This is a genomic window from Pseudomonas sp. AAC (assembly GCF_000725445.1).
Classification (GTDB): Bacteria; Pseudomonadota; Gammaproteobacteria; order Pseudomonadales; family Pseudomonadaceae; genus Pseudomonas; species Pseudomonas citronellolis.
Genome location: NZ_KL647101.1, coordinates 1 through 81,537 on the forward strand (window position 1 = coordinate 1; position 81,537 = coordinate 81,537).

Annotated in this window: 65 protein-coding genes, 1 tRNA gene and 1 pseudogene; 34 read left to right on the forward strand and 33 right to left on the reverse strand. The window is 65.7% G+C overall.

Annotated elements, in window-relative coordinates; all coding sequences use genetic code 11:
* Nucleotides 1–128: 128 nt before the first annotated feature.
* The 10 genes from iscX to trmJ form a co-directional block, all read right to left on the reverse strand.
* Nucleotides 129–329 (reverse strand): Fe-S cluster assembly protein IscX, encoded by a 201-nt coding sequence (gene iscX, locus FG99_RS25575; RefSeq protein ID WP_009616169.1) that lies wholly within the window; start codon nucleotides 327–329, stop codon nucleotides 129–131.
* Nucleotides 330–339: 10 nt separating this feature from the next.
* Nucleotides 340–678: an ISC system 2Fe-2S type ferredoxin gene (gene fdx / locus FG99_RS25580; protein WP_009616168.1), complete on the reverse strand. Its 339-nt coding sequence runs from the start codon at nucleotides 676–678 to the stop codon at nucleotides 340–342.
* Nucleotides 679–684: 6 nt separating this feature from the next.
* Nucleotides 685–2,544 carry a Fe-S protein assembly chaperone HscA gene (gene hscA, locus FG99_RS25585; protein ID WP_043273027.1) on the reverse strand — a complete coding sequence of 620 codons (1,860 nt, stop codon included), beginning with the start codon at nucleotides 2,542–2,544 and terminating at the stop codon, nucleotides 685–687.
* Between the two features lie 45 nt (nucleotides 2,545–2,589).
* Nucleotides 2,590–3,111, reverse strand: a complete 522-nt coding sequence (gene hscB, locus FG99_RS25590; RefSeq protein WP_043273029.1) for a co-chaperone HscB — start codon at nucleotides 3,109–3,111, stop codon at nucleotides 2,590–2,592.
* A gap of 7 nt (nucleotides 3,112–3,118) precedes the next feature.
* Entirely contained in the window at nucleotides 3,119–3,442 is a 324-nt protein-coding gene (iscA, locus tag FG99_RS25595; RefSeq protein ID WP_009616165.1) for an iron-sulfur cluster assembly protein IscA, read from the reverse strand.
* Between the two features lie 25 nt (nucleotides 3,443–3,467).
* On the reverse strand, nucleotides 3,468–3,854 hold the full coding sequence (iscU, locus tag FG99_RS25600; RefSeq protein WP_009616164.1) for a Fe-S cluster assembly scaffold IscU: 387 nt from the start codon (nucleotides 3,852–3,854) through the stop codon (nucleotides 3,468–3,470).
* Between the two features lie 28 nt (nucleotides 3,855–3,882).
* Nucleotides 3,883–5,097, reverse strand: coding sequence for an IscS subfamily cysteine desulfurase (locus tag FG99_RS25605; protein ID WP_009616163.1), 1,215 nt, complete (start codon nucleotides 5,095–5,097; stop codon nucleotides 3,883–3,885).
* Between the two features lie 28 nt (nucleotides 5,098–5,125).
* A complete protein-coding gene (gene iscR / locus FG99_RS25610; RefSeq protein WP_009616162.1) occupies nucleotides 5,126–5,623 on the reverse strand; it encodes a Fe-S cluster assembly transcriptional regulator IscR in 498 nt (165 codons plus the stop codon).
* Nucleotides 5,624–5,762: 139 nt separating this feature from the next.
* A complete protein-coding gene (cysE, locus tag FG99_RS25615; protein ID WP_009616161.1) occupies nucleotides 5,763–6,539 on the reverse strand; it encodes a serine O-acetyltransferase in 777 nt (258 codons plus the stop codon).
* On the reverse strand, nucleotides 6,532–7,311 hold the full coding sequence (gene trmJ / locus FG99_RS25620; protein WP_043273030.1) for a tRNA (cytosine(32)/uridine(32)-2'-O)-methyltransferase TrmJ: 780 nt from the start codon (nucleotides 7,309–7,311) through the stop codon (nucleotides 6,532–6,534). The genes cysE and trmJ overlap by 8 nt, the downstream gene beginning before the upstream one ends.
* Before the next feature lie 152 nt (nucleotides 7,312–7,463).
* Here trmJ and suhB point away from each other — a divergent pair, with 152 nt between their 5' ends.
* Nucleotides 7,464–8,279 (forward strand): type III secretion system regulator SuhB, encoded by an 816-nt coding sequence (gene suhB / locus FG99_RS25625; protein WP_009616159.1) that lies wholly within the window; start codon nucleotides 7,464–7,466, stop codon nucleotides 8,277–8,279.
* Nucleotides 8,280–8,841: 562 nt separating this feature from the next.
* On the opposite strand, the gene FG99_RS25630 is transcribed toward suhB, so the two are convergent.
* From FG99_RS25630 to queA, 6 genes are all read right to left on the reverse strand, one after another.
* Nucleotides 8,842–9,378 carry a glycine zipper 2TM domain-containing protein gene (locus FG99_RS25630; RefSeq protein ID WP_009616158.1) on the reverse strand — a complete coding sequence of 179 codons (537 nt, stop codon included), beginning with the start codon at nucleotides 9,376–9,378 and terminating at the stop codon, nucleotides 8,842–8,844.
* 182 nt (nucleotides 9,379–9,560) lie between these two features.
* Complete coding sequence (gene secF, locus FG99_RS25635) at nucleotides 9,561–10,478, reverse strand: protein translocase subunit SecF (RefSeq protein ID WP_009616157.1); 918 nt, start codon at nucleotides 10,476–10,478, stop codon at nucleotides 9,561–9,563.
* Nucleotides 10,479–10,491: 13 nt separating this feature from the next.
* Nucleotides 10,492–12,354, reverse strand: a complete 1,863-nt coding sequence (gene secD / locus FG99_RS25640) for a protein translocase subunit SecD (RefSeq protein ID WP_043273031.1) — start codon at nucleotides 12,352–12,354, stop codon at nucleotides 10,492–10,494.
* 66 nt (nucleotides 12,355–12,420) lie between these two features.
* A complete protein-coding gene (yajC, locus tag FG99_RS25645) occupies nucleotides 12,421–12,762 on the reverse strand; it encodes a preprotein translocase subunit YajC (protein WP_009616155.1) in 342 nt (113 codons plus the stop codon).
* A 39-nt stretch (nucleotides 12,763–12,801) separates the two neighbouring features.
* Nucleotides 12,802–13,920, reverse strand: coding sequence for a tRNA guanosine(34) transglycosylase Tgt (tgt, locus tag FG99_RS25650; RefSeq protein ID WP_141766257.1), 1,119 nt, complete (start codon nucleotides 13,918–13,920; stop codon nucleotides 12,802–12,804).
* Between the two features lie 12 nt (nucleotides 13,921–13,932).
* Complete coding sequence (gene queA, locus FG99_RS25655) at nucleotides 13,933–14,976, reverse strand: tRNA preQ1(34) S-adenosylmethionine ribosyltransferase-isomerase QueA (RefSeq protein ID WP_043273034.1); 1,044 nt, start codon at nucleotides 14,974–14,976, stop codon at nucleotides 13,933–13,935.
* A gap of 103 nt (nucleotides 14,977–15,079) precedes the next feature.
* On the opposite strand from queA, the gene FG99_RS25660 reads away from it, so the two are divergent.
* The 10 genes from FG99_RS25660 to FG99_RS32265 all read left to right on the forward strand — a co-directional run bounded on the left by FG99_RS25660 (nucleotide 15,080) and on the right by FG99_RS32265 (nucleotide 21,675).
* Nucleotides 15,080–15,165: transfer RNA gene (locus FG99_RS25660), tRNA-Leu, on the forward strand.
* Between the two features lie 175 nt (nucleotides 15,166–15,340).
* The gene (locus tag FG99_RS25665) at nucleotides 15,341–16,576 is read left to right on the forward strand and encodes a tyrosine-type recombinase/integrase (protein WP_051879262.1); all 1,236 of its coding nucleotides are present in this window, start codon (nucleotides 15,341–15,343) and stop codon (nucleotides 16,574–16,576) included.
* A 9-nt stretch (nucleotides 16,577–16,585) separates the two neighbouring features.
* Nucleotides 16,586–17,437: a hypothetical protein gene (locus FG99_RS25670; protein WP_043273036.1), complete on the forward strand. Its 852-nt coding sequence runs from the start codon at nucleotides 16,586–16,588 to the stop codon at nucleotides 17,435–17,437.
* A 100-nt stretch (nucleotides 17,438–17,537) separates the two neighbouring features.
* Nucleotides 17,538–17,768 (forward strand): helix-turn-helix transcriptional regulator, encoded by a 231-nt coding sequence (locus tag FG99_RS25675; RefSeq protein ID WP_043273037.1) that lies wholly within the window; start codon nucleotides 17,538–17,540, stop codon nucleotides 17,766–17,768.
* The gene (locus FG99_RS32965; protein ID WP_043273038.1) at nucleotides 17,769–18,035 is read left to right on the forward strand and encodes a DUF3631 domain-containing protein; all 267 of its coding nucleotides are present in this window, start codon (nucleotides 17,769–17,771) and stop codon (nucleotides 18,033–18,035) included.
* Between the two features lie 47 nt (nucleotides 18,036–18,082).
* Nucleotides 18,083–18,358, forward strand: coding sequence for a DUF3631 domain-containing protein (locus tag FG99_RS32970; protein ID WP_256204907.1), 276 nt, complete (start codon nucleotides 18,083–18,085; stop codon nucleotides 18,356–18,358).
* 473 nt (nucleotides 18,359–18,831) lie between these two features.
* Nucleotides 18,832–19,545 carry a hypothetical protein gene (locus FG99_RS32255; RefSeq protein ID WP_156060100.1) on the forward strand — a complete coding sequence of 238 codons (714 nt, stop codon included), beginning with the start codon at nucleotides 18,832–18,834 and terminating at the stop codon, nucleotides 19,543–19,545.
* 60 nt (nucleotides 19,546–19,605) lie between these two features.
* Nucleotides 19,606–20,085, forward strand: a complete 480-nt coding sequence (locus FG99_RS32260; protein WP_141766254.1) for a hypothetical protein — start codon at nucleotides 19,606–19,608, stop codon at nucleotides 20,083–20,085.
* A gap of 15 nt (nucleotides 20,086–20,100) precedes the next feature.
* Complete coding sequence (locus FG99_RS31590) at nucleotides 20,101–21,156, forward strand: YaaC family protein (RefSeq protein WP_081884734.1); 1,056 nt, start codon at nucleotides 20,101–20,103, stop codon at nucleotides 21,154–21,156.
* On the forward strand, nucleotides 21,157–21,675 hold the full coding sequence (locus FG99_RS32265; RefSeq protein ID WP_141766253.1) for a TIR domain-containing protein: 519 nt from the start codon (nucleotides 21,157–21,159) through the stop codon (nucleotides 21,673–21,675).
* 1,345 nt (nucleotides 21,676–23,020) lie between these two features.
* Here the strand turns inward: FG99_RS32265 and FG99_RS25685 are convergent.
* Nucleotides 23,021–27,628 (reverse strand): NACHT domain-containing protein, encoded by a 4,608-nt coding sequence (locus FG99_RS25685; RefSeq protein WP_156060101.1) that lies wholly within the window; start codon nucleotides 27,626–27,628, stop codon nucleotides 23,021–23,023.
* 831 nt (nucleotides 27,629–28,459) lie between these two features.
* Here FG99_RS25685 and FG99_RS32550 point away from each other — a divergent pair.
* The 7 genes from FG99_RS32550 (at nucleotide 28,460) to FG99_RS25720 (ending at nucleotide 38,882) form a co-directional block, all read left to right on the forward strand.
* On the forward strand, nucleotides 28,460–29,176 hold the full coding sequence (locus FG99_RS32550; RefSeq protein WP_051879265.1) for a hypothetical protein: 717 nt from the start codon (nucleotides 28,460–28,462) through the stop codon (nucleotides 29,174–29,176).
* A gap of 331 nt (nucleotides 29,177–29,507) precedes the next feature.
* The gene (locus FG99_RS30895; RefSeq protein ID WP_051879267.1) at nucleotides 29,508–31,202 is read left to right on the forward strand and encodes a LuxR C-terminal-related transcriptional regulator; all 1,695 of its coding nucleotides are present in this window, start codon (nucleotides 29,508–29,510) and stop codon (nucleotides 31,200–31,202) included.
* A gap of 92 nt (nucleotides 31,203–31,294) precedes the next feature.
* Nucleotides 31,295–32,140, forward strand: a complete 846-nt coding sequence (locus FG99_RS25700; RefSeq protein WP_009616151.1) for a hypothetical protein — start codon at nucleotides 31,295–31,297, stop codon at nucleotides 32,138–32,140.
* Nucleotides 32,141–32,195: 55 nt separating this feature from the next.
* Complete coding sequence (locus tag FG99_RS32270; RefSeq protein ID WP_043273042.1) at nucleotides 32,196–36,524, forward strand: YadA-like family protein; 4,329 nt, start codon at nucleotides 32,196–32,198, stop codon at nucleotides 36,522–36,524.
* Between the two features lie 46 nt (nucleotides 36,525–36,570).
* A complete protein-coding gene (locus tag FG99_RS25710) occupies nucleotides 36,571–36,801 on the forward strand; it encodes a hypothetical protein (protein ID WP_009616149.1) in 231 nt (76 codons plus the stop codon).
* A gap of 218 nt (nucleotides 36,802–37,019) precedes the next feature.
* Nucleotides 37,020–38,465, forward strand: a complete 1,446-nt coding sequence (locus tag FG99_RS25715) for a SulP family inorganic anion transporter (RefSeq protein ID WP_043273043.1) — start codon at nucleotides 37,020–37,022, stop codon at nucleotides 38,463–38,465.
* Nucleotides 38,466–38,555: 90 nt separating this feature from the next.
* A complete protein-coding gene (locus FG99_RS25720) occupies nucleotides 38,556–38,882 on the forward strand; it encodes a hypothetical protein (RefSeq protein WP_043273044.1) in 327 nt (108 codons plus the stop codon).
* Nucleotides 38,883–38,960: 78 nt separating this feature from the next.
* Here the strand turns inward: FG99_RS25720 and FG99_RS25725 are convergent, their stop codons facing one another.
* Nucleotides 38,961–40,502, reverse strand: coding sequence for an EAL domain-containing protein (locus FG99_RS25725; RefSeq protein WP_043273046.1), 1,542 nt, complete (start codon nucleotides 40,500–40,502; stop codon nucleotides 38,961–38,963).
* A 168-nt stretch (nucleotides 40,503–40,670) separates the two neighbouring features.
* Between FG99_RS25725 and FG99_RS25730 the strand changes: the two genes are divergently transcribed.
* The gene (locus FG99_RS25730) at nucleotides 40,671–41,183 is read left to right on the forward strand and encodes an RDD family protein (protein WP_043273048.1); all 513 of its coding nucleotides are present in this window, start codon (nucleotides 40,671–40,673) and stop codon (nucleotides 41,181–41,183) included.
* Nucleotides 41,184–41,454: 271 nt separating this feature from the next.
* Here the strand turns inward: FG99_RS25730 and lptG are convergent, their stop codons facing one another.
* Nucleotides 41,455–42,522, reverse strand: a complete 1,068-nt coding sequence (gene lptG / locus FG99_RS25735) for an LPS export ABC transporter permease LptG (protein WP_009616143.1) — start codon at nucleotides 42,520–42,522, stop codon at nucleotides 41,455–41,457.
* Nucleotides 42,515–43,639, reverse strand: coding sequence for an LPS export ABC transporter permease LptF (lptF, locus tag FG99_RS25740; RefSeq protein ID WP_009616142.1), 1,125 nt, complete (start codon nucleotides 43,637–43,639; stop codon nucleotides 42,515–42,517). The genes lptG and lptF overlap by 8 nt, the downstream gene beginning before the upstream one ends.
* A gap of 200 nt (nucleotides 43,640–43,839) precedes the next feature.
* On the opposite strand from lptF, the gene FG99_RS25745 reads away from it, so the two are divergent.
* The 5 genes from FG99_RS25745 (at nucleotide 43,840) to FG99_RS25765 (ending at nucleotide 49,719) form a co-directional block, all read left to right on the forward strand.
* On the forward strand, nucleotides 43,840–45,327 hold the full coding sequence (locus tag FG99_RS25745) for a leucyl aminopeptidase (protein WP_043273050.1): 1,488 nt from the start codon (nucleotides 43,840–43,842) through the stop codon (nucleotides 45,325–45,327).
* A gap of 34 nt (nucleotides 45,328–45,361) precedes the next feature.
* Complete coding sequence (locus FG99_RS25750; RefSeq protein ID WP_009616140.1) at nucleotides 45,362–45,790, forward strand: DNA polymerase III subunit chi; 429 nt, start codon at nucleotides 45,362–45,364, stop codon at nucleotides 45,788–45,790.
* A 15-nt stretch (nucleotides 45,791–45,805) separates the two neighbouring features.
* Nucleotides 45,806–46,180, forward strand: a complete 375-nt coding sequence (locus FG99_RS25755; protein ID WP_043273052.1) for a hypothetical protein — start codon at nucleotides 45,806–45,808, stop codon at nucleotides 46,178–46,180.
* Between the two features lie 309 nt (nucleotides 46,181–46,489).
* Nucleotides 46,490–49,339, forward strand: coding sequence for a valine--tRNA ligase (locus tag FG99_RS25760; protein WP_043273054.1), 2,850 nt, complete (start codon nucleotides 46,490–46,492; stop codon nucleotides 49,337–49,339).
* Between the two features lie 89 nt (nucleotides 49,340–49,428).
* A complete protein-coding gene (locus tag FG99_RS25765) occupies nucleotides 49,429–49,719 on the forward strand; it encodes a nucleotidyltransferase family protein (RefSeq protein ID WP_043273056.1) in 291 nt (96 codons plus the stop codon).
* A 656-nt stretch (nucleotides 49,720–50,375) separates the two neighbouring features.
* On the opposite strand, the gene FG99_RS25770 is transcribed toward FG99_RS25765, so the two are convergent.
* Complete coding sequence (locus FG99_RS25770) at nucleotides 50,376–52,280, reverse strand: M14 family metallopeptidase (protein WP_043273057.1); 1,905 nt, start codon at nucleotides 52,278–52,280, stop codon at nucleotides 50,376–50,378.
* Between the two features lie 210 nt (nucleotides 52,281–52,490).
* On the opposite strand from FG99_RS25770, the gene FG99_RS25775 reads away from it, so the two are divergent.
* The 4 genes from FG99_RS25775 (at nucleotide 52,491) to rlmF (ending at nucleotide 57,963) form a co-directional block, all read left to right on the forward strand.
* Nucleotides 52,491–54,146 (forward strand): thiamine pyrophosphate-binding protein, encoded by a 1,656-nt coding sequence (locus FG99_RS25775; protein ID WP_043273058.1) that lies wholly within the window; start codon nucleotides 52,491–52,493, stop codon nucleotides 54,144–54,146.
* Nucleotides 54,147–54,240: 94 nt separating this feature from the next.
* Nucleotides 54,241–56,073, forward strand: coding sequence for an SLC13 family permease (locus FG99_RS25780; RefSeq protein ID WP_043273059.1), 1,833 nt, complete (start codon nucleotides 54,241–54,243; stop codon nucleotides 56,071–56,073).
* A gap of 17 nt (nucleotides 56,074–56,090) precedes the next feature.
* On the forward strand, nucleotides 56,091–56,387 hold the full coding sequence (locus FG99_RS25785; protein WP_009616132.1) for a winged helix-turn-helix domain-containing protein: 297 nt from the start codon (nucleotides 56,091–56,093) through the stop codon (nucleotides 56,385–56,387).
* A gap of 586 nt (nucleotides 56,388–56,973) precedes the next feature.
* Nucleotides 56,974–57,963 carry a 23S rRNA (adenine(1618)-N(6))-methyltransferase RlmF gene (gene rlmF / locus FG99_RS25790; RefSeq protein WP_043273060.1) on the forward strand — a complete coding sequence of 330 codons (990 nt, stop codon included), beginning with the start codon at nucleotides 56,974–56,976 and terminating at the stop codon, nucleotides 57,961–57,963.
* Here the strand turns inward: rlmF and FG99_RS25795 are convergent, their stop codons facing one another.
* The 4 genes from FG99_RS25795 to sbcD form a co-directional block, all read right to left on the reverse strand.
* A complete protein-coding gene (locus FG99_RS25795; protein WP_043273062.1) occupies nucleotides 57,964–58,506 on the reverse strand; it encodes a hydrolase in 543 nt (180 codons plus the stop codon).
* Nucleotides 58,507–58,902: 396 nt separating this feature from the next.
* Nucleotides 58,903–59,394: a Dps family protein gene (locus FG99_RS25800; RefSeq protein ID WP_043273370.1), complete on the reverse strand. Its 492-nt coding sequence runs from the start codon at nucleotides 59,392–59,394 to the stop codon at nucleotides 58,903–58,905.
* Between the two features lie 385 nt (nucleotides 59,395–59,779).
* The gene (locus FG99_RS25805; RefSeq protein ID WP_043273063.1) at nucleotides 59,780–63,220 is read right to left on the reverse strand and encodes an AAA family ATPase; all 3,441 of its coding nucleotides are present in this window, start codon (nucleotides 63,218–63,220) and stop codon (nucleotides 59,780–59,782) included.
* Nucleotides 63,220–64,440 carry an exonuclease subunit SbcD gene (gene sbcD, locus FG99_RS25810; RefSeq protein WP_043273065.1) on the reverse strand — a complete coding sequence of 407 codons (1,221 nt, stop codon included), beginning with the start codon at nucleotides 64,438–64,440 and terminating at the stop codon, nucleotides 63,220–63,222. The genes FG99_RS25805 and sbcD overlap by 1 nt, the downstream gene beginning before the upstream one ends.
* A 106-nt stretch (nucleotides 64,441–64,546) precedes the next feature.
* On the opposite strand from sbcD, the gene FG99_RS25815 reads away from it, so the two are divergent.
* Both FG99_RS25815 and yejK read left to right on the forward strand, forming a co-directional pair.
* The gene (locus FG99_RS25815) at nucleotides 64,547–65,914 is read left to right on the forward strand and encodes a TAXI family TRAP transporter solute-binding subunit (protein WP_043273066.1); all 1,368 of its coding nucleotides are present in this window, start codon (nucleotides 64,547–64,549) and stop codon (nucleotides 65,912–65,914) included.
* Nucleotides 65,915–65,978: 64 nt separating this feature from the next.
* Nucleotides 65,979–66,983: a nucleoid-associated protein YejK gene (gene yejK / locus FG99_RS25820; RefSeq protein WP_043273068.1), complete on the forward strand. Its 1,005-nt coding sequence runs from the start codon at nucleotides 65,979–65,981 to the stop codon at nucleotides 66,981–66,983.
* 427 nt (nucleotides 66,984–67,410) lie between these two features.
* Here yejK and FG99_RS25825 read toward each other — a convergent pair whose 3' ends face one another.
* The 8 genes from FG99_RS25825 to FG99_RS25860 form a co-directional block, all read right to left on the reverse strand.
* Nucleotides 67,411–68,346: a glutathione S-transferase family protein gene (locus FG99_RS25825; RefSeq protein WP_043273070.1), complete on the reverse strand. Its 936-nt coding sequence runs from the start codon at nucleotides 68,344–68,346 to the stop codon at nucleotides 67,411–67,413.
* 74 nt (nucleotides 68,347–68,420) lie between these two features.
* Nucleotides 68,421–68,720 carry a GIY-YIG nuclease family protein gene (locus FG99_RS25830; RefSeq protein WP_043273072.1) on the reverse strand — a complete coding sequence of 100 codons (300 nt, stop codon included), beginning with the start codon at nucleotides 68,718–68,720 and terminating at the stop codon, nucleotides 68,421–68,423.
* On the reverse strand, nucleotides 68,717–69,415 hold the full coding sequence (locus FG99_RS25835) for a glutathione S-transferase C-terminal domain-containing protein (RefSeq protein WP_043273074.1): 699 nt from the start codon (nucleotides 69,413–69,415) through the stop codon (nucleotides 68,717–68,719). Before FG99_RS25835 ends, FG99_RS25830 begins: the two co-directional genes overlap by 4 nt.
* 454 nt (nucleotides 69,416–69,869) lie before the next feature.
* Nucleotides 69,870–70,586 carry a phosphatidylcholine synthase gene (gene pcsA, locus FG99_RS25840; protein WP_099049080.1) on the reverse strand — a complete coding sequence of 239 codons (717 nt, stop codon included), beginning with the start codon at nucleotides 70,584–70,586 and terminating at the stop codon, nucleotides 69,870–69,872.
* Nucleotides 70,587–70,847: 261 nt separating this feature from the next.
* Complete coding sequence (locus tag FG99_RS25845) at nucleotides 70,848–71,621, reverse strand: amino acid ABC transporter ATP-binding protein (RefSeq protein ID WP_043273076.1); 774 nt, start codon at nucleotides 71,619–71,621, stop codon at nucleotides 70,848–70,850.
* A 12-nt stretch (nucleotides 71,622–71,633) separates the two neighbouring features.
* Nucleotides 71,634–72,731: an amino acid ABC transporter permease gene (locus FG99_RS25850; protein WP_043273078.1), complete on the reverse strand. Its 1,098-nt coding sequence runs from the start codon at nucleotides 72,729–72,731 to the stop codon at nucleotides 71,634–71,636.
* A 9-nt stretch (nucleotides 72,732–72,740) separates the two neighbouring features.
* Nucleotides 72,741–73,925, reverse strand: a complete 1,185-nt coding sequence (locus tag FG99_RS25855; protein WP_043273080.1) for an amino acid ABC transporter permease — start codon at nucleotides 73,923–73,925, stop codon at nucleotides 72,741–72,743.
* Between the two features lie 118 nt (nucleotides 73,926–74,043).
* A complete protein-coding gene (locus FG99_RS25860; protein WP_043273082.1) occupies nucleotides 74,044–75,072 on the reverse strand; it encodes an amino acid ABC transporter substrate-binding protein in 1,029 nt (342 codons plus the stop codon).
* Nucleotides 75,073–75,540: 468 nt separating this feature from the next.
* On the opposite strand from FG99_RS25860, the gene FG99_RS25865 reads away from it, so the two are divergent.
* The 4 genes and pseudogenes from FG99_RS25865 to FG99_RS33360 form a co-directional block, all read left to right on the forward strand.
* Nucleotides 75,541–76,194, forward strand: coding sequence for an alpha/beta hydrolase (locus FG99_RS25865; RefSeq protein WP_043273084.1), 654 nt, complete (start codon nucleotides 75,541–75,543; stop codon nucleotides 76,192–76,194).
* Nucleotides 76,195–76,373: 179 nt separating this feature from the next.
* A complete protein-coding gene (locus FG99_RS25870) occupies nucleotides 76,374–77,312 on the forward strand; it encodes a GGDEF domain-containing protein (RefSeq protein ID WP_009616115.1) in 939 nt (312 codons plus the stop codon).
* A 104-nt stretch (nucleotides 77,313–77,416) separates the two neighbouring features.
* A complete protein-coding gene (rhlB, locus tag FG99_RS25875; protein ID WP_009616114.1) occupies nucleotides 77,417–78,955 on the forward strand; it encodes an ATP-dependent RNA helicase RhlB in 1,539 nt (512 codons plus the stop codon).
* Nucleotides 78,956–80,735: 1,780 nt separating this feature from the next.
* A pseudogene (locus FG99_RS33360) lies at nucleotides 80,736–81,242 on the forward strand (methyl-accepting chemotaxis protein); the annotation flags it as partial.
* Nucleotides 81,243–81,537: the final 295 nt, after the last annotated feature.

The window sequence follows — 81,537 nt, forward strand, 5'->3', positions numbered from 1 at the left end:
GCTAGAAGCTAGAAGCTAGAAGCTAGAAGCTAGAAGCTAGAAGCTAGAAGCTAGAAGCTAGAAAGCGTGGCGCCTTTCACTTCCGGCTTCAAGCTTCCGGCTTCCGGCTTCCAGCTTCCAGCCCCCACCTATTCCGCCTCTTCGATCCAGGCGCCCTGGATGGCTTCCAGGACCTTCTCGCCGCCGCGCGACGGGTCGTCGCTGAATTCCGGCAGGCCGACCACCCAGTTGTGCAGGTCGACGAAGTTGACGTAGCGCGGGTCCACGTCGGGATGGCTATCGGCCAGCTGGATGGCGATTTCCAGCACATCGGTCCATTTCAGGCTCATGTCCGCTCCCTCAATGACCTTCGGAAACCTGGTTGATGGTGTATTTCGGAATCTCCACCACCAGGTCCTCGTCCGCCACCACCGCCTGGCACGACAGGCGCGAATCCGGCTCCAGGCCCCAGGCCTTGTCCAGCATGTCGTCTTCCAACTCGTCGGACGGCTCCATGGAGTTGAAGCCCTCGCGCACGATCACGTGACAGGTGGTGCAGGCGCAGGACATCTCGCAGGCGTGCTCGATATCGATGCCGTTGCGCAGCGCAGCCTTGAGGATGGTCTCGCCCGGCTGGGCCTCGACCACCGCGCCCTCCGGGCAATGCTCGGGGTGGGGCAGAAATACGATCTGCGGCATCTTCGCTTATTCCTCGATTTCGTTGAGCCGGCGACCGGCCAGGGCGGCCTTGACGGAAGCGTCCATCCGTCGCGCGGCGAAGGCGTCGGTCACCTGGGACAGACGCTTGATCTGTTGCTCGATGGCGGCGGTATCGCTACCGGCGGCCAGTTCGCGCAGGGTATCCATGCTGGCCTCGATGGCCAGCCGCTCGTCGGCGTCCAGCAGGCGCTCGCCATCGGCGTCCAGCGCCGAGCGCACGGCTTCGAGCAGGCGCTCGGCCTCCACCTGCTGCTCACGCAGCGCGCGGGCGTTCATGTCGTCGCCGGCGTACTGGAAGGAGTCCTGCAGCATGCGGGCGATCTCGCCGTCGGTCAGGCCGTAGGACGGCTTGACCTGGATGCTCGCCTCGACGCCGGAACTCATCTCGCGGGCGGACACCGCCAGCAGGCCGTCGGCGTCCACCTGGAAGCTGACGCGGATCTTCGCCGCGCCGGCCACCATCGGCGGGATGCCGCGCAACTCGAAGCGCGCCAGGGAGCGGCAGTCCTTGACCAGCTCGCGCTCGCCCTGCAGCACGTGGATCATCATGGCCGTCTGGCCATCCTTGTAGGTGGTGAACTCCTGGGCGCGGGCCACCGGGATGGTGGTGTTGCGCGGGATCACCTTCTCCATCAGCCCGCCCATGGTCTCGAGGCCCAGGGACAGCGGGATGACGTCCAGCAGCAGCAGCTCTTCGCCGCGCTTGTTGCCGGCCAGGGCGTCGGCCTGGATGGCGGCGCCGATGGCCACCACCTGGTCGGGGTCGATGTCCACCAGCGGTTCGCGGCCGAACAGCTCGCCCACCGCCTGGCGCACGCGCGGCACGCGGGTGGAGCCGCCGACCATGACCACCGCGCCGATGTCTTCCAGCTCGATGCCGGAATCGCGCACGGCGCGACGGCAGGCCTTGAGGCTGCGGGCGACGAAGGGTTCGATCAGGGCGTCCAGCTGGCTGCGGTCCAGCCTGCCGCGCCAGTCGCCATAGGCGACCTCGACGCTTTCGTTGAGGGTCAGGGCTTCCTTCGCCGCGCAGGCGGCCTGCAGCAGTTGGCGCTGGCTGCCCGGGTCGAGGTCGTCGGAAACGCCGGCCTGCTGGATGATCCAGCCGGCGATGGCATGGTCGAAGTCGTCGCCGCCCAGGGCGCTGTCGCCACCGGTGGCCAGGACCTCGAAGACGCCGCGGGTCAGGCGCAGGATGGAAATGTCGAAGGTGCCGCCGCCCAGGTCATAGATGGCCACCACGCCCTCGGCGTTCTTGTCCAGGCCGTAGGCGACCGCCGCGGCGGTGGGCTCGTTGAGCAGGCGCAGCACGTGCAGGCCGGCCAGGCGCGCGGCGTCCTTGGTGGCCTGGCGCTGGGCGTCGTCGAAATACGCCGGCACCGTGATCACCGCGCCGACCAGTTCACCACCCAGGGTGGCTTCGGCGCGCTGGCGCAGGCTGCGGAGGATTTCCGCGGAGACCTCGACCGGGCTCTTCGGGCCCTGCACGGTCTCGATGAAGGGCATGTGCGACTCGCCCTGGGTGAAGCGGTAGGGCAACTGGCCACCGAGCTGCTTCACATCCTCCAGGCCGCGGCCCATCAGGCGCTTGACCGAGATGATGGAGTTCAGCGGGTCGGCGGAGGCGCCGCGCCTGACCGACTCGCCGACCTCGACGCGGTCGGCCAGGTAGCGCACCGCCGAGGGCAGGATCAGGCGCCCCTCGGCATCGGCCAGGGGTGCGGCGACGCCGCTGCGCACGGCGGCGACCAGGGAATTGGTGGTGCCCAGGTCGATGCCCACGGCCAGCCGGCGCTGGTGCGGCTGAGGGGTTTGTCCGGGCTCGGCGATCTGCAATAGGACCATGCGGCTTCTAATCAGGCGTAACGGGCGCGGCACGGGCCGCGCGGATTAATCGTCGAGTCGCTCTTCGAGCTGGCGCACTTCCTGCGCCAGCTTGTCGAGAAACTGCATGCGGCGCACCAGGCGCTCGGCTTGCTCGCGGCGCGCGGCGTCGTCCCAGCAATCGGCGAAGCTGTCCTCCAGCTGCTGCTGGGCGGCCTTCAGGCGGCGCTTGAAGGCGGCTACTCCATCCAGGTCGGCGCTGTCCTGCAGGTCTTCCAGCTCCTCGCGCAACTGCATCTGCTGCAGGAGGAACTCCGGGTCCTGCACCGTCGCTTCCAGCGGCAGCGCCTGGCCACGCAGGGACAGCAGGTACAGCGCCCGGCGCGGCGCGCTCTTCAGCGTCTGGTAGGCGTCGTTCAGCTCGGCGGCGCGTTCCAGCGCCACGCGCTGCTCGCGCTCGGAAGCATCGGCGAAACGGTCCGGGTGGACACTGCGGACCAGCTCACGGTAACGCTGGCCAAGGGCATCCAGATCGAGGCGGAAAGCCGGCTGCAGGTCGAAGAGCGCGAAGTGGCAAGGACTACCCACGCCGGCCTCAGACGTTGAAGCTTTCGCCGCAGCCACACTCGCCACGAACGTTCGGGTTGTTGAACTTGAAGCCCTCGTTGAGGCCTTCCTTGGTGAAGTCCAACTCGGTGCCGTCGAGGTAGACCAGGCTCTTCGGGTCGATGATGACCTTCACGCCGTGGCTCTCGTAGACCAGGTCCTCGGGCGCCAGCTCATCGACGAACTCGAGCACGTAGGCCAGCCCGGAACACCCGGTGGTGCGCACGCCAAGACGAATGCCCTCGCCCTTGCCGCGCCCCTCGAGGGAGCGCTGGACATGCTTGGCGGCGGCTTCGGTCATGCTGATGGCCATGGGAACTCCTTACTCAACTGAGCGGTTAGAGCAGACCCTTCTTCTGCTTGTAGTCGCGCACGGCCGCCTTGATGGCGTCCTCGGCGAGCACCGAGCAGTGGATCTTCACCGGCGGCAGGGCCAGTTCTTCGGCGATGGTGGTGTTCTTGATGGATTCGGCCTCGTCCAGGGTCTTGCCCTTCATCCACTCGGTGGCGAGGGAGCTGGAGGCGATGGCCGAACCGCAGCCGTAGGTCTTGAACTTGGCGTCTTCGATCACGCCCTGCTCGTTGACCTTGATCTGCAGGCGCATCACGTCGCCGCAGGCCGGCGCGCCGACCATGCCGGTGCCGACATCGGGATCCTCGGCGTCGAGCTTGCCGACGTTGCGCGGGTTTTCGTAGTGGTCGATGACCTTGTCACTGTATGCCATGGCTAATCCTCACTCTCTATGGGGCGGGTCAGTGGGCCTGCCATTCGACCTTGGACAGGTCGACGCCCTCTTTGAACATGTCCCACAGCGGCGAGAGCTCGCGCAGCTTGGAAACGGCTTGCCCCACGATACCGGCGGCGTAATCGACCTCTTCCTCGGTGGTGAAGCGGCCGAAGGTGAAACGGATGGAACTGTGCGCCAGCTCGTCGTTGCGGCCCAGGGCGCGCAGCACGTAGGACGGCTCCAGGGAGGCGGAGGTGCAGGCCGAACCGGAAGAGACCGCGAGGTCCTTCAGGGCCATGATCAGCGACTCGCCTTCCACGTAGTTGAAGCTCAGGTTCAGGTTGTGCGGCACGCGCTGGGTCAGACTGCCGTTGACGTAGAGCTCTTCCAGGCCTTCGAGCTTGGCGAAGAAGCGGTCACGCAGGGCGCGGATGCGCTCGTTCTCGGCGTGCATCTCTTCCTTGGCGATGCGGAAGGCCTCGCCCATGCCGACGATCTGGTGGGTGGCCAGGGTGCCCGAGCGCATGCCGCGCTCGTGGCCGCCGCCGTGCATCTGGGCTTCCAGGCGCACGCGCGGCTTGCGGCGCACGTACAGGGCGCCGATGCCCTTGGGACCGTAGGTCTTGTGGGCGGAGAAGGACATCAGGTCGACCTTGAGCTTGTCCAGGTCGATGTCGACCTTGCCGGTGGACTGCGCGGCGTCGACGTGGAACAGGATGCCGCGCGAGCGGGTCAGCTCGCCGATGGCGGCGATGTCGTTGATGGTGCCGATCTCGTTGTTCACGTGCATGATCGAGACCAGGATGGTGTCGTCACGCAGCGCCGCTTCGACCATGGCCGGGGTGATCAGGCCTTCCTCGGTGGGGTCGAGGTAGGTCACTTCGAAGCCTTCGCGCTCCAGCTGGCGGGTGGTGTCCAGCACCGCCTTGTGCTCGATCTTCGAGGTGACAATGTGCTTGCCCTTGCTGCCGTAGAAGTGCGCCACGCCCTTGATGGCGAGGTTGTCGGACTCGGTCGCGCCGGAGGTCCAGACGATCTCGCGGGGGTCGGCATTGACCAGCTCGGCGACCTGGCGGCGGGCGTTCTCCACGGCTTCCTCGGCCTTCCAGCCGAACACGTGGGAGCGCGAGGCGGGGTTGCCGAAGTTGCCGTCCACCAGCAGGCAGTCAGCCATCTTCTGAGCGACGCGCGGATCCACCGGGGTGGTGGCGGAGTAGTCGAGGTAGATCGGCAATTTCATCAGGTAACTCCTACAGGCTGGCGCGCGCTCAATCGATGGCGGACGCTTCAATCTTATCGAGGCTCGGCCGTTTGCCGGTGCCTCCGCAACGACGCTCATCCTGCCGCTGCGCGACTTCCTGGACTTCACGGCGCTCGACCAGGTCGGCGAGGCTGATACCGCTGAGGAATTCGTGGATCTGCTGGCTGAGGTCGCACCAAAGGTGGTGGGTCAGGCAGGTGTCGCCGGAGTGGCAATCCCCCTGCCCTTGGCAGCGCGTGGCGTCGACCGATTCGTTGACCGCATCGATCACCTGGGCGACGTGGATGCCGGCCATGTCGCGGGACAGCTGGTAGCCGCCGCCGGGACCGCGCACGCTGGTCACCAGGTTGCCACGGCGCAACTTGGCGAACAGCTGTTCGAGATAGGACAGGGATATGCCCTGGCGCTCGGAAATGTCCGCCAGGGAAACCGGACCACGCTGGGCATGCAACGCCAGGTCGAGCATGGCGGTTACGGCATAGCGGCCTTTGGTGGTCAGACGCATGGGACATTCCCGAATGGATCACTGGACTGGCGAAAGGATGCCATTTCCGAGTATTTGAGTCAACTATAAGACCTATCAAATTACTCGGGATTAGCCAGCGAAGGGCGGCATAATGTAGCAGGAAATCGTTAGCGACGCATCAATGCGCCGCCTTGCCCTCTTCATCCTTGACGCCGGCGAAGTCCTCTTCACGCAGCTCTGGCAGTTTTTTCGCACAGTAGTCGCTACCCAGGGCCGTCAGCGCCTGGCACATGCCCTCCAGCCGGCCGTCGACCGCCTGCAGGTGGTCGAGCAGCTGACCGATGGCGCGGGCCACCGGGTCGGGCATGTCCTGGCTGACGCCGTAGGCGTCGAAGCCGAGCTTCTCGGCCATGGCCTGGCGCTTGGCCTGCTGCTCGGCATCGTCCTTCATGATGATGCGCCCGGGAATGCCGACTACGGTGGCGCCCGGCGGCACTTCCTTGGTGACCACGGCGTTGGAGCCCACTTTCGCCCCGGCGCCGACGGTGAACGGGCCGAGCACCTTGGCGCCGGCGCCGACCACCACGCCGTCGGCCAGGGTCGGGTGGCGCTTGCCCTTGTTCCAGCTGGTGCCGCCGAGGGTCACGCCCTGGTAGAGGGTGACGTCGTCACCGATCTCGGCGGTCTCGCCGATGACGATGCCCATGCCGTGGTCGATGAAGAAGCGCCGGCCGATCCTGGCGCCCGGGTGTATCTCGATGCCGGTCATCCAGCGGCCGAAGTTGGACACCAGGCGCGCCAGCCACTTCCAGCCGGAGGTCCACAGCAGGTGCGCCAGGCGGTGCAGCCACACGGCGTGCAGGCCGGGGTAGCAGGTGAGTACCTCGAAGGCATTGCGCGCTGCCGGGTCGCGATGGAATACGCTCTGGATATCTTCGCGCACACGCTCAAACATCATCTTCACTCCGCTTGCAGGCCGCGCCCTGCGCGGCCTTCTGTGTTTCGGTGAGGATACCCCGGAGGATATTCATCTCCAGCTTGCTGACCCCGGCGCGGCCGTACAGGCGGCGCAGGCGCGACATCAGGTGCCGCGGCTTCTGCGGGTCGAGAAAGCCGATGTCGACCAGGGTGGACTCCAGGTGCGAATAGAAGCGCTCCAGCTCGTCGGCGGTCACCGGCAGGCTGTTGAGCATGGCGGTGGTCTCCAGCTTCTCCTGCTTGGTCGGCTGGCCTTCGGCGGCCAGCCAGGCCATGCGCACCTCGTAGGCGAGCACCTGGACCGCCGTCGCCAGGTTCAGCGAGCTGAACTCGGGGTTGGCGGGAATGTGCACGTGGAACTGACATCGCTGCAATTCTTCGTTGGTCAAACCCGCGTACTCGCGGCCGAACACTAGGGCCACCTCGCCGCCCTGCTGGGCGTGCTGCAGGCTGGTGGTCGCGCACTCGCGGGGGTCGAGCAGCGGCCAGGGGATGCGCCGGTCACGGGCGCTGGTGCCGAGCACCAGGCTGCAGCCCACCAGGGCGTCCTCCAGGGTCGGCACCACCTGGGCGGCGTCGAGGATGTCGGTCGCCCCGGAGGCGCGGGCCACCGCCTCGCCGCTGGGGAAGTCCATGGGGTCGACCAGCACCAGGCGCGACAGGCCCATGTTCTTCATGGCCCGGGCGGTACCGCCGATATTGCCGGGATGACTGGTGTTCACCAGCACCACGCGAATTCTGTCGAGCAACCGAAGCTCTCCACACAAGCAGATACGAAAAGGAACGGAATCCTACCGCAGCGCTCGGTCTTGCGCCACGCAAGCGACAGGCCGCCCTATGAGCGCCACGGTTTTCTGGTACAATGTTCGGCTTTCTTTAACATCATCCAGGTGACCTCTCCATGCAGCCCATGCTGAACATCGCCCTGCGCGCGGCCCGCAGCGCCGGTGAACTGATCTTCCGCTCCATCGAACGCCTGGACACCCTCTCGGTCAACGAAAAAGACGCCAAGGACTACGTCACCGAAGTCGATCGCGCCGCCGAACTCAGCATCGTCACCGCCCTGCGCAAGGCCTACCCGAACCACGGCATCATGGGCGAGGAAGGCGGCTACCTCGAGGGCAGCGGCGAAGGCGCCGACTACCTGTGGATCATCGACCCGCTGGACGGCACCACCAACTTCATCCACGGCGTCCCGCACTTCGCCGTCAGCATCGCCTGCAAGTACAAGGGCCGCCTGGAGCACGCCGTGGTCCTCGACCCGGTGCGCCAGGAAGAGTTCACCGCCAGCCGCGGCCGCGGCGCCGCGCTGAACGGCCGCCGCCTGCGGGTGAGCAACCGCAAGAGCCTGGAAGGCGCCCTGCTGGGCACCGGCTTCCCGTTCCGCGACAGCCAGCTGGACCACCTGGACGCCTACCTGGGCATGTTCCGCAGCCTGGTCGGCCAGACCGCCGGCATCCGCCGCGCCGGCGCCGCCAGCCTGGACCTGGCCTACGTCGCGGCCGGCCGCTTCGACGCCTTCTGGGAATTCGGCCTGTCCGAGTGGGACATGGCGGCGGGCGCCCTGCTGGTACAGGAAGCCGGCGGCCTGGTGAGCGACTTCACCGGCAGCCACGAATTCCTCGAGAAGGGCCATATCGTGGCCGGCAACACCAAGTGCTTCAAGGCGCTGCTGACCAGCATCCAGCCGCACCTGCCGCCGTCGTTCAAGCGCTGAGCATCAGCCAAATGAAAGAGCCCGGCCATGTGCCGGGCTTTTTTGTTCGGCAAGCTCAACCCATCCTACGAAAGCACCCCGGCACAGCCCCCCTGTAGGAGCGGACCTTGTCCGCGATAGCCGGAGGTATCGGCGCGATTCGCGGATAAGATCCGCTACGCCGCCCCACCCACGCCATTCCCATGTAGGAGCGCGCCCTGCGCGCGAAATCGCGGGCAGGGCCCGCTCCTACAGGTTACCGGGAAGCATGGTATTCCTCCTCTCCCGTAGGAGCGGACGTTGTCCGCGATAGCTGGAGGCATCGGCGCGATTCGCGGATAAGATCCGCTACGCCGCCCTACCCACGCCATTCCCATGTAGGAGCGCGCCCTGCGCGCGAAATCGCGGGCAGGGCCCGCTCCTACAGGTTACCGGGGAGCATGGTATTCCTCCTCTCCCGTAGGAGCGGACCTTGTCCGCGATAGCCGGAGGTATCGGCGCGGATCGCGGATGAGATCCTACGAAGAGCCTCTGCCGGAAACGAAGAAGGCGCCCAGCGGGGCGCCTTCTCGTGCTTCGATGCTTACTGCTGGCTGAGGATCAGCCGGCCGCTCTTGTCCACCGGGATCTGGCTGCCCGGGTCGCGGTCCATGCGCACCTGGCCGGCCTTGCCGTCGAGCATGTACTTGACGTCGTAGCCCACCACTTTCTCGCTGGTGTCGTTCACGGTGCTGCAGCGGGTTTCGGTGGTGGTGTAGGTGTCACGCTCCTGCATGCCTTCCTGCACCTTGTTGCCGGCGTAGCCACCGCCGACCGCACCGGCCACGGTGGCGATCTTCTTGCCATTGCCGCCGCCGATCTGGTTGCCCAGCAGGCCGCCGGCGATGGCGCCGATGGCGGTACCGACGATCTGGTGCTGGTCCTTGACCGGGCGCTGGTGGGTGACCGCCACGTCCTTGCAGACCTGGCGCGGCGTCTTGATGGTCTCCTTGACCGGCTGGACGGCGACCACCTCGGCATACTCGGGGCCGCGGTCCACCAGGCTGTACGTGGCCACCGCTCCACCTGCCGTAACGCCGACTGCGCCCAACACGGTACCGATGAGCAACGACTTGTTCACATAGACCTCCTGGCTTTCCTTTCATATGGGCACTTGCCCTTGTCCTTGCCTTGGAGCAGGGAATCCTTAGGAAAGTTCCGACATTCCTTCGCGATGCGCCATTGCATGCCGACACACGGCCGGATCGCGCACAAAGAAAAACTCCCGCCGGAGCGGGAGTTTCGAGGAGCGGCGGGACAGCCTCAGGGGCGGTCGTCGACTTCCTTGGCCTGCGGCGGGATCAGGTCCTCGGCCGAGAGCTTCAGCCAGATCAGCACCACGTCGGCGATGTAGATCGACGAGTAGGTGCCGGCCAGCACGCCGACGAACAGCGCGATGGAGAAGCCGAACAGGTTGTCGCCGGCGAAGAACAGCAGCGCGGCGATGGCCAGCAGGGTGGAGATCGAGGTGGCCAGTGTCCGCAGCAGGGTCTGGCTGGTCGAGATGTTGATGTTCTCGATCAGGCTGGCCTTGCGCAGCACGCGGAAGTTCTCGCGCACCCGGTCGAAGATCACGATGGTGTCGTTCAGCGAGTAGCCCACCACCGCCAGCACCGCGGCGAGCACGGTGAGGTCGAAGGTGATCTGGAAGAACGACAGCACGCCCATCACGATGATGGCGTCGTGGATCAGCGAGAGAATGGCGCCCACGGCGAACTTCCACTGGAAGCGGAAGCCGACGTAGATGAGGATGCCGCCCAGGGCCAGGAGCATGCCCAGGCCGCCCTGGTCGCGCAGTTCCTCGCCGACCTGCGGGCCGACGTATTCCACGCGCTTGAGGCTGGCCGGGTTCTGGGTATCGGCCTGCTGCAGCGCCGCGGCGACCTTCTTGCCCAGCTCCGGGTCTTCGCTGGGCATGCGCACCAGCACGTCCCTGGTGTCGCCGAAGCTCTGCACCACGGCCTCGGCGTAGCCGGCCTTGACCAGCTCGTCGCGGACCTTGCCCAGGTCGGCCGGCTGCTGGTAGTTCAGCTCGATGAGGGTGCCACCGGTGAAGTCCAGGCCGAAGTTGATGCCCTTGGTGATCCAGCTGCCGAGGGCGATCAGGGTGAGGACCAGGGTGGCGGCGAACGCGATGTTGCGCACGCCCATGAAGTTGATGGTACCGATCTTGATATTCATCTCATGATCCCCCTTAGATCCACAGCTTCTTGAAGTCACGCCCGCCGAAGATCAGGTTGACCATTGCGCGGGTGACCATGATGGCCGTGAACATCGAGGTGAGAATGCCCAGCGACATGGTCACGGCGAAGCCCTTCACCGGGCCGGTGCCCATGGCGTAGAGGATGCCGCCGACCAGCAGCGAGGTCAGGTTGGCGTCGACGATGGCGGTGAAGGCGCGGTTGAAGCCTTCGTGGATGGCGCGCTGCACCGACATGCCGCCGGCCAGTTCCTCGCGTATCCGCGAGAAGATCAGCACGTTGGCGTCCACCGCCATGCCCATGGTCAGCACGATACCGGCGATGCCCGGCAGCGTCAGGGTCGCGCCGAGGATCGACATCAGCGCCACCAGCAGGACCATGTTGAAGGCCAGGGCGACGGTGGCGATCACGCCGAAGAAGCGGTAGATGACGATGATGAACAGCGATACGAACACCATGCCCCACAGCGAGGCGTCGATGCCCTTGGCGATGTTGTCCGCACCCAGGCTCGGGCCGATGGTGCGTTCCTCGGCGAAGTACATCGGCGCGGCCAGGCCGCCGGCGCGCAGCAGCAGGGCCAGTTCCGAGGACTCGCCCGGGCCGTCGAGGCCGGTGATGCGGAACTGGTTGCCCAGGGCCGACTGGATGGTCGCCAGGCTGATGATCTTCTTCTCTTCCTTGAAGGCCGGGACGGCGACTTCCTGCTCGACGCCGTCGACCACCTGCTTGGCATAGCGGGTGATCGGCTTCTGCTCGATGAACACCACGGCCATGCTGCGGCCGACGTTGTTGCGGGTGGCGCGGTTCATCAGCTCGCCGCCGTGGCCGTCGAGGCGGATGTTCACCTGCGGGCGGCCGTTCTCGTCGAAGCTGGCGCTGGCGTCGGTGACCTGGTCGCCGGTGATGATCACGCTGCGTTCCAGGGCCACCGGCGGGCGGCGCGGCTCGCGGAATTCGAAGGTCTCGGTGGCCGACTTGATGGCGTCGGGCTCGGCGGCCAGGCGGAACTCCAGGTTGGCGGTCTTGCCGAGGATGCGCTTGGCTTCGGCGGTGTCCTGCACGCCCGGCAGCTCGACCACGATGCGGTTGGCGCCCTGGCGCTGCACCAGCGGCTCGGACACGCCCAGCTCGTTGACGCGGTTGCGCACGGTGGTGAGGTTCTGCTTGATCGAGTATTCGCGGATTTCGGCGAGCTTGGCCGCGGTCATGGCCAGGCGCAGCACCTGCATGCCGTTGCGCGCATCCTGGGTCACCTCGAAGTCGCGATAGTCCTTGGCGATCAGCGCCTTGGCCTTGTCCAGCGATTCGTCGTCGGTGAAGCCCAGTTGGATGGCGCGGTCCAGCACCGGCAGGCTGCGGTAGCGCAGGCGCTCCTTGCGCAGGGCGCTCTTGATCTCGCTCTCGTAGACGTTCAGGCGGGCGTCGACGGCCTTGTCCATGTCCACTTCGAGGAGGAAGTGCACGCCGCCGGAAAGGTCGAGGCCCAGCTTCATCGGGTGGGCGGCGATGTTGCGCAGCCAGTTCGGGGTGGTCTGCGCCAGGTTCAGGGCGACCACGTAGTCGTCGCCCAGGGCGCGACGCACGATGTCCTTGGCGGGAAGCTGGTCTTCCTGCTTGACCAGGCGGATCAGGCCGCTGTTCTTGCCGAGGCTGCCCGCCTTGACGGCGATGCCCGCGTCGGTCAGCGCCTTGCTGGCCTTGTCGACGTCGGCCTGGGTGATCTGCAGCGCGCTGCTGGCGCCGCTGACCTGCACGGCCGGATCGTCCGGGTAGAGGTTGGGTGCGGAATAGATGAAGCCGACGGCAAGCACCGCCAGGATCAGCAGGTATTTCCACAGGGGATATTTGTTGAGCATTGATACCGCCCGTTATGACGCGGGGCGCTTCATGCGCCCCGTCTATTGGTTTTCTTTGCCTGGAACTCAGATGGCCTTGAGCGTGCCTTTCGGCAGGGTCGCGGCGATGGCGCCCTTCTGGAACTTCAGCTCGACGTTGTCGGCGACCTCGACGACCACGAAGTCCTCGGCGACTTTCAGCACCTTGCCGGCGATACCCGCGGAAGTGACGACTTCGTCACCCTTCTGCAGGCTGGACAGGAGGTTCTTGTGCTCCTTGTTACGCTTGGCCTGCGGACGCCAGATCATCAGGTAGAAGATGACCAGGAAGCCGACCAGGAAGACCCACTCAAAACCAGTGCCCATCGGGCCTGCGGCGGCCGCGGGAGCAGCGGCGTCGGCGTAGGCGGCGGGAATCAGAAAGCTCATCGGATACTCCTGTCTCTATATTCTTTTGGAAAATCGGGATCAATCGCCCAACGGCGGCGTCGGAAGGCCGCGTTTGGCATAGAAGGCGTCGACAAAGGCGGCCAATGTACCCTGTTGGATTGCCTCGCGCAAACCAGCCATAAGCCGCTGATAATGCCGCAAGTTATGGATGGTATTGAGCATGCTGCCGAGCATTTCCCCGCACTTGTCCAGGTGGTAGAGGTAGGCGCGGGAGAAGTGCTTGCAGGTGTAGCAATCGCAGGTCGAGTCCAGCGGCGACTCGTCGTGCTTGTGCACGGCGTTGCGGATCTTGATCACCCCGGTATCGACGAACAGATGGCCGTTGCGCGCGTTGCGCGTGGGCATCACGCAGTCGAACATGTCGACGCCGCGGCGCACACCTTCCACGAGGTCCTCGGGTTTGCCCACCCCCATCAGGTAACGGGGTTTGTCGGCCGGCATGCGCGGCGGCAGGAAGTCCAACACGCGGATCATCTCTTCCTTGGGCTCGCCCACCGACAGGCCGCCGATGGCCAGGCCGTCGAAGCCGATCTCCTGCAGGCCTTCCAGCGAGCGCATGCGCAGTTCCTCGTGCATGCCGCCCTGGACGATGCCGAACAGCGCCGAGGGGCTGTCGCCATGGGCGATCTTCGAGCGCTTGGCCCAGCGCAGCGACAGCTCCATGGAGCGCTTGGCCACGTCGAACTCGGCCGGGTACGGGGTGCACTCGTCGAAGATCATCACGATGTCCGAGCCCAGCGCGCGCTGCACCGCCATGGACTCCTCGGGGCCCATGAAGACCTTGGCGCCGTCCACCGGCGAGGCGAAGTACACGCCCTCTTCCTTGATCTTGCGCAGCGCGCCCAGGCTGAACACCTGGAAGCCGCCGGAATCGGTGAGGATCGGCCCCTGCCACTGCATGAAGTCGTGCAGGTCGCCATGCTTGCGGATCACCTCGGTGCCCGGGCGCAGCCACAGGTGGAAGGTGTTGCCGAGGATGATCTGCGCACCGATGCCCTCGATGTCGCGCGGCAACATGCCCTTGACCGTGCCGTAGGTGCCCACCGGCATGAACGCCGGGGTCTCGACCACTCCGCGGGGGAAGCTCAGGCGGCCGCGCCGGGCCTTGCCGTCGGTGGCTAGCAGTTCGAACTTCATGAAACTCATGGATCAGTCCTCGGGCCCGCGCGGCGCGGGGTTGCGGGTGATGAACATGGCATCGCCGTAGCTGAAGAAACGGTATTCGTGTTCCACCGCCGCGGCATAGGCGGCCATGGTCTCCGGGTAGCCGGCGAAGGCCGAGACCAGCATCAGCAAGGTCGATTCGGGCAGGTGGAAGTTGGTCACCAGGGCATCGACCACATGGAAGGGCCGGCCCGGGTAGAGAAAGATGTCGGTGTCGCCGCTGAAGGGCTTGAGCTGGCCGTCGCGGGCCGCGCTCTCCAGCGAACGCACGCTGGTGGTGCCGACGGCGATCACCCGGCCGCCACGGGCGCGGCAGGCGGCCACGGCGTCGACCACGTCCTGGCCGACCTCCAGCCACTCGCTGTGCATGTGGTGGTCTTCGATCTTCTCCACGCGCACCGGCTGGAAGGTGCCGGCGCCGACGTGCAGGGTGACGAAGGCGGTGTCCACGCCCTTCTCGCGAATGGCCGCCAGCAGCCCTTCATCGAAGTGCAGCCCGGCGGTGGGCGCGGCCACGGCGCCGGCGCGCTCGGCGTAGACGGTCTGGTAGCGCTCGCGGTCGGCGGCCTCGTCGGGCCTGTCTATATAGGGCGGCAGCGGCATGTGCCCGACGCGCTCCAGCAGCGGCAGCACGTCTTCGGCGAAGCCCAGCTCGAACAGCGCGTCGTGGCGCTGCAGCATCTGCGCCTCGGCGCCGCCGTCGATGAGGATCTTCGAACCCGGCTTGGGCGACTTGCTCGAACGCACGTGGGCCAGCACGCGGCGGCTGTCCAGCACGCGCTCGACGAGGATCTCCAGCTTGCCGCCGGACTCTTTCTGGCCGAACAGCCGCGCCGGGATCACCCGGGTGTTGTTGAATACCATCAGGTCGCCCGGCCGCAGGTATTCCAGCAGGTCGGCGAAGTGACGGTGGCTGAGGGCGCCGCTCGGCCCGTCCAGCACCAGCAGGCGACTGGCGCGACGTTCGGCGAGCGGATGGCGGGCGATCAGGGCCTCGGGCAGATCGAAATGGAAGTCGGCGACGCGCATGGGGTATATCTCGAAGGGCCGGATATATTACTGGAATTGCGATGGCATCGCCACGCGGGTGGATTGACCGGTACCGAGGGCCTCCCTATACTGCCGCGCCATTGCCTCGGTGGCGGAATGGTAGACGCGGCGGATTCAAAATCCGTTTCTGGCGACAGAGTGAGAGTTCGAGTCTCTCCCGGGGCACCACACGATATTCTCGGGACTTCCCAGCAAGCCCCGAAACCCACGAAGAACCGGCCCTCTGGCCGGTTTTTTGTTGCCCAAAATTCCCGTACCCTGTCAGGGAAGCCTCACTTTTTAGGGGCATGCTTAGGGGCAAAGCGAGTTCGATCTTGCTTCATGCCCCTACGAGGGTAGGGATATGCCGCGCAAGACCGCACCGCTTACAGACTCCGCACTGAAGGTGGCGAAGCCCAAGGACCGGCCGTACAAGCTCAGCGACGGCGAGGGGCTTTACCTTGAAGTCATGCCCAGTGGCTCCAAGCTGTGGCGCATGAAATTCCGCTTCAACGGCAAGGAAAACCGCCTCTCGTTAGGGGCATATCCGACCGTGCCCCTACAGCAGGCGCGCAAACGGCGAGAAGAAGCACGCCAGCTACTGGCCCAGGGCAAAGACCCCGCTGCCGAACGCGATGCAGCCCGTCAGGTTCAGCAAATCGATGGTTTGACGTTCGAAGCCGTCGCTCGGGAGTGGCACGCATACCGCAAACCACGCTGGGCTATCTCAACTGCGGAAAAGACTCTTGCGTACCTAGAGTCCGATCTGATTCCAGCTCTGGGCAAACTTCCCATCAAGGCAATCACCCGACCAGACCTCGTGGCGCTGGTGCGGAACATCGAGGCGCGGGGCGCATTCAACGTCGCGAAGAAGTCACGTCAGTGGCTGAGCCAGATCTTCCGCTACGGGCTGGCCAAGGGGGTGATCGAGCTGAACCCTGCCACGGACCTGGACGTGGTTGCTGCTCATGCCCCTACGCTCAGGCATCACCCCCACGTTTCGTTCCAGGAGCTGCCCCAGCTACTGCAGCGAATCGATGAGGCACGTATAAACGTTCTGACCAAGCACGCAATCCACTTGCTGGTGCTCACTGCAGTTCGACCAGGTGAACTCCGCATGGCGCCCTGGAGTGAGTTCGACCTGAAGAAGGCGACCTGGACGATTCCGAAGGAACGCATGAAGGCTCGCCGCCCCCACATCGTTCCCCTCCCCCGCCAGGCCGTCGCCATCCTCAGGGAGTTGCACGAGGTCACGGGTGAATATGAGTTGGTCTTCGCCGGGCGGAACAATACTAAGCGCCCGATGAGCGAGAACACCATTAATAAGGCGCTGAGCGAGGCCGGGTACAAGGATCGGCAAACCGGCCACGGTTTCCGCCATCTGCTCAGCACCGAGCTGAATGGCCGCGGCTACAACCGGGACTGGATCGAGAAGCAGCTGGCGCACGGTGACAAGGACGAGATGCGGGACACCTACAACCACGCAACCTACCTCGAGCAACGACGCGAGATGATGCAGGCCTGGGCAGACGCGATAGACCTTTCCTTCGAGAAGCAGCACCCTGCTATGGAAAGCGCTCTCCACAACACCAACAGATGATGGTGCCAAATGACAAAAGATAGAGACGTCGCCCAAGAATACGAACTGTATCAGGAACACTCCTACGAAAGCCGTCGCTTGGCGGAGCTCCCTGATTTCGGCGTGGGGTTGATCACATTAAAAGCAGCGGGCGAGTTGATTGCCTGTGATCTGTGGGTGGGCGGAAATATTGAAGTCCCCTCTCTTGAGGACTTCGAGGGAAGCTACCTAGACCCAGCGGTTATGACGGCAGTGCAACCGCAAGCGGCGGAGTTCGAGGAGAAGCTGATCAACGCTGTCGAAGCCGGACGTCTTCCTGTTGCGCACATTCGCCGCGATTTGGATGAGCGGATCATTCCAGAGGCGACGCTTGTAGTTTTTCAGGAGCTTGATAACTGGCTTCTCGAACGTAGCTATGAATCTGGCGAAGCATTCGATGCTTGGATCGATCGCGAGGCAGAAATATCAAACAGTCTTGTGGACGAACTGATTTGGCTGCGGAGCATTAACGCCGATAGAAAACATTCCGGGCAATACGTCAACTCGATCAAACGCCATCCTGATTTAGGTACAGCCTCATCTGACGAAGTGCTTGCAGCGTACAAAGCGCAGACCATCGAGAATGACCGACTCCGCGCCAGGCTCGCCCAAGCGACCAAGCCTACCCCGTTAGAGAAAGTCGCTTCGCCCCGGCACAGAAGAACGTTGCTAACCATCATTGCAGCCCTAGCCAGCGAGTCAGGCATCGATATCACTCGACGCGGCGCTGCTCAGCGAATTGCTCTGCTCACGGAGCAAATCGGAGCCACCATTGATGATGAGACGATTCGCAAAATTCTGAGCGACGTGCCCGATGCATTGGAAAGCCGAAGCAAGCTGTAATCCCTAAATAGGTTTCTCCAAATCCGAATTCGGATTTCTGGCGCCTCACACTGAACATCATTCAGGCCATGTTCCCCACGCCACCCAAGGAGGCGAATACATGGCCAGCACCGCCCACGCAATTTCGACCCAGCCCACTCGCCGGTTTATCAAGCTCGCATCGGTGAAAGCGCTTACGACGCTCTCGACTTCCGAGATCTACCGACGCATCAGCTCCGGCCAATTCCCCCAGCAAATCATGCTCGGTCCCAAGTCCGCGGTATGGATCGAGGGCGAGATCATCCAGTGGTGCGAGGCACGCATCGCGGAGAGCCGTGGGGAGGCCGTCTAAATGCCGACCTTGGAAACCACCACCGCGGCGCAACGCGCCCGTCTTCTGGCACGAGTCCAGGAAGGCCCCATCGACACCTTGAGCGCCCGAACCGAGCTCAACATCCTCCACTCCGACCCCGCCCTCTGGGAGCAACTGCGTTCCCGGCTGGCGCGCTTCGCCTTGGACAACTCTGAGGCGATCGGCAAAGCACGCCCGAAGCCCATCGAAGGGCTGAACGATCGCGCCAACGATGCCTGGGAGCCGCTGCTGGCGATCGCCGATTAAGCTGGCGACCACACTGGCCGAAGTCCGCACGTACCGCAGCAATCGCATTGCATGGCCTGGAGGGCGAAGCGCCTAGCGTGGGTGTGGAGCTGCTGGGTGACGTGAAGGCTGCATTCGACGCCAAGAAAGCCACGAAGCTGTTCAGCGCAGAGTTGCTGGAATACCTCATCGCGGATGAGGAAGCCCCCTGGTCGACGTGGAACAGAGGCAAGCCAATGTCGCCCCGTCATCCCTATGAGCTCCTGTGTCAGAAGGGAGCTCTAGTCAATCAACACAGAAACACCTTGAGCGCTCAATCTGCCCCCTCAAGAGGGTCAGATTGATTTGCGAGCCTGCCGGGGACCCTGGCCTCCCCCCCAGCCCCACGGGGAAGGCGTCGAGCTGCGCGGTAAGGCAGAAATTTTCGAGTTTTCGGATGCTCCACCACAGCTCTCTGCGTGAGTTGCTGAAAGCCACGCCGTATGTGGGCTACAGCGTTCTTCAGACGGTGCGAAGGATGAGCATTTTCAAAAAGTCAATGTGCAGGTCTGAACGCCATTTAAAGTCTCTGCAGGCCATGCGCGACTAGGCGTTCCGAGAATTTCAGGCCCAGGTTCGGTTGTACATTGGCCCAAGCGCAAGAACCACGTGCATGCAGCTTGCTCCAGTCTTACTGGAGTCGGCCGGCGCGACACGGCAGAATGCCATCATCTTGGTTTGTGATCTCGAGCGTCCGCCGAAGGACACCGCACGAAACTCAAATACTCATCCCTGCATTGCAGCCGGGACAGTCTATGGATTGATAAAGGGAATTTCGATGATTGAATTTGACATCAGCAGCGAGTTGCTAGGGAAGCTACAGGAGCAAATCATAGGTCAAGTAATCCCGGTCACCTTCTTACTTGCTGGATGGTTCTTAGCAAGGGCCGCAGATAGCTTCAGAGAAAGTAGAAGAATAAAAAAACTTTGCAAACTAATAGAAAGCGAACTATCTCAATTAAAAGATGAACTCGAATTGCTACTGATCAAACTAGAGCGAGGAATACAGATAGCTTCCCGCCAAGGAATTGAGCCTGCGATTCACTTGCCTATCGAGGCTCACATTTATAACAACTACTACAAAGATGCAGTCCTAGGACTAAATAAGCGAAAAAGAATTTCCATACAACTAATACATACCACCATTAAGCATATAAACGATTCTGCTAGAAAAATGGAGGAAACCATAAGAGAAGTGCATACTGCCAACGACGAGGAGGAATTCCTATCTATTCAGCAACAATGGAAAGAGTCTCAGCTTGCATGTTATTACAATGCCGCCAATGCCATTTGGCATATCAAGCTTCATCTAGGGGAGCCGAATGGTCCGGATTTATCCCCTGGAACTAACATGCATAGAGACTTCCTTAAGTACAATGCAAGTGTTCGGTCCCACATTGAGGATCTAATAGAAAAATCAAAAAACATCTCCCTTGAAAAATTTGAAGAAATATACGATGAAGCTAGCTTTTCCAACGCCTTCGCAAAATAGCAAGAGCATACCCCCCATTGAAATCAACACTAACAGCATCATCACTAGGCAAGCATAATAATGCACCATAATATTACGCCGAAACGGGACCCAAAAACTCTAGCATTTGCCGATGCAGTGTTAATCCTCGCACCTCTTTTTATATTTCTCTTTATTCTTGCCCTAAATGGCAATCGCGAATCCATCTTTCAAAAGGCAGAGTGGAGCTTTATCACAATATTCTTCCTTATTGAGATTCTTCGCGACCGAATCAAAAGGCAGCACCTAGAGAATTATCATGCAGACCAAACGGAATCAGGAGTAATTATTTACTCGCTTGTCTTGGCTGTTGGGGTGCTATTCCTATATGCTGATTTTGAAAACTCCATGGGACTTGGATCTATTAGCATCCAAGCATTCTACACAGTTAAATTTTCTCTATTCTCATTTTCATTTATATTCTTTCTAGCTCACCGTTACAGAAAATATAAATATCAATTCTCAAGTGAAGCGTCTTGTTTCGGCGAGGAACTTTCACCCAAACAAGACAGCAGCAGATAGTTAAAAGGAAATATCATGACCACGCTTGTAAAGGTAAAAGTTGGCGGCCGGGAGATATCTCCTCACAAATGCGTGCAATCGCCGAACTTTGACTCGCGCACGGTGCTAACTAGAAGCCCCTGGCAGTTCGTGGAATTATGGTTAAGACGAGAAAACAAGAAAGAAGCTCTTTTTTACTGGAGGCAAGCAAGCGAATTCGGGAGAGCCGCAGTTGGCCTGCCGACTCAGTCAGCGCCATTACTTCATTACTACTCCTTTATGAATGCAACCAAAGCCTTGCTTTCCGCCAAAGGCATCGCGTTCGACCCGCATCACGGAGTCAGAGCGCATAATATGCGAGGCGCCAGCTCAAAGATAAGTATCGCAAACGAAGGCATTCGAATACTGAGCAAAGGAATTGTTCCTGCACTATCTAGCTACTATGGCGAACTGGAGACATCAAATACTCATAGCCTTCAAGATCTACTCTTCAACTTACCACACATCCATCGAACCTATTGCCTAACCTACCCCAACCAAACTGAGATGTTCGTTCCGATAACTACTCCCCGTTTCGTTTACGACCCTGTTTCCAGGGAAGTAAAGGTGCACGCGCAGATCTCAAAGAACTTCCAGACAACACAAGTAGTAAAACGAATAGCAACAGTTTTCACTCTCGACCCATCTGCACCTCGAGGTTCCTATGAAATAACCTCTGTCGCAAATCGGCCTTTTTTGCGCCCCCAGAAACCAACCGCAGCAGATATATTAAACCTGCAATCATTACAAGAAGAGATCAGAAAGAGTGTCTTATATATAAATGGCAGCGAAGCCTTATGGTACATCAAGTCAACTGTGGCTGGCGCAAATATCTTGAGAAGAATGCCCACAACTATAACCTTAGCAGCAATGCACCGACTAAGTGAGCTTTGTCGATACAAGCCAGTTGAGTTTAACTCTTTTTTGGGCGGGCAAAAAAACTGGCTGATCTCTGAGTTCATTCAGCAGTCTCCTGAGCAGTTCATTGATGAGATCGCCTCGGAAATGACTGGCCACCAGATATTGGCACCAAATATCCGAGCAGCAAACTAAATGAACATTTACCTTGCAAGCGCGCTTACACACGTCCCGGAGAAAGAGTTCCCTAGTTATACATCGAGACTACACAGATTAGCCGCAGCTTTAGAATGTGACGGGAGTAATAATATAAAGTACGCATTAATGAACAGCGACCCTCAGCTTTCTGAGAAGCCTCACCGCGAGCAGCCAATTCTCTGTTACTTATGGGACAGAGCGATGGTTGAGGCGGCTGACTTGATAGTTGCGGAGGCTTCATATCCTTCAACAGGCCTGGGGATTGAGCTTCAAATTGCAGAAGCTAAAGGTATACCACTGATTTTATGCTTCGAAAGCTCTGAATCAAAAAGGAGCCAGGCAAAATTCTACGAGAACCCAGGCAATAGTCGCCATGAATTACAAGTTGGCGACGGCTTCATTTCTTTGATGGCGCTTGGCCTTCCAAACACCCTCGCAGTTATTCCATATATGGATGAATTAGAGTGCATCGAGGAGCTTCAAAGAAAAATAAGCCTTATTGACCGAAAGTTTTAACATCGCTAGTTTTTATGCTTTATTCTTCAGTTGGCTATCCAAAATTATTAGGTCAGCGCTGAGAATGCAGGCTGCTAGTCTCGATACACCCTACAGTTTTGTTCTAACCGCTATGACTCCGGCGGTGCCGCATGAAGCAATAGCGATACCTAGAGGGGCATCGAGAAGTCTGAACGCTCTGGGGGTAATTCGAGCCCCACTAGCCGATCACAGGGCCGAGTTTGGATTTAGGAAGCTAGGCTTAGATGACGCAGATCTGCGTCATGTCGAGCCACACCGTTGCAATCGCCGCAGAGCGCTGCGCAGATGTGAGCAGATTTGCTCGCATCTCTATCAACGTCGCTTCAGTCACGCTCCTACCGTGACGCGGATGGAGTAGGCGCAGCATGCCAAGCCCCTGGACGTCAGACACTCCAGCCAGCGTCTGTAGAACGTCAGATATATGCGAGACAGACGATTATCTAGATTCGGCCAAAGCCCTTGCCGGCTGAGCCGTCCAGGATGGCGCCGGAATTTCTCATGTAAAGGCTGAATAGGCGGTGCTCGCCCGCAGACAGGTAGCAGATCGCCTGCCTACCCCGGTGCCGCCACGGCCTGTACGGGCACGGCCTTCAGCGATTCTTCGCGTCCAACAGAGTGGAGGACGCAAGGACGGGATAATAAGATGCCCCTGCCGTCATCGGTTGCGCGCTCCAAGCAAATCAAAGCCGCACGCCTCACCACCACCGCCGGCGCCTGGCCGGCAGGTACGAATCGCGCTGGCCGCGCCTGGTGAGTGGCAGGGCAGCACGCCAGGCGCAACGTGATGCAACGCTCTGCCGGCTCCGGGCACTGGGCCGTGACCGGCGGCGTGCCATACCTGGCCGGCCGGAATACCGCCCGAGGGGCGCCGGCGAGCTACGCCGCAACACCCGGGGGCCCCTATGACAAATGGTGGCCTGAGGGTAATTCGAACCCCGGTTTCCCACTATGTATGAGGGTTTTCCTAGGTTGGTTGTTGTTTTGTCGTTCGGCTGAAACTCCGTAACGACGAGGCCTTCAGCCAATCGATGCGCCAACCTAGACCTTGATTCCCACAACCAAGCCCTAATCTACTGCCTAGCCGCTGCTAGCAGCGAGAAGCAGAAGTCGAGCAGCCTTCCCCTAATCATCGCAACACCTAAAGATTGGAGTTCCAACTCTGCCAAGCATGCCTTCACTGCAACAAAGTCCTTTGGGAGAGAATGTGATTGGTTGCTGCCCGCGCCGATCTACGTGATTGCGTATCGATAACTGCCGCTCACTAGCGACAGCCATCAGCCAACTACAGTGATTGGCCGATAAACATGAAGCGGCGAAGCTCGCATTAAACTCTCCGGGAACGCCTGCGAGCTTTCCGGGGTGGACGACGACGCAATGGCCTTGCTCCGGGCCTGATACGGTGGTCAAGCTCATCCAAGACCGCACGAGTTTGATAGGCGTCGATCTCGATTAGCTGCTCGAACATCTGGAGGCCTTCAAGCCTCGTACCCTCGGTTCGGTGGAGCGTTATCGCAAGATCCATAATTTCTTGAGCAGCAAGGGTAATTGCCGAGCCCACATTCGAGAGTTGGTCCCGCCACAACTGGATCAGTTGAGACGCAATTCGCGCCACGACAGAGGCGTGGCGAGGGAGCAGGGCTCCAAGGCGCTCAACAACGAAAGAGTCCTTGGGAGGCGGGGCATGGGCGATGTTTTCCGCGATGTGACTTAGAAGTCGGATCGTATGGGACTCAGACTCCAGTTTGTCGACAAGACCAAAAAGCTTAAATACCTCCTGCCAGATAGCTTGCTCGTTCCTTACCAATAGGCGCAAAAGCAAATCCGTGGCATCAGCGCGGAACCTTGGCTCTGGCCAAAAGAGCTGTACGGCCGTAGCGGCAGCTCCAACCCGCGCCTCAGCGAGGGCAGCATCTTCGACCAACTCATTCAGCCACTCCATGGCCAAGCGCCCACCCTTATTGCTTAGGGCGATGAGTGTAACTAGCTCGCCATACCCTATTCGGGCAGCAAGATGGTTCGAATTGCGCCAGCGTCCCAAGTTGGACATCACTTCATTGAGCGCATCTCGATGCGTACTCGCCATCAAAAAGGCAGCTCCATAGCTTCCATCGAGTTGAGAGAGCGAAAGGACGTCGCCGATTAGAGCGGAGCCCCCATGGGAATCCATTGATGGAATGGAGCTCATTGAGGTCATAAGCATCCCCCAAACGCGCTTGTCCTGAGAAAGGCTGAGGTATCGACGCAACAGCTGGATGACAAGAGAAACTTCGTTCCGAGCAAGTCGCGCATTAATGATGGCGGTGATAATTGGGTAGTCGCCGCTTAGCACAGGCTCAATACGTGGTTGCCCCGACAGCAGAAAATCGAACCCCTTTGCCTCGACTTCAGAGTCCTCCTTACTCTGTTCGCTTACTGCATCCTCTTGAGTCGAAACCGTCTCATGGACTGGGACCCAACCTTCGAGCATCACAAGCACGGGCTCACTTATAATTACCTTACGCCTGAATAGACAATCCACCGCTCGCGCTACAGAAGCCTTGAACTGGTCATCACCGAACCCACGGTCTTGGAGTTGGACTATGAGCTCCATTATGTCGACTGCAGAATAGCTCTCTGCCAAGGCCTCCAAAGCATAACCGGCAGCACGTTGGCCGAAGTGGGGCTCTAAATGCCGTATGACTTCCAACGATCGTTCCGGATGCTCCTTGGAAAACTCGGCAAAGGCTCGCGCTAACTGGATGTTTCCTCCGCGACGAAAGTCCTTCGGGTGGTCCCAGTCCGACTCGTCTGGAATTTCCCTGAATGCATTCACGATGTCGTCGTTCGAAGCACGGGACATTTGCTGCTCTGCCATAGGTGACCCTATGAACCCACCCTCGAAACTCTCGAACTCACGATGATGCGGATAGCGCCGGTCTTCCTCCTCGATCTCCCGTTGGATGGCAGATGGGCGCACCGGCATGGGCAATGCTCGTAGTAGATTGATGCGCGTTGCTCGAATATAGAGGTACCACTGACGGCTGTCCGCCGGGTCAGTCTTGTTCCCTTGAGGCCTTTGAGGCGAGAACGCTTTTACTTGAGTTGCGAATCTTTCGACTTCCTGACTACTCCAATGTGGGGCACACGCAGTAATTAGTGCCAACGACGTGCTGTAGAGGTGAGACGCATTGCCGAGGAAGTAGCGGCGCTCATCCTCCAGCAAGAAGTTCAGAGCTATCGAAGCCGTTTGTGATGGGTTACGCGCAAGTCCATGAGCAATCAGCCGTTGTACTGGAGCGAGAGCCACTGCAGCCTGCTCAGCGCCCCATTTCTGCAGCTCCTGCGTTGAAGTGTCAGCAAGCCGCTCAATTGCTACCGTAATTGCTTCAAGAATCGCAGATGGTTCTAGGCTGCTAGTGTTCTCACCAGCGAAACGAAAGTCGGCGCTATATGGCAGGAGATACGTCAAAAAAGGGGCGTCAGCGCGTGATAATTCTAAGAGAGCGCGCAAGCTCTCGAGATACCAAGGCCAAAGTACAGACACAAAATGCGAAGGCGCAGCTGCCGCAAGCTCCGGTAAAAAGCTCCAGAGTTGGCTTTCGCTCAGAAAGTTATCCACTGGACGCGTCGGGTTATGCTCCATTTCCCACAGAATTCCGGCCTCAGCTTCATCAGGCCCCTCCTTCCCGGAAATAGCCTTAAGCTTCAATCCTTGTGCCTTTCGCCTCGCCAACTCACCGTCAAAAATTAGCCGAGTCAGTTCAATCGCAACTTTGGGGGCTGCGCTGCCGATTACAGAAATAAAATGGTCAAAATAGAGATCGGAGCACTGCGCACGCCGCGCAACTGTCTTTGCAGTCTCGATCAACTCAAAGCTCCAGACCGGAGCCTCCTGTAGAACGAACAATAAGCGACGATCATTATCGAGGTTTGGAAGCCAAACATTGCGCAGAAGGTTTGTGACCTCTTTCGGGCTGTGTGGCCAAGCTGCGACCAGCAACTGAATGCATAGGTCGGCGGTGATAGCGTTTTCCATGGCCTGCGCGATGACGTTGTCGCCGAATCGCTCAAACCAGCCTTGGCTGCCAGTGATCGCATTTAGAACAAGTGCGTGGAGCTCCGAATTTTCGCTCGCCGCAGCCAGCAATAGCTCCTCCTTATCAGAAGGAGAAGGCTGGCTCCCCATAAACTCAATGAGCAAAAAACGCAGGTGCTTGCGCAGATCCTGTGCGCTCCAAATGGTTGACAACTCTGCCTCGTAAGTCGCGGGTTCCACATTCCGAAGATATGCGAGAGCAGCCCACAGCTTAGGGCGCACGAACAGCGAGTCGTTGCGAGCAAGCACATAGGCAGAGAGCTGGCCATAGCTCTTTGCAAAGCTGCGAGCGAGCACGTGTTCGAAGATTGTCTGGTGAGAAAATCCGATAGCACCTTGCTCGCTCTCGGTCAAAATACCTGATGACATGAGAAGCTTGATGTCTTCAGCCCTATCGTCGAAGCGAGCCTTAGCAAGCCAGAGCGTCTCCATGTTCGCCATCGCATCTGCGATTTCGAACGCCAGATGCGCAGCTTTTCCGCCGCCCGACACCTCCAGCACCCGGCTGCTCCACAGGCAGTCCAGCATGGCTGTGTAGTTAGAGAAGGGTTCGTCAACCCCAGATGCCTTCAATTGAAGGTACGTATTAAGCTGTTGAGGCACCCGCACGACCTCTCGCGAGTCAGAGTTCCATCCTCCAGCTTGTACGCCATGCGCCTCCAGGATTGGTAGCACCGTCTCCCAGGACGGAAGCTCCAGCGAGACACTCTCAGCGTCGATACGTGAGATGCGGATGTCATGTGTAAACTCAAAGGTCCGACAAGAAACGAAGACGTGCATACCTTCGGTATCGCAGACGGCCTTGATCAGATTAAGCAGCACGCTGAGTCGGCCCGTATTTGTGTCCAGGTGCCCGGCTAGCGCGTCGAGTTGATCGATAAGGAGTACGGTTGGCCCTGCTAATGCGAGGCGACGGAGCATGATGCTAGGGAGTTCAGGAAGCTGCAGCTCTCGCTGAAGATCCTCTTCAGTGACTATTGATGCATCAAGGAGATCCCCCTTGATGGCAAGCACGGTTGCGTTTTGCTCATCGGCAAGCTCCAGGCCGAGACGAGCTAGGAGAGCAGACTTTCCTGAGCCTGGCAGACCAAGCAAAGCAACTGTTCCGCTCTTATCGGAGTTGACCGCTGAAAGCAGTTGTTCAAGCTCCGGTCGTGCGATGTGATTTCCATCATCCAAGGTGCTTGGCCAACGGAGCAGACCACGCGACGCGGCGCGGAATGCGTCACGCCAGATGTTTTTAGTTTCGTCATCCAGCTCTGTCAGCACAACGTTAGTTGACGGTTCACCCACACCACTATGAGTGAGGGCGCTGAGTTGTGCTTGTATCAGTTCGAGGCTGCGAGCGCTCTCTTTATGGCTGGCGGTCACCAGCGCTGCAGTGCCCTGATCCATAACACGCGCGTTTATAGCAGCGGCAAGCATGGCACTAATCGATGCAACGACAGGGGCCGACTCCTGCAAGCTTGCAAGAGCGATTTCGCCGTATTTTGTTTCCAATCTCTCTTCTGCATCACGCGGAGCAGCGTTGCCTAAGGCAATGGCCGACGCTATAAGCCGCAGATCACTTCTGACACTTGGCTTTCTAAGCCAATCTTGTACGTTCCTGCTCCTCAAAAACTCCGGCGTACAGAATCTGCTGATCACAGCATCGTAAGTGTGCGTGAAGATGGAGTCTGCTGGATCAGCGGCAGAAAGGCGCCGAAGCACATCATCGAAAATTACCTGGTCCTGGGCTTTGAGCTTTCCCGGAGCTTCTGCCGCGGACTTTTCTGCCTGCCGAGACTTTAGCCATCTATATAGCGGCCCTACGGCAGACCTAATCACGGCAAGTGCTTTCACAGCGAATAGTCCCATTCGGCATTCCCGGCCTTAACAAGAAACGCCCCCGAAGATAATGGGTAACACAGATTGGCGGAATAGGTTCCTCTCAACCATTTGCTCAGCGTGGGCCGATCTTCGATGCCTTCCTTCAGTAACTGCATAACCGTTAGCAAACTGCTGGTGGCTATGGGTGACGACGTGATCTCCTCAGGTGCCCATATAGGCCAGCCCTTACTTCTATGCTCTCGTTGCTTAGGAGGCTGTCACCGAAAGCAGTCTGAGCCCCTGGGGGGAGGGGCCGTAAGCGGAGAGCAGACGAAGGAACTCACGCCAAACGGACCGCCTATTGAACACGTCACGGCGGCAGTCTGGCAAAACGGAAACACCAACCAACAGCGCGCCCTGGCCCAGGACGCCGAGAATTCCTCAAAGTGAGGAGATCCCACACCGATCAGCTTTCCTCCGACGGAGGAAACCCAGGCCCATCCTCAAACGGAGGCCGAAACCTTGCTCAGCAATGGCAGACTGGATCAGCCATCGACAAGTGCGCCCGCAGGGGCCTCCACAGTTTGCGGAGACCCTTGGCCAACCTGGCCCTCACCCCCTAGTGGGTCCTTCCCAGGGGTGGGCCCATCGAGGGTGATTCGAGCCCCGATTTCGGACTACATACCAGCTTTTCCTGGGCAAGCCGTTTCCGGTTCCGGTTTGAAGCGAAACCCACGCCATGACTGGGTACGCGGCACTAAACCAACCGGAAACGGCCGTCCTAACAGGCCGTGTTCGTCCGGAGTTTATGAGCTCTGATGCGGTACGATGCGGCCCAAGAGAAGCAGCACCCCTCAGGGAAGAAAAGGGAGTCCGTGTATGGAAGCGTTACTTCAGCAGGCGCAGAGTGTTTTAGGCAGTGGCTACAGCGTGCTGGTAATAGCCGCGCTGGTATTCGCCAAAACCATCTCGACGCTTGGCTCTGCCTTCGACTTTCACGACAAGAACTTCGTACAGAAGCGCTTCAAGCGGCTCAATGAGTTGCGTGCCGGTGTTAAGAAGGATGATCGCCCACTCGCCCAGTACCTAGATGACGCCATCGAGCTTGAGGCTTTCCGTGTCGCCTCAGGTGTAACAGCAAGCAAGCAGAAGATGGATTTCCTAGTAGAGGTTGCCTCACTAGGACTGTGGAACCGCACGCAGCTACGCTGGGTGGCAAAGCACCTTGAACAAGGGCCACAAGATGACACCCCCGTCATCCGGATCACTCGACTCGATTGGGTTGGCGCCGTGATCGGCCTCGTATCGCTCTTCTACTGCATCACCGCCGGCATCTTCTTTTTCGCGTACCTCGCCCTGTCTATGACAATGCCATACGGCCTGGCGCTTGGGCTGCTTGCATTCGGCGGTCTAGTTATTCTCGCGCGCCTACTCGGTGAGGACTTCTTCAGCGCCAAGTGCGCGAATAATGTTCGCAAGTATCTGGAACGCAAAGAAGCACCCACGGACAAAGGACCGAGCGCCCCAGAACATCTTCCCAGCGGCATCCGAGAGGACAGCAACTCGACGCTGGCCACCGCTCCCGAACCTCAGTAGCCAGGGCACAATTCTCTTTGGGGGCACAATTGGGGGCACCGAACTGGCTCACTCTCAACACGAGCTAGACACCACGAGCCTTTCAGCGATAAGTTCGAGTCCCTCCCGGGCACCATCCAGATTCCCAGCGAATCTCGGAACACCAGAAGAACCGGCCATCGAGCCGGTTTTTTGTTGCCTGCCCTTCCCCGCCCTTCCCTCTGCAAGCCCCTTCGGGCTCCGCCATGCCGCGTCGCGCCCCGCGAACGGGGCGGCGGCTCCAGCCCATGCCCCGCCTTTTCGCCAATCGCCGGTTTTTTTACTACTCTGCTCGGCAACCCGAGGTGTCCGCATGGCGAACATACTGCTTGCATGCATTGAACCCCTGTTCAGCGCCGGTGCCAGCTCCGCCCTGAAAGACCAGGCGCATGAGGTTCCCACCCGTGTGTTCAACGGGGCCGCCGCGATAGCCGCGCTGCGGAGCACTGCGCCGGACCTGCTGGTGCTCGACTTCATGCTTCCGGATACCAACGGCACCGAAGTCCTGCAGTGGCTACGGCAAAGCGGACGCAACCTCCCCGTGCTGGTCCTGGGAAACGACTACCAGCCCCATTTCATCGATCTCGCCCGCCAATACGGGGCAGCCGGGTACCTGTCCAGGTCCGAGCCGCCCGAGCAGTTGCTTCTCGCGGTTCGGACGCTGCTCAGTGGCCGGACCTTCTTTCCGCGCCATGCCTTCGAGGATGTGTCGCGGCGCCCGGGCGACCGCCAGGAGAGCCGGCTGCTGGCCACCCTGTCACCCCGCGAGCTGACCGTGATGAAGCAACTGGCGCAGGGCAACCCGATCAAGTCCATCGCCGCCACGATGAAGCTGAGCCCCAGCGCCGTCAGCACCTACAAGACGCGCCTGTTCCAGAAGCTGGACCTGCACTCGAACGCGGACCTGCTGGCGTTCGCCTGGCGGCATGGCGTCGCCCCCGCCGCGGGCCTGGGGAAAATGCATTTCGCCAGCGGGCAAGGCCCGCGCCTGCAGGAATTCATCGAAATGCTGCCTTTCCCGACGGCACTGCGCGCGCGGGACGGGGCCCTGCTGCTGTGCAACCAGAGCTTCGCCGACCTGCATGGTCTTTCCCGGCAGGCGTGCCTGGGCATGGAGATCGCCCCCAACGGCATCGCAGGGGAACAACTCACCGAGCAGGTGCGTCGTGGCTATCTCAAGGCCGTGGCCGACGCCAGGTCCTTCGTGTCGGATTTCGTGGCCCACTTCCCCCAGGGCCCCCGCACCGTCCGGGTCTGGGGCGTGCCCCACCGGGACGAAAGCGGCCAGGTGCTCGGCATGCTGTGCGCGATCGTGGATGTCAGCGACTTCGACAGCGAAGTGGCACAACTGACGCAAGCGCAGCAGCGAATGCTCTCCCTGCGGCAGCTGCGCACCCATTTTTTCATCGCCGAATGCAAGCGCTTCGAAGAGCAGCTATCGATCCTGGAAGAGCAACTGGCCGACCTGGCGAAAAGCACCCCGGAGGCGGCTTCGCTGCGAAACCCCGTCGGCATGCTCAAGCGACATACCGAGCTGCTGCTGGAACTGGCCGAACTGGACCAGGGCAACAGGGTTCCGCTACCGGAGACCTGCGACCTGAACGCGCTCACCAACCAGGCGGTCGAGACCTTCGCCAGGCGCTACGCCGCCAGCGTGACGCTCTCGCTGCCGCAAACGGCGACATGCGCCTGGATGGACGCCGGACTGTACGGCGAACTGTTGGCGACGGCCCTGGCCTTCGTCAGCGCGGAGTCCTCGGCGAACCTGCATGTGGAAGCACGGCAGGAATACCGCGGCCACGGCGAGTCCGTCTGGCGGATCGACGTGAACACCCCGGATGCCGGCCTCCCCTTCGACAGGTTCGACGCCCATCTCGGCCTGGCCAGGCGCCTGGCCCCCCTGATACGGGCGTCGCTGACGTTTTCCGGCTTGCCCTTGCGGCTGCCCTGCGTCATCGAACTGCAGTTGCTCTCCGGCCCTGAACCGCCGCCCTCTCCCCCCGCGTAGCGCAATCGCTACAACGATCCCGGCGCATCACGACAGCCACACGAAGCCTTCGGCCATAGCCTGCCCCCATCGTTTTCTTGGGAGCAGACATCATGTTCGGATTCAGCGCTCATAGCCTTCGAACGAACGCCAGAGGCCGCGGCCGGCGTGGCCGCCCCTCGCAAGCCACCTGGCTGCTCATCGCCCTGGCCTGCTGGCTGTTTGCCGCAATGGTCAACGCCAGCGAAAGCCAGCAGCTTCTGGGCACCGCCCATGCGGCCTATCTCGCCGGCGATTTCCAGGGCGCCGACCGCCTCCTCGACAAACTCCTGGCCAAGGGCACCAGCAGCGGACGGCTCGAAATGGAACTGGCCCTGGTCGACGACGCCCTGGGCAGGCCGCAGCAGGCACGGCGCCACTACGACCGGCTGGGCCGCTCCGTCTGGAGCGACCTGGTCGCCCTGCCTTCCGCCGCCAACCTGGCCGCCCTGGGGCGCTACCGCGACGCCGACCGTGCCTTCGCGCAAATCGCCTCGAAGGGCGCGAACGCCGATGAGAAGGCCTATGCGCAGCTCTGGCGGCTATGGCTGGTCACGCGCGACAACGCCTCCTCCAGGCGCGCCCGCGACACGGCGTTCAAGCGCCTGCTCGCCGCAGTGCGGCCCGACGACGCGGCGCAGCACGCGCTGGTCGAGCTGTATCGCGGCAAGGCCGACTCCGCCAGTGTTTTCGCGGCGATCGACCGGATGCCGCTGACGCTGCCGCAACGCCGGGCCCTGATCGCCGAAGCCACCCTCTTCGCCGGCGGCTACCTGCAAGGCATGCGTAACGACGCTGCCGCTGCCCGATGGCTCTACCAGGTGGAGCTGGGGCTACCGCCGGTGGCCTGTCCGGAGCGCCCGCTGATTGCCCAGGCGGCACGCGCCCTTCCCCCTCTCCCCACCTCGAACGCCCGCTGATCCCGGATCAGGGGCCTCTCACCATTTGCGGGGAGCTCCCCGCAAGGAGTTTCTCATGAACAAGTCATTCCGACTGGTCTGGAGTGCGGCGCGCCGCGCCTGGGTAGTCGCCAGCGAATTCGCCAGAAGCCACGGCAAGCACCGCAACCGCGGCCTGGCCGGCGCAGTGGGCCTGCTTTCCTCCGCCTGCCTGGCGCTGTTCGGCATTCCTGCCGGGGCGGTCACCGAAGCCGAGATCGAGGGCGACGACAAGGCCAGCGCCAGCCAGGTGGTCCAGCCGCGCGCCGAGGTGCGCCTGGGCGCCATGCTCACCAGCGTGCAGGAAGGCACCGGCGCCAATGCGTCAGGTGTAAACAGCACGGCCCTGGGCGACTACGCCACGGCATCGGCAAGCCACGCCACCGCCGTCGGCCCGTGGGCGGCCGCCTATGGCGACAACAGCGTGGCGCTTGGACGAAATACCGAGGCCAAGGGCGACAGCAGCCTGGCCATCGGCCGCAACGCCGCCACCAGCCAGGCCAGCAGCACCGCCCTGGGCGCGTACTCCTCGGCATCGGGCCTGGCCAGCACGGCGATCGGCAAGGGAGCCACCGCCCAGGGCCAGCACAGCACCGCGCTGGGCCTGGATTCGCAGGCGGCCGGCGCCAATGGCCTGGCCCTGGGGGCCTGGGCTGGCGCCAACCATGCCAACTCGGTAGCCCTGGGTGCCGGCTCGGCGACCGACAGGAACGATAGCGTCTCCATCGGCAACGCCAACCTCGATCGCCAGTTGACCCATGTAGCCGACGGCACCCAGGCCAACGACGCCATCAACCTTTCCCAGCTGGAGACGCTGCGCCAGCAAGGCGAAGCAGCGCTGCAGTCGGTTTCCGACTGGCTCAGCGATGTCTATGAAAGCGGGACGAAGTATTTCCAGGCGAACTCCGACAAGGCGATGGCCCAAGCCAACGGCCAGGACAGCGTAGCCATCGGCCCCGAGGCTGTGGCTTCGGGCAGCGACAGCATCGCCATGGGCAGCGCCGCCCAAGCCAGCGGCGCGAACGCCACTGCGGTGGGCGTCTCCGCCGACGCGGCGGGCGAACGCGCCCTTGCCCTCGGGGCCTGGAGCCAGGCCACGCAACTGCGCAGCACCGCCGTGGGCGGTAGCGCCGAAGCCACCGCACAGGACAGCACCGCGCTCGGCGCCGAAGCCGAAGCCGCCGCCTTGGCCAGCACTGCCGTGGGCACCTGGTCCAAGGCCAGCGGCGTCGGCAGCGTGGCCATCGGCAAGGAAGCCCTGGCCTCCCAGGGCGATGCCAGCGCCCTGGGCATCGCGGCCCAGGCCAACGGCGACGGGGCGACCGCAGTTGGCGCGAGAGCCGCAGCCAGCGGCGAAAACGCCACTGCGCTGGGCAAGCTGGCCAGCGCCACCGCCAGCGGCTCGACCGCGCTCGGCACGCAAAGCTCCGCCAGCGGCGCGAACGCCACTGCGGTGGGTGTCTCCGCCGACGCGGCGGGCGAACGCGCCCTCGCCCTCGGGGCCTGGAGCCAGGCCACGCAACTGCGCAGCACCGCCGTGGGCGGTAGCGCCGAAGCCACCGCACAGGACAGCACCGCGCTCGGCGCCGAAGCCGAAGCCGCCGCCTTGGCCAGCACTGCCGTGGGCACCTGGTCCAAGGCCAGCGGTATCGGCAGCGTGGCTCTCGGCAAGGAAGCCCTGGCGTCGCATCAGGGCAGCGTCGCACTGGGCCTGAACTCCGCCACAGGAGCGGACAACGAGGTCTCGGTCGGCAACGCCGACCTGCAGCGCCGCATCGCCAACGTGGCCGAGGGCACCCAGGCCACCGACGCGGTCAACCTCTCGCAACTCCAGCGCCTGGGCGAAGAAGCGGCCGACGCCATTGGCGACGTAGCGGACTGGCTGGGCGACGTTTACCAGCGCGGCACACGCTACTTCCGCGCCAACTCCGAACTCCCGGACGCCAACGCCAGCGGCGAGAACGCCATTGCCATAGGCCCGCAGTCCGAATCCAGCGGCAGCAACGCCATCGCCATGGGCACGGCGGCGCTGGCCAGCGGCGAGAACGCGCTGGCAGCCGGCAACCAGGCCCACGCATCCGGCCAGCACGCGACGGCCGTTGGCGTCAGGGCGGATGCCCTCGACGATCGCGCCACCGCGCTGGGCGGCTGGAGCCAGGCCACCGGTGAGCGCAGCACCGCGCTGGGCAGCAGTGCCGAAGCCACCGCCAGCGACGCGCTGGCAGTGGGTGTCGATGCCGAAGCGAGCGCGAACTCCGCCACCGCCGTCGGCAACTGGGCGATGGCCCATGGCATTGGCGCCACCGCGGTCGGCAAGGAGGCCCGGGCCAGCACCCATGGCAGCACGGCGATAGGCCTGCAGGCCCAGGCGACGGGCAGCAGCGCCACCTCCGTCGGCGGCTGGTCCAGCGCCAGCGGCGCCGGCGCCAGCGCCCTGGGTGTGCAGGCGCAGGCCAGCGGTGAAAAGAGCTCCGCACTGGGTACCAGCGCGCAGGCCAGCGGTCAGCAAAGCACTGCCGTCGGCGCCTGGAGCCAGGCCACCGGCGGGCACAGCGTGGCCTTGGGCAACAGCGCCGAAGCCACGGCGCAAAGCGCCACCGCCCTGGGCGCCGAAGCCGAGGCGGCGGCCCTCGCCAGCACGGCGGCCGGCGCCTGGTCCCGCGCTCTGGGCGTAGGCAGCACGGCGCTCGGCAAGGAAGCCCTGGCCTCCACCGACGGCAGCACCGCCCTGGGCATCGCCTCGGCGGCGACAGGCCAGGCCGCCAACGCCATCGGCGGCTGGTCCGTGGCCAGCGGCGAGCACTCCATGGCGCTGGGCACCGCCAGCCGCGCCGAACACGCCCGCAGCGTGGCCCTGGGCCATGGTTCGGTAACCGATGCCGACGACAGCGTTTCGGTGGGCAACCAGGATCTCAAGCGGCGGATCACCAACGTCGCCGCGGGTAGCGACGACACCGACGCCGTGAACGTCTCCCAACTCAACGCCACCCGCGACGAAGTGAGCGAACTGCGCGGTGACGCCCTGCTCTGGGACGACTCCCTGGGCGCCTTCAGCGCCATGCATGGCAGCGCCGGCGCAACCAGCCGCTCGCGCATCACCAATGTCGAGGAAGGCCGGATCGCCGCGGACTCCAGCGACGTGGTGGTCGGCTCGCAGCTGTACCGCACCGACACCCGCGTCAGCGCCCTGGAGGACGGGATCAACCAGACCGGCGTGTCACGCTACTTCCGCGCCAATTCGGAAAAGGCCGATGCCTCTGCGGCCGGCGCGGACTCCATCGCAGTCGGACCGGCCGCCTCGGCCACCGGCACCTCGTCCATGGCCCTGGGCGACGCCGCCCAGGCGAGCGGCGAGCGCAGCATGGCCGCCGGCGCCGGCGCCTCCGCCAGCGCGGCGGACGCCACGGCAGTGGGCAGCGCCGCACAAGCCAGCGGCGAACGCAGTACCGCCATCGGCAGCGGCGCCAATGCCACCGCCAGCAACGCCGTGGCCCTGGGCGCGGACTCCCTGGCCGATCGCGACAACAGCGTTTCCGTGGGCAGCCAGGGCAACGAGCGGCAGATCACCAATGTCGCCCGCGGCACCGCCGGCACCGACGCGGTCAACGTCGACCAGCTCACGGACGCCGTCAACACCTCGGCCGGCGCCCTGAACGACAGCGTGGCGCAGGTGGACCAGCGGGTCAGCGATGTCCATAACCATGTGACCAACCTGCAGAACGGCACCGACGGCATGTTCCAGAGCAACAACAGCTCTGCGCTGAGCAAGCCGCAGGCTGTCGGCCAGGATGCGATCGCCGGCGGCGCCGGCGCCCAGGCCAGCGGCAGGAACAGCGCGGCGATCGGCACCAGGGCCCAGGCAAGCGCCGAGCACAGCACCGCGCTGGGCGAAAGCGCCCACGCCAAGGCCTCCAACTCGGTGGCCCTGGGCGCCAACTCGGTGGCCGACAGGGCGAACACGGTATCCGTCGGCAGCGCGACCAACGCCCGGCAGATCACCAATGTGGCCGCCGGCACCCAGGCCACCGACGCCGTCAACCTCGGTCAGTTGAACAGCGGCATCAGCGGCGCCAAGGCCTACACCGACGCCAGCTACCACGCCCTGCGCAAGGACATGAACGAACTGGACGACGAACTCAGTGCCGGCATCGCCGGGGCCATGGCCATGGCCAGCCTGCCCCAGCCCCATGCGCCGGGGGCGAGCATGACCTCCGCCGGCCTGGGCAACTTCCGTGGCGAGCAGGCGCTGGCGGTCGGCGTGTCGCACATCACCAAGGACGGCAAGTGGGTCACCAAGCTCCAGGGAAGCGCGGACAGCGATGGCGACGTCGGCGTCTCGGTAGGCGTTGGCTACCAGTGGGATTGACTCAGTGTGACGGGGGCGCGTCCGCGCGCCCCCGCAGGTGGAAGCCATGTTTCTCGATCCGAAGAATATCCACAGCTCTCTGATGACGACCGCCTACAACAACGACATGGCGGCCGAGCTTCTCGCCGACTACCTGAAGGGGCTGCCTGTCGCCAACCCACTCTCGCAACACCTGATCGAAGGTGTGGTGGAGGCGTTGAAGGAGACATCCCTGCACATGGAGGAAATCGCCGCACTCATAGCCACCGGCAAGCTGGCCATTTCCAGCAGTCGCTGAACAGGCCATACATTCGCCGCTCGCAACAGCGGCGCCTTTCAAGGGTTCGCTGCCACCTGTGGGCAGCGAACCCTTCGCCATGAGGGAAGCACCGGGATGGGGCTCGGACAAAACGGCATGCGCCGCGACTGGTTCGAGCATGCGGCATTGCGTACCATGCGCGTCCTCTATCCGCACCACCCGCGGCCGGCACCACCGGCCCTGACCTCAGGAACGCCATGAAACCCGCCCGTCTGCGCGCCGACATCCTGGCCGGCCTCACCACGTCCTTCGCCCTGGTGCCCGAGTGCATCGCCTTCGCCCTGGTGGCCCACCTCAACCCGCTGATGGGCCTGTACGGCGCCTTTTTCATCTGCACCCTCACCGCCCTGTTCGGCGGGCGCCCGGGCATGGTTTCCGGGGCCGCCGGCTCCATGGCCGTGGTGATAGTGGCGCTGGTGGTGCAGCACGGTGTGCAGTACCTGCTGGCCACCGTGCTGCTGGGCGGCCTGGTGATGATCGCCTTCGGCCTGCTGCGCCTGGGCAAGCTGGTGCGCATGGTGCCGCACCCGGTGATGCTGGGCTTCGTCAACGGCCTGGCGATCGTCATCGCCCTGGCCCAGCTGGAGCACTTCAAGACCGGCGGGGCCTGGCTCGGCGGCGCGCCGCTGTACCTGATGCTGGGCCTGGTGGCGCTGACCATGGCCATCGTCTACCTGCTGCCGAAGCTGACCCGCGCGGTGCCGCCGGCGCTGGTGGCGATCCTCGGCGTCGGCCTGCTGGTGTACCTGCTCGGCCTGCCCACGCGCACCCTCGGCGACATGGCGCACATCGCCGGCGGCCTGCCCGCCTTCGCCCTGCCGCAGGTGCCGTGGAACCTGGAGACGCTGCGGATCATCGCGCCCTACGCCATCCTCATGGCGCTGGTCGGCCTGCTGGAAACCCTGCTGACCTTCAACCTCACCGACGAAATCACCCGGAGCCGCGGCTACCCGGACCGCGAGTGCGTGGCCCTGGGCGCGGCCAACATGGTCTCCGGGGCGTTCGGCGGCATGGGCGGCTGCGCCATGATCGGCCAGACCATGATCAACCTCGGCTCCGGCGGCCGCGGGCGGGTTTCCGGGGTGGTCGCCGGGGTGATGATCCTGCTCTTCGTGCTGTTCCTCTCCCCGCTGATCGAGCGCATCCCGCTGGCGGCGCTGGTCGGGGTGATGTTCGTGGTGGCCCAGCAGACCTTCGCCTGGGCCTCGCTGCGGGTGCTGAACAAGGTGCCGGCGAGCGACGTGCTGGTGATCGTCGTGGTGACCGTCATCACCGTGTTCACCGACCTGGCCACCGCCGTGCTCTGCGGCATCGTCGTGGCCGCCCTGGACTTCGCCTGGAAGCACGCCCGCGAACTCTACGCCGACAGCCACCTGGAGGCCGACGGCAGCAAGCTCTATCGCCTCCACGGCACGCTGTTCTTCGCCTCCACCACGACCTTCCTGGAGCAGTTCGACCCGGCCGGCGACCCGCCGCAGGTCACCCTGGACTGCCGCCACCTGAGCTTCGTCGACTACTCGGCCATCGCCGCGCTGAAGACCCTGCGCGAGCGCTACGCCAGGGCCGGGAAGCACCTGCGCGTGGTGCACCTGTCCGAGCGCTGCAAGCAGTTGCTCAAGCGCGCCGGGGTGCAGCACGGCTGATTCGGACGTTCATCCGAAAATGACCGGCAGCGCTGGCGCGCCGGGAACCCTGTGGAATAATGCCGCCCCTTTTTTGACTAGGAGGTCCACATGGTCACTCACTTCCTGATTGGCACCAGCCAGGCCGCCTGCGGCCGCAGCGACCCGAACGTGGCGGGTTCGCAGGACGTCGCGCAGGTCAGCTGCAAGACCTGCCGCCGCACCAACGCCTTCACCCAGGCGCAGGAAGCCGCGGGCAGCGCGCCCGCCGTCCCGAAGCCTGCGCCGGCTGCGGCGCCGAAGAGCAAGCAGCCCGCCCGCGCCCCGGCACAATCCGGCCGCGACGCCGCCCGGCAAGCCTGGCAGGCGCGCCTGAGCGCCCTGTCCGGCAAGACCCGCCTGCCCCGCGGCAACCGCCGCGCCCAAGCTTACGTCTGATCGCCGCTGCGCTGCCGACGGTGCCCGCTGGGCGCCGTCGGTATGGGCTCGGCATACGCAGTTCAGTCCACCACCGTCCTAGACGCCCGCGCGGACGCGGCGCTCCAGTTCGGCGACGAACTCCGCCAGCGGCATCGGCTTGCCGAACAGGTAGCCCTGCAGGCAGGGCACGCCGCGGGCCGCCAGGTAGTCGCGCTGCGCCGGCGTCTCGATGCCTTCGGCGATGACCTGCAGGTCCAGGCGGTCGCAGAGGTCGAGGATGCTGTCGAGGATGTGCCGGGAGCGGCTGTCGTCGTCGACGGTGGCGACGAAGCTCTTGTCGATCTTCAGGGCATCCACGCGGAAGCGGCGCAGGTAGGCCAGGCTGGAATGGCCGGTGCCGAAGTCGTCTATCGCCAGGGTCACGCCCAGGTCGCGCAGGCAGCCGAGCAGGTCGTCGGTGGGGGTGTCGATCAGTTCGCGCTCGGTCAGCTCCAGCATCAGTTGCACCGAACCCACCGGGAAGGCGCCGAGGAAGTCCAGGCAATCGGTCAACAGGCTGCTGCTGCGGCAATTCACGGCGCTGACGTTGACGCCCAGGTGGAAACCCTCGCCCAGCAGGTGCGCGTGCTTCGGCAACTGGGCCGCCAACTGCTGCAAGAGCGCGCGGGTCATGGGCACGATCAGGCCGCTCTGCTCGGCCAGGGGGATGAAGATGTCCGGGCTGACCAGCCCCGCGCGCGGGTGGCGCCAGCGCATCAGCACCTCGGCGCCGATCCAGCGGCCGCTGGCGGCGTCCACCAGCGGCTGGAGGAAGGGCACGAATTCGCCGGCGTACATGGCCCGCTCGATCTCGCGGGCGGGCGTCGCCGCGCGCCCCAGCATCCAGTGGCAACCGAGGCCGAACAGCCCGCCAAGCACCGCCAGCATGGCGAACAGCGGCCAGTAGTCGTCGCGCATCACACCCCACTGGGCGCCGGCCGGGAAGCCACCGACCACCTGGTAGGGAAAGCGCGTCGAGGCCTGGCGCGTCTCGGCCAGGGGGAAGGCGTCGGGCGCGCCCTCGTGCACCTCGCCCGCCTCGTCCATCCAGCGCGGGCCGACCTGGACCAGCAGTTCGCTGCGCTGGTCCACCAGTTGCAGGACGTTGCTCAGGTAGCGCCCGTCCACCGCCGCCAGCACGGCGGCGGGGCCTTCGGCCAGGCGGTACACGATCAGCGCGAAGTCCGGCGTCACCGCATTGCCGGGCAACAGGTTGAGGCGCCCGTCGACGAAATCGGCCGTGTTCACCGCTTCGTCGACGTTGCCGAACAGCGAGCTGCAGAACACCCGGTCGTCACGCACCAGGTTGACGGTGCGCACGAAGGGCACGGTGGCGACCTGCTCGCGCAGCACCAGCTCGGCCACGGCGCATGGCCCTTCGGCGTAGGCGATGGTGGCCCGCGCCGAGCCGGCGGCGTTGCCGAGCATGATGTCGATCAGGTGCAGCGCCTCGCTCGAGGCGAGCCCCGCTTCGCGCTGCAGGCTGACCAGGGTCTGCCAATAGATGATGCCCCCGCCCAGCAGCAGCGGCAGCAGGGCGACCAGCAGGGAAACGCACAGGCGCCAGAGCAGGCGCCGGACTTTGCTCGATCCAGGCATCCGTGTCATCCCGGGCGCCGCCGCTGTCATCGGGCTCGGCGAGCAGCCTGAGCGGGCGCCTGAAACCAGCGTAGATCATTCCGCCTGCGGCACCCTGGCCTCGGTGGCGATCGGCCAAAGGTCGTATAATCCCCGCCCTCGTCCCTGCTCCGAGCGCCGAACGACGCCATGCCCAAAGCCCGACTCCAGCCGGAGGGGAACTTCCCCCCCGCGCCCCTGCTGCGCCGCTTCGCGGCCATGTTCTACGACTTCCTGCTCTGCGTGGCCCTGCTGATGGTGGTCACCCTGCTCTACCAGCAGGTGCTGCTGCGCCTGATCCTGGGCGGCGAAAAGCTCCGGCAGCTCGCCGACCAGGGCGCTCTGGTCGGCGACCCGCTGCTGTCCAGCCTGCTGTTCATCAGCCTGTTCGCCTTTTTCGCCAAGTTCTGGACGCACAAGGGCCAGACCCTCGGCATGCAGGTCTGGGGCGTGCGCGTGCAGAACGCCGACGGCACGCCGATCAGCCTGATGCAGGCGCTGCTGCGCTTCATGATCGCCATCGGCTCCTGGGCCTGCGGCGGGCTGGGCTTCCTGTGGATGCTCTGGGACAAGGACAAGCGCACCTGGCACGACCGCTATTCGGAGAGCGTGGTGATTCAGATTCCCAAGGCGGTGCGCAAGGCGACGCAGGGGCGGGGGTGAGGCTGGGGCCGTTCGTGCCGCCGGGGCGTCCGGCGTGGCCGGTGAGTCCAATCGCGGACGGAGTCCGCTCCTACGCCCGTACCTCCCTGAACCTTAGGCTTACGCCGAGGTGCTCTTCGTAGGATGGGTTGAGCTTGCGAAACCCATGCGGTGGCGCTGATGGGTATCGCTTCGCTCAACGCCATCCTACGAAAAGCCGTGCTTCCTGGAGCCGTAGGAGCGGACTCCGTCCGCGATCAGGCCCGCCGGCCGCACCGAACCGCCAGGGATATCACCCCGCCCGCTTGAGCAACCACGCCCCCAGCAGCGCACAGATCGCCGCCGGCAGCAACACCGCCAGCAACGGCGGGAAGTTGAATACCTGGCTCGACGGCCCCAGCAGGTCCTGGGCAATGCGGAAGGTGAAGCCCACCAGCACCCCGGTGAACACCCGCTGGCCGAGGGTCACGCTGCGCAGCGGGCCGAAGATGAAGGAGATGGCCATCAGCACCAGGGCCGCGGTCACCGCCGGCTGCAGCACCTTGGTCCAGAACGCCAGCCAGTAGCGGTTGGTGCTCAGGCCCTGGTCCTTGAGGTAGTGGATGTATTCCCACAGGCCGCTGATGGACAGCGCCTCGGGCTCCATCACCACGGTGCTGAGCAGTTGCGGGCTGAGCTGGATGTTCCAGGCCTCCGACGGCGCGCTGACCACTTCGCTGCGCTTCTCCTGCGGGTGCAGCAGCGTGGTGCTCACCTCTTCCAGCGTCCACTGGCCGTCGCGGAACACCGCGCGCTTGGCGAAACTGGCGCTCTTGAGCACGTGGCCCTCGGCGAAGTCGTAGCGCGTCACGCCCAGCAGGGTGCCGTCGGCCTGCACCACGTTGATGTGGATGAATTCCTGGCCCTGGCGGTGCCACAGGCCGTTGCGCGAGCTGACCGCGCCGCCGCTGCTCTGCGCCAGGGCGCGGTCGCTCTGGGCCTGGGTCTCGGTGTAGGGCACCACGTACTCGCCGATCAGGATGCCGGCGAACATCAGCACCAGCATCGGCTTCATCACCGCCCAGACGATGCGCTGCAGCGACACCCCGGCGGCGCGCATGATGGTCAGCTCGCTGTTGCTGGCCAGGGTGCCCAGGCCCACCAGGCAGCCGATCAGCGCGGCCATCGGGAGCATGTCGTAGGCGCGGCTGGGCGCGGTGAGCAGCACGTATTTCAGGGCCACGCCCAGGGTGTAGTTCTCGTCCAGGGCACCGAGCTGATCGATGAAGGCGAACAGTAGGGCCAGGCCGAGGATCACCCCCAGCACGGCGAGGATGGCGACGAAAATGGTGATGCCGATGTAGCGGTCGAGCTTACGCATGCTTGCGCTCCTTCACGGAGCGTGCGCGCGAGGCCGCCCATTTCAGACTCAGCGGTTCCCAGAAGGCCAGCAGCAGGCCGATGGCCAGGAAGATCGCATGCACCCACCACAGCCCCAGGGCCATGGGGATCTTGCCCTTGTCGAGCATGCCGCGGGCGGCGATCAGCAGCGCCAGGTAGGCCATGTACAGCAGCACCGCCGGCAGCAGCTTGAGGAAGCGGCCCTGGCGCGGGTTGACCTTGGACAGCGGCACCGCCAGCAGGGTGACGATGAACACCAGCAGCGGGATGGAGAAGCGCCACTGCAGCTCCGAGCGCATGCGCGGCTCCTTGCTGGCGAACAGGTCGCTGGTGGGGATGGCGTCGCGGTCGTCGATCTCGCTGCTCACCTCCGGCTTGGGCAGCAGCACGCCGTAGGTGTCGTACCTGATGGCGCGGTAGTCGGCCTGGCCGGGCACGCCGTCGTAGCGGAAGCCGTCCTTGAGGATCAGGTAGCGGCTGCCGTCGGGGTGGATCTGCTGCTCGCCGCTGGTCGCCACCAGCACCGCGAGGCCGCGGTCCTGGCCGTTGCGCGGCGGGTTCTTGTCGGAGATGAACACCCCGCCGAGCTGGGTGCGGTCGTTGCTCAGCTGCTCGGTGTAGGTCACCCGCGAGCCGTCGCGCATCGACTGGAAGCGGCCCGGCGCCAGGGTGTCGAACTCGGTCATGGCGTCCTGCTTGTTCAGGATCAGTTGCATCTGGGCGATGCCCTGGGGCGCCAGGGACAGGCTCAGCCAGGCCACCAGCAGGGCGATCAGCGCCGCCGGCGCCATGCTGTAGGCCAGCAGGCGCTGCTGGCTCATGCCGGTGGCGGTGAGCACCGTCATCTCGCTTTCCAGGTACAGCCGGCCATAGGCCAGCAGGATGCCGAGGAACAGCCCCAGGGGCAGGATCAACTGGAGGAAGCCGGGCAGGCGCACGCCCATGATCATGAACAGCGAGCCGGGGTCCAGCATGCCCTGGGCGGCCTGCGCCAGGTACTTGATGAAGCGGCCGCTCATGATGATCACCAGCAGCACGGCGCTCACCGCGCTCATGGTGACCAACACTTCACGGGACAGGTAACGGAAGACAATCAAACCGGGCACTCCAGGGTTGTCACGCTCGGGCGGCTACGCTCAAACTAGCCGCCGTGAGGCACTGCCGGCCCGCATTGCAGCGGGCCGGTGAAAAATACGCGGCATTATCCTGCGATTCGCCGGGCCTGTCACTGCGCAGACACCGGGACGGGTCGCCGACCGCCCGCCACTTCGACCCTTCGCTCCGGGGACACCTTGTCATGGAATTCCTTGTAAAAAGCGTCAGTCCGCAAACCCTGAAGACCGCCACCCTGGTGCTCGCCGTCGGCGAAGGCCGCAAGCTCGGCACCGTGGCCCAGGCCGTGGACACCGCCAGCGGCGGCGCCATCGCAGCCCTGCTCAAGCGCGGCGACCTGGCCGGCAAGGTCGGCCAGACCCTACTCCTGCAAGCTTTGCCCAACCTTAAGGCCGAACGCGTGCTGCTGGTGGGCGCGGGCAAGGAGCGCGAACTCTCCGACCGCCAATACCGCAAACTGGTTTCCTCGGTGCTGGCCAGCCTGAAGAGCCTGGGCGGCGGCGACGCCGTGCTGGCCCTGGGCGACCTGGCGGTCAAGGGCCGCGACGCCCACGGCAAGGCGCGCCTGCTGGTGGAGACGCTGGCCGATGGCCTGTACGTGTTCGACCGCTTCAAGAGCCAGAAGGCCGACGCGCCCAAGCTGAAGAAGATCACCCTGCTGGCCGACAAGGCCGACGCCCCCGCCATCGAGCAGGGCGCCAGGCAGGCCCAGGCCATCGCCAACGGCATGGCCCTGACCCGCGACCTCGGCAACCTGCCGCCGAACCTCTGCCACCCCAGCTTCCTGGCCGACGAGGCCAAGGCCCTGGCCAAGGCGCACAAGAACCTCAAGGTCGAGGTGCTGGACGAGAAGAAACTCCGCGAGCTGGGCATGGGCGCCTTCCTCGCCGTGGCCCAGGGCAGCGAGCAGCCGCCGCGGCTGATCGTGCTGCAGTACAACGGCGGCAAGAAGGACGAGGCGCCCTACGCGCTGGTGGGCAAGGGCATCACCTTCGACACCGGCGGCATCAGCCTCAAGCCCGGCCTGGGCATGGACGAGATGAAGTTCGACATGTGCGGCGCCGCCAGCGTCTTCGGCACCTTCCGCGCGGTGCTGGAGCTGCAGCTGCCGATCAACCTGGTGGGCCTGCTGGCCTGCGCCGAGAACATGCCCAGCGGCCGCGCCACCCGCCCCGGCGACATCGTCACCACCATGAGCGGGCAGACCGTCGAGATCCTCAACACCGACGCCGAAGGCCGCCTGGTGCTGTGCGACACCCTGACCTACGCCGAGCGCTTCAAGCCCCAGGCGGTGGTGGACATCGCCACCCTCACCGGCGCCTGCATCGTCGCCCTGGGCGCCAACACCTCGGGCCTGATGGGCAACAACGACGCCCTGGTGCGCCAACTGCTCAAGGCCGGCGAGCACGCCGACGACCGCGCCTGGCAACTGCCGCTGTTCGACGAGTACCAGGAACAGCTGGACAGCCCCTTCGCTGACATCGCCAACATCGGCGGGCCGAAGGCCGGCACCATCACCGCCGGCTGCTTCCTCTCGCGCTTCGCCAAGAAGTACCACTGGGCGCACCTGGACATCGCCGGCACCGCCTGGATCAGCGGTGGCAAGGACAAGGGCGCCACCGGCCGCCCGGTGCCGCTGCTCACCCAGTACCTGCTGGACCGCGTGAAGTAATGGCAAAGCGCAATCGTTCGACGGGATCGCCGGCATGACGCGGGTCGACTTCTACGTCATCCCCAGCGCCGATCCCGACGCGCGCCTGACCATCGCCTGCCGCCTGGCCGACAAGGCCTGGCGGCAGGGCATGCGGGTGTACCTGCTGTGCGCCGACGAAACTCAGCGCGAAGCCCTGGACGCGCGTCTGTGGAGCTTCCGCAAGGAAGCCTTCGTGCCGCACAACGCCGCCGAGGAAGACGCCCAGGCCCCGGTCACCCTGGGCCTGGGCGAGCCGCCGGCGGGCCGCCGCGACCTGCTGATCAACCTGACGCTGGCGGTGCCGGCCTTCGCCGGCGAGTTCTCGCGCATCGCCGAACTGGTGGTGGAGGAGCCTGCCATCCGCCAGGCGGCGCGGGAGAATTTCCGCTTCTACCGCGAGCAGGGCTATCCTTTGCAGGACCATCGCCTGCCGCGCCTCTGACGCTCTACCGGAAAAATGGACAGCCGCAAGCCACCGCAAGACCCCGACCACCTGCTCGACGACCTGGAGTCGATCCACGACCTGCTCGGCGAGCCGGATGGCGAACCGCCCCTGCTCACCGAATCCTTCGAGCCGGACAACATCCCGCTGCTCTCCGACGTGGTGCAGGCCTCGCCGCGGCCGGCCCCGGCCGAGGAAGAAGCCGAGGACGACCTGCCGCCGGCGGACACCCACAACCGCGAACAGGCCCGCCTGGACAGCGAACTGCGCGCCGCCGCGCAGCTGATCCTGCAGGACGTGATCGACGACTTCGTGCCGCAGATCGAAGCCGAACTGCAGCGCCGCCTGGAAGCGCGCCTGCAAAGGCTGCTGGCCCAGCGCAAGCCCTGACCGCCGGGCGTAGGGCCCTCCGGCAAACACAATGCCCCGTAGGATGGGTTGAGCGAAGCGATACCCATCACCACGACCGCATGGGTTTCGCCAAGGCTCAACCCATCCTACGAAAAGCGCCTCGGCGCACAGTAGGAGCGCGCCCTGCGCGCGAATAGCGGGCAGGGCCCGCTCCCAGGCTGACGCCGGACCTCCCGCCCACGCCGAACGGCCCCCTCCAGCCCCCTGATCGCCGGTGGCCGCCGCCCCTCGGCAGCCGTTATACTCTCCGGTTTTCCGTCTAGCCGCTAACAGGGTCCCGCCGCGCTCATGGACAAGACCTACCAGCCCCACGCCATCGAATCCCACTGGTACCCCACCTGGGAGCAGAACAACTACTTCGCCCCGCAGGGTTCCGGCGAGCCGTACACCATCATGATCCCGCCGCCGAACGTCACCGGCAGCCTGCACATGGGCCACGGCTTCAACAACGCCATCATGGACGCGCTGATCCGCTACCGCCGCATGCAGGGCCGCAATACCCTGTGGCAGCCGGGCACCGACCACGCCGGCATCGCCACCCAGATGGTGGTGGAGCGCCAGCTGGCCGCCCAGGGCATCGCGCGCCACGACCTCGGCCGCGAGAAGTTCCTGGAGAAGGTCTGGGAGTGGAAGGAACAGTCCGGCGGCACCATCACCCGGCAGATCCGCCGCCTGGGCTCCTCGGTGGACTGGTCGCGCGAGCGCTTCACCATGGACGACGGCCTGTCCAACGCGGTGAAGGAAGCCTTCGTCCGCCTGTTCGACGACGGCCTGATCTACCGCGGCAAGCGCCTGGTCAACTGGGACACCAAGTTCCACACCGCCATTTCCGACCTGGAAGTGGAGAACCACGACGAGAAGGGCCACCTCTGGCACCTGCGCTACCCCCTGGCCGACGGCCACAAGACCGCCGACGGCAAGGACCACCTGGTGGTCGCCACCACTCGCCCGGAAACCCTGCTCGGCGACAGCGCGGTCGCCGTGCACCCGGAGGACGAGCGCTACCAGGCCCTGATCGGCACCTTCGTCGAACTGCCGCTGGTGGGCCGGCGCATCCCGATCATCGCCGACGACTACGTCGACCGCGAGTTCGGCACCGGCTGCGTGAAGATCACTCCGGCCCACGACTTCAACGACTACGAAGTCGGCAAGCGCCACGACCTGCCGCTGATCAACATCTTCGACAAGGACGCCGCCGTCCTCGCCACCGCCCAGGTGTTCAAGCTCGACGGCAGCGTCAACCCGGATGTGGACGCCAGCCTGCCGGCCGCCTACGCCGGCCTGGACCGCTTCGTCGCGCGCCAGCGGATCGTCGCCGACTTCGAAGCCAGGGGCCTGCTGGAGAAAATCGACGACCACGCGCTGAAAGTGCCCAAGGGCGACCGCTCCGGCACCGTCATCGAGCCCTGGCTGACCGACCAGTGGTACGTCTCCACCAAGCCGCTGGCCGAACCCGCCATCGCCGCCGTGGAAGACGGCCGCATCCAGTTCGTGCCCAAGCAGTACGAGAACATGTACTTCAGCTGGATGCGCGACATCCAGGACTGGTGCATCAGCCGCCAGCTGTGGTGGGGCCACCGCATCCCGGCCTGGTACGACGAGGCCGGCAACGTCTACGTCGGCCGCGACGAGGCCGAAGTGCGCGCCAAGCACAACCTGGGCGACCAGCCCCTGCGCCAGGACGAAGACGTGCTGGACACCTGGTTCAGCTCGGGCCTGTGGACCTTCTCCACCCTCGGCTGGCCGGAACAGACGCAATACCTGAAGACCTTCCACCCCACCGACGTGCTGGTGACCGGCTTCGACATCATCTTCTTCTGGGTGGCGCGCATGATCATGCTGACCATGCACCTCATCAAGAACGAGGACGGCACCCCGCAGATCCCGTTCAAGACCGTGTACGTCCACGGCCTGGTGCGCGACGGCCAGGGCCAGAAGATGTCCAAGTCCAAGGGCAACGTGCTCGACCCGCTGGACATCGTCGACGGCATCAGCCTCGACGCGCTGCTGGAAAAACGCACCAGCGGCATGATGCAGCCCAAGCTCGCCGAGAAGATCGCCAAGCAGACCCGCGCCGAGTTCCCCGAAGGCATCGCCAGCTACGGCACCGACGCCCTGCGCTTCACCTTCTGCTCGCTGGCCTCCACCGGCCGCGACATCAAGTTCGACATGGGCCGCGTCGAGGGCTACCGCAACTTCTGCAACAAGCTGTGGAACGCCGCCAACTTCGTCATCGAGAACACCGATGGCCAGGATACCGGCGTGAACGGCGAGCCGGTCGAGCTGTCCGCGGTGGACCGCTGGATCATCTCCGCCCTGCAGCGCACCGAGCAGGAAGTCGCCCGCCAGCTCGACGCCTTCCGCTTCGACCTGGCCACCCAGGCCCTCTACGAGTTCGTCTGGGACGAGTACTGCGCCTGGTACCTGGAACTGGTCAAGCCGGTGCTGTGGGACGAGAACGCGCCCATCGAGCGCCAGCGCGGCACCCGCCGCACCCTGGTGCGCGTACTGGAGACCGCGCTGCGCCTGGCGCACCCGTTCATGCCCTTCATCACCGAGGAAATCTGGCAGCGCATCAAGGCCTCCGCCGGCAAGAGCGGCGACACGCTGATGCTGCAACCCTGGCCGGTGGCCGACGAGGCGAAGATCGACGCCGCCGCCGAAGGCGACATCGAGTGGGTCAAGCAGCTGATGCTGGGCATCCGCCAGATCCGCGGCGAGATGAATATCTCCATGGCCAAGCGCATCGACCTGGTGCTGAACAACGCCTCCCCCGAAGACCACCGCCGCCTGGCCGACAACGAACCGCTGCTGATGAAGCTGGCCAAGCTGGAGTCGGTGCGCGTGCTCGACGAAGGCGAGGAACCGCCGATGTCGGCCACCGCGCTGGTGGGCGAACTGCAGGTGCTGGTGCCCATGGCCGGGCTGATCGACAAGGCCGCCGAACTGGCGCGCCTGGACAAGGAAATCCAGCGCCTGGAAGGCGAGGTCAAGCGCGTGGGCGGCAAGCTGGCCAACGAAGGCTTCGTCGCCAAGGCCCCGGCCGAAGTCATCGAGAAGGAACGCGCCAAGCTCGCCGAAGCCGAGCAGGCGGTGACCAACCTGATCCAGCAGCGCGAGAAGATCGCCAGCCTGTAACAGGCGTCATCCACAAGGCCCGCGAATGCGGGCCTTGTGCTTTTCGCTTGTGCTACCTTCTGGCGTATCCCCGGAGCCCGGCCACCGCCATGAACCGCACCAACGCCCTGAACCTGCTGCAAAGCTGCAAGCCCGAGCTGGCCGAGCGCTTCGGCGTGGTCCGGCTCGCCCTGTTCGGCTCCACCGTGCGCGATGCCGCAAGGCCCGACAGCGACGTGGATATCCTGGTGGCCTTCGACGGCCCCGCCACCTCCGAGCGCTACTTCGGCGTGCAGTTCTACCTCGAGGACCTGCTGGGCAGCAGCGTCGACCTGGTCACCGAAAAGGCCCTGCGCCCCGAACTGCGGCCCTTCATCGAGGCGGAGGCGGTGAATGTCTGAGGCGTCCGGGCGAGTCTGGCACTTCTACGTCGACGACATGATCACCTGCGCGGAGAAAGTCCTGAGCTATGTCCGCGATAGCCGGAGGCTCCGACGCGATTCGCGGATGAATCCGCTCCTACGCTGCCCCACCTGCGCCATTCCCCTGTAGGAGCGCGCCCTGCGCGCGAATCGCGGGCAGGGCTGTTCTCCTACAGTTGTCGTGAGGCATGGAGTTTCCTCGTAGGAGCGGACCTTGTCCGCGATAGCCCAAGCTACTGGCGCAATTCGCGGATGAGATCTCCTACGCCGCCCCACCTGCGCCATTCCCCTGTAGGAGCGCGCCCTGCGCGCGATTCGCGGGCAGGGCCCGCTCCTACAGTTGTCGTGAGGCATGGAGTTTCCTCGTAGGAGCGGACCTTGTCCGCGATAGCCGGACGTCCCGGCGCGATTCGCGGATGAGATCCGCTCCTACGCTGCCCCACCTGCGCTATTCCCCTGTAGGAGCGCGCCCTGCGCGCGATTCGCGGGCAGGGCCCGCTCCTACAGGTACAGGAGAAATGCCGTCGTAGGATCTCATCCGCGATTGCGCCGGCAGGGCCGGCGTTCGGTCCATCGCGTGCGGAGTCCTACCATACCGGCGGGCACGGCTCGCTCCTACGAAGAGCCCCTGTCCCTCAGAACACCGTGCCAACCGGGTAGACGTAGGCATTCACGTCATAGAAGGGCGTGCGCTGGTAGAACCATTCCAGCCGCGCATGCGGGTCCTTGGCGAAGGCCTTGTCCTCCTTCAGCTTTTTCTCGAACTCGGCCTTCAGCTGCGGGTCCTCGGCGAGCATCTTGCGCGCCATCGGCTCCATCACGTATTCCTCCGGCTCTTCCGCGGACACCAGCGTCGAGTTGAAGAAGCCCCAGGACCAGAAGGAATCCGGGCTCTCGGCGGTCAGCAGGTTGATCGCCAGCACGCCCAGCGGCTGGTCGGTGTCGATCACCACCGAGCCTGCCGGGAAGGTCTGCAGGCGCTGGAACGGCTTGCCGGTGCCGCTGACCAGCAGGTGCCCCTCGTAGCCGGGGATTTCGTTGGCCGCCGCGCGGTCCGGTTCGAAGCCGCCGGCCAGCTTGATGTCGTCCATGCGGTACAGGGTGACCTCGATGGCGGTCGGCTGCTCCAGGGTCTTCATGCGGATGCCGTGGGCCTTGAGCCGGGCGATGACCTCGCTCCACTGCACCGGCACCACGTACTGTTTCGGCCGCTTGACCACCAGGTCGGGCACCGAGTTATCGCTGACCGGCACCTGCAAGGTCTTCGGCTTGTTGCTCCAGACGATGGTCTTCGCGCCAGTGATGGGCGATTGCTCGTAGCGGTAGTCGCCGACGACGAAGGGCGTGTGCTGCTCCTTGCCCGGCTTCCAGGTGAGGATCACCTCCTTCTGCGCCTCCAGGCGCTCGCGGTCCTTGGCGATGGCGGCCTTGAGCGAGTCGGCGTTGTCGCCGATCACCCGGAACATCGCCTTGAGCATCACGTAGTTGCCCAGCACCTGGGTTTCATACGGATGCAGCGCGTGCTGCTCGATGAGGATCGAGGGCACGTTGCGGATGTCGCCGTACTGGTTGGAGAAGCGCGCCAGGTCCGTGCGGTAGGGGTAGTAGCCCTTGGCCGGGTCCTGGTTGTCGTTGAGGCTGATGCACTCGTGCACCACGTGGCCGTCGCCCTCCAGCTCCTTGTACACCGGGCCGCGCATGACCTTGTCCATCCACTGGCTGGACGCCGGCGACCAGCCGTTGCCGTTGTGGCAGTAGGAGCTGTCGTAGGGGTACATGGCGCCGTCGGTGGAGTGGGTGTCGGCGAAGAAGCTCAGGTCGTACTGGTTGAACACCCAGGCGACGTTGCGGATTTCCGCGCTGTCGAGCTTGGTGAAGTCGCGGTTGAGGTTGAGATTCTGGCCGTTGACGCGCCAGCCGGTGACCTCCGGGCCGTTCTGGTTGATGCGCCCGTAGGGGCTGCGGCGCAGGTCGCCGTCGACGTTCACGGTGGGGATGAAGAGGATGTTGACCTTCTCCAGCAGCCCGGCCAGTGGCTTGGCCCCGGCGGTCATGTCGCGCAGCAGCATGAACATGGCGTCCTTGCCGTTGGCCTCGCCGGGGTGGATCTCGGCCTCGACGAAGAGCGTCGGCTTGCCCGAGCCGTTCAGCCCGGCCGGCGATTTGTCGGCCTCGGTGGACGCGGTCACCAGCAGCATCGGCTCGCCGCTGGCGCTCTTTTCCGGCAGCTCGCTCAGCTGCAGCTTGCCGCCGGACGCATCGGCCAGCTTCTTCAGGTACTCGCGGGTCTGCTGGTAGTCGCTGGTCTGCCGGAAGCCGCTGGACTCGGCCAGGGTGATCAGCGGATCGTCGGGCTTGGCGAGGTAGCGGGTGCTGCTCAGCTTCTGCTCGAACATCGGCGGCAGGATGCGCTGCCTGGCGGCCGCCGGGTAGCCGCTGTCGTCGACGTAGCCGGGCGCCTGGGGCAGCGCGGCCAGGGCCGGCAGGCTGCCGCTCAGCAGCAGTGCGGCGTACAGCGGGTGGAATCCTCGATGGCGCATGGTGGGCCTCCTTTCGCGGTGAGCCATGGCCCCGAGAACCTTAGACCATGATCCGCGCGGCCGAAGGGGCCGGTTGTCGCAGACGTCATTCCGGGGTGGAATGACTACCCGAAGAAAGCTCGCTTGGCGCGGCGCAGGCTTTGGGCCGAAGATCGACGCGCCAGCGCGGCCCGGAAAGCCGCCGTCCCGACTTCCACAGGAGCCCGCACCATGTCCGACCTCCCCGCCCGCAATGGCGGCCAGATCCTCGTCGAAGCCCTGCTGCGCAACGCGGTGGACACCGTCTACTGCATCCCCGGCGAAAGCTACTTGCCGGTGCTCGACGCCCTGCACGACGCGCGTTCGATCCGCACCATCGTCACCCGCCACGAAGGCGCCGCCTCGAACATGGCCGACGCCTACGGCAAGCTCACCGGGCGCCCGGGCATCTGCTTCGTCACCCGCGGGCCGGGCGCCACCCACGCGGCCAACGGCGTGCACACGGCGAAACAGGACTCCACGCCGATGATCCTCTTCGTCGGCCAGGTGGAAAGCGCCTTCAAGGGCCGCGAGGCGTTCCAGGAGGTGGACTACCGGCAGATGTTCGGCGGCCTGGCCAAGTGGGCCACGGAGATCGACGACATCCAGCGCATTCCCGAGGTGGTCGCCCAGGCCTTCGCCGTGGCCCAGTCCGGCCGCCCTGGCCCGGTGGTGGTCGGCCTGCCGGAGGAAGTGCTGTTCGGCGCCGCGCAGGTGGCGGACGCGCCCGCCCCGCGCATTGCGCAGGTCGCCCCGCCGCTGGCCGCGCTGGAGGAGCTGCGCAGCCTGCTCGCCCGCGCGCGCAAGCCGCTGCTGGTGATCGGCGGCACCGGCTGGGACGAGGCCGGGCGCCGCGTCCTGCAACGCTTCGCCCGGGCCAACGAACTGCCGGTGGCGGCCTCGTTCCGCCGCCAGGACCTGTACGACAACCGCGACGAGCAGTACGTCGGCCAGCTCGGCTTCGGCGCCTCGCCCAAGCTCGCCGCGCGGGTGCAGGAGGCCGACCTGCTGCTGGTGCTCGGCTCGCGCCTGAGCGAGACGCCCAGCGCCGGCTACACCCTGGTGCGCAGCCCGAAACCCGAGCAGACGCTGATCCACGTCCACCCCGACGCCAGCGAGCTGGGCCGCGTCTACCAGGCCGACCTGCCGATCCAGGCCAGCCTGCCGGCCATGGCCGCCGCCCTCGACGCCCTGGCGCCACTGGAAAACCGCCCCTGGGCCGAATGGACCGCCGAGGCCCGCGCCGACTACCTGGCCTACTCCACCCCGCCGGCCAGCCCCGCCGAACTGCAGGGCGTGGACCTGGCCGCGGTGGTCGGCCACCTCGCCGAAACCCTTCCCGAAGACGCGGTGATCAGCAACGGCGCCGGCAACTACGCCGTCTGGGTGCACCGCTTCTACCGCTATCGCGCCGCCCGCAGCCAGCTGGCGCCCACCAACGGCGCCATGGGCTACGGCTTCCCCGCCGCCATCGCCGCCAAGCTGCGCGAGCCGCAGCGCGAGGTGGTGTGCTTCGCCGGCGACGGCTGCTTCATGATGTACCCGCAGGAACTGGCCACCGCCGTGCAGTTCGGCGCCGCGCTGATCGTCATCGTGGTCAACAACGGCATGCTCGGCACCATCCGCATGCACCAGGAGCGCGAGTATCCGGGGCGCGTCTCGGCTACCGAGCTGCACAACCCGGACTTCGTCGCCCTGGCCCGGGCCTTCGGCGCCCATGGTGAGCTGGTGGAGCGCACCGAGGACTTCGCCGCCGCCTTCCAGCGCGCCCAGGCCTGCGGCAAGCCGGCGCTGATCGAGCTGCGCACCGACCCACGGCAGATCACCCCGGTGGCGCGGCTTTCCTGAAAACCGCCGAAGGCTTCGCTAAGCTGCATCGGATCAAGGCATTGCGCCCCTCGCCCGGGCACAATGCCCGCCGATTCGCCGGCTAAGGAAGCGCATGAATCCGCAACTGCTCTGGGTCCTGTTCCTGCTCGCCACCGCGGTGGCGCTGTTCGTCGTCAACCGGCCGCGCATGGACGTGGTCGCCCTGCTGGCCATGGTCGCCCTGCCGCTGAGCGGCGTGCTCAGCGTGCAGGAAGCCCTGGCCGGCTTCGCCGACCCCAGCGTGGTGCTGATCGCCGCGCTCTTCATCATCGGCGAGGGCCTGGTGCGCACCGGCGTGGCCTACCGCATCGGCGAATGGCTGACGCACAAGGCCGGCAGCGACGAGACGCGCCTGCTGGTGCTGCTGATGCTGGCGGTGGCCGGGCTGGGCTCGGTGATGAGTTCCACCGGCGTGGTGGCGATCTTCATTCCGGTGGTGCTCAGCGTCGCCGGGCGCCTGAACGTCTCGCCGGCGCGGCTTATGATGCCGCTGAGCTTCGCCGGGCTGATCAGCGGCATGCTCACCCTGGTGGCCACGCCGCCGAACATGGTGGTGCACAGCGAACTGGTGCGCGAGGGCGAGCCGGGCTTCGGCTTCTTCAGCTTCACCCCCATCGGCCTGGTGATCCTGGTCCTGGGCGTGGCCTACATGCTGGTGGCCCGGCGCTGGCTCGGCGACAATCGCGACGGCCCCGGCAACGCCGCGCAGCGCCGCTCGCTGCGCGACCTGATCCGCGACTACCAGTTGGCCGGGCGCGAGCGCCGGCTGCGCATCCGCGCCGACTCCACGCTGGCCGGCATGAGCCTCGGCGACGTCCAGCTACGCACCGAGCGCGGCACCAACGTGATCGCCATCGAGCGCCTGGCGCGCTTCCGCCTGAAGATCCTCAGCCCCGGCGCCGACGTGGTGCTGCAGGTCGGCGATGTGCTGCTGGTAGACATCTACCAGCCGGGCATCGACCTGCTCGCCCTCTACCACGAATACGGCCTGGAACCGCTGAGCCTGCACGGCGACTACTTCACCGAGCGCGCCCACGAGGTGGGCATGGCCGAGGTGACGCTGCCGCCGGAGTCCGCGCTGCTGGGCAAGAGCATCCTGCAGCTGGGCTTCCGCAGCCAGTACGGGCTCAACGTGGTGGGCCTGCGGCGCAACCGCGAAGCCGTGGTCGACGGCCTGCTGGACGCCAAGCTGAAGGTCGGCGACACCCTGCTGGTGGTGGGCGCCTGGAAGGACATCCGCCAGCTCCAGGGCCAGGGCCGCGACTTCCTGGTGCTGAGCCTGCCGGCCGAGGTGGACGAGGCCGCGCCGGCGGCCAGCCAGGCGCCCCACGCGCTGCTGAGCCTGGGGGTGATGGTGCTGCTGATGGTCAGCGGCCTGGTGCCCAACGTGCTGGCCGCGCTGATCGCCTGCCTGCTGATGGGCGCCTTCCGCTGCATCGACATGGACAGCGCCTACCGCGCCATCCACTGGCAGAGCCTGGTGCTGATCGTCGGCATGCTGCCCTTCGCCCTGGCCCTGCAGAAGACCGGCGGCATCGACCTGGCGGTGCAGGCCCTGGTGGCGGCCCTGGGCGGCGCCGGGCCCTACCTGATCCTCGCCAGCCTGTTCCTGCTCACCGCGCTGATCGGCCTGTTCATCTCCAACACCGCCACCGCCGTGCTCATGGCACCGGTGGCCATCGCCACCGCCAGGGCCCTGGGCGCCCAGCCGGAACCCTTCGCCATGATAGTGGCGCTGGCCGCCTCGGCGGCCTTCATGACGCCCATCTCCTCGCCGGTGAACACCCTGGTGCTGGGCCCCGGGCACTACCGCTTCGGCGACTTCGTCAGGGTCGGGGTGCCCTTCACCCTGCTGGTGATGATCGTCAGCGTGTTGCTGGTACCCTGGCTGCTGCCGCTGTATTGACCGAACAAGGAAAGCCCATGGAAGTGAGCAAGACCAAGAGCAGTTTCTACCGCCGCCTGTACGTCGCCTGGCTGGTGCACAGCGGCCAGGCCAGCAGCGTGCCGGCGCTGATGGAAGCCACCGGCATGCCCCGGCGCACCGCCCAGGACACCCTGGCGGCGCTGGCCGACCTGGACATCGACTGCGTGTTCGAACAGCACGCCGGCGAGCGCAACAACGCCGGGCACTACCGCATCCGCGACTGGGGCGCCATCGACCCGCGCTGGATCGAGGCGAACCTGGGCAAGATCAAGGCGACTCTGGAATACCCCTGAATCCGCCTTGTAGGAGCGGACCTTGTCCGCGATAGCCGAACATATCGGCGCGATTCGCGGATGAGATCCGCTCCTATGCCGCCCCACCCACGCCATCCCCGTGTAGGAGCGCGCCCTGCGCGCGAATCGCGGGCAGGGCCCGCTCCTACAGGTTGCCGGGGAGCACGGCATTCCTCCCCCGTAGGAGCGGACCTTGTCCGCGATAGCCGGAACTATCGGCGCGATTCGCGGATGAGATCCGCCTACGCCGCCCCACCCACCATTCCCCTGTAGGAGCGCGCCCTGCGCGCGAATCGCGGGCAGGGCCCGCTACGTTTCCAGGAAAGCACGGTCGTAGGAGCAACTGTCTTGCGCCGAGGTGCTTTTCGTAGGATGGGTTGAGCTTGCGGTACCCAAGCTTCCGGGGGTGATGGGGATCGCTCCGCGCAACGCCATCCTACGGAAAGCCGTGCTTCCTGGAACCGTAGGACCTTGTCCGCGATAGCCGGACGTCCCGGCGCGGTTCGCGGATGAGATCCGCTACGAGAAGCAGAAGGCGCGCTTCTGTGGGAAAATCGCCCTCCGCTCCCCTGCCCTGCCGCCCGCCATGCCCAAGCCGCCGAAACGCCCCGCCAAGCCGCAACCGCTGCGCGATCCCGCCGCGAAGAAACCCGACCTGCTGCACCCGCGCAACCGCCACCAGGGGCGCTACGACTTTCCCAGCCTGATCGCCGCCAGCCCCGAACTGGGCGACTACGTGATCACCAACCCCTACGGCAAGCCCAGCATCGACTTCGCCGACCCGCAGGCGGTGCGGGTGTTCAACCGCGCGCTGCTCAAGGCGCAGTACGGCATCGGCCACTGGGAAATCCCCGCCGACTTCCTCTGCCCGCCGATCCCCGGCCGCGCCGACTATGTGCACTACCTGGCCGACCTGCTGGCCGAGGACAACGAAGGCCGCGTGCCGCGCGGGCCCGGCGTGCGGGTGCTGGACATCGGCGTCGGGGCCAACTGCATCTACCCGCTGATCGGCCACCGCGACTACGGCTGGCGCTTCCTCGGCGCCGACATCGAACCCGCCGCCCTGGCCTCGGCGCGCAACATAGTGCTGGGCAACCCGGGCCTGGCCGAGGCCATCGAGCTGCGCCAGCAGAGCGAACCGCAGCACATCTTCCACGGCCTGCTGCACGCCGACGAACGCTTCCACGCCAGCCTGTGCAACCCGCCGTTCCACGCCTCCCCCGAGGAAGCCCGCGCCGGCAGCCGGCGCAAGTGGAAGAACCTCGGCAAGCTCGACCCCTCGCGCAAGCTGCCGCTGCTGAACTTCGGCGGGCAGAGCAACGAGCTGTGGTGCGAGGGCGGCGAGATCGCCTTCCTCAAGCGCATGGCCAGCGAAAGCCGCGAAGTGGCGCAGCAGGTGCAGTGGTTCAGCTCGCTGGTGTCCAAGGCCGGCAACCTCGACGACTTCCGCCGCGCCCTGAAGAAGGCCGGCGCGCTGCAGGTGCGCACCCTGGACATGGCCCAGGGGCAGAAGCAGAGCCGCTTCGTCGCCTGGACCTTCCTCGACGCCGAGGCGCGCGCCGCCTGGTACCCCTGACTAACGGATGAACTCGCGGCTGACGGCGCGGAAGGTCTCGCTGCCGGCGCGCTCCAGCCATTCGAAGGCGACCATCTCGCGGTTGACGATCACCGCGCCGGCCTGGCGCATGCGCTCCAGGGCCAGGGCCTTGTCCTCCGGGCGTCGCGAGCCGACCGCCTCGGCCACCACGTAGACCTCGCGGCCCTCGGCCAGCAGGCCGAGCACGCTCTGCAGCACGCAGACGTGGGCCTCGGTGCCGCACACCACGAACTGCCGGCGCTGGCCGCCGGGCAGTTGCAGCAGACCAGGGTCGGCCACCGCGGAGAAGGCGATCTTCTCCAGGATGGCCGCGGCCGGCAGGTGCTCGCGCAGCTGCGCCAGGGTCGGACCCAGGCCCTTGCTGTACTGCTCGGTGGCCAGCACCGGCACGCCCAGGCGCTGCGCCACGGCCAGCAGCCAGGCGCTGTGCTGCAGCAGCGCCTCGGCGTCGTGGATGGCGGGGAACAGGCGTTCCTGGATGTCGATGAGGAGGAGGGTCGAGGTGGGGGCGTGGAGCAGCATGGGGGAGTCTCCTGGGGTGGTTCTTCTTTTTCGGCTTGCTGTGTGGGGGTGTCAACCGGGAAAGCAGGTCGACACAAACGCAGGGAAGAGAATGAGCGAAGGTGAAGCGCTGGAGCGGCGTCGAAGTCCGCTCCCTCTCCCCAGCCCTCGGCTGCGCGCCCCGCCCTGAAGGGAGAGGGGGCTTGTCCGTGCCGAGAGAAGGCTTGGTTTCAGCCGGCAGTCTCTGTGCTAGCCGGCTGACTCCAAAACATCAGCGTCTGCCCAACGGTCCCCTCTCCCTTCAGGGAGAGGGTTAGGGAGAGGGTAAGCGGGGTCGCAGCACACACTGTCGCCCACCTCCACATCAAAGAAAAAGGCCCCTGCAAAAGGGGCCCTCCTCTCTTCAGCCATGCACCCTCAATGCCCCGTCACATCCCCGCGGCGGCTGGTCTCGAAGAGGAACCAGGTGCGCTGCTCGGTCTCGTCGATCCAGTTCTCGATGAGGCTGGCGGTGGCGATGTCGTGGTACTCGTCGCACAGGTCGTGGACTTCGCGCATGTAGGCGGTCAGCGACTTGTTGTCTTCCTGCAGCTCGGCCAGCATGTCCAGCGGCTGGACGAACTCGGCGTCGTTGTCGGCGATGCGCTTCAGGCGGCCGATGTGGCCGATGGAGCGGATGGTATTGCCGCCGATCTTGCGCACGCGCTCAGCGATCGGGTCGGTCATGGCGAAGATTTCGGTGGCCTGGTCGTCCAGCAGCAGGTGGTAGTCGCGGAAGTGCGGGCCGCTCACGTGCCAGTGGAAGTTCTTGGTCTTCAGGTACAGGGCGAAGACGTCGGCCAGCAGGCGGCTCAGGGCCGCGCTGAGGTCGCGGGTGGCGTCCCTGGACAGGTCCGACGGGGTGGCCAGGGCCGGGGCGCGGCGCGGTGCCGGCTTGGCCGCGGCGGCGGGCTTGGCGGCAGTCGCCGGTTTGGCGGCGGGTTTCTTCGCTGCCGGCTTCTTCGCCGCGGCAGGTTTCGCAGCAGCGGGTTTGGCAGCAGCCGGCTTGCTGGCGGCGGTCTTGGGTGCAGCGGGTTTCTTCGCAGTGGCTGCGGTTTTCTTCATCTCGATCACCTCAAGGGGTCTTGTGGATGCCGCCCCTGTGCGTGCCGAAACTGGCGGTCCGGGACGAGCCTGACGCACTCCCTGCGTTATTCCTCTCACGGCCAAGAGTGCGCTCTTGAGCCTACCTCGCCGCGCTTCGATTGCAAGTCGTCGCGCCGCCAACGTGCGGCGCAATGACGCCGGGCAAGGCTCAGGATTGCACGGCGAAGCACGCGTCGAGGCGGCTGTACCCCATACCGACACCTTTGTGCACCTTGAGTTGCACGGGAATGCGTTCCTTGAGCGCCTCGACGTGGCTGATCACGCCGATGCTCTTGCCGCTGGCGTTGAGGCTGTCGAGGGCGTCCAGCGCCACTTCCAGGGTCTCGCCGTCGAGGGTGCCGAAGCCTTCGTCGAGGAACAGCGAGTCGATGCTGGTCTTGTGGCTGACCAGGTCGGACAGCGCCAGGGCCAGCGCCAGGCTGACCAGGAAGCTCTCGCCGCCGGAAAGGGTGCGGCAGTCGCGGGCGACGTCGCCCTGCCAGGTGTCCACCACCTCCAGTTCCAGCTCGCCGTCGCTGCGCCGCGCCAGTTGGTAGCGGCCGTGCAGGCGCTGCAGTTGCCGGTTGGCCAGGTGCACCAGGTGGTCGAGGGTCAGGCCCTGGGCAAAGCGCCGGTACTTGGCGCCATCGGAGGAACCGATCAGGCCGTTCAGGCGCTGCCAGAGGTCGTGGTGCGCCTCCTGTGCGGCGATCTCGGCGAACAGCGCCTGCTGGCTGGCGCGGCGCGCGTCGTCGCCCTGCAGTTGCGCGCGCACTTCGCCCTGGCGCTGGCCCAGTTCGCGCAGCTGGGTGGCGAGGGCCTGCAACTGCTCGTCGAGGGCCGCCAGCTCCAGTTCGCCCAGCGGTTGCGCGCGCAGTTGGCGCTCGGCTTCCTCGGCGGCGGCGCGCAACGCCACGGCTTCGGTCAGCGCGGTATCCAGGCGCGTCTTGAGTTCGCCCAGGCGCTGGCGCTCGCCATCCTCCAGCAGCGCGGCGAGGAAGGCCGCCAGGTCGGCGAACGGGCTTTCTTCCAAAGCCTGCTGCCAGGTGCGCTCGCATTCGGTCAGGGTAGTGCGCGCCTGCTCCAGGTGCGCGGCGAGGCTCTGCTCGCGACCGAGCAGCGCATCGGCCTGGCGCTGCGCCGCCTGCAGGGCCGCCTCCGCCGCTTGCAGGGCCTGTTGTGGCTGCGCCTCGGGCGCCAGCTCCGGCAATGCCGGCTCGCCACTGGCGCTCCAGCGTTCGCGCCATTGCCCGGCCTGCGCTTCGGCTTCCTGCAACATGCGCCGGGCTTCGCGCTCGGCCTCCTGCAGTTGCTGGTCCCGTTGCTGGGCCTGCTGCCAGGCGCGCCATTCGCCTTCGCGCTCGGCCAGCCAGGCTGCGCCTTGCTCGGGCAAGGCGGCGGCGAAACCGTCGAGGCTGGCCAGCAGTTCGGCGGCCTGGCGTTCGGCCTGGGTTTGCAGCTGTTCCAGGCGTTGCTGTTGTTCCGCCTGGCGCTGCTGTGCATTGTCCAGGTCGCGACGCAGCAGGGCCTCCTGCTGCAGCGCGGCCGCATGGCTGCGCTCGGCGCTCTCGCGGGCGCTCGCGGCCTGCTGCAATTCGCCCTTGAGCGCATCGAGCGCCGCCAGGCGTTCCTGCAGGTCGGCCAGGGCCTGCTCCTGGGCCTGGCGGATCGCGGCCAGGCCGGCGGCATCCTCGATGGCGAGGTTCTGTTCGGCCGACTGGCGCTGCCATTCGGCATCGAGCTGGTGCAGTTGTTCGCGCAGTTGCTCCAGCTGTTGCCGAGCCTGTGCCGCCTGGGCCGTCACGTCGGAGAGTTCGTCGCGCAGCGCCACGCCATCGCTTTCCAGAGCGGCCAGGGCCGTGCGGCATTCGTCGAGGGCGCGGCGCGTCTGCGACACGTCCAGCGCCTGGTAGCTGGCGATGGCCGGGTGTTCGTGGGAGCCGCACAGCGGGCAGGCCTCGCCGGGCTGCAACTGTGCGCGATAGGCCTCCAGGGCCTGGATGCGCTGCTCCTGCTCCAGCAGCTTCTCCTTGTCGGCGACCTGCTGCTTCAGCGCCTTGTAGCGCTCGCGCAGTTCGGCGATCGCGGTTTCCTTCTGCGCCTGGCGTTGCTGCAGCGAATCGAGCTGGGGTTGCAGGCGGGCGACCTGCGCGCTGGCCTGCTCGCGGCTCTGCGCCAGCTGCTGCAGGCGGTCCAACGCCCTGCCCTGCTGCTGCAGTTGCTGCCAGCGCTCACGCAGGGCGCTTTCGCCGGCGCCTTGCAGCAGGGCCTGCAAGCGCGCCTGCTGCTGCGCCTCGGCCTGGCGCGCCGCGTCCAGCGCCTGCCCGGCGTCGGCCAGGGCCTGGCCCTGGGCGGTGAGTTGGCCGTGCAAGGATTGGATGGCGGAGGCTTCCTGCTCTAGGCGCGCGCGGGCGCCCTGCAGTTCGCCGCCGAGCTGTTCGCGCTGGGCGAATTGCGCACGCCAGCCCCCCAGCAGTTCGCCCAGGCGGGCGCGTTGCGGGTGCGCGGCAAGCTGCGCCTGTACTTCGCGGCGCTGCGTTGCGAGTTCATCGATGGCGCGCTGGCGCTGCCCCGCCCATTGCGCGCTGTACTGGCTGGCCTGCCACAGGCTGCGCACGGCCTGCTCCGCGCAGTCCCGCTGCTGGCGTCGCAGGTCCGCCAGGCCGCTATGGTCCCGCTCCAGCGCCTGGCGGGCCTGTTGCCAGGCTGCATGCATGCGCTGCAGGCGCGCCGCCGGCTCGCTGGCGGCCAGGCGCTGCAGGTCGGGGGCCGCCTGGAGCAGGGCATCGCGCGCCTGCTGCTCGCGCGTGGCGGCCTGCTGGTGGTGCTGTTCGGCGCGGGAAAGGTCCTCGCGCCAGCGGCGCTGGGCCTGCAGTTCGGCCTGGCGCTGGAGCAACGGCGCTTCCTCGGCCAGCAGGCGTTCGGCTTCGGCCTGCAGCTCGCCGCGCTGTTCCTCGCTGAGCAGCTCCATGCCTTCGGCACGGCTCTTCAGCAGTTCCAGATCGTTCTGCGCCGCCTTGCTGCGCTCGTACACGCGCTGGGAAATCAGCCCGTAGATTTCGGTGCCGGTGAGTTCTTCCAGCAGGGCCGCGCGGTCGTTGGCGCTGGCCTCGAGGAAGGCGGCGAAACCGCCCTGGGCCAGCAGCATGGACTTGGTGAAGCGGCCGAAGTCGAGGCCGGTGAGCTGCTCGGTCTGGCGCAGCTTGTCGTTGATCTTGTCGGTGAGGATTTCCCCCTCGCCGCCGGCCGCCTCGATGCGCGCCAGCTCCACCTTGGGCGCCTGCAGCGCGCCGTCGACCTTGTCGCGGGCCCGGCGCTGGCTCCAGAAGGCGCGGTAGCGGCGGCCCCTGACCTCGAACTCGACCTCGGCGAGGCAGTCGGCGGTGTGCCGCGTCATCAGCTCGTTGCCGCTCTGCGACAGCGTGTTCATGCGCGGCGTGCGGTGGTACAGGGCCAGGCAGATGGCGTCCAGCAGGGTGGTCTTGCCGGCGCCGGTGGGCCCGGTGATGGCGAACAGGCCGTTGCCGACGAAGGGCTCGGCGGCGAAGTCGATCTTCCACTCGCCCTTGAGCGAGTTGAGGTTCTTCAGGCGCAGGCTGAGGATGCGCATCAGGCTTGCTCCTCCTGCAGTTCGGCGACCACCTGGCGGTACAGCCCGGCCAGCTCCTGGCGCAGCGGCGGTTCCAGCTGCTCGGCGTCCAGGCGTTGTTCGAAGACGTCCTCGGCGGAGAGCTCGTCGAGGGTCTCGCGCGCCTCGCCGAACAGCCCCACCTGCTGGCTACCACGTTCGCGGCGGGTGCGCAGCACTTCCACCGGCAGCGCCTCGCAGAGCTTCTCCAGGCGCGCCTGCAGGTCGTTCAGGTAGTCGTCGCTGCGCACCAGCACTTCCACCCACACCGGGCGTTCCGACGTAGCCAGGCTGGCGGCTTCGGCCAGCGCCGCGGGCAGGCTGTCGAGGTCGCCGGCCAGCGACTGCAAGGGCTGGAAGCAGGGCACGGCCAACGGCGTCACCGCGCGCAGGCCGCTTTCGTCGAGGTCCACCAGCAGCACTTCCTTGGCCTGCCGCGCCTCGTCGAAGCTCAGGGCGATGGGCGAGCCGCAGTAGCGCACGTGCTCCAGGCCGCCGACCTTCTGCGGCCGGTGGATGTGCCCCAGGGCGATGTAGTCCGCCGCCGGGAAGGCGCTGGTGGGGAAGGCCTCCAGGCTGCCGACGTAGATTTCCCGCACCGACTCGCTGGCGCTGGCGCCGACCGTGGTCAGGTGCCCGGTGGCGACTATCGGCAGCTTGCCACCGAGTTCGGCGCGCTTGGCCTCGGCCAGGGCGAACAGCGCCTGGTAGTGCGCCTGGATGCCCTGCTGCAGTGCCAGTTGCTTGTCCTGGGCGCTCTGCCCGGCCTGGCTGGCCAGCAGGTCGCGCGGGCGCAGGAAGGGAATGGCGCAGAGCACCGCGCCCGGCGTGCCGTCGCGTTGCGGCAGCACCAGCAACTGCCGGTCGAGGTCGGCCCCGGCGGCGGCGATCACCCGCGTGCCGAGCACCGCCAGCAGCTCGCGGGATTCCTCCAGCATGGCCACCGAGTCGTGGTTGCCGCCCAGCACCACCAGGCTGGCGCCGGTCTCGCGCAGTTCGACGATGAAGCGGTTGTACTGCTCGCGGGCGTAGCTGGGCGGCGCGCCGGTGTCGAACACGTCACCGGCGATGATCACCGCGTCCACGTCGTGCTCGCGCACCCGTTCCACCAGCCAGCGGCAGAAGGCGCGGTGTTCGGCCTCGCGGCTCTTGCCCATGAAGTGCTGGCCGAGGTGCCAGTCGGAAGTGTGGAGGATGCGCATGCGCCTGCTGTCCCGCTGCCTGATTCAGCCGGCGATGATACCCGCTTCCGGGGTGCGCCCGCGCCAGGCTGGCTATCCTGAAGGGACGCCGGCCGGGAATCAGACCATGCAACGCCTGCTCAACATGCTCCGCGACCTCACCATCCTGGTGCGCGCCAACCTGTGGATAGTGCCGGTGCTGGCCGCCCTGGTGGCCGCGGTCTTCTACTTCGTCGCGCCGCCGCCGCCGATGAGCGCCACCCTCGCCACCGGCGCCCCCGACGGCGGCTACGCGGCTTTCGGCGAAAAGTTGCGGGCCGAGCTGGCCGAACAGGGCTTCGAGCTGAAGCTGGTGCCCAGCGCCGGCTCGCGGCAGAACATGGACCTGCTGCTGGACGAGCACAGCGGCGTGGACATCGCCCTGGTGCAGAGCGGCCAGGAACGCCAGCTCGCCGCCGGGCAGCGGCAGCGCCTGCAGACCCTCGGCGCCATGTTCCAGGAGCCGCTGTGGCTGTTCCAGCGCCGCGACGTGCACATCGACCGCATCGCCGACCTGCTGCCCCTGCGCGTGGCCCTGGGCAGCCGCGGCAGCGGCACCGAGGCGATCACCGCGGCCATCCTCCAGGCCAACGGCATCGGCGACGAACAGCACCCCGCCGGCTGGCAGGCCAGCGGCGGCGACAGCGCCGCCGACGCGCTGCTGGCCGGCAGCCTGGACGCCGCCTTCTTCGTCGGCCCGGCGGACAACCCGCTGATCCAGCGCCTGGCCGCCAGCGAGCAACTGCTGCTGGCCGGCTTCCGCCGCGCCGACGCCTACGAGGCGCGCCTGCGCTTCCTCAAGCGCCTGGAGGTGGGCGAAGGCCTGCTGAACCTGGAACACAACGTGCCGCACCGCAACCTGACCACCCTGTCGCCGGTGGCCACCCTGGTGATCAACGAGCGTTTCCACCCGGCGCTGACGCCGCTGATCCTCCAGGCCGCGCGCCAGGCGATGCGCCAGGGCAGCCTGCTCGACGCCCCCGGCGCCTTCCCCGCCGCCGAGCCGCGCACCCTGCGCCTGAACGAGGACGCCGAGCGCTACTACAAGAGCGGCCTGCCGCTGCTGCAGCGCTTCCTGCCGTTCCGCATCGCCTCCCTGGCCGACCGCTACATCATCCTGCTGATCCCCTTCATCGCCATCCTCATCCCGCTGTTCAAGTCCATCGGCCCGCTGTACCGCTGGCGCATCCGCGCGCGCATCTACCGCTGGTACCGCTACCTGCGGGAAATCGACCGGCGCCTGGACGAAAACACCGGCGGCGCGGAGCTCAGCCGCGAGATCGAGCGCCTGGAGAGCCTGGAAGCCGAGCTGTCGCGGGTGGAGGTGCCGCTGTCGTACTACAACGAGCTGTACGAGCTGCACCTGCACCTGAACTACGTGATACGTCGCCTGCGCCAGCTGCGCCGCAACCGCCGCGAGCGCGACGGCGAGGCGCCGCTGGACAAGGCCGAGTGAGCGTGGCGCGTCGCGCTCGGGTAAACTGGCGGCTTTGCCACCATCGTCCAGAGCCGAGCCCGAGATGCCGATTCGTCACGCCATCGTCCACCTGATCGACAAGAAGCCCGACGGCAACCCCGCCACGCTGCACGCGCGCGACGCCGAACTGGGCGACTCCCAGGCCATCGAGAACCTGATGGCCGACCTCAACGAAAGCTACAACGCCAAGCCGAACAAGGCCTGGGGCCTGTTCCAGGAGGAGTCCGGCGCCTACCCGTTCAGCGGCTGGCTGGCCGAGTACCTGGACGGCGGCAAGGACTTCGTCGCCTTCAGCCGCCAGGCCGTAGAGCACCTGAAGAGCCTGATGGAGGAGTCCAACCTCTCCACCGGCGGCCACGTGCTGTTCTGCCACTACCAGCAGGGCATGACCGACTACCTGAGCATCGCCCTGCTGCACCACAGCGAGGGCGTGGCGGTAACCGAGGCGCTGGAAGTGGCGCCCTCGCGCCACCTGGACCTGGGCCAGCTGCACATGGCGGCGCGGATCAACTGCTCGGAATGGCGCAACAACAAGACCTCCAAGCAGTACATCTCGTTCATCAAGGGCAAGGGCGGCAAGAAGGTTTCGGACTACTTCCGCGACTTCATCGGCTGCCAGGAAGGCGTCGACGCCCCCAGCGAGACGCGCACCCTGCTCAAGGCCTTCAGCGACTACGTGGAAAGCGAGGACCTGCCCGAAGAGCAGGCCCGCGAGAAGACCGACACCCTGGTCGACTACGCCACCAGCCAGGCGCGCCTGGGCGAGCCGATGGCCCTGGACGCGCTCTCCGAGCTGATGGACGACCAGGCGCCGCGGGCCTTCTACGACTACATCCGCAACAAGGACTACGGCCTGGCCCCGGAAATCCCCGCGGACAAGCGCACCCTCAACCAGTTCCGCCGCTTCACCGGTCGCGCCGAGGGCCTGTCGATCAGCTTCGAGGCGCACCTGCTGGGCAGCAAGGTGGAGTACGACGAAGAGCGCGACATGCTGATCATCCGCGGGTTGCCGACGCAGCTGCACGACCAGCTCAAGCGGCGCAAATAACCGCGAATCGCGGACGGAGTCCGCTCCTACGTGTCCAGGAAGCACGGTCGTAGGAGCAACTGTCTTGCGCCGAGGTGCTTTTCGTAGGATGGGTTGAGCTTGCGATACCCATGCTGCCGGGGTGATGGGTATCGCTCCGCTCAACGCCATCCTACGAAAAGCCGTGCTTCCTGGAACCGTAGGACCTTGTCCGCGATAGCCGGACATTCCGGCGCGATTCGCGGATGAGATCCGCTCCTACGCCCCCCACCCACGCCATTCCCCGTAGGGCGCATAACGCCTACGGCGTTATCCGCCGTTGTCCCGGCTGTAGCGCGCCCTGCCCGCGATTCGCGCGCAGGGCGCGCTCCTACAAGGGAATGGCGTGAAGGGAATGGCGTGGCTGGCGCTTTTCGGGCCAAAGGCCAAGGGCCGTGGCTCCTGCGTTTCAGCGCGCCTCGACGGCGAACCCCAGCCGCGGGAAATGCACATGCAGCACCCCGGCGCGCGGGTCCTCGCGGCGCAGGATCAGTTCCTCGCTGCCCACGTGCAGCAGTTCCCCCTCCACCGGATCGACGCCGTAGTCGGTCGCCGCGATGGCCACCCGCTGGCCGGCCCGCAGGCCGTTGGCGTCGCTGAACGGCTCGTCCGGCAGCGCCGCCGGCTGGCTGTCGCGGGCCACGGCGATGGCTTCCTCGCTGCTCATCTCGCTGTGCGCGCCATGGCCGAAGCCGAGCACCCGGCCCAGCCAGGCCACTACCGACGGGTAGGCGTCCACCAGCGGCGAGGTCACCGGGGTGGCCTTGACGAACCAGAGCACGTGGGCGACGGCGAAGTCCGCCAGGGACGGCTCGCCGAACAGGAAGTCGCCCACCTCCCGCGCCAGTTGCTGCTCCAGCCGCGCCATGAACACCGGCCACTGCTGGCGCGCCTGCTCGGCCGGCAGGCGTGCGGCGCTGCCGCCGCTGAACAGCTGGCCGCGGTCGGCGATGAAGGCCTTGAGGAACTCCGGCGGCAGCTTGGCGAAGCGCGTGGCGATGGACTCGGGCTGGAACACCAGGCTCACGCCGTGCTGGAACAGCACCGAATCGGCCCAGGTGGCGAAGGCGGCGACGCTGAATTCCTGGCCCTCGGGGAACAGCGCCGGGGTGGCCTTCTCCTGCTCCAGGCGGCGGGCGATCAGCGCGGTGTCGCAATAGACGTCGGCGCCCACCTGCAGCACCGGCGTCTTGCGGTAGCCGCCGGTGAGCGCCAGCAGGTCGGGCTTGGGCATGATCGGCGGGATCAGCACCGAGCGCCACGACAGCTGCTTGAAGCCCAGCAGCAGGCGGGCCTTCTCGGCGAAGGGGGAAGTCGGGTAATGGTGCAGGATCAGCTCGGACATGCGGGGCTCCGTTGGCCGGCGTTGAGGGCCTTCCAGCTTACCCCGCCGCGGCGCGCGGTCCTACCCGGTCGACGCTATGGACGGCCATCCGCCACGCTGATGGCCAGGGCCGCGCCGGCCAGCGCCAGGCGCTCCTTGGCCGGCTTGCCCAGGGCCTTGATCGCCCGCTCGCGGCGCAGCGCCTCGCCCTTGCCGGCGCAGGCCTCGACGTATACCAGCGCCTGCGCCGGGCTGGAATGGAAGAAGCGCGCGCCACGCCCGCTGCAATGCGCCTCGAAGCGCCGCTGCGGGTCGTCGCTGATGCCGCAGTAGAGCGCGCCGTTGGCAGCGCGCACCAGGTAGACGAACCAGGGCTTGGGCTCGGCCTGGGTCATGCCCAGACCCGCTGCTGCATGCGTTCGCAGTAGCCGACCAGGCGCTCATATTCGCGCGCCATGTGGTTGAGGGGGGTTTCCAGGGTGCACAGGACCAGGTTGGCGAGTATCCCGTAGGCCGCGGCATCGGCGCTGCAGGGCTGGGCGCCGCCGAAGTACGGCAGGTCGCCGAGCATGCCGTCGAGGGCGTCGAGGTCCTGGCGGGCGAAGCTCAGCAGTTCCTCGCGGCTGTGGGCGGTCAACCCGCGGCCGCGCATCTCGCCGCGGATCTTGCGGCGCACCAGCGCGCCGACCACCGGCCGCAGCGGCGCCGGGATGCCGCGCAGCAGCACCGGGGCGACCTGGCGCCAGCCGTCCTCCTCCAGCCAGCGGAAGTACACCAGCAGCGGCGCCAGGTGGTCGTCGCACAGCCGCGTGATCGACACCGCCCAGCCACGCCCGCGGGCATCGAGGCCGGCGTCCAGGTCCAGGGCGAAGCGCTGCTGGAGGTCGTGGATGATGATCTCGGTATCGGCAACGGTCTGCCCCTCGACCTTGATGAAGGGCAGCTTGCCCTTGGGCCCCTTGCGCGGGTCCGTCACGTGCTGCACCTGGTATTCCAGCCCGGACAAGCGCAGGAAAGTCTCCAGCTTCAGGCAGAAGGGGCTGACGTTGGGCACATTGAAGGCCGGGGGGAACTGGAACAGGGTGATCATGGCGAGGCTTCCTGCGCGGGCTCGCCTGGTATTTAAGCGCATGCCAGGCGCCGCGGCGAGCCCTGTCGGAGTGCTATCAGACATGACCGGGTTCGCCGGGTGGCTCGGGTGCCGCCTGCGTAACGGTTCTGAAACCCGTCATTCCCGCGAACGTAGGGCGTATGAGCGTTCACGGTTATCCGCCCTTGGTCGTGCCACCGGGGCGTCCGGCGTGGCCGGGGAATCCAATCGCGGACAGAGTCCGCTCCTACGCCGCCCAACCCACGCCATTCCAATGTAGGAGCGCGCCCTGCGCGCGAAATCGCGGGCAGGGCCCGCTCCTACACCTTCCAGCAAATATGACACCCCGTAGGATGGGTTGAGCTTGCGAAACCCATCCTACGAAGAGCCATGCTCGCTCATGCCATAGGAGCGGACTCCGCCCTGCGATGAAACCGGAACGCCCCGCCCTATCTCAGTTGAACCACTCCATGGCCGTCCGCCAGACACACACGCCGACGAAATACGCCGAAGCCACGAACCACAGCCACAACAGCCAGGTCTGGTCCACCGGCTGCTGCAGGATCAGCAACGCGCTACTGAACATCCAGACGAAGGTCACCGCAATGTTCAGCGGCATGAACTGGCGCACCCGGAAGGGGTGCAGGAACTTCATCCGCGTCAGCGTCAGGGCCGCCAGCACCAGCACCGTGACCAGGCTCACCCACGGGCCGGGCCCGAGGACGAAGAAATACACCGCCACCACGTTCCAGGCCGCCGGGAAGCCGACGAAGTAGTTGTCCTTGCTCTTCATGTTCACGTTGCAGAAGCAGAACAGCGAGGACACCAGGATGACGCCGACGATCGCCAGCTCGCTGTGCACCGGCAGCGGCACGTAGCGGTAGATGAAGATCGCCGGGATGAACACGTAGGTGAGGTAGTCGATCACCAGGTCCAGGGTGGAGCCGTCGAAGTGCGGCAATACCGCCTTGACGTCGAACTTGCGCGCCAGGGTGCCGTCCAGGCCGTCCACCAGCAGGGCCGCGCCCAGCCACAGCAGGCAGGCCTGCGGGCGGTTGTCGACCAGCGCGAGCAGCGCCAGCAGGGCCAGGATGACGCCGCTGGCCGTCACCGCGTGGGCGCTCCAGGCCTTGGCTTTGCTCAGGTTCAACGGAGTGAGGGTCAGGTTCACGGCGCTTCTCTTCAGTCAGGCGGCAGTGCGAGCTATTTCAACGTATAGCCCATCCGTGGGTTTCCACAGGATGCTCCTGGGTATCGGAACACCGATCCGACGGCCGAGTTCAGCCGGCCGGCCTTGGTGGGCGTGGAAAAGGCCAGGATACGCCGAAGCGCACCCGCAGCGCCAAGGGCGCTGACGAGCGTAGGACGGCTTTGCGACGGCTTTCGGACGCCAGGGATGCGGCGCGGCCCGCGGGGGCCGCGCCGCGCAGGCTCAGTGGATGATCTGGCTGAGGAACAGCTTGGTGCGGTCGGATTGCGGGTTGTCGAAGAACTGGTCCGGCGGCGCCTGTTCGACGATCTCGCCCTTGTCCATGAAGATCACCCGGTTCGCCACGGTGCGGGCGAAGCCCATCTCGTGGGTCACGCAGAGCATGGTCATGCCGCTCTGGGCCAGGCCGATCATGGTGTCCAGCACCTCCTTGACCATTTCCGGGTCGAGCGCCGAGGTGGGTTCGTCGAACAGCATGATCTTCGGCTTCATGCACAGCGCCCGGGCGATGGCCACGCGCTGCTGCTGGCCGCCGGAGAGCTGCCCGGGGAACTTGCCCGCCTGCTCGGGGATGCGCACCCGCTCCAGATAGTGCATGGCCACTTCCTCGGCCTCGCGCTTGGGCATCTTGCGCACCCACATCGGCGCCAGGATGCAGTTCTGCAGCACGGTCAGGTGCGGGAACAGGTTGAAGTGCTGGAACACCATGCCGACCTCGCTGCGGATCGCCTCGATCTGCTTGAGGTCGTTGGTCAGCTCGGTGCCGTCGACGATGATGCTGCCCTGCTGGTGCTCCTCCAGGCGGTTGATGCAGCGGATGGTGGTGGACTTGCCCGAACCGGACGGGCCGCAGAGGACGATGCGTTCGCCCTGGCGCACGGTGAGGTTGATGTCCTTGAGCACGTGGAACTGGCCGTACCACTTGTTCACGCCCTTCATCTCGATCATCACGTGATCGCCGATGGCCGGGACGGTCTTGTTGCTGGCTTCAGACATGATGACGAACTCCTAACGCTTGTGGCCGGTGTCCAGCTTGCGCTCCAGGTGCATGGAGTAGCGGGACATGCCGAAACAGAAGACCCAGTAGACCAGCGCGGCGAACACGTAGCCCTCGGTGGACATGCCCAGCCAGGCCGGGTCCGCGGTGGCGCGCTTGATGCTATTCAGGAAGTCGAACAGGCCGATGATGATCACCAGGCTGGTGTCCTTGAACAGCGCGATGAAGGTGTTGACGATGCCGGGGATCACCAGCTTCAGGGCCTGGGGCAGGATCACCAGGCCCATCATCCGCCAGTAGCCCAGGCCCATGGCCGCGGCCGCCTCGTACTGGCCCTTGGGGATGGCCTGCATGCCGCCGCGGACCACCTCGGCGATGTAGGCGGCCTCGAACAGCACCACCATCACCATGGCGCGCAGCAGCTTGTCGAGGTTCATGCCCTCGGGCAGGAACAGCGGCAGCATCACCGAGGACATGAACAGCACGGTGATCAGCGGCACGCCGCGCCAGAACTCGATGGTGGTGACGCACAGGACCTTGATCGCCGGCATCTTCGAGCGCCGCCCCAGGGCCAGCAGGATGCCCAGCGGCAGCGCCCCGGCGATGCCCACGGCGGCGATCACCACGGTCAGCATCAGGCCGCCCCACTGGCTGGTGGGCACGTTGTCCAGGCCGAGGAAGCCGCCGTGCAGCAGCCAGTAGGACACCAGCGGCAGCGCCAGCAGGTAGGCCAGGCCGTACTTGAGCTTGTGCTGGAACTGGCGCAGGAACAGCGGCGCGGCGCCGACCACCACCAGCAGCACGTTTAGGTCCACCCGCCAGCGCAGCGCCTCGGGGTAGAAGCCGTACATGTACTGGCCGAGGCGGGTGCTGATGAACACCCAGCAGGCGCCCTCGCGGCTGCAGTCGGCGCGGCTCTCGCCGACCCAGTCGGCCTTGAACACGGCCCACTCCAGCAGCGGCGGGACAATCAGCCAGATGACGTAGAGCCCGACCAGGGTCAGCAGGGTGTTGATCCAGCTGGAGAACAGGTTGGCGCGCAGCCAGCCGATGACCCCGACGCTGAGCGCCGGCGGCGGCAGATCGGGCTTGAAGGTATGGTTTGCCATGGCGTCCCCCTAGCGTTCGATCAGCGCGATGCGCTTGTTGTACCAGTTCATCAGCAGCGAGATGCTCAGGCTGATGGCCAGGTACACGCTCATGGTGATGGCCATGGTCTCGATGGCCTGGCCGGTCTGGTTGAGCACGGTGCCGGCGAACAGCGAGACCATGTCCGGGTAGCCGATGCCGGCGGCCAGCGAGGAGTTCTTCGCCAGGTTCAGGTACTGGCTGGTCAAAGGCGGCACTATCACCCGCAGCGCCTGCGGGATGATGATCAGCCGCAGCGTCTGCCCCGGGCGCAGGCCCAGGGAGCCGGCGGCCTCGGTCTGGCCGTGGCTGACCGCCTGGATGCCGGCGCGCACCGTCTCGCCGATGAAGGCGGCGGTGTAGATCGACAGCGCCAGGACGATGGACACCAGCTCCGGGATCACCACCCAGCCGCCGCGGAAGTTGAAGCCCTGCAGCACCGGCACGTCCCAGTGCACCGGCACGCCGGCCACCAGGATGGTCAGCGCCGGCAGCACGATCAGCGTGGCCAGGCCCGTGAGGAACACCGGGAAGGTCTTGCCGGTGGCGTGGCGGCGCACCTTGGCCCAGCGCCAGAGCACGGCCCAGGCGACGATGGCCAGGAGGACGGCGATGAGGAAGGCCGGCAGCGCCTCGGTGGCCACCGGCGCCGGCATCTGCATGCCGCGGTTGTTGAAGAACAGCAGGCCGCCGACGCTCAGGCTCTGCCGCGGCCCGGGCAGTTGCGCGAGCACGGCGAAGTACCAGAAGAAGATCTGCAGCAGCGGCGGGATGTTGCGGAAGGTCTCGATGTACACCGTGGCGATCTTGCGCACCAGCCAGTTCGGCGACAGCCGGGCCACGCCGAGGACGAAGCCGATGATGGTCGCCAGGACGATGCCGATCACGGTCACCAGCAGGGTGTTGAGCAGGCCGACGAAGAACACCCGCCCGTAGGTGTCGGATTCGCTGTAGTCGATCAGGTGCTGGGAGATGCCGAAGCCGGCGCTGTTGCCCAGGAAGCCGAAGCCGGACTGGATGCCGCGGTGGGCAAGGTTGGTCTGGGTGTTGTCGAAGAGGAACCAGCCGAACGCCACCACGGCGACGACGGCGATGATCTGGAAGGCCCAGGCGCGCACGGCCGGGTCGCTGAGCGACAGGCCGCGCGGGCGCCGGGCTTTGACGGAATTCTGCATGTAAGCCCTCTCGCAGGCCGCCCCGGCGGGCACGGGGCTACGCCCGTGACCGCGCGGGGGACCTCACGTCGTTCGAAACAGGGCCCGCGCCCAGGATCCGGGCGCGGGCTGTGGGAGGTCAGCGCACCGGCGGTGCGTACTGCAGACCACCCTTGTTCCACAGGGCATTGAGGCCGCGCTTGATCTTCAGCTCGCTGCCTTCGCCGACGTTGCGCTCGAAGATCTCGGCGTAGTTGCCGACCTGCTTGACGATCTGCACCGCCCAGTCCTTCGGCAGCTTCAGGTCCTTGCCGTAGTCGCCCTCGGCGCCCAGCAGGCGGTTGATGTCGGGGTTCTTCGAGGACTTGGCCATCTGCTCGACGTTCTTCGAGTCGATCCCCAGCTCCTCGGCGTTGAGCATGGCGAACAGCGTCCAGCGGACGATGTCGAACCATTCCTCGTCGCCCTGGCGCACGGCCGGGCCGAGGGGCTCCTTGGAGATCACTTCCGGCAGCACCACGTAGTCGTCCGGCTTGGCCAGCTTGATGCGCTGCGCGTAGAGCTGCGACTGGTCGGAGGTGAGCACGTCGCAACGCCCGGATTCCAGCGACTTGGCACTTTCGTCGGAGGTGTCGTAGGTGATCGGGGTGTACTTGAGGTTGTTCGAGCGGAAGTAGTCGGACAGGTTCAGCTCGGTGGTGGTGCCGGCCTGGATGCACACGGTGGCGCCGTCCAGCTCCTTGGCGCTGCTCACGCCGAGCTTCTTGTTCACCAGGAAGCCCTGGCCGTCGTAGTAGGTCACGCCGGCGAAGTTCAGGCCCATGGCGCTGTCGCGGGAACTGGTCCAGGTGGTGTTGCGCGAGAGCACGTCGATCTCGCCGGACTGCAGCGCAGTGAAGCGCTCCTTGGCGGTCAGCGGAGTGAACTTGACCTTGCTGGCGTCACCGAAGACCGCGGCGGCGATGCCATGGCAGACATCGACGTCGATGCCCTTGTAGACCCCCTTGGAATCGGCATAGGAGAAGCCCGGCAGGCCGTCGCTGATGCCGCACTGCACGAAGCCCTTCTTCTTCACCGCGTCCAGGGTGGCGCCGGCCTGGGCCATGCCGCTGAGCCCGAGGACGCTCAGAGCGGTCAGCACCGCCAGTGTGGATTTCACCATCTTCATCGATCACCTCCAGTTTGCTTTTATTCGTGTTGGAGTCCCGGCCCACTCGCCCTTGTGAGGCGCCGCACGGTCTGCTCCGGACCTTGCATCGAAGTGGAAACCTTAGGTCAGTCTAGCCGGCTCTGCGGATACGTCCGCTTCGCCGCCCAGGCTGCCCCGCTCGCGGATGACGCGAGCCGGACGTATTGCGGGGGCCGCCCTCACCTTGGCGGCCTGTTCAATGGGCTGCCCGCCCCGCCGACGGCACTGGTTTCCGGATGGGGGTCGGATAGAGTGTTACGCCGGCGGGACGGATCGCAGCCTGGTGCCTGAGTTAGCAAGGGCCGTACCAGAATGCTTCCCGCCCCCCGTTTCGGCGAAGGTCAAGTCGATAAGTTATGGCAAAGCGACATCCTTTTCGCAGATTCGCCGATCCTTTTTCCGGTGTGCGCGCCTTTGCGGCGCACATGCCCCATCCTGGAGCCCCCGATGAGCCAACCCCTGCTACTCGAACCTACCCAGCCGGCCGACTCGTGCGTCATTTGGTTGCACGGCCTGGGCGCCGACCGTTACGACTTCGAACCGGTGGCGCGCATGCTGCAGACGATCCTGCCGCGCACCCGCTTCATCCTGCCCCAGGCGCCCACCCGCCCGGTGACGGTGTTCAACGGCATGCCGGCGCCCAGCTGGTACGACATCAAGGCCATGGCGCCGGCCCGGGCCATCGACGAGGCGCAGCTGGACGCCTCGGCCGACGCGGTGGTCGCGCTGATCGAGGGCCAACTGGCCCAGGGCATCGCGCAGCGGCGCATCGTCCTGGCCGGCTTCTCCCAGGGCGGCGCGGTGGTGCTGCACACCGGCTACCTGCGCTGGCCGGGCGAGCTGGGCGGGGTCATGGCGCTGTCCACCTATGGCCCGACCTTCGACGACGACCTGCAACTACCCGAGGCCAAGAAGCAGCAGCCGGCGCTGTGCCTGCACGGCACCTACGACGACGTGGTGGCGCCCGCCATGGGCCGCGCCGCCTACGACTTCCTCCAGCGGCAGGGCGTGGCCGCGCAGTGGCGCGACTACCCCATGGCCCACGAAGTCAGCAACCAGGAGATCGCCGACATCGCCGCCTGGCTGCGCGAGCGCCTGTGACGGCGCATTGCGGGCCTCTCGCGGGATAGTCGTCAGGCTGGGCCGACCGCTGGTCGGTCCACCACGCCAGCGAATTGCCAGTACGCAAAAGTCATTAATACTGAAGTTCCCGAAGGACGAACCAGACTACGGAGAGTCGTCGTGCCCCTCAGCGGAACCTGTCGAAAGCCCCATCAGCCATGAAGCCGACACAGTGGCAGCAGGATATCCAGCAGTTGCGCCACCTGCGGCTGTTCCAGAACGTCGCCGGGACCGCCTTGCAGCGGCTGCTCAACGAATTCCGCGCGCTGGAGCTGGAGGCCGGCGAGGTCCTGCTTTCGCCCTTCAACCGCAACCACTTCCTCTACCTGGTGCTCGAAGGGCAGCTCAAGGTCTACCTCGGCTCCCTGGACAATTCCCCGGTGTCCACCCTGGGCAGCGGCGACTGCGCCGGGGAAATCAGCTTCATCGACCATGACCACCCGTCGGCCTACGTGGTGGCCACCGAGGCCACCCGCGTCCTGCGCCTGCACCGCGAGGCGCTGCTGAGCCTGTTCGAGCACTCCCCGCAATTGATGCAGAACCTGCTGGAGATGCTCTGCGCGCGGGTGCGCCAGGGCAACCGGATCATCCTCAACACCGAGCAGAACGCCAACATCGACACCCTCACCGGGCTGTTCAACCGGCGCTGGCTGGAGCACGTCTACGAGCGCGAGAGCACCCGCTGCGCGTTCAACGAGCAGCCGCTGGCGATGCTCATGCTGGATGTCGACCACTTCAAGGACTACAACGACCGCCATGGCCACCTGGCCGGCGACTACGCCCTCTGCCTGGTGGCCCATACCCTGCGCAGCCAGCTGCGGCCCAAGGACAGCATGGCGCGCTTCGGCGGCGAGGAATTCGTCATCCTGCTGCCGGAAGTGAGCCTGGACGAGGCCCGCGCCATCGGCGAGCGCCTGCGCATGAGCCTGGAGCAGATCGACTCCTTCTATTCCCCGCTGGGCGCCCTGCCCGGCGTCACCGTGTCCCTCGGCGTGGCCGAGATGCACCTGCAGGAAAGCCTGCAGGGCCTGCTGCGGCGCGCCGACGAGGCCCTGTACCGGGCCAAGCAGCACGGCCGCAACCGCCTCTGCGGCTGATCCACGGCAGGCTTTGGCCGACGCCCCCAACGCACGGATTTCGCCTGGCTGGCAACTTGCTTTACACTGGCGGCCGTTCAATCCTTAACCACTACGAGATCACCGTGCTCAAGGCACTCAAGAAAATCTTCGGCAAGGGCGAGGGCGAGCAGCCCGCCGCAACGCCCACCCCAGCCCCCTCCTCCCCCGCAGCCGCCAGCCAGGACGGCGAACAGCGCCCGCGCAAGCCGCGCGCTCCCCGCCCCGAAGGCGAACGCAACGACAAGCCGCCACGTCCGCCCAAGGGCGACAAGCCGCGCGGCGAACGCCAGGACCGCGGCGGCGACCGCCCGGAGAAGGCCGAGCGCACCGACAAGCCACCGCGCGAAAAAACCGAGAAGACCGAGCGCCCGCGCCGCGAGCGCAAGCCCAAGGCGCAGGTGGTGGACAACTGGAAGCTGGAAGACTTCGTGGTCGAGCCGGCCGAAGGCAAGACCCGCTTCCACGACTTCAACCTCGACCCGCGGCTGATGCACGCCATCCACGACCTCGGCTTCCCCTATTGCACGCCGATCCAGGCGCAGGTGCTGGGCTTCACCCTCAGGGGCCAGGACGCCATCGGCCGCGCCCAGACCGGCACCGGCAAGACCGCCGCCTTCCTCATCTCGATCATCACCCAGCTGCTGCAGACGCCGCCGCCCAAGGAACGCTACATGGGCGAGCCGCGCGCGCTGATCATCGCGCCGACCCGCGAGCTGGTGGTGCAGATCGCCAAGGACGCCGTGGGCCTGGCCAAGTACACCGGGCTGAACGTCATGAGCTTCGTCGGCGGCATGGACTTCGACAAGCAGCTCAAGACCCTCGAATCGCGCTACTGCGACATTCTCGTAGCCACCCCCGGCCGCCTGCTGGACTTCAACCAGCGCGGCGAGGTGCACCTGGACATGGTCGAGGTGATGGTGCTGGACGAGGCCGACCGCATGCTCGACATGGGCTTCATCCCCCAGGTCCGCCAGATCATCCGCCAGACGCCGTACAAGGGCGAGCGCCAGACCCTGCTGTTCTCCGCCACCTTCACCGACGACGTGATGAACCTGGCCAAGCAGTGGACCGTGGACCCGGCCATCGTCGAGATCGAGCCGGAGAACGTCGCCAGCGACACCGTCGAGCAGCACGTCTACGCCGTGGCCGGCAGCGACAAGTACAAGCTGCTGTACAACCTGATCGCGCAGAACGACTGGACCCGCGTGATGGTCTTCGCCAACCGCAAGGACGAAGTCCGCCGCATCGAGGAACGCCTGACCAAGGACGGCATCAGCGCCGCGCAGATGTCCGGCGACGTGCCGCAGCACAAGCGCATCAAGGTCCTGGAAGGCTTCCGCGAAGGCAAGATCCGCGTGCTGGTGGCCACCGACGTGGCCGGCCGCGGCATCCACGTCGAAGCCATCAGCCACGTGATCAACTTCACCCTGCCGGAAGACCCGGACGACTACGTGCACCGCATCGGCCGTACCGGCCGCGCCGGCAGCACCGGCACCTCGATCAGCTTCGCCGGCGAGGACGACGCCTTCGCCCTGCCGCCGATCGAAGAGTTGCTGGGCCGCAAGATCACCTGCGAGATGCCGCCCGCCGAGCTGCTCAAGCCGGTGCCGCGCAAGCACTGATCCCCGCGCGAAACGGAAAAAGGCGAAGCCACGGGCTTCGCCTTTTTCGTTTCCGCCGGCGTTACGCCCGGTGACGCCAGGCGAGCGCGGTGACGCACCGGCGCGGTGCGCAACGCCCCATTCGTCCCGCCGGGTCCGCCGGGACGACGCCTCCCCTCTCCCCACCAAACAATGGCACCCGGCCATCGTCCTGCCTGGGCCCGGGGCTGATAGCTGAGCAGATAAACGAACGGCCTGATCGATTTTGTTTACGTTCGTAAATAAATTTGCACGCTTCTTGCAGAATTTTTTACGACGCCCTTCAGAACAAGCCTTCGGAATCCCGCCCATGCCCTTGCGCGCCAAGCTCGCCCTCAGTTTCCTGCTCATCGGCCTCATCCCGGTGCTGGTCATGGCCATGGTGGTCTACCACCAGGCCAGCCGCGCCCTCGAAGAACAGAGCCTGAACGCCCTGGAGGCGGTGGCCAGCATCAAGCAGCGGCAGCTGATGGACGCCTGGCAGGCGCGCCACGACCAGCTCAGCAGCCTGGCCGGCAACCTCGGCGCCAACTACGCGGGGCTGGAGAGCGAGGCGCTGGTCACCACCGCCAACTACGACCGCCCGGTGTTCGAAAACTTCACCAAGACCTTCGGCTACCGCGAGCTGCGCCTGGTGGCCAGCGACGGCAGCGTGGTCTTCAGCCTGGGGCGCGGCGCCGACTACCAGCAGAACATGAACGCCGCGCAATGGCGCGACACGCCCTTCGGGCGCTTCGTCCGCGGTGCCCTGGGCAGCGGCAAGGCGAGCATCAGCGACCTGGAGCCGGCCCAGGACGACAAGCAGCCGGTGCAATGGCTGGCCGCGCCGATCAAGGACCACGACAAGCTGCAGTTGCTGCTGGTGCTGGAACTGCCGCTGAAGGCGATCAACGATGTGATGCAGAGCCGCCAGGGCCTGGGCGAGGCCGGCGAGACCTACCTGGTGGGCGGCGACGGGCGCCTGCGTTCGGACTCGGCACGCTTCGCCGACCACCGCGTGCGCCGCGCCGGCGACGCGCCCGCCGCCCTCCCCGGCCAGGCCAGCGAAAAGGCCCTGGCCGGCGAACAGGGACGCCTGACCGAGCCCGGCCTGAGCGGCGCGACGGCGCTGAAGTCCTTCGTGCCGCTGAACCTCGACGGCCTGCACTGGGCGCTGGTGGCGGAAATGGACCAGGACCAGGCCTTCGCCCCGGTGCGCAAGCTGATGTGGCAGATGCTGGTGCTGGGCCTGCTGACCCTCGCCGGCGTGGCCGCCGGCACCTGGCTGGTCAGCCGCAGCGTGATGCGCCCGCTGGGCGGCGAACCGGCGAGCATGGCGGCCCTGGCCCAGCGCCTGGCCAACGGCGAGCTGAAGCTGGCCGGCGGCGCCGAGGCCGCCAGCGGCCTGATGCAGGCCCTGCACGAAATGGCCGCGGCCTGGCGCCAGGTGGTCGAGCGCCTGCGCCAGGCCAGCGAGGCGGTGGGCGACGCCAGCGGCGACATCCTCGACGCCGCCGGGCGCACCAGCAGCCACCTGGACCAACAGCAGGAAGCCCTGGAAATGGTGGTCAGCGCCGTCGACCAGATGGCCGCCACCGTGCAGGAAATCGCCGGCAGCGCCAGCCGCAGCGCCGACGGCAGCGCCGCCGCGCGCGAGGCCTTCGTCACCATGCAGGGCACCCTGCAACGCATGATCGGCCGCCAGGACCAGCTGCTCGCCGGCCTGCGCGACGCCGACCGGGTGGTGCAGGCCCTGGCCGGCGACAGCCAGCAGATCAACTCGGTGCTGGAGGTGATCCGCTCGATCGCCGAGCAGACCAACCTGCTGGCCCTGAACGCCGCCATCGAAGCCGCCCGCGCCGGCGACGCCGGCCGCGGCTTCGCCGTGGTGGCCGACGAAGTGCGCAGCCTGGCCCAGCGCACCCGCAGCGCCACCGACGAGATCGTCACCATAGTCGGCACCCTCGGCGACTCCTCCACCCAGGCCCAGGCCAGCATGGGCGGCGCCAGCGAACAGGCGCGCACTCTGGAGCACGACACCCAGGCGGTGCTGGACTCCCTCGGCGCCCTCGACGAATCCCTGCAGGGCGTGCACGCCATGGCTTTCCAGATCGCCGCGGCGGCCGAACAGCAGGCGGCCACCACCCAGGAAGTGAACCAGCACATGCACCGCCTGAGCGACATGACCGCGGAGAACCGCAAGACCGCCGCGCACACCCGCGACTGCGGCGAGCACCTGCGCAAGGTGGCCGGGAGCCAGGAGGCGTTGGTGGCGCAGTTTCAGCTCTAGCACTCACCGGAAACGTCGGCGGCTTGGTTCAACGCCTTTCCCTCTCCCTAACCCTCTCCCTGAAGGGAGAGGGGACCGTTGGGCAGAACTGGGTGTTCTGGAGTTAGCCGGCAACACCGAAGGTTTCCGGCTGAAACCATTCGTTCTCTCGGCACGGACAAGCCCCTCTCCCTTCAGGGAGAGGGCTGGGGAGAGGGAGCGGACTCAACCCGAAACACAACCACCACCGTCAAGCACCATTCGCGAGCAAGCTCGCTCCTACAGGCTGCCCCCCCCCCCCCCCCCCCACCCCCCC

Bases quoted from the DNA above. Each gene is read 5' to 3' on its own strand.
- iscX (WP_009616169.1), bottom strand. From the start codon at position 329: ATGAGCCTGAAATGGACCGATGTGCTGGAAATCGCCATCCAGCTGGCC.
- fdx (WP_009616168.1), bottom strand. From the start codon at position 678: ATGCCGCAGATCGTATTTCTGCCCCACCCCGAGCATTGCCCGGAGGGC.
- hscA (WP_043273027.1), bottom strand. From the start codon at position 2,544: ATGGTCCTATTGCAGATCGCCGAGCCCGGACAAACCCCTCAGCCGCAC.
- iscA (WP_009616165.1), bottom strand. From the start codon at position 3,442: ATGGCCATCAGCATGACCGAAGCCGCCGCCAAGCATGTCCAGCGCTCC.
- iscU (WP_009616164.1), bottom strand. From the start codon at position 3,854: ATGGCATACAGTGACAAGGTCATCGACCACTACGAAAACCCGCGCAAC.
- FG99_RS25605 (WP_009616163.1), bottom strand. From the start codon at position 5,097: ATGAAATTGCCGATCTACCTCGACTACTCCGCCACCACCCCGGTGGAT.
- iscR (WP_009616162.1), bottom strand. From the start codon at position 5,623: ATGCGTCTGACCACCAAAGGCCGCTATGCCGTAACCGCCATGCTCGAC.
- cysE (WP_009616161.1), bottom strand. From the start codon at position 6,539: ATGTTTGAGCGTGTGCGCGAAGATATCCAGAGCGTATTCCATCGCGAC.
- suhB (WP_009616159.1), top strand. From the start codon at position 7,464: ATGCAGCCCATGCTGAACATCGCCCTGCGCGCGGCCCGCAGCGCCGGT.
- secF (WP_009616157.1), bottom strand. From the start codon at position 10,478: ATGAATATCAAGATCGGTACCATCAACTTCATGGGCGTGCGCAACATC.
- secD (WP_043273031.1), bottom strand. From the start codon at position 12,354: ATGCTCAACAAATATCCCCTGTGGAAATACCTGCTGATCCTGGCGGTG.
- yajC (WP_009616155.1), bottom strand. From the start codon at position 12,762: ATGAGCTTTCTGATTCCCGCCGCCTACGCCGACGCCGCTGCTCCCGCG.
- tgt (WP_141766257.1), bottom strand. From the start codon at position 13,920: ATGAAGTTCGAACTGCTAGCCACCGACGGCAAGGCCCGGCGCGGCCGC.
- queA (WP_043273034.1), bottom strand. From the start codon at position 14,976: ATGCGCGTCGCCGACTTCCATTTCGATCTGCCCGAGGCCCTGATCGCC.
- FG99_RS25665 (WP_051879262.1), top strand. From the start codon at position 15,341: ATGCCGCGCAAGACCGCACCGCTTACAGACTCCGCACTGAAGGTGGCG.
- FG99_RS25670 (WP_043273036.1), top strand. From the start codon at position 16,586: ATGACAAAAGATAGAGACGTCGCCCAAGAATACGAACTGTATCAGGAA.
- FG99_RS25675 (WP_043273037.1), top strand. From the start codon at position 17,538: ATGGCCAGCACCGCCCACGCAATTTCGACCCAGCCCACTCGCCGGTTT.
- FG99_RS32965 (WP_043273038.1), top strand. From the start codon at position 17,769: ATGCCGACCTTGGAAACCACCACCGCGGCGCAACGCGCCCGTCTTCTG.
- FG99_RS32255 (WP_156060100.1), top strand. From the start codon at position 18,832: ATGATTGAATTTGACATCAGCAGCGAGTTGCTAGGGAAGCTACAGGAG.
- FG99_RS32260 (WP_141766254.1), top strand. From the start codon at position 19,606: ATGCACCATAATATTACGCCGAAACGGGACCCAAAAACTCTAGCATTT.
- FG99_RS31590 (WP_081884734.1), top strand. From the start codon at position 20,101: ATGACCACGCTTGTAAAGGTAAAAGTTGGCGGCCGGGAGATATCTCCT.
- FG99_RS32265 (WP_141766253.1), top strand. From the start codon at position 21,157: ATGAACATTTACCTTGCAAGCGCGCTTACACACGTCCCGGAGAAAGAG.
- FG99_RS25685 (WP_156060101.1), bottom strand. From the start codon at position 27,628: ATGGGACTATTCGCTGTGAAAGCACTTGCCGTGATTAGGTCTGCCGTA.
- FG99_RS32550 (WP_051879265.1), top strand. From the start codon at position 28,460: ATGGAAGCGTTACTTCAGCAGGCGCAGAGTGTTTTAGGCAGTGGCTAC.
- FG99_RS30895 (WP_051879267.1), top strand. From the start codon at position 29,508: ATGGCGAACATACTGCTTGCATGCATTGAACCCCTGTTCAGCGCCGGT.
- FG99_RS25700 (WP_009616151.1), top strand. From the start codon at position 31,295: ATGTTCGGATTCAGCGCTCATAGCCTTCGAACGAACGCCAGAGGCCGC.
- FG99_RS32270 (WP_043273042.1), top strand. From the start codon at position 32,196: ATGAACAAGTCATTCCGACTGGTCTGGAGTGCGGCGCGCCGCGCCTGG.
- FG99_RS25710 (WP_009616149.1), top strand. From the start codon at position 36,571: ATGTTTCTCGATCCGAAGAATATCCACAGCTCTCTGATGACGACCGCC.
- FG99_RS25715 (WP_043273043.1), top strand. From the start codon at position 37,020: ATGAAACCCGCCCGTCTGCGCGCCGACATCCTGGCCGGCCTCACCACG.
- FG99_RS25720 (WP_043273044.1), top strand. From the start codon at position 38,556: ATGGTCACTCACTTCCTGATTGGCACCAGCCAGGCCGCCTGCGGCCGC.
- FG99_RS25725 (WP_043273046.1), bottom strand. From the start codon at position 40,502: ATGCCTGGATCGAGCAAAGTCCGGCGCCTGCTCTGGCGCCTGTGCGTT.
- FG99_RS25730 (WP_043273048.1), top strand. From the start codon at position 40,671: ATGCCCAAAGCCCGACTCCAGCCGGAGGGGAACTTCCCCCCCGCGCCC.
- lptG (WP_009616143.1), bottom strand. From the start codon at position 42,522: ATGCGTAAGCTCGACCGCTACATCGGCATCACCATTTTCGTCGCCATC.
- FG99_RS25745 (WP_043273050.1), top strand. From the start codon at position 43,840: ATGGAATTCCTTGTAAAAAGCGTCAGTCCGCAAACCCTGAAGACCGCC.
- FG99_RS25750 (WP_009616140.1), top strand. From the start codon at position 45,362: ATGACGCGGGTCGACTTCTACGTCATCCCCAGCGCCGATCCCGACGCG.
- FG99_RS25755 (WP_043273052.1), top strand. From the start codon at position 45,806: ATGGACAGCCGCAAGCCACCGCAAGACCCCGACCACCTGCTCGACGAC.
- FG99_RS25760 (WP_043273054.1), top strand. From the start codon at position 46,490: ATGGACAAGACCTACCAGCCCCACGCCATCGAATCCCACTGGTACCCC.
- FG99_RS25765 (WP_043273056.1), top strand. From the start codon at position 49,429: ATGAACCGCACCAACGCCCTGAACCTGCTGCAAAGCTGCAAGCCCGAG.
- FG99_RS25770 (WP_043273057.1), bottom strand. From the start codon at position 52,280: ATGCGCCATCGAGGATTCCACCCGCTGTACGCCGCACTGCTGCTGAGC.
- FG99_RS25775 (WP_043273058.1), top strand. From the start codon at position 52,491: ATGTCCGACCTCCCCGCCCGCAATGGCGGCCAGATCCTCGTCGAAGCC.
- FG99_RS25780 (WP_043273059.1), top strand. From the start codon at position 54,241: ATGAATCCGCAACTGCTCTGGGTCCTGTTCCTGCTCGCCACCGCGGTG.
- FG99_RS25785 (WP_009616132.1), top strand. From the start codon at position 56,091: ATGGAAGTGAGCAAGACCAAGAGCAGTTTCTACCGCCGCCTGTACGTC.
- rlmF (WP_043273060.1), top strand. From the start codon at position 56,974: ATGCCCAAGCCGCCGAAACGCCCCGCCAAGCCGCAACCGCTGCGCGAT.
- FG99_RS25795 (WP_043273062.1), bottom strand. From the start codon at position 58,506: ATGCTGCTCCACGCCCCCACCTCGACCCTCCTCCTCATCGACATCCAG.
- FG99_RS25805 (WP_043273063.1), bottom strand. From the start codon at position 63,220: ATGCGCATCCTCAGCCTGCGCCTGAAGAACCTCAACTCGCTCAAGGGC.
- sbcD (WP_043273065.1), bottom strand. From the start codon at position 64,440: ATGCGCATCCTCCACACTTCCGACTGGCACCTCGGCCAGCACTTCATG.
- FG99_RS25815 (WP_043273066.1), top strand. From the start codon at position 64,547: ATGCAACGCCTGCTCAACATGCTCCGCGACCTCACCATCCTGGTGCGC.
- yejK (WP_043273068.1), top strand. From the start codon at position 65,979: ATGCCGATTCGTCACGCCATCGTCCACCTGATCGACAAGAAGCCCGAC.
- FG99_RS25825 (WP_043273070.1), bottom strand. From the start codon at position 68,346: ATGTCCGAGCTGATCCTGCACCATTACCCGACTTCCCCCTTCGCCGAG.
- FG99_RS25830 (WP_043273072.1), bottom strand. From the start codon at position 68,720: ATGACCCAGGCCGAGCCCAAGCCCTGGTTCGTCTACCTGGTGCGCGCT.
- FG99_RS25835 (WP_043273074.1), bottom strand. From the start codon at position 69,415: ATGATCACCCTGTTCCAGTTCCCCCCGGCCTTCAATGTGCCCAACGTC.
- FG99_RS25845 (WP_043273076.1), bottom strand. From the start codon at position 71,621: ATGTCTGAAGCCAGCAACAAGACCGTCCCGGCCATCGGCGATCACGTG.
- FG99_RS25850 (WP_043273078.1), bottom strand. From the start codon at position 72,731: ATGGCAAACCATACCTTCAAGCCCGATCTGCCGCCGCCGGCGCTCAGC.
- FG99_RS25855 (WP_043273080.1), bottom strand. From the start codon at position 73,925: ATGCAGAATTCCGTCAAAGCCCGGCGCCCGCGCGGCCTGTCGCTCAGC.
- FG99_RS25860 (WP_043273082.1), bottom strand. From the start codon at position 75,072: ATGAAGATGGTGAAATCCACACTGGCGGTGCTGACCGCTCTGAGCGTC.
- FG99_RS25865 (WP_043273084.1), top strand. From the start codon at position 75,541: ATGAGCCAACCCCTGCTACTCGAACCTACCCAGCCGGCCGACTCGTGC.
- FG99_RS25870 (WP_009616115.1), top strand. From the start codon at position 76,374: ATGAAGCCGACACAGTGGCAGCAGGATATCCAGCAGTTGCGCCACCTG.